111 protein-coding genes (2 of these 111 running past the window's edge) are annotated in these 113,003 nt (G+C 58.3%); 76 read left to right on the forward strand and 35 right to left on the reverse strand.

Annotated features, from left to right (window positions below; all coding sequences use genetic code 11):
• The 6 genes from alsE to PGH32_RS01415 all read left to right on the forward strand — a co-directional run.
• Nucleotides 1–573 carry the 3' portion of a D-allulose 6-phosphate 3-epimerase gene (gene alsE / locus PGH32_RS01390; protein ID WP_314418420.1) on the forward strand. 123 nt of this gene lie to the left of the window's left edge, so the window shows 573 of its 696 coding nt (coding positions 124–696); its start codon lies off the left edge, out of view; its stop codon occupies nucleotides 571–573.
• A complete protein-coding gene (alsK, locus tag PGH32_RS01395; RefSeq protein WP_314418418.1) occupies nucleotides 557–1,492 on the forward strand; it encodes an allose kinase in 936 nt (311 codons plus the stop codon). The genes alsE and alsK overlap by 17 nt, the downstream gene beginning before the upstream one ends.
• 158 nt (nucleotides 1,493–1,650) lie before the next feature.
• Complete coding sequence (locus PGH32_RS01400; RefSeq protein WP_337892990.1) at nucleotides 1,651–2,484, forward strand: MBL fold metallo-hydrolase; 834 nt, start codon at nucleotides 1,651–1,653, stop codon at nucleotides 2,482–2,484.
• Nucleotides 2,485–3,720, forward strand: a complete 1,236-nt coding sequence (locus tag PGH32_RS01405; protein ID WP_314418414.1) for an MFS transporter — start codon at nucleotides 2,485–2,487, stop codon at nucleotides 3,718–3,720.
• Between the two features lie 896 nt (nucleotides 3,721–4,616).
• Nucleotides 4,617–6,014, forward strand: coding sequence for a sugar porter family MFS transporter (locus PGH32_RS01410; RefSeq protein ID WP_123335888.1), 1,398 nt, complete (start codon nucleotides 4,617–4,619; stop codon nucleotides 6,012–6,014).
• Nucleotides 6,015–6,052: 38 nt separating this feature from the next.
• The gene (locus tag PGH32_RS01415; protein ID WP_314418408.1) at nucleotides 6,053–6,484 is read left to right on the forward strand and encodes a PTS sugar transporter subunit IIA; all 432 of its coding nucleotides are present in this window, start codon (nucleotides 6,053–6,055) and stop codon (nucleotides 6,482–6,484) included.
• A gap of 45 nt (nucleotides 6,485–6,529) precedes the next feature.
• Here PGH32_RS01415 and PGH32_RS01420 read toward each other — a convergent pair whose 3' ends face one another.
• From PGH32_RS01420 to PGH32_RS01455, 8 genes are all read right to left on the reverse strand, one after another.
• Entirely contained in the window at nucleotides 6,530–6,688 is a 159-nt protein-coding gene (locus tag PGH32_RS01420; RefSeq protein WP_172606527.1) for a hypothetical protein, read from the reverse strand.
• A 545-nt stretch (nucleotides 6,689–7,233) separates the two neighbouring features.
• Nucleotides 7,234–9,339: a flagellar biosynthesis protein FlhA gene (locus PGH32_RS01425; protein WP_337892991.1), complete on the reverse strand. Its 2,106-nt coding sequence runs from the start codon at nucleotides 9,337–9,339 to the stop codon at nucleotides 7,234–7,236.
• Complete coding sequence (gene flhB, locus PGH32_RS01430; RefSeq protein WP_314418404.1) at nucleotides 9,326–10,459, reverse strand: flagellar biosynthesis protein FlhB; 1,134 nt, start codon at nucleotides 10,457–10,459, stop codon at nucleotides 9,326–9,328. Before flhB ends, PGH32_RS01425 begins: the two co-directional genes overlap by 14 nt.
• Nucleotides 10,459–11,232 carry a flagellar biosynthetic protein FliR gene (gene fliR / locus PGH32_RS01435; protein WP_337892992.1) on the reverse strand — a complete coding sequence of 258 codons (774 nt, stop codon included), beginning with the start codon at nucleotides 11,230–11,232 and terminating at the stop codon, nucleotides 10,459–10,461. Before fliR ends, flhB begins: the two co-directional genes overlap by 1 nt.
• A gap of 2 nt (nucleotides 11,233–11,234) precedes the next feature.
• Nucleotides 11,235–11,507 (reverse strand): flagellar biosynthesis protein FliQ, encoded by a 273-nt coding sequence (gene fliQ / locus PGH32_RS01440; protein WP_172606528.1) that lies wholly within the window; start codon nucleotides 11,505–11,507, stop codon nucleotides 11,235–11,237.
• On the reverse strand, nucleotides 11,504–12,271 hold the full coding sequence (fliP, locus tag PGH32_RS01445) for a flagellar type III secretion system pore protein FliP (RefSeq protein WP_337892993.1): 768 nt from the start codon (nucleotides 12,269–12,271) through the stop codon (nucleotides 11,504–11,506). The genes fliQ and fliP overlap by 4 nt, the downstream gene beginning before the upstream one ends.
• A complete protein-coding gene (gene fliN / locus PGH32_RS01450; RefSeq protein WP_314418401.1) occupies nucleotides 12,268–12,648 on the reverse strand; it encodes a flagellar motor switch protein FliN in 381 nt (126 codons plus the stop codon). The genes fliP and fliN overlap by 4 nt, the downstream gene beginning before the upstream one ends.
• A complete protein-coding gene (locus tag PGH32_RS01455; RefSeq protein ID WP_337892994.1) occupies nucleotides 12,641–13,516 on the reverse strand; it encodes a FliM/FliN family flagellar motor switch protein in 876 nt (291 codons plus the stop codon). The genes fliN and PGH32_RS01455 overlap by 8 nt, the downstream gene beginning before the upstream one ends.
• Nucleotides 13,517–14,017: 501 nt before the next feature.
• Here PGH32_RS01455 and PGH32_RS01460 point away from each other — a divergent pair.
• From PGH32_RS01460 to PGH32_RS01500, 9 genes are read left to right on the forward strand one after another with little or no spacing between them, the layout of a single operon-like run.
• Complete coding sequence (locus PGH32_RS01460) at nucleotides 14,018–15,025, forward strand: sigma-54 interaction domain-containing protein (protein WP_337892995.1); 1,008 nt, start codon at nucleotides 14,018–14,020, stop codon at nucleotides 15,023–15,025.
• 30 nt (nucleotides 15,026–15,055) lie between these two features.
• On the forward strand, nucleotides 15,056–15,412 hold the full coding sequence (gene fliE / locus PGH32_RS01465) for a flagellar hook-basal body complex protein FliE (protein ID WP_443112759.1): 357 nt from the start codon (nucleotides 15,056–15,058) through the stop codon (nucleotides 15,410–15,412).
• 8 nt (nucleotides 15,413–15,420) lie between these two features.
• Entirely contained in the window at nucleotides 15,421–17,043 is a 1,623-nt protein-coding gene (fliF, locus tag PGH32_RS01470; RefSeq protein WP_337892996.1) for a flagellar basal-body MS-ring/collar protein FliF, read from the forward strand.
• Entirely contained in the window at nucleotides 17,018–18,055 is a 1,038-nt protein-coding gene (locus PGH32_RS01475) for a flagellar motor switch protein FliG (protein ID WP_337892997.1), read from the forward strand. The genes fliF and PGH32_RS01475 overlap by 26 nt, the downstream gene beginning before the upstream one ends.
• Nucleotides 18,056–18,059: 4 nt before the next feature.
• A complete protein-coding gene (fliH, locus tag PGH32_RS01480; RefSeq protein WP_337892998.1) occupies nucleotides 18,060–18,770 on the forward strand; it encodes a flagellar assembly protein FliH in 711 nt (236 codons plus the stop codon).
• Nucleotides 18,770–20,086, forward strand: coding sequence for a flagellar protein export ATPase FliI (fliI, locus tag PGH32_RS01485; protein ID WP_314418879.1), 1,317 nt, complete (start codon nucleotides 18,770–18,772; stop codon nucleotides 20,084–20,086). Before fliH ends, fliI begins: the two co-directional genes overlap by 1 nt.
• Before the next feature lie 53 nt (nucleotides 20,087–20,139).
• Complete coding sequence (locus tag PGH32_RS01490; RefSeq protein ID WP_314418386.1) at nucleotides 20,140–20,586, forward strand: flagellar export protein FliJ; 447 nt, start codon at nucleotides 20,140–20,142, stop codon at nucleotides 20,584–20,586.
• A gap of 7 nt (nucleotides 20,587–20,593) precedes the next feature.
• Nucleotides 20,594–22,021: a glycosyltransferase family 2 protein gene (locus tag PGH32_RS01495; protein WP_337892999.1), complete on the forward strand. Its 1,428-nt coding sequence runs from the start codon at nucleotides 20,594–20,596 to the stop codon at nucleotides 22,019–22,021.
• Nucleotides 22,018–22,917 carry a hypothetical protein gene (locus tag PGH32_RS01500; protein ID WP_337893000.1) on the forward strand — a complete coding sequence of 300 codons (900 nt, stop codon included), beginning with the start codon at nucleotides 22,018–22,020 and terminating at the stop codon, nucleotides 22,915–22,917. The genes PGH32_RS01495 and PGH32_RS01500 overlap by 4 nt, the downstream gene beginning before the upstream one ends.
• Nucleotides 22,918–23,604: 687 nt before the next feature.
• Here PGH32_RS01500 and flgN read toward each other — a convergent pair.
• The 3 genes from flgN to flgA all read right to left on the reverse strand — a co-directional run bounded on the left by flgN (nucleotide 23,605) and on the right by flgA (nucleotide 25,199).
• Entirely contained in the window at nucleotides 23,605–24,036 is a 432-nt protein-coding gene (flgN, locus tag PGH32_RS01505) for a flagellar export chaperone FlgN (protein ID WP_314418382.1), read from the reverse strand.
• On the reverse strand, nucleotides 24,033–24,257 hold the full coding sequence (gene flgM, locus PGH32_RS01510; RefSeq protein ID WP_314418381.1) for a flagellar biosynthesis anti-sigma factor FlgM: 225 nt from the start codon (nucleotides 24,255–24,257) through the stop codon (nucleotides 24,033–24,035). Before flgM ends, flgN begins: the two co-directional genes overlap by 4 nt.
• Before the next feature lie 186 nt (nucleotides 24,258–24,443).
• Nucleotides 24,444–25,199, reverse strand: coding sequence for a flagellar basal body P-ring formation chaperone FlgA (flgA, locus tag PGH32_RS01515; RefSeq protein WP_337893001.1), 756 nt, complete (start codon nucleotides 25,197–25,199; stop codon nucleotides 24,444–24,446).
• An 86-nt stretch (nucleotides 25,200–25,285) separates the two neighbouring features.
• Between flgA and PGH32_RS01520 the strand changes: the two genes are divergently transcribed.
• The 21 genes from PGH32_RS01520 to lafU all read left to right on the forward strand — a co-directional run bounded on the left by PGH32_RS01520 (nucleotide 25,286) and on the right by lafU (nucleotide 42,379).
• Nucleotides 25,286–25,636 carry a flagellar basal body protein gene (locus tag PGH32_RS01520; RefSeq protein ID WP_314418378.1) on the forward strand — a complete coding sequence of 117 codons (351 nt, stop codon included), beginning with the start codon at nucleotides 25,286–25,288 and terminating at the stop codon, nucleotides 25,634–25,636.
• A gap of 2 nt (nucleotides 25,637–25,638) precedes the next feature.
• Nucleotides 25,639–26,064 (forward strand): flagellar basal body rod protein FlgC, encoded by a 426-nt coding sequence (flgC, locus tag PGH32_RS01525; RefSeq protein WP_337893002.1) that lies wholly within the window; start codon nucleotides 25,639–25,641, stop codon nucleotides 26,062–26,064.
• The gene (gene flgD, locus PGH32_RS01530; protein WP_337893003.1) at nucleotides 26,064–26,738 is read left to right on the forward strand and encodes a flagellar hook assembly protein FlgD; all 675 of its coding nucleotides are present in this window, start codon (nucleotides 26,064–26,066) and stop codon (nucleotides 26,736–26,738) included. Before flgC ends, flgD begins: the two co-directional genes overlap by 1 nt.
• An 11-nt stretch (nucleotides 26,739–26,749) precedes the next feature.
• Nucleotides 26,750–27,943: a flagellar hook protein FlgE gene (flgE, locus tag PGH32_RS01535; RefSeq protein ID WP_337893004.1), complete on the forward strand. Its 1,194-nt coding sequence runs from the start codon at nucleotides 26,750–26,752 to the stop codon at nucleotides 27,941–27,943.
• 2 nt (nucleotides 27,944–27,945) lie between these two features.
• Nucleotides 27,946–28,677: a flagellar basal body rod protein FlgF gene (locus PGH32_RS01540; protein ID WP_314418373.1), complete on the forward strand. Its 732-nt coding sequence runs from the start codon at nucleotides 27,946–27,948 to the stop codon at nucleotides 28,675–28,677.
• Nucleotides 28,678–28,697: 20 nt separating this feature from the next.
• The gene (gene flgG / locus PGH32_RS01545) at nucleotides 28,698–29,483 is read left to right on the forward strand and encodes a flagellar basal-body rod protein FlgG (protein WP_314418370.1); all 786 of its coding nucleotides are present in this window, start codon (nucleotides 28,698–28,700) and stop codon (nucleotides 29,481–29,483) included.
• Nucleotides 29,484–29,559: 76 nt separating this feature from the next.
• On the forward strand, nucleotides 29,560–30,225 hold the full coding sequence (gene flgH / locus PGH32_RS01550; protein ID WP_314418368.1) for a flagellar basal body L-ring protein FlgH: 666 nt from the start codon (nucleotides 29,560–29,562) through the stop codon (nucleotides 30,223–30,225).
• 10 nt (nucleotides 30,226–30,235) lie between these two features.
• Entirely contained in the window at nucleotides 30,236–31,339 is a 1,104-nt protein-coding gene (locus tag PGH32_RS01555; RefSeq protein ID WP_314418366.1) for a flagellar basal body P-ring protein FlgI, read from the forward strand.
• A complete protein-coding gene (locus tag PGH32_RS01560) occupies nucleotides 31,339–31,650 on the forward strand; it encodes a rod-binding protein (protein ID WP_314418364.1) in 312 nt (103 codons plus the stop codon). Before PGH32_RS01555 ends, PGH32_RS01560 begins: the two co-directional genes overlap by 1 nt.
• Nucleotides 31,647–33,017, forward strand: coding sequence for a flagellar hook-associated protein FlgK (gene flgK, locus PGH32_RS01565; protein ID WP_337893005.1), 1,371 nt, complete (start codon nucleotides 31,647–31,649; stop codon nucleotides 33,015–33,017). Before PGH32_RS01560 ends, flgK begins: the two co-directional genes overlap by 4 nt.
• A gap of 17 nt (nucleotides 33,018–33,034) precedes the next feature.
• Nucleotides 33,035–33,943, forward strand: a complete 909-nt coding sequence (gene flgL / locus PGH32_RS01570; RefSeq protein ID WP_337893006.1) for a flagellar hook-associated protein FlgL — start codon at nucleotides 33,035–33,037, stop codon at nucleotides 33,941–33,943.
• Between the two features lie 2 nt (nucleotides 33,944–33,945).
• Nucleotides 33,946–34,986 (forward strand): hypothetical protein, encoded by a 1,041-nt coding sequence (locus PGH32_RS01575; RefSeq protein WP_337893007.1) that lies wholly within the window; start codon nucleotides 33,946–33,948, stop codon nucleotides 34,984–34,986.
• Nucleotides 34,987–35,168: 182 nt separating this feature from the next.
• A complete protein-coding gene (locus tag PGH32_RS01580; protein ID WP_314418357.1) occupies nucleotides 35,169–36,023 on the forward strand; it encodes a flagellin N-terminal helical domain-containing protein in 855 nt (284 codons plus the stop codon).
• 225 nt (nucleotides 36,024–36,248) lie between these two features.
• Nucleotides 36,249–37,565: a flagellar filament capping protein FliD gene (gene fliD, locus PGH32_RS01585; RefSeq protein WP_337893008.1), complete on the forward strand. Its 1,317-nt coding sequence runs from the start codon at nucleotides 36,249–36,251 to the stop codon at nucleotides 37,563–37,565.
• A gap of 17 nt (nucleotides 37,566–37,582) precedes the next feature.
• Nucleotides 37,583–37,966 carry a flagellar export chaperone FliS gene (gene fliS / locus PGH32_RS01590; protein ID WP_314418352.1) on the forward strand — a complete coding sequence of 128 codons (384 nt, stop codon included), beginning with the start codon at nucleotides 37,583–37,585 and terminating at the stop codon, nucleotides 37,964–37,966.
• Entirely contained in the window at nucleotides 37,963–38,268 is a 306-nt protein-coding gene (locus PGH32_RS01595; protein WP_337893009.1) for a hypothetical protein, read from the forward strand. The genes fliS and PGH32_RS01595 overlap by 4 nt, the downstream gene beginning before the upstream one ends.
• Entirely contained in the window at nucleotides 38,268–39,431 is a 1,164-nt protein-coding gene (locus tag PGH32_RS01600) for a flagellar hook-length control protein FliK (protein WP_337893010.1), read from the forward strand. Before PGH32_RS01595 ends, PGH32_RS01600 begins: the two co-directional genes overlap by 1 nt.
• A gap of 2 nt (nucleotides 39,432–39,433) precedes the next feature.
• Nucleotides 39,434–39,907, forward strand: coding sequence for a flagellar basal body-associated FliL family protein (locus PGH32_RS01605; protein ID WP_337893011.1), 474 nt, complete (start codon nucleotides 39,434–39,436; stop codon nucleotides 39,905–39,907).
• A gap of 9 nt (nucleotides 39,908–39,916) precedes the next feature.
• Nucleotides 39,917–40,612 carry a FliA/WhiG family RNA polymerase sigma factor gene (locus tag PGH32_RS01610; RefSeq protein ID WP_337893012.1) on the forward strand — a complete coding sequence of 232 codons (696 nt, stop codon included), beginning with the start codon at nucleotides 39,917–39,919 and terminating at the stop codon, nucleotides 40,610–40,612.
• A gap of 10 nt (nucleotides 40,613–40,622) precedes the next feature.
• A complete protein-coding gene (motA, locus tag PGH32_RS01615; RefSeq protein WP_314418343.1) occupies nucleotides 40,623–41,489 on the forward strand; it encodes a flagellar motor stator protein MotA in 867 nt (288 codons plus the stop codon).
• Nucleotides 41,486–42,379, forward strand: a complete 894-nt coding sequence (gene lafU / locus PGH32_RS01620; protein WP_314418341.1) for a putative lateral flagellar export/assembly protein LafU — start codon at nucleotides 41,486–41,488, stop codon at nucleotides 42,377–42,379. Before motA ends, lafU begins: the two co-directional genes overlap by 4 nt.
• Before the next feature lie 67 nt (nucleotides 42,380–42,446).
• Here the strand turns inward: lafU and PGH32_RS01625 are convergent, their stop codons facing one another.
• The 7 genes from PGH32_RS01625 to PGH32_RS01655 all read right to left on the reverse strand — a co-directional run bounded on the left by PGH32_RS01625 (nucleotide 42,447) and on the right by PGH32_RS01655 (nucleotide 48,622).
• The gene (locus PGH32_RS01625) at nucleotides 42,447–43,463 is read right to left on the reverse strand and encodes a sensor domain-containing diguanylate cyclase (protein ID WP_314418340.1); all 1,017 of its coding nucleotides are present in this window, start codon (nucleotides 43,461–43,463) and stop codon (nucleotides 42,447–42,449) included.
• 460 nt (nucleotides 43,464–43,923) lie between these two features.
• A complete protein-coding gene (locus PGH32_RS01630) occupies nucleotides 43,924–44,025 on the reverse strand; it encodes a YoaK family small membrane protein (RefSeq protein ID WP_314418338.1) in 102 nt (33 codons plus the stop codon).
• A gap of 112 nt (nucleotides 44,026–44,137) precedes the next feature.
• The gene (locus tag PGH32_RS01635) at nucleotides 44,138–45,031 is read right to left on the reverse strand and encodes an alpha/beta hydrolase (protein ID WP_337893013.1); all 894 of its coding nucleotides are present in this window, start codon (nucleotides 45,029–45,031) and stop codon (nucleotides 44,138–44,140) included.
• Nucleotides 45,032–45,048: 17 nt separating this feature from the next.
• The gene (locus tag PGH32_RS01640) at nucleotides 45,049–45,471 is read right to left on the reverse strand and encodes a hypothetical protein (RefSeq protein WP_337893014.1); all 423 of its coding nucleotides are present in this window, start codon (nucleotides 45,469–45,471) and stop codon (nucleotides 45,049–45,051) included.
• A 21-nt stretch (nucleotides 45,472–45,492) separates the two neighbouring features.
• Nucleotides 45,493–45,750 (reverse strand): acyl carrier protein, encoded by a 258-nt coding sequence (locus PGH32_RS01645; RefSeq protein WP_314418334.1) that lies wholly within the window; start codon nucleotides 45,748–45,750, stop codon nucleotides 45,493–45,495.
• Between the two features lie 144 nt (nucleotides 45,751–45,894).
• The gene (locus PGH32_RS01650) at nucleotides 45,895–47,403 is read right to left on the reverse strand and encodes a phytoene desaturase family protein (RefSeq protein ID WP_337893015.1); all 1,509 of its coding nucleotides are present in this window, start codon (nucleotides 47,401–47,403) and stop codon (nucleotides 45,895–45,897) included.
• Nucleotide 47,404: 1 nt separating this feature from the next.
• Entirely contained in the window at nucleotides 47,405–48,622 is a 1,218-nt protein-coding gene (locus PGH32_RS01655; protein ID WP_314418330.1) for a beta-ketoacyl-[acyl-carrier-protein] synthase family protein, read from the reverse strand.
• Between the two features lie 406 nt (nucleotides 48,623–49,028).
• On the opposite strand from PGH32_RS01655, the gene fabG reads away from it, so the two are divergent.
• Nucleotides 49,029–49,787, forward strand: a complete 759-nt coding sequence (fabG, locus tag PGH32_RS01660; RefSeq protein WP_337893016.1) for a 3-oxoacyl-ACP reductase FabG — start codon at nucleotides 49,029–49,031, stop codon at nucleotides 49,785–49,787.
• Here fabG and PGH32_RS01665 read toward each other — a convergent pair.
• The 3 genes from PGH32_RS01665 to PGH32_RS01675 form a co-directional block, all read right to left on the reverse strand.
• Nucleotides 49,773–50,279 carry an acyl-CoA thioesterase gene (locus PGH32_RS01665; protein ID WP_314418326.1) on the reverse strand — a complete coding sequence of 169 codons (507 nt, stop codon included), beginning with the start codon at nucleotides 50,277–50,279 and terminating at the stop codon, nucleotides 49,773–49,775. The genes fabG and PGH32_RS01665 overlap by 15 nt on opposite strands.
• Nucleotides 50,270–50,656, reverse strand: coding sequence for a hypothetical protein (locus tag PGH32_RS01670; RefSeq protein WP_314418325.1), 387 nt, complete (start codon nucleotides 50,654–50,656; stop codon nucleotides 50,270–50,272). The genes PGH32_RS01665 and PGH32_RS01670 overlap by 10 nt, the downstream gene beginning before the upstream one ends.
• 173 nt (nucleotides 50,657–50,829) lie before the next feature.
• Nucleotides 50,830–52,854, reverse strand: a complete 2,025-nt coding sequence (locus tag PGH32_RS01675) for a TonB-dependent siderophore receptor (protein WP_337893017.1) — start codon at nucleotides 52,852–52,854, stop codon at nucleotides 50,830–50,832.
• 124 nt (nucleotides 52,855–52,978) lie between these two features.
• Between PGH32_RS01675 and PGH32_RS01680 the strand changes: the two genes are divergently transcribed.
• The 13 genes from PGH32_RS01680 (at nucleotide 52,979) to PGH32_RS01740 (ending at nucleotide 67,618) form a co-directional block, all read left to right on the forward strand.
• Nucleotides 52,979–53,878, forward strand: coding sequence for an AraC family transcriptional regulator (locus PGH32_RS01680; protein ID WP_314418321.1), 900 nt, complete (start codon nucleotides 52,979–52,981; stop codon nucleotides 53,876–53,878).
• A 34-nt stretch (nucleotides 53,879–53,912) separates the two neighbouring features.
• Entirely contained in the window at nucleotides 53,913–54,968 is a 1,056-nt protein-coding gene (locus tag PGH32_RS01685; RefSeq protein WP_337893018.1) for a hypothetical protein, read from the forward strand.
• A gap of 15 nt (nucleotides 54,969–54,983) precedes the next feature.
• A complete protein-coding gene (locus PGH32_RS01690) occupies nucleotides 54,984–55,385 on the forward strand; it encodes a hypothetical protein (protein WP_337893019.1) in 402 nt (133 codons plus the stop codon).
• 18 nt (nucleotides 55,386–55,403) lie between these two features.
• Nucleotides 55,404–57,284, forward strand: coding sequence for an ABC transporter ATP-binding protein (locus PGH32_RS01695; protein ID WP_337893020.1), 1,881 nt, complete (start codon nucleotides 55,404–55,406; stop codon nucleotides 57,282–57,284).
• Nucleotides 57,271–58,974, forward strand: coding sequence for an ABC transporter ATP-binding protein (locus PGH32_RS01700; RefSeq protein ID WP_337893021.1), 1,704 nt, complete (start codon nucleotides 57,271–57,273; stop codon nucleotides 58,972–58,974). Before PGH32_RS01695 ends, PGH32_RS01700 begins: the two co-directional genes overlap by 14 nt.
• A gap of 131 nt (nucleotides 58,975–59,105) precedes the next feature.
• Entirely contained in the window at nucleotides 59,106–59,537 is a 432-nt protein-coding gene (locus tag PGH32_RS01705) for an OsmC family protein (RefSeq protein WP_337893022.1), read from the forward strand.
• A gap of 177 nt (nucleotides 59,538–59,714) precedes the next feature.
• Nucleotides 59,715–60,170, forward strand: coding sequence for an RcnB family protein (locus PGH32_RS01710; RefSeq protein WP_337893023.1), 456 nt, complete (start codon nucleotides 59,715–59,717; stop codon nucleotides 60,168–60,170).
• 325 nt (nucleotides 60,171–60,495) lie between these two features.
• Entirely contained in the window at nucleotides 60,496–61,473 is a 978-nt protein-coding gene (locus tag PGH32_RS01715; RefSeq protein WP_337893024.1) for a hypothetical protein, read from the forward strand.
• Between the two features lie 144 nt (nucleotides 61,474–61,617).
• Nucleotides 61,618–62,520 (forward strand): homocysteine S-methyltransferase family protein, encoded by a 903-nt coding sequence (locus tag PGH32_RS01720; RefSeq protein ID WP_314418308.1) that lies wholly within the window; start codon nucleotides 61,618–61,620, stop codon nucleotides 62,518–62,520.
• 56 nt (nucleotides 62,521–62,576) lie between these two features.
• Nucleotides 62,577–64,121, forward strand: coding sequence for an ABC transporter substrate-binding protein (locus PGH32_RS01725; protein ID WP_337893025.1), 1,545 nt, complete (start codon nucleotides 62,577–62,579; stop codon nucleotides 64,119–64,121).
• A 37-nt stretch (nucleotides 64,122–64,158) separates the two neighbouring features.
• The gene (locus tag PGH32_RS01730; RefSeq protein WP_314418306.1) at nucleotides 64,159–65,148 is read left to right on the forward strand and encodes an ABC transporter permease; all 990 of its coding nucleotides are present in this window, start codon (nucleotides 64,159–64,161) and stop codon (nucleotides 65,146–65,148) included.
• Between the two features lie 73 nt (nucleotides 65,149–65,221).
• A complete protein-coding gene (locus PGH32_RS01735; RefSeq protein WP_337893026.1) occupies nucleotides 65,222–66,031 on the forward strand; it encodes an ABC transporter permease in 810 nt (269 codons plus the stop codon).
• A gap of 3 nt (nucleotides 66,032–66,034) precedes the next feature.
• Nucleotides 66,035–67,618 (forward strand): ABC transporter ATP-binding protein, encoded by a 1,584-nt coding sequence (locus tag PGH32_RS01740; RefSeq protein ID WP_337893027.1) that lies wholly within the window; start codon nucleotides 66,035–66,037, stop codon nucleotides 67,616–67,618.
• Between the two features lie 16 nt (nucleotides 67,619–67,634).
• Here PGH32_RS01740 and PGH32_RS01745 read toward each other — a convergent pair whose 3' ends face one another.
• The 4 genes from PGH32_RS01745 to PGH32_RS01760 all read right to left on the reverse strand — a co-directional run bounded on the left by PGH32_RS01745 (nucleotide 67,635) and on the right by PGH32_RS01760 (nucleotide 70,636).
• Entirely contained in the window at nucleotides 67,635–68,075 is a 441-nt protein-coding gene (locus PGH32_RS01745; protein WP_314418301.1) for an RcnB family protein, read from the reverse strand.
• A gap of 163 nt (nucleotides 68,076–68,238) precedes the next feature.
• Nucleotides 68,239–69,015 carry an SDR family NAD(P)-dependent oxidoreductase gene (locus PGH32_RS01750; RefSeq protein WP_314418300.1) on the reverse strand — a complete coding sequence of 259 codons (777 nt, stop codon included), beginning with the start codon at nucleotides 69,013–69,015 and terminating at the stop codon, nucleotides 68,239–68,241.
• Nucleotides 69,016–69,078: 63 nt separating this feature from the next.
• A complete protein-coding gene (locus PGH32_RS01755) occupies nucleotides 69,079–70,218 on the reverse strand; it encodes an iron-containing alcohol dehydrogenase (protein ID WP_337893028.1) in 1,140 nt (379 codons plus the stop codon).
• 22 nt (nucleotides 70,219–70,240) lie between these two features.
• Complete coding sequence (locus PGH32_RS01760; protein WP_314418298.1) at nucleotides 70,241–70,636, reverse strand: hypothetical protein; 396 nt, start codon at nucleotides 70,634–70,636, stop codon at nucleotides 70,241–70,243.
• A gap of 539 nt (nucleotides 70,637–71,175) precedes the next feature.
• On the opposite strand from PGH32_RS01760, the gene pqqU reads away from it, so the two are divergent.
• Together pqqU and PGH32_RS01770 are read left to right on the forward strand one after the other, a co-directional pair.
• Nucleotides 71,176–73,284: a TonB-dependent receptor PqqU gene (gene pqqU, locus PGH32_RS01765; RefSeq protein ID WP_443112760.1), complete on the forward strand. Its 2,109-nt coding sequence runs from the start codon at nucleotides 71,176–71,178 to the stop codon at nucleotides 73,282–73,284.
• 168 nt (nucleotides 73,285–73,452) lie between these two features.
• On the forward strand, nucleotides 73,453–75,837 hold the full coding sequence (locus tag PGH32_RS01770) for a glucose/quinate/shikimate family membrane-bound PQQ-dependent dehydrogenase (protein ID WP_314418297.1): 2,385 nt from the start codon (nucleotides 73,453–73,455) through the stop codon (nucleotides 75,835–75,837).
• 1,431 nt (nucleotides 75,838–77,268) lie between these two features.
• On the opposite strand, the gene PGH32_RS01775 is transcribed toward PGH32_RS01770, so the two are convergent.
• From PGH32_RS01775 to PGH32_RS01785, 3 genes are all read right to left on the reverse strand, one after another.
• On the reverse strand, nucleotides 77,269–77,739 hold the full coding sequence (locus PGH32_RS01775; protein WP_337893029.1) for a pyridoxamine 5-phosphate oxidase: 471 nt from the start codon (nucleotides 77,737–77,739) through the stop codon (nucleotides 77,269–77,271).
• Nucleotides 77,740–77,874: 135 nt separating this feature from the next.
• Nucleotides 77,875–78,861, reverse strand: a complete 987-nt coding sequence (locus PGH32_RS01780; protein WP_314418875.1) for a LacI family DNA-binding transcriptional regulator — start codon at nucleotides 78,859–78,861, stop codon at nucleotides 77,875–77,877.
• 109 nt (nucleotides 78,862–78,970) lie between these two features.
• A complete protein-coding gene (locus PGH32_RS01785) occupies nucleotides 78,971–79,501 on the reverse strand; it encodes a D-lyxose/D-mannose family sugar isomerase (RefSeq protein WP_314418292.1) in 531 nt (176 codons plus the stop codon).
• 221 nt (nucleotides 79,502–79,722) lie between these two features.
• On the opposite strand from PGH32_RS01785, the gene PGH32_RS01790 reads away from it, so the two are divergent.
• The 14 genes from PGH32_RS01790 (at nucleotide 79,723) to fetB (ending at nucleotide 95,259) form a co-directional block, all read left to right on the forward strand.
• A complete protein-coding gene (locus tag PGH32_RS01790) occupies nucleotides 79,723–80,757 on the forward strand; it encodes an NAD(P)-dependent alcohol dehydrogenase (RefSeq protein ID WP_314418290.1) in 1,035 nt (344 codons plus the stop codon).
• 3 nt (nucleotides 80,758–80,760) lie between these two features.
• Nucleotides 80,761–82,275 (forward strand): xylulokinase, encoded by a 1,515-nt coding sequence (xylB, locus tag PGH32_RS01795; protein ID WP_337893030.1) that lies wholly within the window; start codon nucleotides 80,761–80,763, stop codon nucleotides 82,273–82,275.
• On the forward strand, nucleotides 82,272–83,777 hold the full coding sequence (locus tag PGH32_RS01800; protein ID WP_337893031.1) for a sugar ABC transporter ATP-binding protein: 1,506 nt from the start codon (nucleotides 82,272–82,274) through the stop codon (nucleotides 83,775–83,777). The genes xylB and PGH32_RS01800 overlap by 4 nt, the downstream gene beginning before the upstream one ends.
• An 85-nt stretch (nucleotides 83,778–83,862) precedes the next feature.
• Nucleotides 83,863–84,900, forward strand: a complete 1,038-nt coding sequence (locus PGH32_RS01805; RefSeq protein ID WP_337894249.1) for an ABC transporter permease — start codon at nucleotides 83,863–83,865, stop codon at nucleotides 84,898–84,900.
• 78 nt (nucleotides 84,901–84,978) lie between these two features.
• The gene (locus PGH32_RS01810) at nucleotides 84,979–85,968 is read left to right on the forward strand and encodes a substrate-binding domain-containing protein (RefSeq protein ID WP_443112761.1); all 990 of its coding nucleotides are present in this window, start codon (nucleotides 84,979–84,981) and stop codon (nucleotides 85,966–85,968) included.
• 443 nt (nucleotides 85,969–86,411) lie between these two features.
• Nucleotides 86,412–87,551: a UDP-4-amino-4-deoxy-L-arabinose aminotransferase gene (gene arnB, locus PGH32_RS01815; protein ID WP_337893032.1), complete on the forward strand. Its 1,140-nt coding sequence runs from the start codon at nucleotides 86,412–86,414 to the stop codon at nucleotides 87,549–87,551.
• A 1-nt stretch (nucleotide 87,552) separates the two neighbouring features.
• Nucleotides 87,553–88,527 (forward strand): undecaprenyl-phosphate 4-deoxy-4-formamido-L-arabinose transferase, encoded by a 975-nt coding sequence (gene arnC, locus PGH32_RS01820; RefSeq protein ID WP_314418279.1) that lies wholly within the window; start codon nucleotides 87,553–87,555, stop codon nucleotides 88,525–88,527.
• Entirely contained in the window at nucleotides 88,527–90,509 is a 1,983-nt protein-coding gene (gene arnA, locus PGH32_RS01825) for a bifunctional UDP-4-amino-4-deoxy-L-arabinose formyltransferase/UDP-glucuronic acid oxidase ArnA (RefSeq protein ID WP_337894250.1), read from the forward strand. The genes arnC and arnA overlap by 1 nt, the downstream gene beginning before the upstream one ends.
• Nucleotides 90,506–91,402: a 4-deoxy-4-formamido-L-arabinose-phosphoundecaprenol deformylase gene (gene arnD, locus PGH32_RS01830; RefSeq protein WP_337893033.1), complete on the forward strand. Its 897-nt coding sequence runs from the start codon at nucleotides 90,506–90,508 to the stop codon at nucleotides 91,400–91,402. The genes arnA and arnD overlap by 4 nt, the downstream gene beginning before the upstream one ends.
• A gap of 6 nt (nucleotides 91,403–91,408) precedes the next feature.
• Nucleotides 91,409–93,070 (forward strand): lipid IV(A) 4-amino-4-deoxy-L-arabinosyltransferase, encoded by a 1,662-nt coding sequence (gene arnT, locus PGH32_RS01835; protein ID WP_337893034.1) that lies wholly within the window; start codon nucleotides 91,409–91,411, stop codon nucleotides 93,068–93,070.
• Nucleotides 93,067–93,402 (forward strand): 4-amino-4-deoxy-L-arabinose-phosphoundecaprenol flippase subunit ArnE, encoded by a 336-nt coding sequence (gene arnE, locus PGH32_RS01840; RefSeq protein ID WP_337893035.1) that lies wholly within the window; start codon nucleotides 93,067–93,069, stop codon nucleotides 93,400–93,402. The genes arnT and arnE overlap by 4 nt, the downstream gene beginning before the upstream one ends.
• Entirely contained in the window at nucleotides 93,402–93,785 is a 384-nt protein-coding gene (gene arnF, locus PGH32_RS01845) for a 4-amino-4-deoxy-L-arabinose-phosphoundecaprenol flippase subunit ArnF (protein WP_337893036.1), read from the forward strand. Before arnE ends, arnF begins: the two co-directional genes overlap by 1 nt.
• Nucleotides 93,786–93,845: 60 nt before the next feature.
• Nucleotides 93,846–94,511 (forward strand): iron efflux ABC transporter ATP-binding subunit FetA, encoded by a 666-nt coding sequence (gene fetA, locus PGH32_RS01850; RefSeq protein ID WP_337893037.1) that lies wholly within the window; start codon nucleotides 93,846–93,848, stop codon nucleotides 94,509–94,511.
• Nucleotides 94,498–95,259, forward strand: a complete 762-nt coding sequence (gene fetB, locus PGH32_RS01855; RefSeq protein WP_337893038.1) for an iron efflux ABC transporter permease subunit FetB — start codon at nucleotides 94,498–94,500, stop codon at nucleotides 95,257–95,259. The genes fetA and fetB overlap by 14 nt, the downstream gene beginning before the upstream one ends.
• A gap of 166 nt (nucleotides 95,260–95,425) precedes the next feature.
• On the opposite strand, the gene PGH32_RS01860 is transcribed toward fetB, so the two are convergent.
• Together PGH32_RS01860 and PGH32_RS01865 are read right to left on the reverse strand one after the other, a co-directional pair.
• Entirely contained in the window at nucleotides 95,426–96,739 is a 1,314-nt protein-coding gene (locus PGH32_RS01860) for a carbohydrate porin (protein WP_443112732.1), read from the reverse strand.
• A gap of 325 nt (nucleotides 96,740–97,064) precedes the next feature.
• Nucleotides 97,065–97,454 (reverse strand): carbohydrate porin, encoded by a 390-nt coding sequence (locus PGH32_RS01865; protein WP_314418267.1) that lies wholly within the window; start codon nucleotides 97,452–97,454, stop codon nucleotides 97,065–97,067.
• 227 nt (nucleotides 97,455–97,681) lie between these two features.
• Here PGH32_RS01865 and PGH32_RS01870 point away from each other — a divergent pair, with 227 nt between their 5' ends.
• The gene (locus PGH32_RS01870) at nucleotides 97,682–97,939 is read left to right on the forward strand and encodes a hypothetical protein (protein WP_314418265.1); all 258 of its coding nucleotides are present in this window, start codon (nucleotides 97,682–97,684) and stop codon (nucleotides 97,937–97,939) included.
• Nucleotides 97,940–98,000: 61 nt separating this feature from the next.
• On the opposite strand, the gene PGH32_RS01875 is transcribed toward PGH32_RS01870, so the two are convergent.
• From PGH32_RS01875 to PGH32_RS01885, 3 genes are all read right to left on the reverse strand, one after another.
• The gene (locus PGH32_RS01875) at nucleotides 98,001–98,255 is read right to left on the reverse strand and encodes a CsbD family protein (protein WP_314418263.1); all 255 of its coding nucleotides are present in this window, start codon (nucleotides 98,253–98,255) and stop codon (nucleotides 98,001–98,003) included.
• Between the two features lie 154 nt (nucleotides 98,256–98,409).
• Nucleotides 98,410–99,417, reverse strand: a complete 1,008-nt coding sequence (cydB, locus tag PGH32_RS01880) for a cytochrome d ubiquinol oxidase subunit II (RefSeq protein WP_314418262.1) — start codon at nucleotides 99,415–99,417, stop codon at nucleotides 98,410–98,412.
• Nucleotide 99,418: 1 nt separating this feature from the next.
• Nucleotides 99,419–100,843 (reverse strand): cytochrome ubiquinol oxidase subunit I, encoded by a 1,425-nt coding sequence (locus PGH32_RS01885; RefSeq protein ID WP_337893039.1) that lies wholly within the window; start codon nucleotides 100,841–100,843, stop codon nucleotides 99,419–99,421.
• A 756-nt stretch (nucleotides 100,844–101,599) separates the two neighbouring features.
• On the opposite strand from PGH32_RS01885, the gene PGH32_RS01890 reads away from it, so the two are divergent.
• The gene (locus tag PGH32_RS01890; RefSeq protein ID WP_337893040.1) at nucleotides 101,600–102,226 is read left to right on the forward strand and encodes a LysE family translocator; all 627 of its coding nucleotides are present in this window, start codon (nucleotides 101,600–101,602) and stop codon (nucleotides 102,224–102,226) included.
• 42 nt (nucleotides 102,227–102,268) lie between these two features.
• Here the strand turns inward: PGH32_RS01890 and PGH32_RS01895 are convergent, their stop codons facing one another.
• Both PGH32_RS01895 and ygbI read right to left on the reverse strand, forming a co-directional pair.
• Nucleotides 102,269–103,339 (reverse strand): malate/lactate/ureidoglycolate dehydrogenase, encoded by a 1,071-nt coding sequence (locus PGH32_RS01895; RefSeq protein WP_337893041.1) that lies wholly within the window; start codon nucleotides 103,337–103,339, stop codon nucleotides 102,269–102,271.
• A gap of 656 nt (nucleotides 103,340–103,995) precedes the next feature.
• Nucleotides 103,996–104,757 carry a DNA-binding transcriptional repressor YgbI gene (gene ygbI / locus PGH32_RS01900; RefSeq protein ID WP_314418258.1) on the reverse strand — a complete coding sequence of 254 codons (762 nt, stop codon included), beginning with the start codon at nucleotides 104,755–104,757 and terminating at the stop codon, nucleotides 103,996–103,998.
• 314 nt (nucleotides 104,758–105,071) lie between these two features.
• On the opposite strand from ygbI, the gene ltnD reads away from it, so the two are divergent.
• The 8 genes from ltnD to PGH32_RS01935 form a co-directional block, all read left to right on the forward strand.
• Nucleotides 105,072–105,986, forward strand: a complete 915-nt coding sequence (gene ltnD, locus PGH32_RS01905) for an L-threonate dehydrogenase (RefSeq protein ID WP_337893042.1) — start codon at nucleotides 105,072–105,074, stop codon at nucleotides 105,984–105,986.
• Complete coding sequence (otnK, locus tag PGH32_RS01910; protein WP_337893043.1) at nucleotides 105,986–107,248, forward strand: 3-oxo-tetronate kinase; 1,263 nt, start codon at nucleotides 105,986–105,988, stop codon at nucleotides 107,246–107,248. Before ltnD ends, otnK begins: the two co-directional genes overlap by 1 nt.
• Complete coding sequence (otnC, locus tag PGH32_RS01915) at nucleotides 107,245–107,868, forward strand: 3-oxo-tetronate 4-phosphate decarboxylase (protein WP_314418254.1); 624 nt, start codon at nucleotides 107,245–107,247, stop codon at nucleotides 107,866–107,868. Before otnK ends, otnC begins: the two co-directional genes overlap by 4 nt.
• Before the next feature lie 4 nt (nucleotides 107,869–107,872).
• A complete protein-coding gene (locus tag PGH32_RS01920) occupies nucleotides 107,873–108,649 on the forward strand; it encodes an HPr family phosphocarrier protein (protein WP_314418251.1) in 777 nt (258 codons plus the stop codon).
• Between the two features lie 139 nt (nucleotides 108,650–108,788).
• Entirely contained in the window at nucleotides 108,789–110,147 is a 1,359-nt protein-coding gene (locus tag PGH32_RS01925; protein ID WP_337893044.1) for a GntP family transporter, read from the forward strand.
• A gap of 96 nt (nucleotides 110,148–110,243) precedes the next feature.
• Complete coding sequence (locus tag PGH32_RS24675; protein WP_443112762.1) at nucleotides 110,244–110,327, forward strand: hypothetical protein; 84 nt, start codon at nucleotides 110,244–110,246, stop codon at nucleotides 110,325–110,327.
• A 254-nt stretch (nucleotides 110,328–110,581) separates the two neighbouring features.
• Nucleotides 110,582–111,961, forward strand: coding sequence for an aspartate aminotransferase family protein (locus tag PGH32_RS01930; RefSeq protein ID WP_337893045.1), 1,380 nt, complete (start codon nucleotides 110,582–110,584; stop codon nucleotides 111,959–111,961).
• A 13-nt stretch (nucleotides 111,962–111,974) separates the two neighbouring features.
• Nucleotides 111,975–113,003: the 5' portion of a GNAT family N-acetyltransferase gene (locus tag PGH32_RS01935; protein WP_337893046.1), read on the forward strand. It continues 39 nt past the right edge of the window; the window shows 1,029 of its 1,068 coding nt (coding positions 1–1,029); it begins with the start codon at nucleotides 111,975–111,977; its stop codon lies off the right edge, out of view.

The following is a 113,003-nucleotide window of genomic DNA, read 5'->3' on the forward strand; positions in this document are numbered from 1 at the left end:
CTGACCCTGTCGCCGTTCTTTGTCGGCCAGGTGAAAAAGCTGGCGACCAGGCCGCTGGACTGCCACCTGATGGTTACCCGCCCGCAGGACTACATCAGCCCGCTGGCGCAGGCGGGCGCGGATTATATTACCCTGCATCCGGAAACCCTGAACGGCCAGGCGTTTCGCCTGATTGATGAGGTTCGCCGCCTGGGAATGAAGGTGGGGCTGATCCTCAACCCGGAAACGCCGGTTGAGGCGATGAAATACTATCTGCACAGGGCCGATAAGATCACCGTGATGACCGTCGATCCGGGCTTTGCCGGGCAGCCGTTTATCCCGGAAATGCTGGAGAAGATCGCCGAGCTGAAAACCCTGCGCGAGCGGGAAGGGCTGCACTACGAAATTGAAATCGACGGATCCTGTAACCAGAACACCTACAAACAGCTGATGGCGGCGGGGGCCGATGTGTTTATCGTGGGCAGCTCCGGCCTGTTTAATCACGCGGAAAATATCGACGACGCGTGGCTGCTGATGGCCAGCCAGATCCTGGCGGCGAAAAAAGAGGTCAAGCCCCATGCCTATACCGCGTGATGTGGTCGCCGGAGTGGATATGGGGGCCACCCATATCCGCTTTTGCCTGATGGCGGCAGACGGCACGGTGCTGAACTGTGAAAAAAGGCGCACGGCGGAGGTGATTGCCGCCGGGTTGGCGACCGGCGTGGCCGATTTTATCCAGCGCCAGCTTGCCGTGCTTAAAGCGCACTGCTGCGGGCTGGTGATGGGGTTCCCGGCGCTGGTGGGCAAAGATAAACGCACCGTTATCTCCACGCCCAACCTGCCGCTGGCCGCAGGCGAATTGCATAATCTGGCCGACAGGCTGGAAGCGGTGCTGGGCTGCCCGGTGGAATTTTCCCGTGACGTGAACCTGCAGCTCTCCTTCGACGTGGCGCAAAACGGCCTGACGCAGCAGGAAGTGCTGGCGGCCTACCTCGGGACCGGGATGGGCTTTGCCATCTGGCTGAACGGCGCGCCCTGCCTTGGCGCGCACGGCGTGGCGGGGGAGCTGGGCCACATTCCGCAGGGCGATATGGCCCTGCACTGCGCGTGCGGCAACCCGGGCTGCCTGGAAACCGTCTGCTCCGGTATCGCGCTGCAGCACTGGTACGCGCGGCAGCCGCGGGATTACCCGATGGGCGAGATTTTTACCCGCGCCGCAGACGATCCTTTTGTTCAGCAGCTGATTACCCACGCGGCGCGGGCGATTGCCACCGGCATTAACCTGTTCGACCCGGACGCGGTGATCCTCGGCGGCGGGGTGATGGATATGGTGGACTTCCCGCGGCCGGCGCTGATTGAACGGATAAAGCAGCACCTGCGCCGCCCGCTGCCGTATCAGGCGGTGCGGTTTATCGCCGCGTCATCTTCGGACTTCAACGGCGCGCAGGGCGCGGCAACCCTGGCGTGCGGGCGATTTATTCCGCAGGCGCGGCACTTAACCGCTTTAAATTAGCTTACCTTGCACCAGGTCAATGATGTCTGAGGTAGCGGTTGTCCGGTCCGTATTTCGTTTTATATTACCGACGCGTTTCGAAGCCGACTGACGTTCATCGGCTTAAAGGAGAATCCGGGAACGACGAATCAGTGTTCACTGAATAAAAGGGATATAACATGAAGATACACTTCCTGGGATCGGCCGCGTCTGAGGGCATCCCCAATCCGTTCTGCCGCTGTCACCACTGCCAGCAGGCCAGAGGCCTTAAAGGCAAAGATATCCGCACCCGCTCCTCCGCCATGATTGATGACGTGATGTTGATTGATATCGCGCCCGAGTTCAGCCAGCAGCTGCTGCGCGACGGGCTGGATGCGAACGGCATCACCGATCTGCTGTTCACCCATACCCACCCTGACCACTTTAACGTCGGCGATCTGTTCAGCCGGATGGAGGGCTACGGGTTTGAGATCGATAGTCCTCTGGCCGTCTTCGGCAATGACCGGGCGATTAACGGCTGCGCCGCGGTGCTGCCCGGCTTCAGTCAACGGCGCTTTGAGTTCAACTGTCTGCCGCCGTTTGTCACCGTCGAAAGCCACGGCTATCGGTTAACCCCGCTGCTGGCGAACCATGCCAGATGGGAACTGTGCTACGTCTGGGTGATTGAAAAGGAGGGAAAAACGCTGTTTTACGGCCACGATTCCGGCTGGTTCCCGGCGCAAACCTGGCAATGGCTGGCCGGGAAATCGCTGGATCTTGTGGTGCTGGAGTGCACTTACGGCTTTAACGGCGACGAACGCAGCGATAACCATATGAGCCTGGAAACGGTGTTCGCCGCGCAGCAGAAACTGCGCGAAACGGGCTGTCTGCACGCGCACAGCCAGACGGTGGTTTCCCATATTTCCCACAGCGGTGGCCTGATGCACGAGGAGCTGGTCGCCGCCTGCCGCGCCAACCATATCACCGTTGCGTATGACGGACTGACAGTTGAACTCACTCACGGACAAGCATAAATGGATTTCAAGAAAACCCCGCGGCTGCTGATCATGATGTTTGTGCAGTATTTTATGCAGGGGGCATGGAACATGACCCTGGGACTGGTGCTCAGCACCTGGGGTATGGCGACGATTATCGGCTCGTCGTATGCGCTGCTCGGCCTGGCGACCATCCTGTCCCCGCTGTTTATCGGCATGGTGGCGGACCGCTTTTTCGCCTCGCAGAAGGTGATGGCGATCCTGCATCTGATTAACGCCGTCGTGCTGCTGTGCGTGCCGCCGTTTATCGAGGCGCACAACACCGGCATGACCCTGCTGCTGATTTTCCTGGTGGGGTTACTGTTTTATCCCACCACCGCGCTGGCGAACAGCATCAGCTTCAGCCATATCGACGGCGTGAAGTCCTTCCCGGTCATCCGCGTGTTTGGCACCTTCGGCTTTATGGCGGTGGGCTTTATCATCGGGCAGATGGGCTATTCCGGGGATACCATCACCTGGTACATCGCCTCGGCAACCGGCGTGCTGCTGGGGCTGTACTGCTTTACCCTGCCGGATACGCCACCGAAAGCAAAAGGCCGCGCGCTGACCCTGCGCGATCTGCTGTGTCTGGATGCGCTGTCGCTGTTTAAGGACCGCAACTTCTCCATTCTGATGCTGAGCATCTTCGTGCTGATGGTGCCGAAAACCGCCTATTCCGCCTATATTCCGGTGTTCCTCAAGGCGCTGGGCTTTGATAACGCCGCGTCAATGATGCAGGTAGGGATCGCCTGCGAAGTGATCTTTATGTTCCTGCTGTCGTATTTCCTGCTGAAAGCGGGCTTTAAGGTCACGCTGATGATGGGCGCGCTGTGCTGGATTGTCCGTTCGCTGCTGTTTTCCCACGCGGCGGTTGACGCCAACATGATGTTTGTCCTGGTTGGCCTGATGCTGCAGGGGTTCTGCTGGGACTTCTTCTTCACCGTGGGGGACATCTATGTCGATCGCAAGGCGGCTCCCGAAATCAGGGCGCAGGCGCAGGGGTTGCGTTTTATCGTCTCCAACGGCTTTGGCCTGCTGTTCGCCTCGACCCTGTGCGGGCAGATATTTAACGGCACGGTGACCGGGCAGGGAACGGATTCGCTGCCGCAGTGGGAGAGCTTCTGGATCTTCCCGGCGATTGTGGCCGCGGTCGTTTCGCTGTTCTTCCTCCTCTTCTTTAAAGATGACCTGTCACAGCGGAAAACCGCAGCACCGCTGAAAGCCGCTAACTCGTAACGCCCTCCGCTTATCCGGCCTGCGAACGCTCGTGTCTGCAGGCCGGCTTCACTGCCGGCCCCGCACCGTTGTTAATGCCGCTCTCATGCCGCCGGCTGCAGACCCCAGATTTCTGCAGGATGTGCTCACTGAGCGCCCGCGAATCTGCACAATCTTGCTATTTTTAACGCGCTTCGCTACGTGGAATTTTTTTTCTAAAAAATGTATTTTTTGAAATGAAATCCTTGTTAAAGGTGAAAAGTTATGAACCGGTTACCCGTAACGTTTCCAAAATCGTCCGTAATGATTACGGGTTTTAGTTAAAAAGTCATGTGTAATCATGTGGTAATGGCATTTTCATGTAATGAAATGTAAAGTCGAAAATTTGAATATTAATGAAACTAAAAGGTCATTTTGTGATTTGAGTAGAATTTTGATTTCGATTTGGGTGCTATGTTATCAGCAGGTAAAAAACTGAAGAGTGATGAAACTTGCTGAGATGATAAACCGGGGGCTGACCGCCTCTCACCAACAAGCCGCACGCGGTTAAGGCAGAAAGGATCCTGAATCGTTGTTGCAGACACTCCCCGCAGGGGACTGGCGGCCGGAGATCGAAACGATCGGACGGACGGCGTTGGGTGACGTGCTTAAAACAGATTATCTCAGCATGGCCGTTTAATCATTGTATTAAAGATTGATGATTTAAAATGAATGAGTAAATAGTATCAGGGGGAGTCACACTAATTTTCATTGCCGTGCCAGGTTGGTTATTTCGTATTTTTTTATTATTAAATAGAACCGTTTACCCTGCTTAAAAGCGTCAGGATTATTCGTCACCTCTTTATATGGGGCGGTGAAGTATCACTTTTTTTAAATTTCCTGATGTTTTGAAAGTCATTTAATGAAAGGATAAATATATGTCTTTGTTGATGAATCTGAATACGCAACAACGAAAACGATTACATCAGATAACCTTAGTTGCCACATTCGGTGGCCTGCTGTTCGGCTATGATACCGGGGTGATTAACGGTGCCTTTTCTTCATTAAAAGAGAATATGGCCCTGACGCCGGACACCGAAGGCCTGGTGATGAGCGTGTTGCTAATCGGTGCCGCTCTCGGCAGCATCGGCGGCGGTAAAATGGCTGACTTCTTCGGCCGCAGAAAGTACCTGATTTATCTCTCCTTTGTCTTCTTTATTGGCGCAATCTTATCCGCCGCCGCCCCGAACGTCACCAGCCTGCTGATTGCCCGATTTATTCTTGGTTTTGCCGTGGGGGGAGCCTCGGTCACCGCGCCAACCTTTATCTCGGAAGTGGCCCCGACGGAAATGCGCGGCAGGCTCACCGGGCTGAATGAAGTCGCCATCGTTATTGGTCAGCTGGCCGCCTTTGCGGTCAATGCGGTGATTGGCCTGATCTGGGGGCATTTGCCGGAGGTCTGGCGCTATATGCTGCTGGTGCAGGCGCTGCCGTCCATTTTCCTGTTAATCGGCATGTGGCGCGCGCCGGAAAGTCCGCGCTGGTTAATCAGTAAAAACCGCCGGGAAGAAGCGCTGGCTATCTTAAAACAAATCCGTCCTGAAGCACGCGCGGTGCAGGAATACCAGGACATCATTACCCTCATTGAGATTGAAAAAGAGAAGAAGCTGCACACCCAGAGTGCCACCTCGGTGATTTTCAGCACGCCGTGGATTATGAAACTGATTCTGGTAGGGATTGCCTGGGCCGCACTGCAGCAAACCACCGGCGTTAACGTCATTATGTATTACGGCACGGAAATCCTTAAAACCGCCGGCTTCTCTGAGAAAATGTCGCTGATCTGTAACGTGCTGAACGGCGTCTTCTCCGTGGGCGGTATGATCTTTGGCGTGATGTATCTGGTTGACCGCTTCAAACGTAAAACGCTGATTGTCTATGGTTTTGCGCTGATGGCGACGCTGCACCTGATTATTGCCGGTGCCGACTACTTCCTGGTCGGAGATATGAAAGCCACCGTTATCTGGCTGCTGGGCGCGATCTTCGTGGGCGTCATGCAGGGGACCATGGGCTTCCTGACCTGGGTGGTGCTGGCTGAACTGTTCCCGCTGAAAGTGCGCGGCCTGTCGATGGGGATTTCGGTCTTCTTTATGTGGGTGATGAACGCGATCGTCAGCTACCTGTTCCCGGTGCTGCAGGCAAAACTGGGCCTGGGTCCGGTCTTCCTGATTTTCGCCGTCATTAACTATCTGGCCATTCTGTTTGTGGTCAAGGCACTGCCGGAAACGTCCAACAAGTCGCTGGAACAGCTGGAAGAAGAACTGTCTGCCGGTAACTGATAGCGTGATAGTGTGGATTCAATAAAAGGAGGCGGACTATGATTGATATTATTACCGTTGAAAACCTGCATCTTGGACGGCAGGCGAAGAACAAAGCCGAAGTTTTAGAGATGGTCGGTAAAGAGTTTAAGGCGAAAGGGTATGTAAGCCAGGACTGCGTGGCTTTTCTGAATGAAAGGGAACGCCAGGTGTCGACTTTCCTGGGGAACGGCATCACGCTGCCGCATTTACCCAAGTCGGAAAACCATATTATCGTGAAAACCGGCATTGAGATCTTCCAGTTTCCGGATGGCGTGATCTGGGACCGAAATAACGTCATGTTTATTGCGATTGGCGTGATAGCCAAAGAAAAAGAGCACATCGATGTCCTGCGTGATGTGGCTTCAATCTTTAGCGACGAGATTATCTCAAATGCACTGTCATTAATTTCCAGTGAAAAAGATTTCCTGAGAATTCTTAACCGGAAATAATATCCTCACCCATAGGTACGCTGCGTATCTATGGGTTTTCTTCCCTCAGCTCATACCAATACCGATTAACGTATTTACCAGCCCTGCGGTCATCAGTACCACACCGGGCACCAGGAAGTTAAGATCTTTCTTGCTGTAAAATTGCGTCATTAAGCCCAGTCCGACCGCGAACATCGGCAGGGAAATGATGGAAAATGTCGACATGCTGGCTCCTTTCTCTCTTGAGAATAATCCTATACTGACTTTGCTGAAATGCCACCCCAGTTAAAAAATAATTATCATTGCTCATGAGGTGTTCTGTTCATTATCAACAACTTGATAATGAAACTTTTTTATTATTTATCGTGAAGCCTTAGCATTACTGATAACCGAATCGGCCCGAAGGGCGGATGTCAGGTCGCGCGAAAAGGCATGGCGTTATTTTTGCATCGAAACCGTACCCGCAGCCATTCCGTTCCGGAGAAAAACCCCAGCCAGCAGGCAGATATATACCCTGGACTGGCCTTGGTCACTGTGAACCGCTGCAGGCTTTCATTCAATGGCAGCCGACCGGATACAAACTCAGACGTTTCTGAAGATGGTATGAGCTACCGGCCGGCAATCGTATATTCTGCCGCGCGCGGATTTTCGCAGGTGTATAACGTTTATGCAGCACGAATAATCTTAAATAAGGATGCCCCGCATAGCCCCTGTATTGACGAATCCGTTACCTCATTCCTGGCAGCAGTGAAGTCCCGTTCCGCGCTCCGTCAGTTCACCGTCCCCACAATGCGTAAATCGACTTCATCCGGCACCTCGTTATAGGACAGCACGTGCAGACCGGCGGCAAACAGGCGGCTGTAGCGGGCAATCAGCGGCCGCAGCTGCGGCGTCACCAGCAGTACCGAGGTGAGGTTCTGCGCCTTCAGCTGTTCCAGCACCACCGGCAGCGTGGTCTGCAGCTGGGTCAGAATATTCGGGTCCACCGGGAAGCTGTCCAGGCTCACTTTTCCGGCCTGCTGCGCCTGATTCAGGGAACCGAGCAGCAGGTTTTCCAGCGTATTGTCCAGCGTATAGGCCGACAGCGGCTTGCTGTCCGGTGCAATCGCCGCCACCATCGCCCGGCGCAGGGCGAAGCGCACGTCGGAGGCCAGCAGGATCGCATCTTTGGTGATCGCCGCGCTTTCCACCAGCGTAGTGGCGATGGTGGCGATGTCCTTGAGCGATACCTGATCCTGCAGCAGCAGGCGGTAGATTTTCAGCTGCTGGCTGTAGTTCAGGGCGGCGTTCAAATCTTCGGCCAGTCGGGGCGCCGTGCCCGACAGGCGCAGATTCAGCTGGGTGATATCGTCGTAGTTAAACAGCTCCGGCAGGTGTTCGCGGGTGACCCGGTTAATATGGGTGGCAATGACGCTGGCGCAGTCCACCACCTGATAGCCGAGGTTCAGCGCCTGCGGTTTCATCTCCGGGGTGATCCAGGTGACGGCCAGCCCGTAGGCGGGATCGGTATCCAGCACGCCGTCAATCTCGCCGTACTGCTCGGCGGTGGGGATCGCCATCAGGCGGTCCGGGTGCACCTCGCCGACCGCCGTACGTACGCCGTTCACCTTGATCGCGTACTGCGCCGGTTTCAGGCGGAAGTCTTCCCGGATCGACATTTCCGGCAGCAGCACGCCGCTGGTTTCCGACACCACCTGGCGCACGCCACGCACCCGCAGGGTCAGCGGATTGCCCTTTGATTTATCCACCAGCGTTACCAGCTTGTAGCCGAGATTCAGCCCCAGCGGCTCAATCAGCGGAATGCTTTCCCAGCAGACGTTCACGCTGTCGCTGTCGTCCAGCGCGCGGGTCAGCGCGGCGATCTCCTGCTCGCTCTGCGCCGGCTTTTCAATCACCTTGCTCTGCCGCCAGGCGGTAAACACCAACAGGGCGGTGAACACCAGGAACACCAGATGCGGCATGCCCGGCACAATGGCCAGCACGAACATCACGAAGGCGGCGGTATAGATCGTGGCCGGCTTGGCCATCAGCTGGCGGTGGATGTCGTCGGAAATCCCGCTGCTGTCGTCATCGCTGACGCGGGTGACGATAATCGCCGCCGCGGTTGCCAGCAGCAGGGAAGGGATCTGCGCCACCAGGCCGTCACCGATGGTCAGCAGCACGTACTGATCGAACGCCTGGCCGGCATCCAGATTGTACTTAAAGATACCGATCAGGATCCCGCCGACCACGTTGATAATCAGGATCATAATCCCGGCAATGGCGTCGCCGCGTACAAACTTCGAGGCCCCGTCCATCGCGCCGTAGAAGTCCGCCTCGTTGGCCACGTCCTTACGGCGCACGCGCGCCTGTTCCTGATTAATCAGCCCGGCGTTGAGGTCGGCATCAATCGCCATCTGCTTGCCGGGCAGGGCGTCAAGGGTGAAGCGCGCCGACACTTCGGAAATACGCTCGGCCCCTTTGGTGACCACCACGAAGTTGATGATCATCAGGATCACAAACACCACGAAGCCGACGACAAAGTTGCCGCCGATCACCACGTTACCGAAGGCTTCAATCACCTTACCGGCCGCGCCCACGCCGTCGTGGCCGTGCAGCAGCACCACGCGGGTGGAAGCCACGTTTAGCGTCAGGCGCATCAGCGTGGTGACCAGCAGGATGGTCGGGAACACCGAGAAATCCAGCGGACGCCGGCTGTTGACGCTCGCCAGCAGCACCATCACCGCCAGCACGATGTTAAAGGTAAACAGTACGTCGAGCACCATCGGCGACAGCGGCAGGATCACCATGGCCAGCACGCTGAGCAGCAGCAGCGGCACGCCAATGTGGCTGTTGCGCAGCAGGGATTTCATCTGGCCTGAATTAAACGTTGCCATGTTTTTTGAACTCACTTTCTGGGAGGGGAATATGCAGATCCAGGTGCGGTTTTTCGCCCTGCCCGGTACGCCAGGACTTGAGCTGCATAACGTAGGTCAGCACCTGCGCAATCGCCCGGAACAGGGACGCAGGGATCTGCTGGTTAACGCGCGTGCTGTAGTAAACCGCCCGCGCCAGCGGTGGAAACTCCACCACTTCAATCTGATGTTTTTTCGCCACGCGGCGGATGTGCAGCGCCACATCGTCCAGCCCTTTCGCCACGATATAGGGCGCGGCGGCTTTATCCGGTGCGTACTTCAGCGCCACCGCGTAGTGGGTCGGATTGACGATCACCACGTCCGCCTGCGGCACCTGCTGGTTAATTTGCCCCATCGCCATCTGGCGCTGCAGCTGGCGGATCCGCCCTTTAATCTGCGGGTTGCCGTCCTGATTTTTATGCTCGTCGCGCACCTCTTTTTTGGTCATACGCATTTTTTTGGTGAACATAAACCTGCTCAGCGGCACATCGATAAACGCAAATAACGCAATGGTCATCACAAACAGCTTCATCACCCCGGCGTACTGCATCAGCCCGGCGGTAATCGCGTCGTTCAGGAAGCGGGACTGTAGCGCCATCATCCCCGGCAGCTCGTCCTGAATGCTGGACCACAGCAGGCCCAGCAGGATGGCGCACTTCAGCACCATCTTCAGCACGTCGGTCAGATGCTGCTTGCCGACCAGGCGCTTAATGCCCGAGATCGGGTTAAGCTTTTTAAAGTCCGGTTTGATGCGCGTGGGCACAAAGATCCAGCCGCCGGGCACCAGCGTTGCCAGACAGGCGGCCAGCGGGATCGGCACCAGCGTGGCCAGTACTTTTAAAATAATCAGCACCTGGGTCAGCATAAACTGATGCAGCGCGCCGTCATCGTGAATGCGGCTGGCCATCTGGCTGACCGCGGTAAACGACGCCTGCACCAGGTCGCGGTAGTACGGAAAAAAGGCGCTGACGGTAAACAGGCTGGCAACCAGCCCGGCGGCCATCGTCACGTCCCGGGAACGGGGAATATCGCCCTTTTTACGCGACTTACTCAGCTTACTGGCGGTAGGCTTTTCACTTTTATCGCCGCTGCCTGAAGACATCAGTGGCTCCTTAGCTGGTCAAACTTCGCCAGAATCTGGTTGGTCAGCGACAGGTAGTGATCCAGGATGCTGCCGCTCAGCAGCATCAGGCAGAACAGGCCAAACAGCATGCTGATCGGGAAGCCGAGCGCAAACAGATTCAGGGTTGGCGAAATGCGGTTCAGCAGGCCGAATGCGCCCTGCACCAGCAGCATGATAAACACTGTCGGCAGCGCCAGCAGCAGCGCGCCGGTCAGCAGCCAGCCAACGCCGGTGGCGGCGGTGCGCAGGGTCAGCGCGTTGATCGCCTGACCGATTGGCCAGTAGATAAACCCTTTATACAGAATGGTGATCAGCAGCAGGTGGCCGTCCATACTGAAAAACAGCAGTACGGCGAAAACGAAGACGATCTGTGAAATCACCATCGTTGAGCTGCCGCTGCCCGGATCGTTCATCACCGCCATGCCCAGCCCCATATTCATCGACAGGATCGCGCCGGCGGTTTGCAGCGCCGAAAACACCCAGTTCAGCATCTGACCGAACAGCAGACCCCAGAGGATCTGCTCGCCGCTCAGCAGCAGCGTCTGCACGGTCATCAGCTCGTGCAGCACCACGTTGTTATCCAGCATTGGCACAATCAGGATGCTCAACAGCAGCGCCAGCCCGGCCTTTGCCTTACGCGGAAACGCCCGGTGCTCGAAGATCGGGCAGAAGTGGAAAAACGCCGCAATGCGCACAAACGGCAGCCACAGCGCCAGCAGCGGATCGATCAGTTGGTGAATAGAGATGCCCACGGTCAGCCCACTAAGGTTGCGGCCTGTTCAAAAATCAACAGGGTGAAATCAATCAGCTGCGTCAGCATCCACTTACCGGCGAAGACCAGAACCAGCATGGTCATCACCAGGCGCGGCAGGAAGCTTAGCGTCTGTTCATTAATCTGCGTGGTGGCCTGAAAGATGCTCACCAGCAGCCCGGTCATCAGGCTGGGAAGGATGGCGACGACCGAAATCATCAGCACCAATTTCAGCCCCTGGGCGATAATGTCGCCCGCCACGTCAATGGTCATCATGGCGACAGCCCCTGGACGCTTTGCGTCAGCGTGCCGACAACCAGCGACCAGCCGTCGCACAGCACGAACAGGATCAGCTTGAACGGCAGCGAGACGATCAGCGGTGACAGCATCATCATCCCCATCGCCATCAGAATGCTGGCCACGATCAGGTCAATCACCAGGAAGGGGATGTAGATCATAAAGCCGATCTTAAAGGCGGTTTTCAGCTCGCTCAGCACAAATGCCGGGGCGACAATCGTCAGATCCTGCTTTTCCGGTTCACCGCTGGCGTTAGCGATGGTCATGATTTGTGCCAGCGAGGTTGAGCTGGTCTGCGACAGCATAAATTTCTTCAGCGGCGCTTCCCCGGTGGCTAACGCCTGCTTCAGCGTGATTTCGTTGGACTGATAGGGGATCACCGCCTCTTCGTAGACCTGGGTCCACACCGGGCGCATCACCAGGATGGTCAGCATCAGCGCAATACCGGTCAGGATTTTGTTGGGCGGGCTCTGCTGCAGACCGATCGCCTGGCGCAGCAGCGCCAGCACGATAATAAAGCGGGTGAAGCAGGTCATCATCAGCAGCATGATCGGCAGCAGGCCGAGCAGGGTCATCAGGATCAGGATCTCAATCTTGACGCTGTAATCCTGGCTGCCGTCGGGCAGGGTGGTGGCGCTGAACAGCGCCAGCCCGTTCCCTTCCGCCCCTGCCATCAGCGGCAGAAACAGCACGCCGCCCGCCAGCATCAGCGGTATCAGCCTGGCCCAGAGTGAATGACTCATAGCGCCAGCTCGCCCAGTTCTTTGTTGTTAAACTCGATGATGCGCAGCCCGTACTTATCGTTCAGCACCACCACTTCAGCCTTGCCCAGCAGGATGCCGTTAACCTTCACATCCAGCGGTTCGCCCGCCATTTTGTCCAGCTCCAGCACCGAATCGTTATTGACGCCGATAAGCTCGGCCAGCGAGATCTCTACCGAGGCCACTTCCAGCGTCAGCGTCACCGGAATGCGGCTGAACAGCGAAAGATGGCGCTGCTTTTCGCGCTGCAGGGCGTGGCGCTCCGCCTCACCCTGGTCCTGGGATTCGATGCCCGGGGCATCATCGAGAGAAAAATCAAAATCGAGCGCGTTTTCCGCCGGGATATTTACTTCAGTCATGGGATTTCTCGTTGTTTAACTCGTTAAATTCTGAAAAGAACAGCTTGCCGTGGTCTTCAGCAATCACCGCGTTGAACAACGGCTGTTTGCCAATTAACAGCGGAACGCGTTCGCTCAAAGTCATTGGCAGAACATCGCCGTGCTTCAGCGTCAGCAGCTCCGCCACCGTCAGAGGAATACTGACCAGCCTGCCGGTTAAGCGGACGGGCAGCGTCATAAATGAGGTCTGTACACTGGCCGCCGGCTGCTCGGCGTGGGCCAGCGGACACATCTCCGCCTGCTGGCGTAAATTGGCCAGCAGGCGATCGACATGGGTGTTGTCCAGCAGGAGTGAAAAGCCCCCCTGATACCCTTCAAGCGTGAAGGTAATTTTGTAGGACCATTGCGTAATTAACGACGCGGGGTCGGGTTTAATCTGCAGTGCTTTGCCAAATAACCCTTCGCCGGTAATTAATGCCACCAGTTCAAGCGCCAGCTTGTTTTTCAGGCGCTCTTCCGTTTTTGTTACCGGCGTTTCCTCAATGCTAATGCCTTCCTGATTTTCTTTATTCAGTCCATAATAATCATGCAGCACGCTTAACAGCAGACTGCGGTCAATATCAAACGCCAGACTGCCAATATCGCTGGACAAAATCTGCGTATGCTTCTGCCAGACATCCATTGAAAATGCCATGGTTTTGAGCGCCACGTTAACGCGGTATTTCTTTAAGAAATAGGTATTCAGCTTGCCATCTAAACCGTCGTGCATATCGTTAAATATTTTCGGTATTTTATGATAGGGACGGCCCAGCTTATTGACTTCTAACTTGATCATGTCCGGGTGGTGACCAGCATGATAGATTTTTACACGGCTACAGCTCTGTCGCATGATTTTATTCCGTTAGATTTTTGTGTCCTCTGACTGAATACCTTCAGCAGTGAACAATTTTTCTCTGTCAGTAAAATAATATTTAATTTTTATGAATAAGGGTCGCTTTAGCTGTTTATCCGTTTACGGTTTGTAGCAGAGCGGCTCGCTTGCGTGTCCGAATTAGAACAACAACCTGTGATGATGGCAATTTAAACGTGATTATTAATTTTTTAAAATTCTTAGTGAAATTATTGATAGATCTTATTTAATTAATGTTTTTCACGTAACGCATTGATTTAAATTCAATAATATTTTTTTAATTCCAATTAATGTGACCCGAATCAACATTCTACGTATACTCGCTGCAAAATTTGGTTGTGGTGAGGATGTCCCGATCCTCTTTTATGTTCCTCCTCCGCTTCTGAGGCGCTTAAATCCTCCCCGGCCTTTTCACTCTGATGAATAATAACTTGCCCGCTCCGGTTTTAACTTGCCGGGTAAATAAGAGAGGAATCTGTTGTGAGCATCGCAGAAAATAATTCGGAAAAGAAAGGCTCAGGATTTATTGCCCGGGCGGAAGCCAGCGTTAAGCTTCTTGCGCTGGCACGCCGCGTGGCAAAGCATAATGTTCCGGTATTAATCACCGGTGAAACCGGAACCGGTAAAGAGTGCGTGGCGAAATATATTCATCATCATGCCTTTGAACATCCCGCGCCCTACGTGGGCGTAAACTGTGCGGCTATTCCGGAAAGCATGCTGGAAGCCATTCTGTTCGGCTATGAGAAAGGGGCATTTACCGGAGCGGTGAACGGTCAGCCGGGTAAATTCGAACAGGCTAACGGCGGCACCTTATTGCTGGATGAAATTGGCGATATGCCCCTGGCGCTTCAGGCAAAATTACTGCGCGTATTACAGGAGCAGGAAGTTGAGCGTCTGGGAAGCCATCAGCGAATTAAACTGGATGTTCGGTTAATTGCCTCTACCAATAAAAATCTGGAAGAAGAAATTGCCGCCGGGCGTTTCCGTCAGGATCTCTACTACCGTTTGTCGGTGGTGCCGATGCATATTTCCCCACTGCGCGAGCGCGTGCAGGACATTATTCCTCTGGCCGAGCTGTTTATGCGGAAGTATCAGCAGTTCTCTCTCTCTCCTTCCGCGCTGACCGCCGGGGCACGGAGCGCGCTGCAACACTATTCCTGGCCCGGCAACGTTCGCGAGCTGGAAAACGTGATGCAGCGTGGGCTGATTATGTCCGTCGATGGCGTGCTTGATGCCGGGTGCCTGGGCATCGGCGCGCAGCCCGCGGCCCCGGCGGACCCGTTCGGCGACGACACGACAGCCCTTCAGGCAGCCGGCGATCGCCCCATCAAGCAGCACGGGCGACTGGCGGAATACCAGTACATCGTTGATTTGCTGCGCTGCCACCAGGGTAACAAGTCCAAGACCGCCGAATCTCTCGGCATTACGCCGCGCGCGCTGCGTTACCGGCTGGCGTCAATGCGCCAGCAGGGACTGATCCCGGCCTGACCCCGGCCCTTAACCAGGAACACTTTTATGATCGACAAAATTTCCACAAACGGTGCGGCAGCCGGACAGGCGCAGATGATCGCCGACATGGCGAAACTGCGCGCCCAGGCAACCGGCAGCCGGATAGATCCGGCCGGTACGCTGTCGCAGACGGCTTCGCTCTCCACGCCGTCGTTCGGCTCCGTGCTGGACCAGGCCATCAGACACGTTGATAACCTGCAGCACGCGGCGGCGGACAGGCAGCGCGCGGTCGATATGGGGACCAGCGACGATCTGACGGGGGCGATGCTGGAAAGTCAGAAGGCCAGCGTGGCGTTTTCCGCCATGATGCAGGTGCGTAACAAGCTGACTACCGCCTTCGATGAAGTCATGAATATCTCAATTTAAGGTGCATCGTGGGCGAAAAAATTAAATCGCTGCTGGCAGGCTTGCCGCTGGCACAACTCAAAAAATGGTGGCTACCCGCCGCGGGCGCACTGGCCGCTACGGCGATCATTGTGGCCCTGCTGTGGCAGAACAACAGCCACTACACCATGCTGTTTGGCTCGCAGCAGAACATCCCGGTACCGCAGGTAGTGGAAGTGCTGAGCGGTGAGCAGATCCCCTATCGCGTGGAGCCGCAGAGCGGCAACCTGCTGGTGCGGGAAAGCGACCTGCCGAAGGCGCGCATGGCGCTGGCCGCGAAGGGCATCAGCGCCCGGACGCCGGCCGGCTACGAACTGATGGATAAAGAAGAGATGCTGGGCAGCAGCCAGTTTATCCAGAACGTGCGTTTCAAGCGCAGCCTTGAGGGGGAGCTGGCGCAGAGCATGATGGCGCTGGATACCGTCGAATTTGCCCGCGTGCATCTGGGGATCAGCGAAACCAGCTCCTTCGTCCTGAGTAATAAACCGGACAGCAGCGCCTCGGTGGTTCTGCGCCTGCGCTATGGTAAAGCGCTGGCCGACGACCAGGTCGCGGCGATTATCAATCTGGTTGCCGGCAGCGTGCCGGGTATGAAACCGCAGCAGGTGCGGGTGGTCGATCAGCACGGCGCGCTGCTTTCCGCCGGGCTGGATGAGCTGAACGGCCGCCAGGGCGGCAAATCGGGCAGCGAGGCGATTCAGCGCCTGCGCCAGGAAACGGAACGTAACCTGGCTAACGTGCTGATGCCGGTTATTGGCCAGGATAACTTCCGCATCAGCGTGGTGCCGCGCATTAACTTCAGCCAGGTGGAAGAAACCCAGGAACGCTTCAGCGGCGAACCGCGCCCGGCCAGCGAAAGCCTGATGCAGGAAAATACCACCGAGCAGCTGGCGGTGGGGATCCCGGGATCGCTGAGCAACCGTCCCGCCAACCCGCCGGCTGCCGCACCGGGTGCCAACGCCCAGCCGCAGCTGGCCACCCGCAACCAGGCGCAGCGTCAGTTTAATTACGATCGCGATGTACGCCACGTTCGCCATCCCGGCTTCCAGCTGGAAAAACTGTCGGTGTCGGTGGTGCTGAATCAGAACGCCGCCGCCGTGAAGGCGTGGACCCAGGAGAATCAGCAGCAGGTTGAAAAAATGCTCAGCCAGGCCGCGGGCATTGATGCCGGACGCGGCGACGCGCTGACCCTCAGCCTGCTCAGCTTTACCGAAACCGAGCCGTATGTTGAACCGGAAACGCCATGGTGGGAAAACCAGAGCGTGATCGACTGGATCAAACGCGGCGGCATTGCGCTGCTGGTGGGGACGATCACCCTGTTTGGCCTGCTGCCGATGATGCGCCGCTTCGGCCAGCGCAAAGAGGAAGCCGCCGCCGCTATGGCACAGCTCCCCCTCAACGGCGGCAGTGAGGAGGATGAGGACGGTGACGGTCAGGCTCCCGTCCTGCCCGCCAGCTCGTTCCAGGGCGATGAAAACCTGCCGCCGCAAAGCTCAGGTCTGGAAACCAAAATCGCCTACCTACAAACCCTGGCCCAAAGCGAAACCGATCGCGTGGCCGAAGTGATTAAACAGTGGATAAGCAGCAATGAGCGAAGCAGCAGTAGCAAATAAAAGCAAAAGCAGCGGGACGGGCAGCCAGCGTCCCCGCCTTGAGCAGGCGGCCATTGTCCTGCTGAGCATCGGCGAAGACGCCGCCGCCACGGTAATGAGCAAGTTCTCGCGCGAAGAGGTGCTGCGCCTCAGTGAAACCATGGCGCGCCTGCACGGCATTAAGGTGTCGCAGGCGCGACAGGCGATGAATAACTTTTTCCAGGACTACCGCGAGCTGAGCGGCATTAACGGTGCGTCCCGCAGCTATCTGCGCAACATCCTGGAACGTGCGCTGGGCGGCGAAATTGCCCGCAGCGTGATTAACGGCATCTACGGCGATGAGATCCGCTACCGCATGGCGCGCCTGCAGTGGGTGGATACGCCGCAGCTGGCGGCGCTGATCGACCAGGAGCATCTACAGCTGCAGGCGGTATTTCTCGCCTTCCTGCCGCCGGACGTGGCGGCCACGGTGCTGACCCATCTGGATGCCACCCGGCAGGATGAGATCCTCTACCGCATCGCCAGGCTGGACGACGTGAACCGTGACGTGGTGGACGAGCTGGATCGCCTGATCGAACGCGGCGTGGCGGTGCTGTCCGAACACGGATCGAAAGTGCAGGGCATCAGGCAGGCGGCAAACATCGTTAACCGCATTCCGGGCAGCCAGCAAACGCTGCTGGAGCAGCTAAACGCCCGGGATGCCAACGTGGTGGACGAGCTGAAAACCGAAATGTACGAGTTCTACATCTTAAGCCGTCAGAACGAAGCCACGCTGCAGCGCCTGCTGGAAGAGATCCCGATGGAGCAGTGGGCCATCGCGCTCAAGGGCACCGAAGCCGTGCTCAGCCAGGCGATCTATGCCGCCATGCCTAAGCGCCAGGTGCAGCTGTTACAGAGCACCATCTCGCGCCTCGGTTCTCTGCCGGTCAGCCGCGTAGAGCAGGTGCGTAAAGAGATTATGGTCCGCGTGCGCGAGCTGGCGGAAGAGGGTGAGATCCAGGTTCAGCTGTTCAGCGAACAGACCATGGAGTAGGTGAATGACTCATAAGCATCAGCAGTTAACCAACCCATCGCCGCGCCGCCATGCGTTTCCGCCGCTGCGCAGACCGCGGCCGCAGAGCGACGGCCAGCCGCTGGACGCCGCAGAATATCAGCAGCAGCTGATGGCCGGTTTCCAGCAGGGGATCAGCGACGGCTTCGGCCAGGGCATGGAGCAGGGTAAAGAGCAGGGCTATCAGGACGGGCTGAACCAGGGCCGCGAAGCGGGGCTGATTCAGGGGCGGGAAGACGGTAAACGCATCGCCCACACCGAATTTATGCTCGCCGCTCGCCCGCTGGACGATCTGATTGCGCAGATGCAGACGCAGCTGGATGAGCACGAACAGCGCCGCCGCAGCGAACTGTTGCAGCTGGTGGAGAAAGTGACCCGCCAGGTGATCCGCTGCGAGCTGGCCCTGCAGCCCACCCAGCTGCTGGCGCTGGTGGAAGAGGCGCTCAGCGGCCTGCCGGAAGCGCCGAAGCGCCTGCGGGTGCTGCTGAATCCGCTGGAGTTTTCGCGCATCAGCGAAAGCGAAGCGGAGAAAGTCAGCGAGTGGGGGCTGGTCGGCGATGCGACGATTGCCGAGGGCGAGTGCCGCATCGTTACCGAATCGGCGGAAATGGACGTCGGCTGCGCCCATCGCCTTGAACAGTGTATGGACGTGCTGTCGCAGAGCCTGACCGGGCCGCAGGATGAATCTGCAACATGATGACCCCGTCGGCCTTTGATAAGGCGCTTAAATCGATTGAAAACATCAATCTGGTTCGCGTGGCCGGGCGGCTGGTGCGGGCCAATGGCCTGCTGCTGGAGTCGCTGGGCTGCCAGCTGGCGGTGGGTCAGCGCTGCCAGATTGAGAGCAGCAGCGGCGAGCTGATAGACGCGCAGGCGGTAGGGTTCGATCGCGATGTCACCTATCTGATGCCGTTTAAACAGCCGCAGGGGCTGCGGGCCGGCGCACGGGTCTTCCCGGCGGAAAAAAACAGCGAACTGCTGATCGGTGACGGCTGGCTGGGCCGGGTGATCAACGGCGTGGGCGAACCGATCGACGGCCGTGGGAAGCTCGAAGGCGATACGGTGCTGCAGCAGCAGATCCCACAGATCCACCCGCTGACCCGTAAAGCGGTCGACAGTCCGCTCGACGTCGGCGTCAAGGCGATCAACGGGCTGTTGACCATCGGCAAAGGGCAGCGCGTCGGGCTGATGGCCGGTTCCGGCGTCGGTAAAAGCGTGCTGCTGGGGATGATCACCCGCTGCACCCGCGCTGAAGTGGTGGTGGTCGGGCTGATCGGCGAACGCGGGCGCGAAGTGAAGGAGTTTATCGAACACGCGCTGCAGGCGGCAGGCATGGCTAAATCGGTGGTGGTGGCGGCCCCGGCGGATGAATCTCCGCTGATGCGTATCAAAGCCACCGAACTGTGCCACGCCATCGCCAGCCACTATCGCGATCGCGGTAAAGACGTGCTGCTGCTGGTGGATTCGCTGACGCGTTACGCCATGGCGCAGCGTGAAATCGCCCTGTCGCTGGGCGAGCCGCCGGCGACCAAAGGCTATCCGCCGTCGGCGTTCGGCATTATCCCCAGGCTGGTGGAAACCGCAGGCAACGCGGAAGGGGAAGGTACGATGACCGCGATCTACACCGTGCTGGCCGAAGGGGACGATCAGCAGGATCCGATCGTCGACTGCGCCAGGGCGGTACTGGACGGCCACATCGTCCTGTCGCGCCAGCTGGCGGAAACCGGGCACTATCCGGCGATCGATATCGGCCAGAGCATCAGCCGCTGTATGAGCCTGGTCACGGAAAAATCTCACCAGCAGGCGGCGCGCGGGCTGAAGCAGATGTACGCCGACTATATGGCGATCAAACCGCTGCTGCCGCTGGGCGGCTACGTGGCCGGGGTGGATGCCGCGGCGGACCGGGCGGTGCGCCTGTTCCCGGCGGTGGAAAACTTTCTACGCCAGCAGGTAGACGAATGCAGCGCCCTGGAAAGCTGCATCAGCGGGCTGGAAAACCTGGCAAAAGCCTGAGGCGCCGACAGGCGTATCGACATAAAAATAATTAACGCGCAAGGAATTCGCGAATGAATAAGAAACCCGCCAGCCTCCAGGTGCTGGAAAAGCTGCACCAGATACGCCAGCGCGCGGTGGAGGACACCACGAGCAGGCTCGCCCAGCAGAAACAGCTGCAGCAGCGCTACAGCAACAATATCGAGGCGCTGCGGGCGCTGAGCGACAGCAGCGGCGGCATGGCCGCCGACGCCGCACAGATGCATAACCAGGCGCGCTTTAAGGCCACTATCCAGCGGGTGATTGACTGGCAGCAGCAGGAAAAGGCGCTGGCTTCCATCGAGCAGGAAGCCACCCGTCGCGAGCTGCTGGATAAAGCCAGTCAGGAAATGACCCTCAACGTGGTGATGGAGCAGCAAAAAGTCGCCATCAGACAGGCGCTGGAACGCGATCGACAAAAACTCACCGATGCCCAGGCGATGCAGAGCTGGCTGCGCAGGCATCGATCCGGGAAACCCTGAATACGCTATGAAACACACAACATCCATTCAACCCCAGGGCGGCAGTCGGGCACACGCCTTGCCGTTCGTCAGCGTGGTGACTCCAACGTGGAACCGCCGCGCCTTTCTACCCTATCTGCTGTATCTGTTTCAGTACCAGGACTATCCCGCCGAACGGCGGGAGCTGGTGATTCTGGACGATTCCGAAACCAGCAGTGCCGATCTGATCGACGGGATGAAAAAGTACGCCACCTGTCCGCAGCTGATCCGCTATTACCACCTGCCGCAGCGCCTGACCCTCGGTGAAAAACGCAACCGGCTGAACGCGCTGGCGAAGGGGGAATACATTGTCTGCATGGACGACGACGACTATTACCCGGCGGATAAAATCAGCTACACCATCGCCATGATGCAGCGCCACCGGGCAACTTTCGCCGGCTGCGACAGCATTCCTGTCTGGTACAGCCATATCGACCGTATTTATCGCAGCCACGCTTTTGGACCCAAACACGCGCTGAACGGCACCTTTGCCTATCACCGCTCGCACCTCCGTGGGCACCGCTATGACGACCGCGCGCGGCTGGCGGAAGAGGGCAGTTTTCTCAATGACTTCAGCACGCCGGTGCTGCAGCTTGCGCCGGAGCGCAGCATTCTGTGCATTGCGCACAATGCCAATACCTTCGACAAAGACTTTGTGATGGGCAGCGGTGAACGCGATCCGCGATCGCTGGATGATTACGTCATCGATCCCCACCTGCAGCGCTTTTATCAGCGGCTGCGGCAGGCGCCGGTCCGCTCGCAGATCGACTGGACCTTTTTTGAACGTATCCTGGTCACCGCGTGTCCGGACGATCCGGAGCGACAGGCGCGCTATCTCAGCGAACTGATGGCGCAGGGCGTTCAGCCGCAGCAGATAGAGGTGATCCACCGCGTCCCGGGGGCACCGCTGGCGGCCAGCCATCTGGCGGCGGCAGAACAGGCCCGCCGTGCGGGCTGGCAGAACTACCTGCTGCTGGATGACCGCACCCGCTTTGTTCGCCAGGAAAAGACCGTCATCAACCTCAATCGGCTGCTGGCCGCCTGCCGCGCGCTGCACTGGGACGTGCTGCTGCTGGGCTGCGAGCTGGAAAGAGGCCAGCCGCTGAGCGCCTTACCGGCGGCAATCCGGGCAACGCACGCTTCCCGCCCGGTGGCCTATGCGGTGAACCAGCCGCGCTATGACGAGTTTATCGCCATGCTCAGATCCAGCCTCGCACAGCAGCGGGCCGCCCCGGCCGATCTGCATCTACAGCAGAATCTGCAGTGGCAGGCGCTGTGCCAGCGCGGCCGCTGGCTGGCACTGTATCCCAGCTATATCTATCAGGACAGCGACGAGGACGGCCAGCCGCTGGCCCATCATTTTTTCCATAAACTGAATACATCACACGGCGCGAAAGGCGCCGGGGAGCCAACGTGATTTCGACTGAGAGTTATACCCCTGAATATGTTTTACGCCTGCGGCAGTTCACCGATGTCTGTGCCTGCCCGGGCTGTCGGCAGCAGCCGTGGCAGATAACCCGGCTCTGGCAGGATCAGATCCGCCACAGCGCACGGCCCGACTGCGATCGCGCCGCGCAGGAGATTATCTGCCGCGAGGATGCCTTTGTGCTGCACAGCGAGATTGCGCCGCCCCCGCAGGCGGCCCGCCTGGATCCGCGCCAGCAGGCGATGAATCAGGCGGCGATTAACCTGGCAATTGCCAGTGATGCCGCACCTGAAACGATCCTTTACGCGCTGGGCGTGCTGATCGGCAAAAGCCGCGAGCTGGCAGAACCGCAGCAGATTACGGCTTTTGGTGACGAGCTGGTGACGATGCTGCAGCAGGGAACCCTCGCGCAGGCCTTTGCACAACTGCCCCCGGTTGAAAGCTATAAGCTCGCTACGCTGCGGGCATTAAGCCGCAGCGATCTCGATGCCAGTTTCGATCCGCTGACCGGGATGACGCTGGTGCTGAAGCTTAACGAAATCAACGTGATGAGCACGCGCTATCTGCAGGACATGCTGGCGAGCCTGCAGCAGGACCGCCAGCTGGCCACTTTTATGCAGGAACGCCGCAGCGTGTTTATTAACGTGCTGCTGTATGTGTTTTATCACCACGTTTTCCCGGGAGTGGACGATCGGGCCTGGGAAGCGCAGTACAACCGTCTGTGTCAGCATTTTTTCAGTCTGAAAATGCTCTGTGCGCTGTTTATGCAAAGTTATCTGGTGCTGGATGATGAGACGCTCGCCGCGCTGTTTGCCGCCCTGCATCGCCTGCCGGACGCGGAAGTCCACGACGATCCGCTGCTGGGTGGCATTGCTTTATTGAAGTGAGTTATCTGCGAGTTTCGTCCCTTCGCAGGCTGGTTGTGCCCCCGCCCGGGCGGTCCTCGCGCCGCTTTGCGGTGCCCTCACTGCGTTCCTCAGCCTGTCGGACCGTCACAGACGCGCGTCTATTTCGGGTTGATTGCCGAATCAGTGGCCGACGCTGGCTGGTTGTGCCCCCGTCCGGGCGGTCCTCGCGCCACTTTGCGGTGCCCTCACTGCGTTCCTCAGCCTGTCGGATCGTCACAGACGCGCGTCCTGCGCGGCTGTGCCTTTCGGCCGCGTCCATGCGGCCGAATCCTGGCTTCCTCTCTCCGTTCAGCGCTGTGGATTGCCCGCTCGGGGGCACAGCCAGCCTGCTGTGTAACTTTTAGGTGATATGCGAAATACGGACGGGAAAAAAAGCGAGCACAATGTATCAAGGGGATCGGCGTGGGCGGCTGGTGGGCAATCCACAGCGCTGAGGTGGAGGCGGCGGGACCGGAGAGACCAGCATGGATGCTGGGCTCAGGCCTGGCGCGGGCAGGACGCCCGCTCCGGGCCGATCCGCAAGGCCCGCAGCCGGAGCCGAAGGTATCGCGCAGCGACGCGAGGACGCCAGCCAGCCGCCCACGGCGACCCCGGTACACCATGATGCCAGCAATCAGCAATCAGCAATCAGCAATCAGCAATCAGCAATCAGCGCTCCCCCCGAATTTAGCGAGAGTAAAGGTAATCCTGCGGATCGTCATGCAGCAGCGCGCCCAGCATCTCCTGCTGACTGCTGAGCAGCAAACCGTTGCGCTGGTTGAGCTGCTGACAAAGCCGCGCCTGCTGCTCAAGCTGTTGCCACCATTCGCCCGCCCGCTGGCGGAGTGCGGCAGGCAGGCGTGAAAATAGTGCCTGCAGGCCCTGGCCATCGGCGGGCAGCGCGAAGCCGGCCAGCGTCGTCGCCCGGCGGCGTGAACTGGCCTGCAGCAGCGGATAAATGGCCATCAGCGTATCGCCAATCTCCTCGCTGCGCGCGGCGCTGCAGGTCAGCAACGCCTGGCGCTGTTGTTCCAGCAGCACACGCAACCGCTGGTAATTCTGCGTATCCTGCTGCAGATCGTGAAGCAGCGCCTTTACGCGCTCGGTGGCATTGCTCATCGGCGGTAGTAGTCCATCATCGTTTTGGCCAGTGAGGCCGGGTCAGTATCCAGTTCGCCCTTGCCGATGGCCGCTTTCAGCTCCGCCACGCGCTGGCTGTCCACCTCCGGCATGTCGCGTAAGGCCTGCTGGGCCTGGCTGATCGGCGCGGAGGGGGCCGAAGACGCCGCCGCAGGGGTTTTGGCACTCTCTGCGGCCGGGCTTTTAATGGTGTTTTGCATGGCGCTGCCTGGAACTAAGAGATTAGAAGTAATTTTCATCGCTGGTTAACAACCCAAATTCGTTTCAATATCGTCTGTTTTCCAATAGCGACCCGCCGGCAGAAAACTTAAATCGGGGACGAAATAATTTCCGCCTGCGCGCTGCCCGGCCGTGTCTGAGCGGAAGTGTCGCTTCCGCCCGGCGCGTTACTGTGACGGGGCCAGCAGCATATGCACCACGCCCGGCCCGTCGACCACCGCGCTGACGGTACGCTGGCTGGTGAGGTTTTTAACTTTAATCACGTCGCCCCTGCGGCCTTTTTTCATCGCCTCGCCGATCATCTTCGCCTGTACGCCATCCTGTTCCGCCAGCATCACCACGCGCTGGCCGCGCTCCACCATCACCGGCTGATCCAGCAGGGAAGGAGAGATGGGCTGCATATCGCGAATGCGCTTTTTCACCGTCAGGCCGATGGCGTCATCCGGGTTGACGATGATGCCGTCGCGCAGTCCGGTGATGTTCTTCTTTTTTATCTCGACGTCGCTGGCCGCCAGCAGTCTGCCGCGTTCCAGCGTGTGCTTCGCCACCAGAATCGGCAGATAGATGTCGGGTTTCACCGTGACGTTGATTTCCCAGCCGCTGGCCCCTTCACAGCGAATATCGTAGCGCAGCCGGGACAGGTCAGGGCGGTCGCTGACCGGCATTGCCACGCTTAGCGGCCTGGAGCAGCGCGCAAAGCGGCTGGCTTCGGTCGGGATGAAGACGTTGATTTTGGTTTGGAAGCCCTGCCATTTCTTCAGGGCGGCGACGCGTTTGATATCCGCATCTGCGCTGGCCACGGCCTGGTTATAAATCTGCTTGCGGGCGGTTTGCGGTTCGGGGGCGGCAGCGGAAAAGAAGGGGATTCCCAACAGCGCCAGGCAGAGGAAAGATGCCTTCCCCTTTGTCAGCGGATTGTTCATGTAAACCTCGTAAAATCAATCAATTAAAAAGTTGGCACGGCTATTGCTAATAAGCGTGTGAATCATTGTTTAACTGAGGTTTTAACGTGGGAATAAGTTTTGACAAGGCATTGAGCGTACATCCTGCCGCACTACAGCTTCGACTTTCCCGAGCAGAGCTGTTGTCGGCCAACCTGGCTAATGTCGACACCCCAAACTTTCAGGCTAAAGATATTGATTTTGCCGCTGAGATGCAACGTTATCAGAACAAAAGTTCGTTAAGTTCTTCTCCTTCGGTGAAATATCGCGTGCCTTATCAACCCTCTACGGATGGCAACACCGTTGCACTCGACGTGGAGCAGGCCGAATTCGCGAAAAACCAGCTGGATTACCAGACCAGTCTGCAGTTTCTGAATTCGAAACTAATTGGCCTCAAGCAGGCCATTGAAGGGAAATAACCATGTCATTTAACGACATTTATCGCGTTTCAGGCTCGGCGATGACGGCGCAGACGGTTCGCCTCAACACCATCGCCAGTAACCTGGCCAACGCGGAGTCACCGGCGGCCAGTGAGGAAACGACCTATAAGGCCCGCCGTCCGGTATTTGCCGCGATCTATCAGCGCAGTCATCTGATGGATAACGCGGCGATGGCGGGCGCCCGGGTCCAGGTGCTGGACGTGGTGGAAACTGGTTCGGCTATCCGTCGCTATGAACCCGGCAATCCCCTGGCGAATGCCGAGGGCCAGGTGTTCTACCCCGATATCAATACGGTCGAAGAGATGGCCGACATGATGTCGGCATCACGCAATTTTGAAACCAACGTTGAGGTATTAAACAGCGTGAAAAGCATGCAGCAAAGCCTGCTGAGACTGGGAGAAGCCTGATGAGCGTGCGCAACGTAGAGAGCGGTTACAACAGCGATGACATCAATGCATCACGGGCGCCGGCGGGTAACGGCGGCAACGATCTGAACAATATGTTTATGAAGCTGCTGGTGGCGCAGATCCAGAATCAGGATCCGCTGAACCCCACCGACGGAACGGAATACGTTGGCCAGCTGGCGCAGATGACCCAGGTGCAGTCGATGCAGGATATGACCGGCATGATGCAGACCGCCGCCACGCTGGTCGACAACCTGCAGGTGCTGGCTATCGGCAATCTGGCCGGTCAGACGGTGATGGTGCGTTCCAACAAGATCAGTCTGGACGGCCAGGCCGTTAACGGCCGTCTGACGCTGGACCACCCGTCGGCCAATGTCACCGTACATATCAAAGACGCCGCCGGGAATGAAACCACGCTGGAGCTGGGCAAACAGGAAAAAGGGCTGGTGGACTTTACCGTCGATCCCGAGGCGCTGGGCCTGGAGAAAGGCGAATACACCCTGTCGGTGGTTACCGACGAGGGCGGCAGCAAAACGCCGATCGAGATCGCCGGTACCGTCAACAGCGTGCGTATCGGGCCGGACGGCTCGGCGCTGCTCAATATTCCCGGCCTGGGCGAAATACCCTTCTTTAATATCAGTCAGTTTGGCGGCCAGTCCGCGACTGCCAACGCGTAAGGATTTTAGTTATGAGTTTTAATATTGCCACCTCCGGGCTGAACGCCATCACCCAGCAGATGAACGCCATCAGCAACAACATCGCCAACAGCGGCACCACCGGCTATAAGTCGATGCGCGCCGAGTTCTCCGCGCTGTATGCCGGAAGCGCCCCGCTGGGCGTCGGGGTCAGCAGTCTGTCGCAGAGCATTTCCACCGGCGGCGGCATTTCCGGCACCGGACGTAACCTCGATCTGGCGATTAACGGCAACGGCTTCTTTGTGGTCCGCGACACCAACGGCAGCACCAGCTACACCCGCGCCGGGTATTTCGGCACCGATAACGACGGCTATCTGGTCAACAACATGGGCAGCAAGCTGCAGGGCTATCCGGTGAACGGCGAAGGCAAACTGCAGAGCGGTACGATTGGCGATCTGCAAATCAACGCCAGCGGCCTGCCGGCGAAAAGCTCCTCGACGCTGGATTTTGTCGCCAATCTGGACGCCCGCACTGAAGCGAAACCGGCCGCGCCGGGCTTCGACCCGGATAACAACGACACTTTCAATAACAGCTACACCTCGCAGGTCTACGACTCACTGGGCCGCGAACACACCCTGACGCAGTATTTCGTGAAAAACGATGAGAACGCGTGGACCGCTTACTACGTGGTGGACGGTGACAAAGCCAGTGCCACCTCTTCCCCGCTGGAGTTTGATACCAACGGTCTGCTGACCAGCCCGACCGGCCCGGTCAATGTCACCGCCCCGGCTACCGGCGCTGACGATCTGAATATCAACATCAACTACAGCGGCAGCAGCCAGTACGGTTCTGACTTCTCGGTGAGCAAAAACAAAGCCGACGGCTATAAATCGGGTGAGAAGACCGGCCAGCAGATCGATGACGACGGCATGGTGTATGCCACCTTCAGCAACGGTCAGCGTTTATTACAGGGGCAGATGGTGCTGGCGAACTTTACTAACCCGGACGGCCTGCAGGCGACTGACGGCACCACCTGGCAGCAGACTAACGGATCCGGCGCGCCGCTGCTGGGGACGCCAAAATCAGGCATGTACGGCACCATCAAATCTGCCGCGCTGGAGTCTTCCAACGTCGATCTGACCGCCGAGCTGGTGGGGCTGATGTCGGCGCAGCGTAACTATCAGGCGAACACCAAAGTCATCTCGACCAACGATCAGATGATGAACGCCCTGTTCCAGGCGCTGTAATTATGGATCGCCTTATTTATACCGCGGTCAGCGGTGCTAATCGCAGCCTGAATCAGCAGATGATCCACGCTAATAATCTGGCCAACGCCAATACCGAAGGTTTCCGTGCCGATCTGGAGCGGGCCAACAGCCAGCAGGTAGCGGGTTATGGCTACAACAGTCGCTATCAGGTGAACAGCGCCAACGGCGGCATCAATATGGCCAACGGTGCGCTGAAAGAGACCGGGCGCGAGCTGGATATCGGCATCCGTGGCGATGGCCTGATCGCACTTCGGGAAGGGCGCAGGGAGGTTTACACCCGCAACGGCCATATCGACATCGATGAGATGGGCAACCTGTCGGTTAACGGCAGGCCGCTGATGGGCGAAGCCGGTCCGATCCAGCTGCCGCCGTTTTCCGAAGTGGCGATTGGCAACGACGGGACGATCTCGGTGATCCCGGAGAACGGCGATCTGGAAGCGGCGATGGACGTGGACCGCATCAAGCTGGTGGATGTCCCCGCCAGCCGCCTGCGCAAGAACGATGACGGCCTGCTGGTCAGCACCCGGCGGACGGAGCCACGCAGTGAAAGCGTGCAGGTGGCCGGAGAGCATCTGGAAACCAGCAACGTCTCGGCGATTAACGAAATGGTGGCGACGGTATCGCTCAGCCGCCAGTTCGAAGCACAAATCAAAATGATGAAAGCGGCTGAAACCCTGGCGCAGGCGGGCAACCGACTGATCCGCGGCAGCTAATCACAGGAAGGAACACCGTTATGAATCCCGCATTATGGGTCAGTAAAACCGGGCTAGCGGCGCAGGACGCCAAGATGGGCGCTATCTCCAACAACCTCGCCAACGTCAACACCACCGGCTTCAAGCGCGACCGCGTGGTCTTTGAAGATCTGTTCTATCAGACCCAGCGCGCGCCGGGCGTGGCGCTGGACCAGAACAACACCACCCCCGGCGGTATCCAGTTCGGCAGCGGGGTGAAGATCCTCGGCACCGAGAAATCGTTTACCACCGGCTCCGTTCAGGTGACGTCAAAAGAGCTGGACGTGGCGATCACCGGCCAGGGGTTTTTCCAGGTGGAAACGGCGGACGGCGATATTGCCTACACCCGCGCCGGGAACCTGCGCATCAGCGCCGACGGCGTGCTGACGAATGCCCAGGGGCTGCCGCTGGTGCCGGGCATCGAACTGCCTCAGGGCACCAAAAGCATCGGCATTGCTAAAGACGGCACGGTCACGGCGCAGGTGGGGGGCGAAAGCGAGCCTGCCGAGCTGGGGCAGATAACCCTGGTGAACTTTATCAATCCGGCCGGGCTGGAAGCAACGGGCGGCAACCTCTACCGCGAGACCACCGCCAGCGGTGAGGCCTTTGAAGGCGTACCGGGCGAAGAGGCGTTTGGCGAGCTGGAGCAGGGCGCACTGGAAGGTTCCAACGTGCAGGTGGTGGAAGAGATGGTCGATATGATCACCGTCCAGCGCGCCTATGAGATGAACGCAAAAATGGTTTCCGCCGCTGACGACATGCTGAAGTTTCTGAATCAGCAGGTGTAACCCGTAATCAACCGGCGTGGAAAGGCACTTTCCGCCCGGCATAAGCAGAATAAGATCCGCATTGACAGGAAATCACATGAACAAAAATCTGCTGCTGCTGGCCACTATCGTGCTGCTGAGCGGCTGTGAAAGTTCGCCCTATCTGGTGCAGAAAGATGACGCCGCGTTTGCGCCACCGTCAGATTTCAGCCAGCCCGCTGCCGCCGTGCGCGGCGGCGGGCTGTATCAGAGCAGCTACAACTGGTCGCTGACTCAGGATCGCCGCGCCTATCGCGTGGGCGACATTCTGACCCTGCTGCTGGATGAATCCACCCAGTCGAGTAAACAGGCGAAGACTAACTTCGGCAAAAAGAACGATGTCGAACTGGGCGCGCCCTCGGTGGCCGGTAAAACGCTGGACAAGCTGAGCGGTTCGATCTCCGGCAATCGTAACTTCAACGGCAATGCCACCTCGGCCCAGCAAAACATGCTGCGGGGATCGATCACCGTGGCGGTCCATCAGGTGCTGCCCAACGGCGTGCTGGTGGTGCGGGGTGAAAAATGGCTGACCCTCAACCAGGGGGACGAATATATGCGCGTTTCCGGGCTGGTGCGTTCCGAAGACATCAGCCGCGATAACACCGTTTCTTCGCAGCGTATTGCCAACGCGCGTATCTCCTATGCCGGCCGCGGTGCGCTGAGCGACGCCAACTCGGCGGGATGGCTGACGCGCTTCTTTAACCATCCGCTGTTCCCGATTTAAGGTATTGATTATGTTTCGTTATTTATTTCCGCTGCTGATCGTCGCCCTCTCTGGCGCGATAGCGCAGGTCCAGGCGCAGCCGCTGAATCAGCTGGTCGATGTGCAGGGCATTCGCGGTAACCAGCTGGTGGGCTACAGCCTGGTGGTGGGGCTGGACGGCACCGGCGATCGCAACCAGGTGAAGTTCACCAACCAGTCGGTGACCAACATGCTGCGCCAGTTTGGCGTGCAGATGCCGGCGAAAATTGACCCCAAGGTGAAGAACGTGGCCGCCGTGGCGCTCAGCGCCACGCTGCCGCCGATGTACGCCCGTGGCCAGACGATTAACGTCACCGTGTCCTCGATGGGCGATGCGAAAAGCCTGCGCGGCGGCACGCTGCTGCTGACCCAGCTGCGCGGTGCGGACGGTGAGGTCTACGCGCTGGCGCAGGGCAACGTGGTGGTGGGCGGGGTGAAAGCCAGCGGCGACAGCGGCTCCAGCATCACCATCAATACGCCAACCGTCGGCACCGTGCCGAACGGCGCGACCGTCGAGCGTGAAATCCCCAGCGATTTCGTTGAGAACAGCGAGGTTTACCTCAACCTGAAACGTCCGAGTTTCAAAACCGCCAATAATATTGCCGTTGCCCTCAATCAGCGCTTCGGCAGCGGTACGGCTCAGGCAAAAAGCGCCACCAACGTGTCGGTCAGTGCGCCGAAAGAAGCCAGCGCGCGCGTGGCCTTTATGTCAATGCTGGAGGAGGTGCAGATCGACGCCGGTAAACAGCCTGCCCGCGTGGTGTTCAACGCCCGTACCGGCACGGTCGTGATGGGGGAAGGCATTGTGGTGCGTGCCGCGGCGGTATCGCACGGCTCGCTGACCGTGACCATCAGCGAGTCAAAAAACGTCAGCCAGCCCGGCGCGCTCAGCGGCGGCAGAACGGCGGTAACGCCGGAAAGCGATATCGGCGTCAGCCGCGACAGGGGGCAGATGGTGATGGTGCCGGCGGGCACCAGCCTGCGCAGTATTGTTAACACCATTAACAGCCTGGGGGCATCGCCGGATGACACCATCGCCATTCTGCAGGCGCTGCATGAAGCCGGGGCGCTGGACGCCGAACTGGTGGTGATCTGATGGTTAATGCAATCAGCACGCCGCTGCCGCCGGGGGCGGGGGATTTTACCGCGCGGGTGAAGCCCAAAAACCTGGAAGAGGCGGCCGGAGAATTTGAAGCGATGTTTCTGCGCCAGATGCTGCAGGAAATGCGCAAAAGCGTGGACGCGCTTGCCGGGGATAACGGCCTGTTCAGCAGCCGGGAGGCCCGCACCCTGCGCGATTTCTATGACGATGCGCTGGCGCAGGAGCTGGCCAGCCAGCGAACCACGGGTATTGCCGGGCTGCTTATCCAGCAGCTTTCAGACAACATCAGCAAGGAGTCACGATGAATTCTCTCTTTAATATTGGCTACAGCGGGATGCGCGCCGCGCAAACCCAGCTCAATATTTCCGCGCTTAATACCGCCAACCTCGCCACGCCGGGCTATACCCGTCAGCGGGTTGAGCAGATGGCCATCGGCCCGATGGGCCAGTCGCGCTTTGACAGCGGCAGCGGCGTGGAAGTGACCAGCATCCGCCGTATGGCCGATCGGTTTCTCACCGGCCAGGTGTGGCGGGCAAACAGCGGCGGCAACTTTTACGCCACGTCACAGAACTATATGAGCCAGCTGGAAACCCTGATGGGATCGGAATCCTCGGGGCTGGGAGATGGCCTCGATCATCTGTTTGGTGCCCTGAGCGGGGCCACCGAGCGCCCGGAAAGCCAGGCGATGCGCCAGGACGTGCTGTCTAACGCGCAGCAGCTGGCCACACGATTTAACAAGCTGCAGGAATTTATCAACAAGCAGCACGGCGATATTCGCAGCCAGCAGCAGAGCAGTATTGGCAATATTAATACGCTGAGCAGCAACATCGCCGACTACAACAAAAAAATCACCGAGTCGGAAGCGCAGGGCGGTGACACCAGCATTTTGCGCGACCAGCGCGATGAACTGGTGAAACAGCTGAGCGGCTTTGTTGATGTGCGCATCAATGAAACCAGCGACGGCAGCTATACGGTGGCGCTGAACGGTGGACAGCCGCTGGTCAGCGGCAGCACCGCAGGCAAACTGGAGATGAAACAGAACGGCAGCGCCAGCTCGCTGTCGCTGGCGTTTTCCAACACCTCATTCCCGGTGGAGATGGCCTGCGGCGGCGCGCTGGGCGGCCTGCATCACTATGAAACCGACACGCTGAACGAGATGGAAACCTCGGTGCAGGGGATGGCGCAGTCGCTGGCCGAGGCGTTCAACAGCCAGCTGACGGCGGGTTTCGATCGCAATGGTCAGCCCGGCAAGCCGCTGTTCACCTTTGATGCGGCCAGCCCCGGCGGCATGCTACAGCTGACCGATATCCGCTGGGACGAGCTGGCCTTTTCCAGCCTGCCGGATGCGGACGGCAACAACGATAACCTGAAAAAGCTGATCGAAATCGGCAACCGCACCCTGGATATTCCCGGCATGGGGGAGACCACGCTGTCGAACGCCAGCGCCACGCTGATTGGCACCATTGCCACGCAGAGCCGGGATAATCAGGCGGCGCTGGAGGCGGCGTCCACCCTGTTAACGCAGGCGGAAAACGATCGCAGCAATTACAGCAGCGTCTCCGAGGATGAGGAAGCGATCAATCTGATCGTTTATACCAAGGCCTATCAGTCAAATATGAAGGTCATCTCAACCGGCGACCGAATTTTCAGTGACCTGCTGGCCCTGTTTTAATAATAAGGATGTGACTGATGCGTATCAGTAGTCAGAGTTTTTCCAACAGCATGCTGCTGCATTTTAACCGCAATAACGTCGGGCTGTTTAACGTACAGAATAAAATCACCACCCAGTCGCGGATCCTGAAACCGTCTGATGACCCGATTGCCAGCGCCCAGCTGGCGAAGCTGCGCCGCGAGCAGTCGGCTATCGGTCAGTATCAGACCAACATTCAGCGCCTGTCGGGCAATCTGGCGGCGCAGGAAAGCAGTATTAAAGGCTGTGAGCAGCAGCTGCTGGTGATGAAGGACAAACTACAGGAAGCGATGGGTGGCACGCTGTCGGCGGAGGAGATTAGCGGCTACGGTAAAGAACTGGCCTCGATGCTGGAGACAACGATTAACCTGGTGAATACCCGCGATGAAGATGGTCGCTATCTTTACGCCGGAACCAAAACCGGCCAGCAGCCGGTGGTGTTTGATGAGGGGAGCCAGACGTGGTCCTACCGCGGTAACGACGATACGGCGAGTACGCTGGTGTCCAGCGGGCAGGAAGTGAAGGTCACGACGGCGCTGGCATCGGCCTTTGGCAGCGATCTGTCCACGCTGAACACCCTGCAGACGCTGGTCAATAAAATGCAGGACAGCACGCAGGATCCGGCCGACTATTACAGCGATATGCAGGCGGCATTCAACGCGGTGGAAGGTTCCCACGCCAGCGTTGGCGCACTTTACACCGAGCTGGGCGGGCGGCAGAACAGCCTGACCCTGCTGAAAGATATCCATGACGATAACAACATTGTTACCGATACGGTGATCCGCAGCCTGACGGCGCTGAATATGGCCGAGGCAAGTGTTGAACTGGCCGGCCTGTATCAGGCGACGGTCGGTGCCCAGAAAAGCTATACGAAAATCCAACAGCTCTCGCTGTTCTCACTGATTTAAAGATGCCCATGATTCAGGTTAATCATCGCGCCGGAGCCTCCGTTCCGGCACCGCTCAGCCCTCCCGCAGGCAAAGCGGACATCGCCGCCCGTTCACCGGCGGCGGTCAAAGCCGTTGCCGTGGAGGCGCAGGTTGCCCAGCGGGGGACGGCGTATCCCGATCGTCCGCTGATCTCTTCCGAACCGCTGCGCTACAACGTTCAGCTAAATCAGCAGATCACCGCCGTGCAGCAGGCGGATGGCTTCCTGCTGGAAACCGAAAAGCAGGTGCTTCAGCTCAATCATCTGATTACCCGACGCGCGCCGGCCGGGGAGGTGGTGAAGCAGGCGGAAACGCTGCAACAGCTGCTGGCAAAGCGTGAACCCCTGTCCGGCGGCACCGTCGATCGCCAGCTGCGGCTGAGTCTGCAAAATCCGCCAACGGTCAGTTTCAGTCTGCAGGACGGTGCCGCATTGCTGCATGACGAACGCCCCGAGGTGTTGACCTTTTCGCTGGCGGGCCGCCAGCGGGAAATCAGTGCCGCGGAGCTGGACGGCAGTTCGCCGCAGCAAAATCTGCTGCGGCTGAATCAGGCGCTGGGGAAGTGGGGGATCCACGGCCAGCTCAGCGGCAGTCAGCTGAATTTTGCGGTGGGCGAGCAGCGCTGGCCCGAGGTCAGCCAGCATCTCAGCGTGCAGGGCAGCGGTGAGCGCTATCCGCAGGGGCAGTTTTACCCGCTGAAGCCGCAGGTGGAAAGCGGGCTGGAAGACACGCTGCAGCAGCTGGTCCGCGCGCCCGGCACCGGCAGTGCGCTGTTGGGAAGCCTGGAGCAGTCGCTGGAAACCGTGACCCGGCAGCGGCGCACGCTGCAGATCACCCGAGGCCGGGTTCAGCAGCGGATTGACAGTATGGCGACGTTTAACGGCAGCGCGTCGGCGCTGCAGGCGGCCCGGGATCTGTCGGGTCAGCTGGGCGGGGCGGATTTCAGCGGCGTCTCGCAGGCGCTGGCGGGGCAGGCCAACGTGCAGGGGGCGCGGGTGCGCAACGTGCTGGCGGCAGCATAAGAGTATTATGGGGCCATTTTGGCCCCGTTTTTATTATAACCAGCTGTATTTAATCAAATAATTAAATCCTGTCGTTTTTTTTCATTTTTTTTCTCACCCGCACTTAATTATCGCCACCGGTCTGCCGCTTATCTCTGGTACTGGAAACGGAATCACGGTGATTCCTCAAGGAGAAATAAATCATGGCACTATCTATTTTCACTAACTCCGCCTCAATGAGCTCAACCAACGCGATGAACAAAGCGACCGGCAGCCTGAACGTTGCCATGCAGCGTCTCGGTACCGGTAAGCGCATTAACTCGGCGGCGGATGACGCTGCGGGCCTGCAAATCGCCACCCGTCTGCAGGCGCAGTCCAACGGTATGGGCGTAGCCAAGCAGAACATCGCCAAAGCCACCGCCATGATGCAGACCGCAGAAGGTGCGTTTGATGAAGTGAACAACATCCTGTATCGCATGAAGGATCTGGCGACTCAGGCTGCGGATGACACCAACAGCGATGACGACCGCGCGGCGATCACCTCTGAGTTTGGCGAGCTGAACTCAGAGCTGGAAAACATCATGAGCAACACCTCTTACGGTACCGAGAAGCTGCTGTCTTCCGTCAGCGGTAACGTGTCCGGCAAGCTGACCAAAGAGCTGCAGTTCCAGATCGGTGCCAGCACTGATGAAACGCTGAAAGTGGATTTCGGCGCGGACATGACCAAAGTGACCGACTCGCTGAAAACGCTGCTCTCTTCTGACCTGAGCTCGGCAACCGGCGGTAACACGGCGATTGATGAACTGAACTCTGCGATCAAAGAAGTGGGTTCAATGCGTTCTTCTCTGGGTGCCAACATCAACCGTCTGGGCCACACCGGTGCGAACCTGGCTAACATGCAGGACAACACCAACGTCAACCTGGGCATCATCCGTGATGCGGACTTCGCGACCGAAGCCACCAGCATGACGCGTAACCAGATGCTGACTCAGTCAAGCCAGGCGATGCTGAAGCAGGCTAACGGCATGAGCCAGATGGTTCTGGGCATGCTGGGCTAAGCCCCCTCCTGACCGAGAAAAACACCGCTCACGTAGCGGTGTTTTTGTTTCCGCCAGCGGAAGGCGGCTACCGCATCCGGCGGAAACACCCTTTCCTGTAAATATCTAATTTACTGATAAATAACGACTTTTAAAGTTGGCACGCGGTTTGCTATTAACTGCGTACGGGCATAACGATCACGAATCCATTGACGTCAGTCAGAGCGCTGACGGTGGGAGGCAACAATGAGTTGGCTAGACAATTTTGATCCACAAACCATCTCCCAGCAGCTGGCGATGGCCAGCATCAGCGCGCAGCAGTCGCAGCTGAAAAACCAGCAGAACCGGGTGTCGGCCCAGCAGAAAGCGCTGAGCACGTTAAAAACCGCGCTGACGGATTTTCAGTCCGCGCTGAAAGGGCTTGCCGTCAGCGGCAGCAGCGGCGGCATGGTGAAAAACAGCGCCACCGCCAGCCAGGAAGGGTACATCTCGCTCAGCGCCAGCAGCAGCGCGAAGAAAGGGTTGTACAACATCAGCGTGAAAGAGACGGCCAGCGCCGATCAGAAAGCGTTTGAAAGCCTGACCGACGCCGATATCGCGGCGGCCAGCGGCAATCTGAAAATCAGCGTGGGCGAGAAAGAGATCGACATTGATATGTCCTCCGTCGACAGCCTCGCGGCGCTGCGCGACAAAATCAATGCCGACAGCGGCAGCGGGGGAGCCACGGCTTCGCTGGTGAAACAGAACGGCCAGAACATTCTGATGATCGGCAGCGATAAGACCGGTGCGGACTATGCCGTCACCCTGACCGCCGACGATGCCGCGCTGCACGGTCAGCTGACCACGCAGGCTACCCAGATTTCCACGGCGAAAGACGCGGTGATCGTTATGGGTGATGGCGCGATGACCTTTACCAGCAGCACCAACACTTTCAAGGACACTATTCCCGGGGTCGAGCTGACGGTGATCCGAAAAACCGCCGAGGATGCGCCGCTGGTTATCAACGTCGATAACGATGCATCCGGCACCCGCGAGCAGGCGAACACCTTCGTTGATGCCTACAACAAGCTGCGCAAGCAGCTGGACGAGCTGACCAAAAGCGGCAACAGCGACGGCACGGTGGCCCGTGGCGCGCTGGCGGGCGATTCCGGCATTACCGCGCTGGAAAGCAAACTCAACTCGCTGCTGCGCACCGAATTCAACGGCGCGAAGCTGGCCGATTTTGGCATCACCCCGGACAAGGCGGGCCAGCTCAAGCTGGACGGTAAGCAGTTTGAAGAGGCGCTGAAAGAGAAACCGGATGCGTTTAACGCCATGTTCGACGGCAGCAGCGGGCTGCTGAAGCGGATGGAAAAAGAGGCGCTGGATACCTTCCTCAGCGGCACCAAAGGCACGCTGAAGCAGCGCCAGGAAAGTCTGGATCGTAAAAGCGAACAGCTGAGCCGCAAGGATGCGCAGATCCAGACGCGTTACGAAACCACCTTCAACCGCTACGTGAAGGAATTCACCAATATGAAAACCATCATCGCGCAAATGAACCAGACGATGGGGCAATTTTTCTAGGAGTTTGACAGACAGTTATGTACGGAAATTCTAACGACTTTACCCGCTATCAGGATGCGGATCTGGCGATCCGCACGGCCGCCGCCACACCGCATCAGCTTGTAGTGATGCTGTTCAGCGGTCTGCTGGACGAGCTGACGCGCGCCAGGGGCCATATTCAGGCCCGTCGCTTCGAGCGCAAGGCGGAAAGTATCAACAAGTGCATCGATATTCTCAACGCGCTGACCAGCGCTCTGGACTATGAGCGTGGCGGCGAGCTGGCCCTGCGCCTTGCCGGGCTTTATGACTACTGCGTTTATCGCCTCTACGACGCCAGCCATCATCTTTCGGTGGAGCAGATCGCGGAAGTGGAAACCATTCTGCGCACGATTCAGGAAGGCTGGGAAGGAATGGGGGCGTGATGGACCGGCGCATTCTTCAACTGGGCCAGGCGCTGGAGCAGGCGGCCGACAGGGAAAGCTGGGATGAGATCCGCCGCATTGATGCGCGCATCAGCCAGCTGCTGCAGGCGATTCATGAACAGGGATTGCAGGATGCGCTGCGCGACGATCTGACCCGGCTGCAGCGCAGCCACCAACGCGCGGCGAAAGCCTGCCGTGAACAGCATGACCTGCTGCAGATGAAGATCCAGCAGTTTCAGCAAAATCGCGAGCGGCTGCAGGCCTATGCGTTGTTTTCGGAAAGCAACGAGGAGAATCAATAATGCCGACGATCTCTGCCGCTGCGGGTATGCCGCCGATCGGCACGCCGCTCACCGGCATCACGCCGCCACCCGCCGCCGCATCCCCGATGCCTGGCGTGCCGCTGGCGGGCATTCTGCCGCCGGTGGGGATGCCGCTGCCGCCGCCGGAAGGCCAGGCGGAAACGCCTGCTGCGGATGACCGCGACGCTGTGCTGGAGGAAAGCGACCCTCAACAGCTGCTTGCGCTGCTGCTGGCGGCATCGCCTGCCCCCCCGGCGGAACAGCTTCAGCCCGCGATACCCTTCGCCGCTTCGCCACAGCCCGGCACCGGGACACTGGCGGCAGCCGGGCAGGCCGGGAGCGGCGACGGGATGCAATATCGCCTGCCTGTAGCGGGCAGCCCGCTCACCGGCCAGCCGGTACGCCACGTGGCACCGCCTGGCCCGGCCCGGGAAGGATCGTTGCCGCTGCCGGCGGCGGCGCTGCGCGGGCATTCCGCAATGCAGCCCGCCATCGTGCAGCCCGCCGTTGCGCCTTCATCCGTCGTGTCGGAGGGAAGTGAGCCGGGCTTTCCGGCAGAGGTCGCCCTGCAGAACGTACCGAAAAAGCTGGTCACGCCGGGCGATGCGCTGCTGGTCAGCCAGTCGGTAAAGCAGATGCTGCGCGCCGATCGGGAACCGTCAGCGGCGGACATCACCCTGCTGCATCCGGCCCCGGCGCTGGTCAATGCGCTGCTTAAAAGCGAGGCGGGCAGCGGAAAGCTGCCGACCATTACCTTACCCGTAGCCCCGGAGCAGCAGGCCGAAGCGTTACGAAAAGCGCTGTCCGAACGGCTGGAGATGCAGATCGACCGGCGCGTTCAGAAAGCCACGATACGCCTCGATCCCCCAAATCTGGGGAAGATGGATATTTCGATTCATTTTGAGTCGGGAAAACTTCAGGTTCAGATTCAGGCCGCCCAGCCTGAAGTCACCCGTTTACTGCAGCAGGTCAGCCATGAAATGCGCGCCAGCCTCAGTGAGCAGAACAACGTTCAGGTGAACGTTCAGGTGTCGACCCAGAGCGGTGACAGCCGCCAGCAACATCGACACCGCGATCGGCCGGACTCGGCGATTGCAAATAATAACGAAGAGGTGACCCCGCAGCAGCGCGGCACCGACGGCACAATACTGACAATGGTTTAAATATGAATATCAAGACGTTAATACTGAATTTTATTCTGATGCTGGTGGCGGCAGCGATCGCCGCAGTGCTGGTGACAGGCGGAACGCAGTATCTGGAAAGTACCGGTGAAGACGGCGAAAAAAGCGCGCTCTTCACTTCGCAAACGGCTGAAGCAAAGAAGCATCTGCAGTTTGTTGAAATCAAGAATCTGGTGATCACGCTGAAAAGCAACAGCGTGAAAGAGCGCTATCTGCTGCTGGACCTGGCGCTGACCACCCACGACGATACGCAGTCGCAGAGAGCGGAAAACCTGCTGCCGAAAATCAAGGGCATTGCGGTGGATGTACTTACCTCGATGGACTACAGCGAAGTGCGCGGCATGTCGGTGATGGAGCTGCGCGCCCTGATGATGGAACGCTATCAGTCAGCCTTCCACAACATCAGCGTCACCATTCCCTTTGACGATGTGACCATTTCCAAAATGGTCTTCCAGTGATGCTGCGCCATGAGCACTTTTACTGAAGTTACGGCGCTGTCACCCGTCGAAGAGAGCCGCGTTATGCAGCAGTGGCTACCCCTGGTGAAAAAGGTTGTCCGTCAGCTGTTGCCGCAGGCCAACGGCATGATGGATCGGGATGATATTGAACAGATTGCGCTGATGGGCCTGCTGGAGTCGCTGCGGCGCTATGGCCAGCCCGACGAGCAGTTCGCGGGGTATGCCATGCAGCGCGTGCGCGGTGCGGTACTGGACCAGTTCCGCCTGCACGACTGGCGGCCGCGAACGCTGCGGCAGAAGACGCACAAAATCAATGACGGCATTCGTGAGATCACCCGCACCCTGGGGCGTGAACCGACGGATGAGGAGATCTGCCAGCAGCTCGGTCTCAGTCACGAGGCGTGGCTGGCGCATCAGCAGTCAGATTCTGCCTGCGCGCTGGAAAGTCTGGATGAGATCCTCTCCGCGGAGGGCGGCGGCCAGACCAGCGGCTTTGCCGGTCGCGAGCTGGAAGAGGAAATCCATACCGAGCGGACGCTGGCGCGGGCAATCAACAGCCTTGATGAGCGCGAGCGCATTATTCTCAATCTTTATTACCAGCAGGGGATCAGCCTGAAAGAGATCGCGGCGGTGCTTGATTTAACCGAAGCGCGGGTTTGTCAGCTGAATAAAAAGATTAGCGAAAAAATTAAAGCCTTTTTTTAACGGAAAGAAAATGCAGAAACTTATTGGATTAATTGTGGTGCTGGGCTGCGTGGTGGGCGGTTATATGATGTCCGGCGGCCGCATTGCTTCTTTCTGGCAGCCGGGAGAGCTGATTATTATTCTCGGGGCCGGAGCGGGGGCAATGGTGATTGCCAATCCCAAACACGTATTAAAAGCGATGTGGGGACAGATTAAATCGGCGGTGGGTAAAGATGAGCAGAATGCGGAATTTCAGCGTCAGCTGCTGATGCTGATGTATGAGCTGCTGGAGCTGGTGCAGGACGGCGGCCTCAAGGCGCTGGATGAGCATATTGACGTACCGGAAAACAGCACGCTGTTTCAGAAGTACCCGCTGATTCTAAAAAACCGGGATTTCATTACCTTTATTTCCGATAACTTTCGCCTGATGGCCATGGGCAAAATTAACGAACATGAAATGGAAGGGCTGCTGGAAGCGGAAATTGAAGCGCTGGAGGAGGAGATGCTGGTGCCATCACGCTCGCTGCAGAGAACGGCGGAAGCCATGCCGGGATTCGGTATCTGTGCGGCGGTACTGGGGATCATCATCACCATGCAGTCAATTGACGGATCTATCGCACTGATTGGCCTTAAGGTGGCGGCCGCGCTGGTCGGTACGTTCCTCGGCGTATTTTTCTGTTACTGCCTGATGGATCCGCTGGCCAATGCGATGGAGCAGTGCATGCGTAAGCGGATGACGATTTTCTTCTGCATTCGTACCGTGCTGGTAAACCACGTGGCGGGAAAACCCACCCTGCTGGCGGTCGACGCCGGGCGCAAGCTGCTGTCGCTGGAAAGTAAACCGACCTTTGCCACACTGGACGGCTGGGTGAATGCGATGACCGAGAGCGAAGAATGAAGAAGGGAACGCATACCACCATCATTAAGCGCGGCGGTAAAAAGGCCCACCACGGCGTGCATACCGGTGCCTGGAAGGTGGCCTTTGCTGACTTTACGCTGGCGATGATGGCGCTGTTTATGGTGCTGTGGATTGTCGGCGCGGTGTCGAAGGAGGAGCGCCAGGAAATTGTGGCTAACCTGAACGGCACCTCCATATTTGACGGCACGGTGTTCAGCCCGATCGGCGATCCGGCGGCCGTGGTCGGTCCTGCGCCGATCGTCACCCAGCAGCCGACGGAAGCCGATGCCGACAGTGAACCCGAGATGCAGGAAAAACCGCAGCCGGAGCCGCTGGAAAACGTCCTGTCGCGTTCGGACCGCGAGCTGAATGAACTGAGCGAGGCGATTGCGCGGATCACGACGGAATTAAACGCGCAGGGAAACCTGTCGCTGGAAAAAGTCCCGCAGGGCCTGCGCATCCTGCTGCAGGACGATGACGATCGGGTGATGTTCGAACGCGGCAGCGCGAAGATGACGCCCTTCTTTACCCGCCTGTTGAGCGAGCTGGCCCCGGTATTTAACCGCATTGATAACAGGGTACTGATTAACGGCCACACCGATGCGGCCCACTATCGTGACAGCGCCAGATATAACAACTGGAACCTGTCCGGTGACCGCGCGCTGGCGGCCAGAACGGTGCTGGAGAAGGGCGGGCTGGAGGCAAAGCGGGTGCTGCAGGTGAATGCGATGGCCGATCGTATGCTGCTGGACCCGGACCATCCGCTGTCGGCACGCAATCGCCGCATTGAAATTATGGTGCTGACCCAGGCCGCATCGGAAACGCTGTATCAATTTTACGGACGCAACGGCACCAAAGTGGTGAAACCGATCGTCGAGCGTCTGCAGTAATTCTGTCAGTGCCTTGAGCCGGTGAACGGTTGGCTCACCCGGCGGCGTTCTGCCGCCGGCTTTTTCTTTAGTGCAGTCGCTGCCTGCGGCGTATTTTATCCTGATACATGCTGCTGTCCGCATCGTGGACCGCGAGGTCCGGCGCGCAGACCCTGGGATCCGCGGCAATGACGCCAAGACTGGCCCCGCCATAATCAATCAGATTGCCCCGCAGTTCATACCTGCCGGTTAACGTCTCCGCCAGCTGCGCTTTGAACGTCTGGACCCGATCGTCGCTGACGACATCAAGCTGCGGTCCCAGGCTGGCAATGATAAATTCATCCCCGCCCAGGCGACCGATAATATCTTCCGGGCCGGCGAACTGGCGCAGCCGCTGCGCAATTGACTGCAGGAAGCGGTCGCCGCTCTCGTGGCCGTAGCTGTCGTTAATCGCTTTGAACCCGTCGAGATCGACAAAGGCGACCATTACCGAACGATCCTCTATTGCCGCTGCGGCAAACAGCTTAGGCAGATAGTTGAAGACCGAGCGGCGGTTGGGCAGCCCGGTCAGTTCGTCGGTCAGGCTGACGGCGGTCAGCGCATCGTTGGCCTCACGCAGCTCCTGCAGCAGCTGTTCTTTGCGAATATACTGGCCGATCAGTTCGGCAAACAGATTGATTATCTGTTCCGCACGCCCGGAAAGCGGGTGGCTCTGGGCGCTGGCGGCACACAGCGTACCGTACAACATTCCGTCGCCCAGCATGACTGGGGTACTGAGGTAGGTGGTTATCCCGAGCGCTTTAGCCGCGTCGGAATCGGGCCAGACGCCGGGCACATCGTTGGTGAAGCTGCGGCCGTCTTCCATCGCGCGCCGGCACAGTGTGTCCTGCCACGGCACCGACAGCCCCTCGGGGATCTGCATTTTCTGCGTGTTGCGGGCGTACAGGATATGCTGAAATCCTTCCGCATCATCAATATGCGTCAGGTAGGTGGATTCCATATCGGTAACCAGTTCAAGCATTTCCAGCAGCTGGCGTACAAAACCTTCCAGCGTTTTTTCAGAGCCCAGCGCCGTTGAAATACGTTCAATCAAGTTTTCGGACATAGATCTTTTTCCTGGTAATGAGGTCACGCCTCGCCCCTGAAAACAGAGGCTAAATTTACAAATAGCTAACGGGCTGCCTTCTCGCTATATACGGGAATAAACGGAGGCATCTCGCGTTATTAATTTCACTAAATTCAGTCAGTTTTGTTATAAGACAGCAAATGATGACGAACGTAATAATAACAGCCTGTAAACGCTGGCCGCCCGCCCGCAGGATAATCTGCCGTTGATACGCCTCAGCGCCGGGAGCCGTCAGTGAGAGTCCCAGAGCGCAATGATGGTATTGGGTAAAAAAGCGTAAACGTAATCAGAATTGCATAATCACAACTGAAAAAAATTATGCAATTTATACACGCAATGATCAATACGTACAGGTATCAACGCGGATAATACAGGGAAATTAACCGCGTTATCAGATTTGTGCCATTCAATACTGGTCCAATCAGTTTGGTTGCGGACGCTACTGGCTACCGGGCATCGCCGCGCCGGAAGCGATAAACCATACCAGAAACGCCATTGCGGCAATAAAAATCAGGGTAGGGGCTATCGCTCTTTTATTCACGGCTGCATACCTTACGGGGCGGTAAAAGAAGGTGCCGCTTTCGGCTGGCGAGAATCGGCATGTTGGCGGCGATGATAGCACAGACGCGACGCTGAACGATCGTGGAATCCGCTCACGCCGGCGACTTTTTCCTCAGCCCCCCCGGTTCGTCCTGGCCTTCAACGCCCGGAATTTTTTTGCGGGCGGACGCCGTCAGCGCGCGGCGCTCACCGTCATCCAGCTGGTGATAAAAAAAGCGCGCGGTGGCCTCGGCGACCTGCTGGCGTTCCTGATCGATAGTGACCAGATGATAACTTTCTTCCAGCTGGATAAAGGCGGTTTTACCGCCGTAATGGCGCTCAACGTAGCGTGAATTGGAGATATCCGTCACGTCATCCTCACGTGCGTGGATCAGCAGCGCCGGAACCCGGGTGGTGGGCATCACCTGTTTCGCCTCGCCGGCCAGCCGCAGCACTTCGCGCAGCATGATCCCGGGCGTATTGGTGTGGCCGGCCGCTGAACTGTCGCCGCTTTGTAATTTCATCTCGATGCGCTCCCGCAGCTGCGCGTTTTTAATGCCGTAGGGCGGCGCTTCCTGGAAGTGGTAGCGATTGCGAAACAGCGGAATCTTCAGCAGCAGCGGCAGCATAAATGAAAACCGGGAAACCGCCCAGCCGTTGCATTTTAGCGTTATCGCATAGAGGGCCAGCCCGCGTATTTCCGGAAAGTGATGGGCGAGAATGATCCCCATGGATGCGCCCGCCGACAGGCCACCGGCGAAAACCTGATAGCCCTCGCGGGCCAGCCGCTGATATTCCGCGGCAATCGCCCGCAGCCAGTCCCGCCTGTCAGACTGCAGCAGTGCCTTCATATCCGAGCAGTGGCCCGGGAGAACGGGGATGGAAACGGTAAATCCGTAGCGGTGCAAACGCATGCCGACGGAGTCCATCTCTTTTGGCGTACCGGTCAGACCGTGAATTAACAGCACGGCGATACGGCTTCCCCGGTGAAAAATAGCAGTGGTCATTGTGCAGTGATACTCCGTTAATTATCCGCCTGATAAAAGACTTTAAGCTGTCCGCTGGCCAGTAAACGCGGCCCGCAGGCAACGCTGAATTCCAGCAGGCTGAGGCCGGCAAGCTCCGTGGTGATGGCGACGCTGATGAGCAGCGTTTCCCCGATCCTTGCATCGCCTGAAACCTGGAAGTTATTCACCGATGCCAGCAGGGCGGTCGCGGAACCGCTGCCCGCCACAGCCTCTATTCCCTTGAGGGCGCAGGCTGCCTGTGCCGCCAGCTCGATGAAACCGCAGCGATCGAGCGTGCCGTCTTCGCTGAGTAGCAGATGCCGATCGTGCAGTTTTACAGAGGCCAGCACCTGCTGGCCCTGCACGCTGAGAACGTTGTCGATACAGCACATTCCCCCACGATGGGGGATCAGGGTGTGCGCCGGTAGTGGAAAGGTCATCCGTGTTCCTTTTAATCGTCATCAGATGGCCTGGGCCATCACGGTTTTAAAGATGAACGCCTGAAGCTCACCCAGCGTTTTGATGCTCACCAGTTCGGTATTTTTGCCGATATGGATACCAAAGCCTTTTTCAAACGCCACGACCATATCGACCGCATCCAGGCTGTCCAGCCCAAGATCCTCATACAGGCTCGCTTCGGGCAGCAGTTCTTCCTGTTCCAGCTCAAATTCCTCTGCCAGAATCTGCTTAACTTTTTCATTCAGTTCATGTTTATCCATCGTATTTTCCTCAATACCAGACTAGAAATAATGCCTCCGGGGCAGAACGGTATTATCGCTCCGGCTTGCCCCTGAGGCTGGATACCGGGGCCACACCGTTTGGCGACGAGCGCCATACAGGCGTGACGGTAACCGCCACGTTGACTAACGGCACGTTCTGACTCCGTCGAGTAGATTCTGGTGGCCCAGTAAGTAACCGCAGGCGAGAAAGGCGGAGATCGTTGCGCCGATGACGCCGGGGCCGGTAACGGCCTGGCCTGCCAGATACAGCCCGGCAACGCGGGTGACGGGTAGCGGATTAAACTGCGTCATATCATGCGCCACGCCGTACATCCCGCCGCCCGGCGAGTAGAGATACTTTTGCAATGTCACCGGGGTGGCGCCGTCCACCAGCCTCAGCCCGTCGATTTCCGGCACCGCCTTACGGAGTGAGGAAAAGAGCGCTTTCAGCCGCTGTTTTTTCAGCGCGCGGTAGGCTGCGGGACGCTTGCCGTTGCCGGTGCCGTAGAACGCCGAATATTCCGCCGCATCGCAGGGGATCGCCGCAACGTAATCACAGGTCGCGGGCGATCCCGCGTGCCGGTTTAGCACCGACGGCCCGGGTATGATGTAAAACGGCCCCTCATTGCCACGATGATGCGGCATAAAGGCCTGGCTGAGAGGGCGATCGTGACGGCAGTAAAGAACGTTACTTTTGTCCAGCAGCGTTGGGGGTTCAGATCCCCCGGAAAGATATAACAGGTGGGCTGACATCCCGTCATAAAGCTGATGCAGGCGGCCCATCGCCGCCGGACGCAGCGCTTTTTCCGGCAGCATCGACGGCAGAAAGCGGGGGTGCCCGGTATAAATGACCGCAGAACAGGCCAGCCGCTCCCCGTTGTCCAGTTCGACCTCACTCAGCGTGCCGTCGGATCGGCAGTGGATCTGCACCGCGCTACGGCTGCAATGCAGCGTCACGTCCTCTTCCGCCAGGCGCTGCTCGAAAGCGTTAACCAGCGACAGTCCCCCCTGAGTAAAAGTCCGCACGCCGTCAAAGTGGGTCCCGGCAACGCGTGCATGCTGCAGGAAGGAAACGCTGTCCGGAGAAACGCCGTGGTAGATGCAGGGAACGGCCAGCAGGGTCTGCAGCCAGGGATCGCGGGTATAGCCTGCGATGTAGTTTTGCAAAGAGACATGCCAGCGCGGGTCGGTCTCGTCCCGGCCGGGCAAACCCTGCAGCGAATGGAAGGAGGAAGAGTAATAGGCGGCTTTCACATCGGCCATATAGCGCTGAATTCCCTTCCTTTCTGCCGGAAAATCGGCGCACAGCCCGGCCAGCAGGCTGTCATAGTCGGCCGCCAGCGAAAATTCGCGACGATCGGAAAAGCGCACGGTTTCAAAGCGATGACGGTTGAACTCAACGCTGGGCAGGTCACGTATGCCGAGATAGCGCAGATAGGCGGTTAATACGCCGTTCTCCGACAGCTCGCCGACAAAATGGACGCCGCTGTCAAAGTACAGACGGCTTTTCAGAAAGCCCCGCATGGTAACGCCCGGCAGTTTGGCGCGTTCGACCAGCGAAACGCGGTAGCCGTGCATCGCGAGCAGCAGCGCTGAAGCCATGCCGGATGCGCCGGCGCCGATAACCACGGCTGAAGGTCGGATCGGGTTCATATTAAAAACCGATGACCAGGCTGGAGTTCGTTCCGCCGAAACCGGCCGAATTACACATCGCGCTGGTCAGCGGCTGTTGTCGGGTTTCAGTGATAATATCCAGCTGCGATGTGTCTTCATCCGGCCCGTCAAAATTGATGTTGGCCGCCATGAAATCGTTTCTGGCCATCAGGCAGCTGTACACCACCTGCGCGGCGCCGCTCATCCACAGCTCATGGCCGGTCATGGATTTAGTGGAGGACACCGGCACGCCCTGTGGCCCGAAAATATCGAGGATGTTACCGGCTTCCATCGCATCGCCAAGCGGGGTTGACGTGGCGTGCGCGCAAAGATAGGCGATATCCTGCGGCATCAGTCCGGCGTTTTTCAGCGCCATGCGCATAGCGCGCCCGAGGCCGGTGCGGCTGGGCGCCACGATATTTTCGCCATCGGAAGAAAACCCGTAGCCGAGGATCTCACCCCAGATGGGTGCCCGCCGCGCCACGGCGAGATCGTAACGTTCCAGCATCAGCGCCGCCGCGCCGCCGCCGGGGACCAGACCGTCGCGGCTTCTGGCAAAGGGGCGGCTGGCCGTCTGCGGCTGGTCAATGTGGGATGAAAACGCGCCCAGTCCGTCAAAGCTGCAGGTTGCCTGCCAGTTAATTTCCTGCGCACCACCACAAATCATGCGATCCTGGCGCCCAAGCATAATCAGGTCTGCAGCCTGGCCGACCGCGTGCCCGCTGCTGGCGCAGGCTCCGCTGATTGACCAGCTGGCACCCTGGGTGCCAAGGATAGCGTTGAGGTTAATAGTAGTGGTCGAGGTCATCGACTGGAACACCAGGCCACTGCCCAGCAGCGACGTGTCTTTGACTTCCAGCAGCCGGTTAGCCTGCTCAATACCGGTCAGTACGCTGGAATCACAGCCAAAAATAAGGCCGGTGCGGTCGTTGCGAATTTCCGCCGGCGACAGGCCAGAATCATACAGTGCACAGAATGCGGCTTCGGCCGCCCATTCCACAAAAAGCGGGGTGGTTTTACGCTGCTTGCGATTGAGCGGAAAGCGAGGGGTGAACGGTTTAATCGCGCCGGTGAGCGGTGAATTAAACCCTAACGTCTGGCGGACAGGATCGATGACGACACCAGAATGGCCGTAATATAACGCATCTGTGACCTCGCTGACCGACGTTCCAATGCTGGAAATAATACCCAAACCTGTAATAGCAACCCGGTGTAACATATCCTCTCCCTGTACGGATGATAGAATATTAATACGGGGCGGTAGCGCAACGTATTAATATAATCAGTGGGGTCCCTTTTTCCTGCGCGGGGGTAAGTTTTTCTTTGCAAGAGTTTTACTTTATCAACAGAATTCAGTCTCGGTGAATATTAAAAGATCTCTATTTAACTGTCGTTTAATGTCATTTATCATTGTGCCTTATTACCGTTTTGTCTTGATGGATTATGCTTTTTTGCATTCAGTGATTGATGTCGAGATTAATGATGATATTTAATTCTATTTCCGATAAATCTAATTAATGAATATCATTCTTTGAATGTAATAATTTTTTAATTTTAAATTTCGTTAACGTCAATATCACGTAACTTAGCCGATCTGACCCTGAATATGGAAAGAGAGGATAAAGATGAATTCGACTGCATCATCGCTTAATCAGACCGGTCGTGTTGCCCTGGTGACCGGAGCGAGCAGGGGAATAGGGGCTGCCATTGCCCGCAGGCTTGCCGGGGATGGATTTTCTCTGTGGCTGAACTATCGCCGCGAACAGGCTGCTGCCGAAGCGGTGCGCGAAGAGATCGTTGCCGCCGGGGGGCAGTGCCTGCTGTTGCCCTTTGACGTCACGGATGGTGCTCGCTGCCAGGCCGTACTGACGCCGCTGATCGCGCAGCTGGGGGCGCCCGCCGTGGTGGTGAATAATGCCGGTTTTGCCTGCGATAACGTGCTGGCGATGATGACCCGGGAGGAGTGGGATCGCGTGCTGCAGGTCCACCTGGGCGGTTTTTATAACGTCACCTCGGCGGTAGTGCCCGGCATGCAGCGCAGGCGCAGCGGGCGCATCATAACTATCGCCTCTACCGCCGGGCAAACCGGCGTGGCGGGCCAGGTTAACTATTCGGCGGCCAAGGCGGGGCTGATCGGGGCGACCCGTTCGCTGGCGGTTGAACTGGCGCGACGCAATATTCTGGTCAATGCGGTGGCGCCGGGTTTTATTACCACCGAGATGACCTCCGCGCTGCCGCTGGAAAGTCTCTCCAGCACGATCCCCCTTCGCCGCTTCGGTGAACCGGAGGAAGTGGCCTCGGTGGTCAGTTTCCTCGCCTCTGAAGGGGCCAGCTATATTACTGGCCAGGTGATTAGCGTTAACGGCGGGTTATTTACCGGCTGAGGAGCAGGAAGGGATCTGGCCCTGTTTCCAGCGCTGGCAGAACGCCGCGTAAAAGTCGGGCTGCCGGGCCAGATACTCTCCCGTTTTCAGCGTGAACATCTGCACGCTGAAGCCGGTGGCTACCGTCCTGTCCTGCGCATTGAGAATTTTATAGGCCATATTCATTCTCGCCGATTCGCACCAGTAAAGACGGGCAATAATCCGGCAGCGTTCAGCAAATGCCAGCGGATGATGGAAATTAACGAACAGCTGTTTCATCGGAGCCGGGACCTGCTGGTGATAGAGCGTCCGGTAGCCGATACCCAAGCGTTCGCCCAGCGCCACGCGGGCATCTTCGAAGTAGCTGGCATAGTGCCCGTGCCAGACGATTTCCAGCGCATCCACCTCGTCAAAACGCACCGTTCGTTCTACGGACAGCTCAATCGGAGGCGGGGCCGCGCTGCCGTCCAGGCAGGGCACTGGGGTGAAATAGGGATAACGCATCATTGCCATACCTCGGTGTGTTCCAGTTCGAAAACCATTGCCGAGCAGGCGACGTCATTGCTGGCGATCGTCGCCTGATATTCTCCGGTGCTGCGCCCGGGCTTAACGGAAACGGACACCGTTTCCCCGGGCTTGATGGCATGCAGGAATTTGCAGCGCTTAACGCGACAAAGCCGCGCACTTTTCCCCACGGCGGCGGTATATCGCGCCAGCATAATTTGCACGATACCCGGCAGCAGGGGGTTATCAGGAAAGTGGCCGTCAAAGCCGGAAAATTCAGGGGTAAACATAAAGTGGCACTGCATCGTATCCGGTTCGCCTTCCCGACAAATTAAATGCGGTGGGGTAACAACAAAGTGGGACAGTTCCTGGGATAAACCTGGCATTTTATTCTCCCTTTATGCACAGAAAATAAGTGCAAATGTTACCCATCGGAGAAACGATTGTTTGTCGTGAAATGGCGTGAACACGCGTTTTTGTGCGGAAAGGGGAGGGATAAGCGATCGGCAGGACCCGGGTGGAACCGGTCGACGGCTGGCCGCCGACCGGTTAAAACACGTCAGAACAGATCGACCCGCACGTCCAGGCCCGCGGTACGGCCATTATTCACCTGCGCATAGGCCGCGCCGTTCTGCACGATGCCGTAGGTGCGGTAGCGGCGATCCATCAGGTTATCGATATAGGCGGCAATATTCACCCGCTCGGTAGCCTGCCAGCCGAGGCGGATATCGGTGGTGGCATAGCTGCCCTGGCGCAGGGTGTTATCGCCGTCAAAATAGTGCTCACCCGCCAGATTCAGCGCCAGGCGCGGGGTCAGTGCTCCCCACGGCGTGTCGACGATGCCGTTCAGGCTGGTTCCGGCGCTGAAGCGCGGTACGAACGGGACGCGGTTATCGGCATACAGCTCGCTGTCGCCGGTAAACTCGGAACGCACCCAGTTGCCGTTCACATCCCATGACCACCCCGGTGTGAACGTCCAGCTGGCGCTGAGTTCTGCACCCGTGGCATCCGCTGCACCGGCGTTGCTCAGGCTCTGATAGCCCACCGGGCCAGAGTACAGCTGCAGATTTTTGGTGTGGGTGTAGAACAGTGCGCCCTGAACCCGCAGCGCGTCAGCTTCATAGCGGGTGCCGATTTCGTAGTTAATCGACTTCTCCGCATCGTAAGGTGCGGCGCTGACCATCGGCGTAGGCTGAATGCTGAACCCGGCCGGTTTGTAGCCCTGCGCCACGCGCACATAGCCGCGCAGCTCGGGCGTAAACTGCCAGCCCGCCGACAGCTGACCGAGCAGATTGTCGTCGCGGGTTTTCCCTTTGTCGCCCCAGCCGTAGCCCATACTGCTGCCGTTATAGTCGGTCTTGGATTTATCGTGGGAGTAGCGCAGCCCGCCGCCGAGGTCGAAACGATCGGTCAGGTGCCACGTCAGATCGCTGTACGCCGCCAGTGTTTCATTGGCGGTCCAGCCACGGGTGCTGCTGACCGGAATGCCGCTGTAAGTATAGGCGGAGTCCACCGTTTCACGGCTGTTCTGACGGTAAAGGCCAAACACCATATCCACCGGTGTGTTACCGCCAAAGGTGGCCGCGCGCAGCTCCTGAGTGTCCTGATTCCAGCGCTCCGGCAGGCTGGCGTTGTAAGCTGAATAGGGGAATTCACGCTGATAGTTTTGCTGCTGCCAGGCACCGATCAGGCTGAACAGCCAGCCGTCGGTGCGGTACTGGGTACTGAGCGACTGGCTGTGCGTGCAGCGGCGCAGATGGGGATCGCCACTGCCATCGCTGATTTCCAGCGTACGGCTTTTTTCATTATCGTAAGGCAGATAGGTGTCCTGCGTGGCGTGGGTGCACTCTTCGCTGACGGCGACGCTGGCTTCCCACGGCTGGTCATCCGGTGCCAGGCGCAGACGAAAATCACCCAGGTTGGTGCGGGCACCGCCCAGATTATCGCTGCCGGTCGCCGGGTTGGTCATCGACCCGTTATCCACCTGGCGCAGCAGGGTGGCGCTGCCGAACAGCATACCGGGAACCAGCGGGCCGCTCAGATTGACTTTGGTGTGATAGCCCTCGCGGCTGGCGATCCCGCCTTCCACATAGCCGTGCGGCGTGTCATCCGGTTTGCGGGTGACGATGTTGATAATCCCGCCCTGCGCGCTTTTACCGTACAGCGTCCCCTGCGGGCCGCGCAGCATCTCCACGCTTTCCACATCGCCCAGCGCCTGCATGGCGTAGGTCGACAGCTGCGGGACGCCGTCCACGTAAAAACTGACCGCCGGATTATAGAAGTCCTGCGCCGAAGAGATCCCACGCAGCGAAACCGACTGGAAAATCAGGCTGCCGCTGTTGCCCATCGTCAGGCCCGGCAGCACTTTCGGCAGCGCGTCGGTGCGGGTGACGTTCGCCTGGGCCAGCTCTTCTGCACCGACCTTCACCGAGGAAACGTTCTTCGCGGAGGCCGAATCCGGTGACTGTTTACTGGCATTGACCAGCATCGTATCGGACGGTGAGTTGCTGGCAACGTCGGCCAGGGCGACGGGGCTGAGCAGCAGGCTGCTGATGACCAGAGGGGTAAGGCGCAAGACAAGCATAGAGGCATCCCGGTGAATAAAGAAAAATGGAGCTTACGTGAGTGCGGGAGAAAAACGGTTGCACAGTCCGGACGAACATTGCACGATAAAGCTAAATAAAAATCATTATCACCCGGAGGGGCTTGTGTCCGACTCACAGCTGGCTAAACTGCCAACGTCGGGAATGCGGCGCTGGCAGCTGACGCCGAAGATCCGTTTAACCTCGGTGCAGGCCACGCTGGCCGACGATCTGGAACTGCGCGGGGAAGGCGATGCTCACCTGTCGCTGGTGATCATGTGCGAGGGGGCCGGATGGTTTCGCCTTAACCGGCAGGCGATCCAGCACTACTGCGCTGACAGCTTCTGGCTCTCCTGCGCCAGCGGCCGCTGCCAGGGCTATGATTTTTTTCCCCGGCATCACTTTTATCATCTGCTGATTGTTGATTTTTCGCCCGAGCTGTTGGCGCTTGTCGAGGAATGTGGCCTGCGGGTGCCCGGTGATGAGCCAAAGGTGTTTAGTGCATCGCTTTCCGAACCGCTGAAGGCGGCAATGCTGGACATACAGCAGGGATGGAACGAAGCCTCGCCGCTGGCGGCCCTGCATCTTGAGAGCCTGGCGCTGAATGCGCTGTGGCTGGCGCTGGGCCAGCTGCAAACGCAGCAGGAGGCGCGACCGCTGCCGGCGGCGTCCCGACTGCCGAGCCGCGAGCGCAAGCGGCTGATTGCGGCCCGCGAGCTGATCCGTCTGCAGGCCAGCGAACCGCTGTCGATTGAAGAAATGGCGCGCACCGCCGGGCTGAGCCTGATGGCGTTTAAGCGCGGCTTCCGCGCCATGTTTGGCATCACGCCATGGAACTACGTGATTGAGTGTCGGCTGAAGCTGGCGCAAAACCTGCTGGAAGAGAGCGCACTGCCGCTGAGTGATATCGCCCTGCGTTGCGGCTTCGCCCACGCCAGCCATCTGACGCGGTTCTTCCAGCGCCAGTATGGTCAGCCGCCGGGCCGCTATCGCAGCAGCAGCCAGCAGGTACGAATGGCGGGTTGAACCGCCGCAACGCTTTTGCCGTACGGGAGTCAAGATGAACAGCAACGTCAATCAACTGCAGCCCGCGTGGCTGCGTGCCGGAACCAATGCTGCCGGGGAACTACCGGACGATCGCCGCCGCGCCGCGCTGGCGGCATTTCTCGCCGAAAGCGAAAGTCTGGCTCCGCTGCTGATGCTGCACAGCCTGATGCGACTGGAGTTCTGCGCAGAGGAGCGCTGGCAGATAGCCGACCGGCGCCAGCAGCTGCGGCTTGCCCCCTGTTTCGACGATCTGCTGCGGCGCTGGCATTTGCATCTGCTGGATGAAGGCCTGCTGGACAGCCACGACGATGATGTCTGGACCCTGGCGCAGTGCGCGCCTGCAGAGCATCAGCTGGAACAGCGCATCGACGATGCCCGTCACCGCCTGCGCCAGCTGATGAACTGGCTGGATGATGCAACGCCGCTGGCGGACGCGCTGTTCAACCGTTCGCAGCAGATGGAAGAGTGGCTGCGCGCGCCATCGCTGGCACAGGATCGGCCGCCGGATCTGAATCTGCATCAGCTGCTGCATCTGCCGGGAATGATCGGCGACTATTTTGCCGGCATTGCCGTCAGCGTGCTGCCCCTGTTGCTGGATGAGGCACGGGGCAATGTTCCCAGCCTGCTGGCGCTGGGTCAGACACCACCGCGTCTTCAGGACTGCCTGACCCGCGTCGCCGCTGCGGTGGTGCCGCTGGACAGCGATCGTCCGCTGGCCGCCCAGCTGCCGGATGACAGCCTGCATGATGCGGTAGTGCTGAGCGATTTACTCAGCCAGCCGGATCCCGCGCGCCTGCTGACCGACCTGACGGCGAAACTGGTGCCTGGAGGGCTGCTGATGCTGTTGCAGAATACCGCAGAGCGGCCGCTGCACTGGGTGACACCAGCGGCGGTCCAGGCCCACGCGCGTGTCGGCCAGCTGGAAGCGCACTGCGAGCATCGCTGCCGACAGATGCTGGACGAGGCGGGGTTTTCGCTGCTGCAAAGCTGGCCGCAGGCAGACTCGCCGATGGCGTTCGCCGGACAGCGGCTAATTGTTGCCCGTTATGAGCCTTCTTCTTTTCGTTAGCTGCTGAGGTCTGAGATGTCTGAACCCGTTATTGATACCCGCGCCTGGCCGCTGGTGCATTATGTGATGCCCGAGCGCGTGGCCGATGAAGATGCGCCGCAGCACATTGCGGCCCTGCAGGCGGTGCTCGATCGCCAGCTGCCTTTCGTACTCATTTTCAGCGGCGTGGAGCTGCCGAAAGATTCCGCCCACTTCTTTCGCCTGTATAAAAAGTGGGGAAGCGAAACGCGCGCAGCCCAGCAGCGCTACTGTCGGGGTGCGGTTCGGGTGGAGCCGGACGAGGCAAAGCGACGCTCGCTGTGGCGCAAAGCGCTGCGCTACCTGACCACCCGCACCATTCCCTATCCCTACGAGGTTGTTGCCAGCGAGCAGCAGGCCGAACAGCAGGCGCAACGCTGGCTGCAGGATTTTAGTTAACCCCACTGCGGACATCTTATGACGGTTAAAACGATTTCACCGCTGCTGACGCTGCGGCGGCTTCTTGCTGCGGAAAAATCAACGCTACTGCTGGCGCTGGCGATTTCCGCCAGTAGCGTATTACTGGAACTGCTTCCCTGGTATCTGCTGTGGCGGGCGGTGGGCGTGGTGGAGCAGGGCGGTTTGCTGCTGCCGCTGGCCGGCTGGCTAGGGCTGGCGCTGGCAGGCAAATACCTGCTGGCATCGCTGGCGGGCTATTTCAGCCATCTGGCGGCGTTCCGCGTGCTGCACCACACCCGGCTACGTATTGCTCAGGCCCTGACCCGACTGCCGCTGATGCAGCTGGCCCCCTACAGCGCGGGTAGCCTGCGCAAGATCGTCATGAACGACGTGCAGCGGCTGGAGGACTTTGTTGCCCATCACACCGTCGATCTGATCTCTGCATTGTTCAGCCCGCTGATTGCCGCGCTGTTTCTGTTCTGGCTGGACTGGAAAATGGCGCTGGCGGCGCTGCTGACCGTGCCGCTGGCTATTATCGCCCAGCGGCTGTGCCTGCGTGGGATGGCCGAACGCACGCGAGATTATAACCTTGCCACCGAGCGTCTGAATTCGGCGATAGTCGAATACGTGCGCGGTATTCCGGTGATGAAGGCATTCAGCCAGGATGCGCGTTCTTTCCGCCTGCTGGACGATGCCCTGCGTGACTATCATCAGCTGGTGGTGCGCTTTACCCGTCGGGCGGTACCGGCCTGGTCATTGTTTGTGGTACTGCTGAACGCCAGCATCTTTATTCTGCTGCCGCTTGGGCTGTGGCGCGTCAGCCAGGGCACGCTGTCGGTGTCCGCGCTGCTGCTGATCCTGATGCTCGGCAGCGGGCTGCTCAAGCCGCTGCTGCGCGTGACCTTTTTCGGCTCGCTGATCCGCGAGCTGTTCGCCGGTCTGGGCCGCATGGCACCGTTTCTTGATGATGTCTCAGAGGGAACTTCTTTGTCCGTTGCTGAAGACGATCCGCTTCATCGCCGCCAGCCCGCTAACGTGGCTGGCGATGACGCCGCCGCTCCGGCAACCTTCGGTCGTTCTGGCTTCGTCGCCTCTACCGATCCAGCCGTCTCTCTCATTTCGCATAGTGACAGTAACCTGAGCGCCCGCAGCTTGAGCTTCAGCTATGAGCTGCGCACGGTGATTGATGCGCTGGATATGACGCTGCAACCCGGCGGTTTTTATGCGCTGGTCGGGCCATCCGGTGCCGGAAAATCGACCCTGGCCGGGCTGCTGTCCGGGATGCTGCCGCCGACGAGCGGAACGGTCACGCTCGGTGGCACGGCGCTGGCTGAGATGGATGATGGCACCCGCGCCTCACGGCTGGCGGTGGTCAGCCAGCAGGTGTTCCTGTTCAAAGGCACGCTGGCCGACAACCTGCGGCTGGCGCAGCCGCAGGCCAGCGATGAGCAGCTGTGGCAGGCACTGGATATTGCCCAGGGGCGCGCATTTGTGGAGGCATTACCGCAGGGGCTGGCGACAAAAATCGGTGAGGGCGGCGCACGGCTTTCCGGCGGCGAACGCCAGCGTATCGCCATCGCCCGCGCCCTGCTGGTGGAAACCCCGCTGCTGATCCTCGATGAGGCCACCGCCTTCGCCGATCTGCTCACCGAGGCCGCCTTCTATCGGGAACTACGCGAGCAACGCCCGGCCATGACCGTGCTGACCATCGCGCACCGGCTGTTCGCCGTTCAGCAGGCCGACTGCCTGCTGGTGATGGAAGCGGGGCGGTTAACCGGGCGCGGAACGCATCAGCAGCTGTTAAACGATCACCCGCTGTATCAGCAGATGTGGCACAGCCAGTCTCAGCTGGCGCAGTGGCAAATCCGCCGAGAGGAAGATATCGATGTCAATGCTTAGCCCGCTTCAGCGCAGCGCCGAAGGCCGCCGTCAGGTGCTGGCCGGAATGATCCTGCGGCTGATGGCCCAGCTGTGTACCGTTGCGCCGCTGTTTATTGCCTGGCTGGCGATCGGCGACATCACGCCGGGTGCGGAAAGCTGGTCGCACTGGCCGCTGCTGCTGGCGGCGCTGCTGGCCTGCCTGCTGATGCAGCTGTTGTGTTCACACTTTGGTCAGCTTTACTGTTTTGTTGGCAGCTACGAGGTGATGCAGCGCTACCGCGAGGCGGCGGCAGAACAGCTACGGCGGCTGCCGCTGGGCTATTTTCAGCGCCACCGGCTGGGGGCCACCACCCAGCTGATGACCGACCATATGATGCGTGTCGAGCAGATATTTTCTCATCTGCTGCCGGAAGTCGTGACCGGGATAGGCACCGCGCTGATTTTTGTCTTGATCCTGCTGACGATCAACGTGCCGTTAACGCTGGCGCTGATCGCCCCGCTGCCGCTGGCGATCGGGCTGCTGTGGGGCGGATCGCGTTTTTTACTGCGCGGCACGCATCGACAGAGCGAGCGGCTGCAGCGGGTGTCCGGGCTGCTGATTGAGTTTATCGGCGGGATTAAAACCCTGCGGCTGTTCCATCGTCACCATGGGATGCTGGCAAAGCTTGACGACGCGTTCGGTGAGATACGCCGTGCCAGCATGGGGCTGGAGGCCTGGGGAGCCGGAGCGGTACAGCTGTTCCGGTTGTTTACCGAGCTGGGACTGGTGGTGCTGTTTATCGTCGCGGGCGTGCTGCTGCAACAGCAGGCGCTGGATCCGCTGACCTGGCTGCTGTTTGTGCTGGTGTCGATCAAGGTGCTGGAGCCGCTGCTGGATGCTGCCGCTTACTTCACGTTGATGAACGTGATGCGCCAGTCGCAGCAGCGCCTGAACGCGCTGATGGCCGAGCCGGTGCTGAATGATGAGAACAGCGTGCCGCTGCCGGAAGATAATACGATCCGCTTTAGCGATGTGCATTTTAGCTACGATCGACAGCCGACGATCCGGGGCGTCTCTTTTACGGTGCCTGAAGGTAGCGTCACCGCGCTGGTTGGCCCGTCGGGCAGTGGTAAAAGCACGCTGCTGCACCTGCTGGGGCGTTTTTATCAGCCGCAGCGGGGAGAAATCTCGCTGGGCGGTGTGCCGCTGGAGCAGGTCGGCACCCGGGCACTGTATCAGCGCATTGGCTACGTCTTCCAGGATGTGCAGCTGTTTGATGGCACGGTGCTGGACAACGTCCGGCTTGGCCGGCCGGATGCCACGGAGGCCGACGTTATCGACGCCTGCCGCGAAGCCTGCTGCGACGAATTTATCCGCCAGCTGCCGCAGGGCTACCACACGCCGCTGGGAGAGGGCGCGCAGCGTTTGTCAGGCGGCGAACGGCAGCGCCTCTCCATTGCGCGGATGATGCTGAAGGATCCTCCGATTATTCTGCTGGATGAGGTGACCGCGCTGCTTGACTCGCTTTCGCAGGCGGATATCCAGCAGGCGCTGACCCGGCTGGCACGGGGGAGAACCGTGTTGATGATTGCTCATCGACTGCGCACCGTGGAGTTCGCCAGTCAGATTCTGGTACTGGAAAATGGCCGGATCGTTGAACGCGGAAATCATCGGCAGCTACTGGCGCAGGGCGGGATTTATCAGCGGCTATGGCAGGAGCAGTCGTGAACGGTAACCGTCAGGTGATGTGTAAAAAACGCGATTTTACGCACCAGAATGTTCTGTAAGCAGGCCGATTTCCTGCGGGCGCTGAGTCAGTGACTATACTGGTAGCTGTGAAAACCAACCGGAGGATAACGATGACCATTCATAAGAAAGGACAGGCGCACTGGGAAGGCGATATTAAGCGCGGTAAAGGCACCATCTCCACGGAGAGTGGGGCGCTGGATAATCAGCCCTATGGTTTTAATACCCGTTTCGAAGGCAAGCCCGGCACCAACCCCGAAGAGCTGGTCGGCGCCGCGCACGCGGCGTGCTTCTCAATGGCGCTGTCGCTGATGCTGGGCGAGGCCGGGTTTACGCCTGAGAGTATTGATACCGTGGCCGATGTTTCGCTGGATAAAGTTGACGGCGGCTTCGGCATTACCAAAGTGGCGCTGCAAAGTAAGGTTAAGCTGCCCGGTATCCCGAAGGATGAGTTCGATAAAATCATCCAGCAGGCCAAAGCGGGCTGCCCGATATCCAAGCTGCTGAGCACCGAAATTACCCTCGACTACCAGCTGGAAAACTAAGCGGTACGCGGCGTTGCTCCATAATTCGCCCACAGTGTTAAGAATGCGTAAGCCCGGAGAAAAAGATCCGCTAATCCGGCAGAATTAGGAGTCCGGGAGATAGGGAAGTGTTGACGGATGCCCGATATTGCTGGGTAACGACAGTAAGCAGGTCGTGAGCAAATAGAGGGCATTAAGATGAAAAAAACAACACTGGCACTGGTTCTGAGCGTTTTAACCGCAAGCAGCTTCTTTTCCACCTTCTCGCACGCTGACGGCCCGGGAAATGGTCCGGAACGTCAGTGGCATCAGCAGGGTGGGGGTCAGCCTGACCGGGGCGATCGTCACGATCGCAGCGATCGCGGCGGCCCGGATCGTCATGATAATCGTGGACCCGATCGCGACCGTCATGAACGCTTCCGCCCAGCCGAACGCGATCGTTTTGCCTGGAACGGCCACGACTTCCGCCGCGGGCACCCGCTGCCGCCGCACTTCCGCGGCAACGACTACCGGGTTGATGACTGGCATCGCCGCGGTCTTTATGAGCCACCGCGCGGCGCGTACTGGGGCTATATTGACGGCAACTACGTGCTGATTGCCGCCGCCACCGGGGTAATCACCTCGATTATTCTGGGCAGTGCGTTAGGCCACTGATAAGTGCATTCTGACCGGGGGCGCCCGCCGCCGGTTGTTTATCTTCCTGTGCATCACTTCGGTGACAAAAGACGTTTTTCCTTATCCCCAACCCCAGTCTTTCATCCCGTACCGACGACAAAAAAACGTCTGGCACACTTGATACAGCAACATGTTACCGGGTCATCTAATCCATATTTTTCAAAATGATGACTTGCATATCGTTTCATTCCTGTTTCCCGAGTCGGCCCGCAGAAAAGTCTCCCTTGAGGTGTTGTCAGCCGGTATTTGCTTACCTTACGATCCCTGTAGATGAAATTATCACCAACCGATAAAGGGACATGACATGGTTGAGCGCGTAGTTAAGTTGGAAAAAAACGCCGATACGCTGCGGCAGGATGTGACCACGGTGAAAGAGGACGTCACGGTCATTAAGGCGGATGTCACCACGTTAAAAGGCGAGGTCACGGTCATTAAGGCGGATACCACCACGTTAAAAGGCGAGGTCACGGTCATTAAGGCGGATACCACCACGTTAAAAGGCGAGGTCACGGTCATTAAGGCGGATGTCACCACGTTAAAAGGTGACATGACCTTAGTGAAGGGGGATGTAAAAGAGTTAAAGACGGACGTGACCGGGCTAAAAACGGATGTGGCCGTGCTGCAGACGGATATGACGGGTTTAAAGAAAGATGTTGGCGTACTACAGGCAGATATGACCGGATTAAAAACGGATGTCGCCGTGCTGAAGACGGATGTCACCGTGCTGCAAACGGATATGACCGGGCTGAAGAAAGATGTTGGCGTACTACAGGCAGATATGACCGGATTAAAAACGGATGTCGCCGTGCTGAAGACGGATGTCACCGTGCTGCAAACGGATATGACCGGGCTGAAGAAAGATGTTGGCGTACTGCAGGCGGATATGACCGGATTAAAAACGGATGTCGCCGTGCTGCAAACAGATATGACGGGCTTGAAGAAAGATGTTGGCGTATTGCAGGCAGATATGACCGGGCTAAAGACGGATGTGGCCGTGCTGAAGACGGATATGACGGGGCTGAAGAAAGACGTTGGTGTGTTGCAGGCGGATGTCACCGTGCTGCAGACGGATATGGTGGAGCTAAAATCGGATGTAGCGGTGATTAAATCCAACTACACCACCAAAGCGGATCTGCTGGGCCTGGAAAACAAGTTTGACATTAAATTTGAAGGGTTGCGCACCGAGCTTCACCGTTCGCTGGCGCTGCAAACCAAATGGGTCGTGGCTTCGCAGGCTGGCGTGCTTGGCCTGGGGCTGGGGTTGGCGAAGCTCCTGTTTTGATTTTAGTGAAAACAGAGCCAGAGATAAGCTTTCAACTCATTTTCTGCTTAACTTTTCCGGCCTTTAGCATATAGACGTCTGGACATGTAGCCATCAACTTATGTAGCATGCTGTCATTCGAAATTTGTTAACGGGAACAACCGAATGTCGCAGCAGGTAAAAATTCTGGACGGGGGCATGGGGCGTGAACTGGCACGCATCGGTGCACCTTTCCGCCAGCCGGAATGGTCTGCACTGGCGCTGTATGAAGCGCCGGAGCGCGTCCGTGAAGTCCACGACAGCTATATCGCCGCCGGGGCGGAAGCCATCACCACCAACAGCTACGCGGTTGTGCCGTTCCACATTGGCGACGAACGATTTGCCGCCGACGGCGCGCGCCTTGCCGCACTTGCCGGCCGGCTGGCCCGCGAAGCCGCCGATGCAGCGAATTCACCGGTACGCGTGGCCGGGAGCCTTCCTCCCGCGCTGGGCTCCTATCGCCCCGATCTGTTCAATGAACAGCAGGCGCAGGCGATCCACCGCGTGCTGGTTGCGGCTCAGGCACCCTACGTTGATTTCTGGCTGGGCGAAACCACCAGCTCGATCGCGGAGGCGGAATCCATTCATGCCGTGCTCGCCGGCCAGCCTCAGCCGCTGTGGCTTTCATTTACCCTGCAGGATGAGCCTGAACTGTACGATGCCGTCAGCACCCTGCGCTCCGGAGAGAGCGTGAGTGCGGCGGTGAGCCGGGCGATTGAGCTGGGCGTTGAAAACGTATTGTTTAACTGCAGCCACCCGGAAGTGATGTCTTCTGCGGTGAAGCAGGCTGCCGCCGTGCGCGACCGTCTGGGTGCAGATATCGGCATTGGCGTTTACGCTAACGCCTTCGACCACGGCAGTAACAGCGGTGGGGCCAACGAGGGGCTGAGCGATCTGCGTAAGGATACGCACCCCGAAGGCTACCTGAACTGGGCGCAGGAGTGGGTTGCAGCCGGGGCGACGCTGGTCGGCGGCTGTTGCGGTATCGGCCCCGAGCATATCGGGCGGCTGGCGGCAGCGCTGAAGTAGTCCCCGGCAACTGACAGACAGAACTAAAAAAACAAATTAAAACCAGGAAACACATCATGAATCGTCGCGACTTTATTAAAACCACCGGAGCGCTTTCGGTGGCTGCGGCCTGCGCCAGCTGGCCTTTTACGTCGGCAACGGCAGCAGAAGCGCCGTCCACCACGCCGAAAAAAGGCGGGCACCTGATTGTCGGGATGGATAATGCCTCCAGCACCGATCGTCTCGATCCGGCCTTCTGGTTCGAATCCTATATGTATTTCGTTGGCTCCCAGCTGTTTAACTGCCTGGCGGAAGTGGATGAAAACGGCAAGATTGTTCCGTCTCTGGCGGAAAGCTGGGAAACCAGTGACGGCAGCAAAACCTGGGTGCTCAACATTCGTCAGGGCGTGCAGTTCCACGATGGTCGAACGCTGACGGCGAAAGATGTGATTTACTCGCTCAACCACCACCGCGATGAGAAGTCCAGCTCGTCGGTGAAGGGATATCTCGATCCGGTGGTGTCGCTGGAAGCCACCACGCCGAACCAGGTGACGATCAAACTGAAAGAGCCGAACGTCGAGTTTATTGCGCTGCTCAGTGACGTTCATTTCGCTATCACCGCGGAAAACGAAAACTTCGATAAAGGCATCGGCACCGGCGCCTTTATTCTGGAAAGCTTCAAGCCGGGCGTGCGTACGCTGGTGAAGCGTAACCCGAACCACTGGAATCCGGCCCGCGGCCACGTGGACTCCGTGGAAACGCTGGCGATGAATGATTCCACCGCGCGCGTTGCGGCGCTGGCCAGCGGCTCGGCGCACATTATTAACCGCGTTAACCCGCGCATTGTCGACCGTCTGAAGAATATGCCGAATATCCAGCTGCAGCGCTCGCGCGACAGCCAGATCTTCACGTTCCCGGGGCTGGCTACGGCGGCACCGTTCAATACCCTCGACGGCCGTCTGGCGCTGAAATACGCCATCGACCGCGAACAGATCATCAAAACCGTGCTGGGCGGCTACGGCACCGTGGCTAACGACAATCCGATCTTCCCGTCCAGCCAGTATTTTGCGAAAGATATCCCCCAGCGCCCTTACGACCCGGAAAAGGCCAAATTCCACTGGCAGAAAACCGGCTTTTCCGGCCCGCTGGTGCTGTCGGTCGCCGAATCCGGCTTCCCGGGGGCGGTGGATGCCGGCCAGCTGTACCAGAACTCGGCCACCCGCGCCGGCATTCCGCTGAAGGTGGAGCGCGTGCCGGATGATGCCTTCTGGGATAACGTCTGGATGAAGAAGCCGTTTGTTTCGTCAAACTGGTCGCTGCGCCCGACGGCGGATGCGCTGCTGTCGCTGGTGTTTACCAGTAACGCGCCGTGGAATGAGTCACAGTGGAAAGAGCCTAAGTTTGACCAGCTGGTTAACGCTGCCCGTGGCGAGCAGGATGAGCAGAAACGCCGTCAGATTTACCACGACATTCAGCTGATGCTGGTGGAGCAGGGCAGCGAAATCATTCCGCTGTATGCCGATTCGCTGGATGCCAGCAGCAAAAAAATTAACGGGTTTGTCGCGATCCCGGGCTTCACCATGAGCGGCAACCGCGCTGCGGAAAAAGTGTGGTTCGCCTAACGGGCTTCCGGTTCAGCTTCAGGTTGCAGGATATCTTTTGAGTAATTTGCGTGAAACAAAGAGGAAGGGGCAGCTTCCTCTGTTAAAACTAATCGGGCTGCGCCTGCTGGCGGGCGCAGTGATGCTGCTGGTGGTGTCGGCGCTGATCTTTATCGGCATCCAGCTGCTGCCGGGCAACGCGGCGACGGCCATTCTTGGCCAGACCGCGACGCCGCAGGCGGTGGCGGCGCTCAATGAGCAGCTGGGCCTCGACCAGCCCGCGCTGAGCCGCTATCTGAGCTGGCTGGGCGGCGTGCTGCACGGCGATTTTGGCCACAGCTTTACCAGCCGCGAAGCGATCGCGCCGGTGCTGCTGGACCGGCTGGGCAACACGCTGTCGCTGGCCTTTTTCACCGCCATTGTGGCCGTGCCGCTGGCGCTGGTGATTGGCTTCCTTTCCGCGCGCTATCAGGGCAGCTGGCTGGATCGGCTGCTGAGCCTGTTTACCCGGGCTGCCGTATCGCTGCCGGAGTTCTTCTCCGGCTATCTGCTGATTCTGGTGTTTTCCATCACGCTGTTCTGGCTGCCCAGTAACAGCAGTATCTCCGACGATATGCCGCTCGGCGACCGGCTGCTGGCCATCGCTCTGCCGTGCATGACGCTGATTCTGGCGATCCTTGGCCATATGAGCAACATGACCCGCGCTGCGCTGGTCAGCGCGCAGAACGCCGCCTGGGTGGATACCGCGCTGATGAAGGGGCTGTCGCCTTCGGCGATCCTGTTCCGGCACGTGCTGCCGAACGCGTGGGGGCCGATTATTAACGTTATCGTGCTGAACCTTGCCTGGCTGATGGTCGGCGTGGTGATTGTTGAGAACGTGTTCGTTTATCCCGGCCTGGGGCAGTATATGGTCGACAGCATCAGCAAGCGCGATATCCCGGTGATTCAGGACTGCGCCCTGCTGCTGGCGGGGATCTATATTTTGCTGAATCTGCTGGCCGATGTCGTCGCGCTGCTGGCTAACCCGCGCCTGCGCCACAGCCGCTAAGCGGCGGGCATGATTTTTACCCTGGCGGTGCGGTGACGTGCGCATTGCCGGGACTGACCAGGAATTGATGTGGATGTTTAGGTTGAAATTTGCGGTGCTGCCCGGCGTGACCGGGCTGGGCCTGTTTATTCTGGTGGCGGTATTCGCACCCTGGCTGTCGCCCTATGCGCCAGACCAGGTGGTGGGCAGCGCCTGGAGCGGCGTCACGGCGGAAAACTGGCTGGGGACCGATAACCTCGGGCGGGATCTGCTTTCCCGTCTGATCTGGGGCACCCGTACGTCGCTGAGCGTCAGCGCCGTGGCGACGCTGCTGGCCTTTGCCGTCGGGACGTTTCTCGGCTTTCTGGCCGGCTTCTGTCGCGGCTGGGTCGACCAGCTTATCTCCCGACTGAACGATATTCTGATGGCGATCCCCACGCTGATTCTGGCGCTTGTGGTGCTGGCGATGCTGCCGAAAACCATTCCGGTGATCGTGCTGGTGCTGGGTTTGCTTGAATCCACCCGGGTACTGCGCGTGGCGCGTTCGCTGGCGGTGGATATTGCGGCGCAGGAGTTTATTGAGGTTGCGCGACTGCGCGGGGAGCGCCTGAGCTGGGTGCTGTGGCGCGAGATCCTGCCAAATGCGCTGACCACGCTGATCGCCGAGTTTGCCCTGCGCTTTATCTTTATTCTGCTGTTCCTGTCGGCGCTGTCGTTCCTGGGAATGGGCATTCAGCCGCCGACCGCCGACTGGGGCGGGCTGGCGCGCGATAACAAGGACGGCATTCTGTTTGGCGTCTGGGCGGCGCTGATCCCCGGCGCGGCGATAGCGCTGCTGGCGATAGCGCTGAACAGCGTGGCCGACTGGCTGTTAAGCCACCATACCCGCAGCTGGCAGGAGTAAATGATGAGCCAACAACCACTGTTAAGCGTAGAGCAGCTGCGGGTCACCGCCGGCAACGCCGTGCTGGTGCATGATATCTCCTTCACCCTGAAAAAGGGAGAAGTGCTGGGATTAATTGGTGAGTCGGGGGCGGGGAAATCCACCATCGGTCAGGCGATTCTGGGGCATTTCCGTTTCGGCATGAAGTTGAGCGGTGGCAGTATCCACTTCGCCGGACGCGAACTGACCGGGTTTTCTGAACGCCAGCTGCGCGGTGTGCGGGGGTCGAAAATCGCCTACGTGGCGCAGTCTGCCAGCGCGGCGTTCAACCCGGCGAAGAAAATCGGCGAGCAGGTCATTGAAGCGGCCATCCGGCACCGGATACTGAATCGCCAGCAGGCCATCGTGCGGGCGATTGAGATTTTCAGTCAGCTCCAGCTGCCGGACCCGCAGGACTTTTTCCACCGCTACCCGCATCAGGTCTCGGGCGGCCAGCTGCAGCGCGCGATGATCGCGATGGCGATCTGCGCCGGTCCTGAGCTGATTATCTTTGATGAACCCACCACCGCGCTGGATGTGACCACCCAGCTGGAAGTGCTCAAGGCTATCCGCGAGGTGATCCGTCTGACCGGGGTTGCTGCGCTGTATATCAGCCACGACCTCGCGGTGGTGGCCCAGATAAGTCAGCGCATTATGGTGCTGCGGCACGGGCGCGAGGTGGAGTGCGGCAACACCGCCGAGCTGCTGGCCGCTCCGCAGGAGGCCTACACCCGCGACCTGCTGAACAGCCACGGCGAACCGCATCAGCCGCGCGGCACCACGCTGCCGCTGCTCACCGCCGAACAGATCTCCGTGGACTACCAGGCCAACCGCGTACTGGACGACGTCTCGCTGACTATCGGACGGGGCCGTACCCTGGCGCTGATCGGCGAGTCGGGTGCCGGGAAATCTACCCTGGGCAGACTGATTTGCGGGCTGGTTGCCCCCGCGCACGGCAGCGTTCGCTTTAACGGCCAGCTGCTGCCTGCCGCGCTGCGTCAGCGTTCCCGCCAGCAGCTCCAGTCGGTGCAGATGATCCATCAGCATCCTGATACCGCGCTGAATCCACGGCTAACCATCGGCGTGCAGATTGCGCGCTCGATGGTCTGCCTGACCACCCTGAACCCGCTACAGCGGCAGGCGCGGGTCAGCGAGCTGCTGGAAAAGGTCGGCCTGCCGCCACAGCTGGCCGAACGCTACCCGCACGCGCTCTCCGGCGGCCAGAAGCAGCGCGTTTGCATTGCCCGCGCGCTGGCGGTCGATCCGGCGCTGATTGTCTGCGATGAACCGACCTCCGCGCTCGACCCGCTGGTCGGCCGCGAGGTGCTGGCGCTGCTGAAATCGCTACAGGAAGAAACCGGCGTGTCGATGCTGTTTATCACCCACGATCTGCACGTGGTGCAGGCGGTGGCGGATGAGGTGATGGTGCTGCGCGACGGCAGGGTGGTGCGCCAGGGGCGACTGGACCAGGTGTTCAACGCGCCGATGGACGAGTACACCGCCCGGCTGCTGCGGGCGGTGCCTGAAATGCGCGTGGGATGGCTGGAAGAGGCCGGAGCAGTGGCATAAATCTGCTCTCTGGCATTTACTGGTGGGCGATAACGGAGGCAATCACGCCGCTGGCGATCGCGATCAGCACGTAGTTGCCGTTCACGTTCATCCAGCGATGGCCTGACGGTGGCGCTTTCAGGCCGTGTTTCTTCCAGTCGTTAACCTGATAGCCTGCGCCGCGATACTGCTGCGGCAGCGGGCGTCCCTTGCGGAAGTCAGGCTGCTGGCGCTCCGGTTTATTGCCGTGCGCCTGCTGGTGCGATACCTGCTGTGGGCGCGCGTTGTTTTCACGCTGAGGCTGGCCGCCGTTGGCGTGCTGGTTCTGCTGCGGCTGGCCGCCGTTGCTGTGCTGTTGCTGCGGGTGTTTAATCGGCTGTTGTGCGTCGCGGCCGTTGTCCGGCCCCTGGGCAAACGCGCTCAGGCTGCCGGTGGCAATCATCATTGCGGATAAAGCGATAACCAGGGTCTTTTTCATTTTGTTATTCCTTACGGTTGAATCAGTGTTCAGACAGAAGGAATGTGGCCTCCGGGCGGGGCGCGAACAAGGGTAAAAATCCGAAGAGTGCGGGTTTAACGGTTTTTTTAACTGGTCTTTACGAAAAACTGCAACGCCACCACCGGCAGCGTTGCACAGGGGATCAGAAAGGGGTTTCCACTACGCCGCCGTCCACCCGTAAAGCGGCACCGGAGGTGGCGGAGGAGAGCGGTGAGCAGACGTACACCACCATATTGCTGACTTCTTCCACGCTGGCTGCACGCTGAATAACCGAGGTCGGGCGATTAGCTTTAACAAACTCCACCCCCAGGTCTTCCAGCTTCGCACCGTTCGCCACTTCCTGCTTAAACATCTCGGCGAAGCCGTCGGACAGCGTGGGCCCGGGCAGCACCGCGTTAACCGTCACGCCCGTGCCGGCGGCGGCTTTGGCCAGGCCGCGGGACAGCGCCAGCAGGGCGGTTTTACTGACGCCATAGTGGATCATATCCGCCGGAATATTGATGGCGGATTCAGAGGAAAGGAACACCACGCGACCCCAGCCGGATTTGATCATCTGCGGCATATAGGCCCGGCTCAGGCGCACCGCCGACATGACGTTAATATCCCAGATGCTCTGCCACAGCGCATCGTCGGTTTCAAAGAAGTCGCCGCCGGGGAAAATGCCGACGTTGTTGACCAGGATATCGCACTGCGGTTCGGCCTTCAGCAGTGCGCTACAGCCGTCGGCGGTCCCCAGGTCCAGCGCGTAGCCGCGCGCGCCGTGGCCCAGTTCGTTCACCAGCGCGTCCACCTGCTGCTGGCTGCGCCCGGTAACAACGACCCGCGCACCGGCTGCGGCCAGCCCCTGCGCGATCCCTTTGCCGATACCTTTCGTGGAACCGGTGACGATGGCAGTTTTGCCGCTTACATCAATCTTCATCACATTCTCCTGTGCGGTTAGGTCAGGAGAATAAGTGTAGACACGATTCAGCGGCGGTGGGGATTAGTCGATGCGATAGGCCTGTTCCAGCATCCAGCGCTGCTGCTCGCGGCTGTAGCTGACCAGCGAATTTTTACTGTTGGATCGCGCGAGGATCCACTCCGTTTCATCTACCGAGAGGGGCAGAGGATCCTGCCAGAAGGCCATACCGGCGTTATCCATCAGCCACTGTTTTAACTGTGCTGCCGGCGGGGTGCTGGCCTGGCGGAATAACGTAATATTCAGCTCCTGCATCAGCTGCGCCTGCTGCGGATGCGGGCTTTCATCCAGCAGGGTGAGGAACGGCAGCAGCAGGCGGCCGCAAACTTCACCGTGATGGTAATCCTTGATGGCACCCAGCTCACCGGCAATGCCGTGGATCACCCCCAGCCCCGCCATGCTCAGGCTCTGGCCGCCAAGCCACGAGGCCAGCATCATTTGCTCACGCGCGCTGTCTCCCGGGGCACCGCCTGCAGTCAGCTGCGGCCAGCCGCGAACGAAGGCCTGCATGCCGCTGACGGCGGTCTGACGGGTGAAGGCGTTCCCCTTCGACGACAGATAGGCTTCAAACAGGTGGGTAAAGGCATCCACCGCGCAGCACACCAGTACCTTGTCCGGTGCGCCGCGCAGCAGGTCGGGGTCGAGAATGGCAATCTGCGGAACAAATTCAGGGTGGCGCAGCGAGGCTTTCACCTTGATGTCGGCTTTATCGGTGATCACCGCGTTCTGCGTGACTTCACTGCCGGTTCCCGCCGTGGTCGGCACGGCAATCAGCGGCAGGGTGGCACCACTCACCGCCGTATCGCCCACTTTTTCCAGATAGCGCAGCGTACCCAGCGGATGCTGGCTCAGCGCCGCAACCGCTTTCGCCGCATCCAGCACGCTGCCGCCGCCAATGGCGACGACCCGCTGGATTTTTCCGCGCCAGCGCGCCACCCAGCTGTCGATTTCATCGGGTGACGCTTCGTGCGGCACAATTTCAATCCCGACCAGCAGCGGCTGGAGTTGAGGCTCCAGATTTTTCCACGCTGCGCTACGCAATAAAGAACTGCCGCAGAACAGCAGGGTCGGTAAGGGCGTATCCGTCAGCAGACGCGGGAGCTGTTGCAGGCTGCCGCTGCCGAAGAAGGTCTGTCGATTGGCGATCAGTTGGCTGGTATTCATAAACGGACTGTGGCCTTCAGGGTTACAGCTGGCCGGGTGCCGGGCAGCTGAAGGTGATCATCTGGTTTTGCGGTGAATTGATAATACTGAACTGCCGATCGGAAACGCGCTGCGCCAGCCAGCCGTCGCGGGTGACGGCGGAAGGAATATAGAGTTCCCGGTTGGTGGACTGCAGAGCACCGCTTTCCAGCGTCAGGTCGGGCAGAGTGACGGAAAACGAGTTGAAGCGGTCAACGACCAGCCCCTGTACGGTGCCGAGCGGCTGCCCCTCCAGGCTCTGGCGCTGGCCGTTACATTCCACCCCTTTATAGTCCGAGGAGCAGGCCGCAAGCAGCAGGATCAGTACGGCAGGCAGCGGCCGTAAAAACGGAACAGCGGAAAGGCGCGGTGGCATCAGCCTGGGACATGAGTACGGCATTACGCATCCTGTCGGTTGGGGGGATCCTCAGTATAGCGCGAGTATAGCGCGCCAGTTATGCCGGAAGAAAGCCATTGCGCACGGCGGTAAATTCGCATGATTCACGGTATAACCCTCTACTATGTAACAATATGCGGAATCGATTCTGTGATTTTGTTAACAATAGTTCGCAAACGAATTAATGAGTGCTACAATCCTTGCGATTTTTGTGATGGACATCACATTGATGGCGGTATGGTCGTTCTCTTACCGTTACAGATCCCTCCGGGTGGAGGGCAGGGAAAGCAGCACGGCACGCTTTACGGGCAAATTTCGCAAGGGGTTGTATACTTTTTGACGAGTCTGCCCTGCGGTGACTGTGCATCAGCTCGTCAGGGAAGGCAGGTGCTTATTCCGGGAATACCGGGTTAATCTCATTTGTCGCATCCGATTTGCGGCGTGAAGATTCAGGGTATGGGATAGAGCGTTTATTGGTGCTTTTTTAACTCCGAATCTTTCCAGTGAATAAAAATAAAACCTCTGTACTCCTTCTGACGCCGATGTTTTTCATCGCCCCTGTCTCCGTCAGTTTTGCGCAAACCTCTGCAACCGCCGCTCAGGGACAGGACTCTACCCTGATGGTTATCAAACACCGTAATGGCCTGTCCGAGCTGGACACGCCCGCCGCCGTCAGCGTGGTGGAAGGCGACGATCTGCGCCACAGCACGGCACAGGTGAACCTGTCCGAAAGCCTTGGCAGCGTGCCGGGCCTGCAAATTCAGAACCGCCAGAACTACGCGCAGGATCTGCAGCTGTCGGTGCGTGGCTTCGGTAGCCGCTCGATGTACGGCGTGCGCGGCGTGCGCATCTACGTTGACGGTATTCCCGCAACGATGCCCGACGGACAGGGCCAGACCTCGAATATCGATATCAATTCCGTTGGCAAAGTGGAAGTGCTGCGCGGCCCGTATTCGGCCCTTTACGGCAACGCCTCCGGCGGGGTGGTGAATATTGACACCACCAGCGGCAGCCAGCCCACCACGCTGGAAGCGGGCACCTACTTCGGCAGCTACGGCACCTGGCGCAACAGCGTTAAGGCCAGCGGCGCAACCGGCGACGGTACCCAGGCCGGGGACGTTAACTACACGATTTCCGGCTCCCGCTTTACCACTCATGGCTTCCGTGACCACAGCGGCACGCAGAAAAGCCTCGGCAACGGCAAGCTCGGTGTGCGGCTGGATGACGTCAGCACCCTGACGCTGATGTTTAACAGCGTATCGGTGGATGCTAACGATCCCGGCGGCCTGAGCGAGGCCGAATATAAGGCCAATCCGAAGCAGTCTCCGCGCGGCGATCAGTACAACACGCGCAAGAGCCTCGACCAGACGCAGATTGGCCTGCGCTATCAACGCCAGATGAGCGATAACGACGAGCTGACGCTGACCACGTGGCACGGCGAACGCCACACCACGCAGTATCAGTCTATTCCTTACGCCACGCAGCAGAACGCAGCCTATCCGGGCGGTGTGATCGTGCTGGAGCGTAAATACCAGGGGGTTGATACCCGCTGGAAGCACGATGACCAGCTGGGATCGATGCCGGTCTCGCTGATTGCCGGGCTGGATTATGAAACCATGACCGAGCGCCGCCAGGGTTTCCAGAACTATAACCTGGTGAATAACGTGCCGCAGTTCGGTGAGAAAGGGGATCAGCGCCGCAACGAGAAGAACACGATGTGGAATCTCGACCCCTATCTGCAAACCAGCTGGCAGCTCTCCTCCGCGTGGACGCTGGACGCGGGTCTGCGCTACAGCACGGTCAGTTTTGACTCTACCGACTACTATATTACTCAGGGCAACGGTGATGACAGCGGCAGCGCGCGCTACCACAAGCTGCTGCCGATGGGCTCGATTAACTATGCGGTGACCGATGCGTGGAATCTTTATGCTTCCGCCGGCCGCGGCTTTGAAACCCCGACCATCAACGAGCTGTCCTATCGCTCGACGTCCGGTAGCGAAACCGGCCTGAACCTGGGCCTGAAACCGGCCACCAGCGATACCTTTGAAATCGGCAGCAAAACCCGCATTGGTTACGGCCTGCTGACCGCGGCCATCTTCCAGACCAACACCGACAATGAGCTGGTGGTGGACAAGAGCCAGTACGGTCGCGCGGTGTATAAAAACGCCGGGGAAACCCGACGTCGTGGCTTGGAGCTGGGCTTCGATCAGCAGTTCGCCCAGGACTGGCGGCTGAAAATGGCGTGGACGCTGCTGGATGCCACCTACCGCAATGAAACCTGCTCTGCCAGCGGCAGCTGCACCCCGGCGGGCAACCGTCTTCCGGGTATCGCCCGCAATATGGGCTACGCCTCGCTGGAGTATGCACCGGAAAGCGGCTGGCACGCCGGCGCGGATATTCGCTATTTAAGCCGCATCCAGGCCGATGACGCCAACGATGCCCAGGCCCCGTCCTATGCGGTGACCAGCCTGAACACCGGCTATCGATTCAACTGGAGCCGCTGGTCGCTGGACCTGTTCGGACGCGTGGACAACCTGTTCGATCGCCAGTACGTCGGCTCGGTAATTGTTAACGAAGGCAACGGTCGTTACTTCGAACCGGCCCCGGGGCGCAACTGGGGCGGCGGTGCGACGCTGGCCTATCAGTTCTGATGATTTAACGCCGGAAGTGTAACGGCAACGGATCCAAAACGGCCTGCTAATGCCACCGGCAGCGGCGGGTCAGAACACACCGGATGGATGGCTAAACAATAACCGGGTGTTTTTAAAGATTAGGCTTACGCTTAATCGACGACTTTAAATATTGGTAAGGTTCAAATTATGCAAAGTAAAGCATCAAGGATCCTGATCCTGTTGACGACGATATTTGCCGTACTCAGCGGCCTGTATCTGTTAATTGGCGGTATCTGGCTAGCTAAACTGGGCGGTTCGCTCTACTACATTATTGCCGGTGTGATTCAGCTGATCACCGCCTTTTTGCTGTTCCGCCGTCGTGGCGCAGCGTTACTGCTCTACGCACTGTTCCTGCTCGGCACCACTATCTGGTCGCTGTGGGAAGTGGGATCTGATTTCTGGGCGCTGACTCCGCGTCTGGATGTGACCTTCTTCTTCGGCCTGTGGCTGGTACTGCCGTTTATCTGGCGTGGCCTGACCAGCAAAGGCGCCTTCCCGCGTACGGCGCTGGCCGGCGTGCTGGTGTTTGTGGTTATCGTTCTGGCTTACTCGGTATTTAACGATCCGCAGGAAGTGAACGGTACCCTGAGCACCGACCAGGTTGAACAGCCTGCGCCTTCCGCTGACGGCGTTGCTGCCGGTGACTGGCCTGCCTATGGCCGCACCCAGGGCGGTACCCGCTACTCTCCGCTGAAGCAGATCACCGATAAGAACGTCGGCGAGCTGAAGCAGGCGTGGGACTTCCAGACCGGCGATTTGAAAACCGCAACCGATCCGGGTGAAATCACCAATGAAGCAACGCCGATTAAAATCGGTGATGCCCTTTACCTGTGTACGGCGCACCAGAAGCTGTTTGCGCTGGATGCCGCGACCGGTAAAGAGAAGTGGCGTTTCGATCCGAAAATGAAGACCGACCCGACGTTCCAGCACGTGACCTGTCGCGGTGTGTCTTACTACCAGACCCCGGAAGCCGCCGCGCTGCCAGCGGGTGCCAAGCCTGCGCTGTGCGCACGCCGCATCCTGCTGCCGGTGAACGACGGTAACCTGTACGCACTGGATGCCGAAACCGGTGAGCTGTGTGCGGAATTTGGTGACAACGGTAAGCTGAACCTGCAGAGCAATATGCCGTTCAACAAGGTAGGTGGCTATGAGCCAACCTCACCACCGATTGTGACACCGACCACCATCGTGATGGCTGGCGCAGTAACCGATAACTACTCCACGAAAGAACCGTCCGGCGTTGTCCGTGGTTTTGACGTGAAGACCGGTAAGCTGCTGTGGGCCTTCGATACCGGCGCTAAAGATCCAAACCTGCTGCCGGAAGCGGATCAGCACTACACGCCGAACTCGCCGAACTCCTGGGCACCAGCGGCATATGATGCCTCGCTGGACCTGGTGTATCTGCCGATTGGCGTGTCGACTCCGGATATCTGGGGCGGCAACCGTACGCCAGAGATGGAGCGTTTTGCTACCGGCCTGCTGGCGCTGAATGCAACCACCGGTAAGCTGGCCTGGTTCTACCAGACCGTGCATCACGACCTGTGGGATATGGACGTTCCGGCTCAGCCAACGCTGGCGGACATTGATGATAAGAACGGTAACAAGGTTCCGGTTATCTACGTTCCGACCAAAACCGGTGACCTGTTCGTTCTGGATCGCCGCAGCGGTAAGCCGGTGGTTCCAGCGCCTGAGATGAAGGTGCCGGGTGGCCCGGCGAAGGGCGATCGCCTTTCTCCAACCCAGCCATACTCTGAGCTGAGCTTCCGTCCTAAAGCGCATCTGGCCGGTAAAGATATGTGGGGTGCCACTATCTACGATCAGCTGATCTGCCGCGTGATGTTCCATCAGCTGCGTTATGAAGGCCCGTTCACCCCGCCATCCGAGCAGGGTACGCTGGTGTTCCCGGGTAACCTGGGGATGTTCGAGTGGGGCGGTATTTCCGTTGACACCGACCGTCAGGTTGCCGTGGCTAACCCAATGGCGCTGCCGTTCGTTTCCCGCCTGGTCCCACGTGGCCCGGGTAACCCGATGGAGCCGGACGAGAACGATAAAGGCGGCACCGGCAGCGAGTCTGGTATTCAGCCACAGTACGGTGTGCCGTACGGCGTGACGCTGAATCCGTTCCTGTCTCCGCTGGGCTTCCCGTGCAAGCAGCCTTCATGGGGCTACATTTCAGCGATTGACTTGAAAACTAACGATATCGTATGGAAAAAACGTATCGGTACGGTGCGCGACAGTTCACCGGTTCCGCTGCCGTTTAAAATGGGTATGCCAATGCTGGGCGGTCCGGTTTCTACCGCCGGTAACGTGTTCTTCATTGCGGCTACCGCTGATAACTACCTGCGTGCGTTTAACGTGTCTAACGGCGAGCAGCTGTGGCAGGCGCGTCTGCCAGCAGGCGGTCAGGCAACACCGATGACGTATGAAGTGAACGGTAAGCAGTACGTGGTGATTGTGGCCGGTGGTCACGGTTCCTTCGGTACGAAGATGGGCGATCATGTGATTGCTTATGCTTTGCCGGACAGTAAGTAAGAGTACGTTTCATTCGGGGCGGGCCTGAGGGTTCGCTTCGGATTTAGCGTGAAGGGCGGCCGTTTTTACGGCCGCTTTTTTTTGTCTGCTGTTTGGGGAGGACTGTGCTGTTGTGCCTGCGACTGCTGGGACTGCGGTGACTGCGTTGGCTGGTTGTGCCCCCGATCGTGCGGGTCCTCGCGCCGCGCTGCGGTGCCCTCACTTCGTTCGTCAGCCTGTCGGACCGGCTCAGACGGCACATCCGTGTGCCGACCGAGCCTTGTGCCCGCGTCCTGCGGGCACATCCTGGCTTCCTTTCTCCGTTCAGCGCTGTGGATTGCCCGCTCGGGGGCACAACCAGCCTGCTTTCCGGCTTCCGCGTTTTCTGAGGGATGAATTCTGGCTTTCACTCTCCGTTCAGCGCTGTGGATTGCCAGCTCGGAGGCACAACCAGCCTGCTTTCCTGCCTCCGCGTTTTCTGAAGGAAAAGTCCTGGTTTTTTCTCTACGTTCGGTGCTGCGGTTGAGCGCTAGGGGAAACTGGCAGTCAGCCTGTTGTCGTTGTAACTGCGCTGACGGGTTACTGCCACAACGGGCGGTCCTCGCACCGCTGTGCGGTACCTTCACTTCGTTCGTCAGCCGATCGGATCGGTCCAGACGTCACATCCATGTGCCGACCGAACCTTTCGCCTGCGTCCTTGCAGGCGAATCCTGGCGTCCTCTCTGCGTTCAGCGCTGCGGATTGCCCGCCGTGGCTGCAACCCGTCATCGCCGTAATTCAGGCGTTATCTTCAGATTAAAAACATCTGTTTTGTGCATTGATTTGTTCAGACGGAGATCGGTGATGCGGCTCTTGGTTGCATTCTGGCCAGAAGGTATTTGCTGAAACTCTTTTGTCGCCTTTTACCGCATTGTTGCTGAACTATATGCTAAACATTGCAGCCTGAACCGCTTACCCGGCAGCGATAACAGTAAAATGAAGGTGCACAGCCTCTGCCGGGGATACCGGGCAATCCGCAGCGCTGAGGTGAAAGCAGCAGGCCAGGAGACGCCAACAGGGAAGTTGGCGTCAGGCTAAGTCGGGTCAGGGATGACACGTCTTAGCCGGTCCGACCGGCCGGATGCTGTAACCGAAGGCATCACGCAGCGCGTGACGCGAGGACCGGCCGGAAGCCCCGGCAGACGCTGGGAACCCGGCACGGATTTATCAGCGACAAAATAGCCGGTCCGACCGGCCGGATGCTGTAACCGAAGGCATCACGCAACGCGTGACGCGAGGACCGGCCGGAAGCCCCGGCAGAGGCTGGGAACCTGGCACGGATTTATCAGCGACAAAATAGCCGGTCCGGCCGGCCGGATGCTGTAACCGAAGGCATCACGCAACGCGTGACGCGAGGACCGGCCGGAAGCCCCGGCAGAGGCTGGGAACCCGACAAGGTTTAACCCGCGATGATCAACCGACCGGCAGCGCCTTCAACTGCGCAATCTGCTGCCGCCAGCGCGCAACCGCCGCGGCCTCATTCTTCAGACTGAACGTGACCCCGCTGGTCACCGTGGCATAGGGCGCACGGTGAATCACCACCTGCTGTACCGCGGCATCAAATACCGTTAGCTGAAGATCGGTCACGGTTTCATCCCGCCTCTGCGCCAGCGCCTGAATCTCAATCACCGCGCCGTCCTCCACCAGTGCCAGGGTCATTTTACCGTCGCGTATCAGATTGGCGGTGGTGGTCGAGCCGGGCCAGATGGCAAAACGCAGCAGCCGTGGAGACAGGGCGATAATCTCCCCAACGCTCAGCTGGGCCGCATACGGCCAGCCATTGCCGCCAACGCTGGAAAGGCGAATCGCCTGATGCAGGTGACTGTCCGGCAGTGAACCATCAAGCAGGGTCAGCAGCGTTTCAGGTAAAAAGGTGTCACTCATAAAAACTCCATGTGAAAATTTCAGCATCAGCATCAGCATCAGCATCAGCATCAGCATCAGCATTCAAACCGCTGTCCAGCAAATCCAGCGGCCAGAAACGCTATCAGCCGCTGCTCGCAAAGGCGCTGACGCGCGTTATCCGGCCAGCATCTTCCCGCGCACAATCACCTTGCCCGGCTTGATATCGCTCTCGGTCGCGCGGCGAATGGCCAGATTGATCACCTGCCAGGCCATCTCATGCAGATCGTGGGAAATACAGGGGAAACTGAAGCCGTAAATCGCCGCGTGGGAGACTTCATCAATGCTGAACAGCGACACATCCTTCATTGGCTGAAGATGGTGATCGATGCAGGACTTAACGATCCCCAGTGAAATCTGGTTATTACAGCCCACGAAGAAGTCCGGCGGCGAATTGTTCTGCAGATAATCACTGGTGATACTGGCGGCGATGTCCATATAGAAATCGGCGTACAGCACCTCAAAACTGGCAACTTTACCCGCCAGCGCGGCGCTCAGACCGGTCACGCGCTCGCGCGCGACGTTGGAATCCTCCGGCCCGGAAACCACCACCACCCGCTGCGCTTTGCGGTCCAGCAGATAGCGGCCCGCCTGCAGTCCGCAGTCCAGATTGTCGATATACACGCCGCTGCATGAACTGATATCCAGCTCGCGATCCACCAGGATCACCGGAATATTTAACGCTTCCAGCTGCGCCATATAGGCCGGTTGATAGTTACGATCCGAGGAGATCACCGACAGCACAATGGCGTCAACGTTATAGCCAATCAGTTTGTCGATGATGCGGTTTTCATGCTCCTGCGACTCGCGGGAGTCGAAAATCAGCGTGTCGTAACCGGCTTTTTCCGCTTCCAGCGTCATCAGGCGAGTCAGCCCGCCGAAGAAGGGATTCCCCATATCCGGGTTAACGATACCAATGGTTTTACTGTCGCGCGCCCGCAGATTGCGCGCGGCGGTATTAACCACGTAGCCCATCTCTGCGGCGGTTTCCAGTACCCGTTTCAGGGTTTCAGGATGCACTTTGTCCGGGTGAGAAAAAGCACGCGACACGGTAATTTTACTGACGTTTGATTGTGCGGCTACGCTCGACAGCGTGGCCTTCATTTTCCGGCCTGGCGGCAATTTGTGCTCCTGATTCTTTTAATATCATTTTGTACCATTACCGTATCATGACAGATCGCCAGACCTGAAGCGAGTCAATCCTTGCAAGCGCTTATCCCAGGCGGTTTACCCGGGGATCGGTAAAGACGTCCAGCTCGTCGCGGCTTTCCGAGGAGAATTCTGACACCACCGCACCGTTCTCACCCGCCTGGAACCAGTGACGGGTGTTGGGAGCGATAGTGTACTGCTCGCCCGGGCGCAGCAGTATGTAATTTTTGGCCGTATACCAGGCCTCCGCACCTTCCGGCGGCTGACCAATCCCTGCCGAGGAGGGCAGGCTGTCGTCGTCAACAAACAGCCACACTTCGCCCCAGCGGCAGCGGAAGGTTTCCTGTTTACCCGGTGTGCCGGCGAACGGCGGATGCAAATGTTCCGGGCAGGTCTGGCGCGGGAACAGCACCAGCTCCTTGGCGCAGTAGCGCGGCGTATTAATGTAGGTCAGCAGCTGAAGCCCGGAAATCGGGTAGTCCGGCAGGCCGAAGGTGGCGATTTCAATCTGCTGCTGCTCGGCCGCGGTCAGCTCAATGGCGGCCTGTTGCAGATAGTGGCGGGTTTGTTCGATGGCCTGTTGACGCGTACTCATGATCTTCCTCCGGAGGTAAAACTGGTATCGGTAACATCAAAAAAACGATCCCTGAATCGGTATAACTGCCCTGTTCGCGTCATTATCCGCCGGTGAAAGGGGTTACAGGAATGAAAAAGCCAAAAATTTAACCGAAGTCACACATTTTTAACCCGGGATCCTATATTGTCGCTGACATATTAATGTTATCGATACCATTTAGATATCACCGGGAGCCGAATATGAAAGCGTTAGTTCTTGCCGAAGCAGGCAAAATTGCCATCGAAGACCGCCAGTTTGACGAACAGCTGGGCGACACCGATGTTGAGATCAAAATTCACTCCGTCGGCATTTGCGGCAGCGATGTGCATTATTACCAGCACGGTCGCATCGGGCCTTTCGTGGTGGAAGCGCCGATGGTCCTGGGTCATGAAGCCTCCGGCGTGGTGCTGGCGGTGGGTAAAGGCGTGAAGCACCTGCAGCCGGGCGATCGCGTGTGCATGGAGCCGGGGATCCCCGATATGCAGTCCGCGCAGTCACGTGCCGGTATCTATAACCTCGACCCGGCGGTACGCTTCTGGGCCACGCCGCCGATCCACGGCTGCCTGCGTGAAACGGTGATCCACCCTGCGGCCTTTACCTTCAGGCTGCCGGACAACGTCAGTTTTGCCGAGGGCGCCATGGTGGAGCCGCTGGCGATCGGCATGCATGCCGCGACCAAAGCGGCGATCAAACCGGGTGATATCGCGCTGGTGATCGGTGCCGGTCCGATTGGCGTGGTGACCGCGCTGGCGGCGCTGGCAGGAGGCTGTTCTGACGTTATCATCTGCGACATGTTTGATGAAAAACTGCAGGTGGCGGCGAACTATGAAGGGCTGCACGCGGTAAATATTAAAAGCGGCGAGCTGGCCGCCACCGTGGCACGCCTGACCAGCGGCAACGGCGTGGATGTGGTGTTTGAGTGCAGCGGCGCGAAGCCGGCCATTGCCGGGATCAGCGAACATATCGCCCCGGGCGGCACTGCGGTGCTGGTGGGCATGCCGATTGACGCCGCGCCGATGGATATCGTCGCCGCGCAGGCCAAAGAAGTCACCTTCAAGACCATTTTCCGCTACGCCAATATGTATCCGCGCACCCTGCGCCTGCTCAGCTCCGGCAAGCTGCGCGTTCAGCCGTTGATCTCGCAGACCTACAAGTTCGTCGACAGCGTGGCGGCATTTGAACGGGCGGCCGCGGGCAACCCTGACGACATCAAAATCATGCTGGAAATGGAGTAAGTCATGGCGCTGTATGCGGGCATTGACTGCGGTACCCAGGGTACCAAAGTGGTGATTGTTGATGACCAGAGCGGGACACTCCTCGGTAGCGGTAGCGCGTCACATCAGCTGATCAGTGATTCATCCGGGCGGCGCGAGCAGCAGGCGGAATGGTGGATTGACGCACTGGTCGCGGCGTTTAAGCAGGCGACGGCCGCGGCGGGCGTGGACCCGCAGCAGATCGCCGCGCTGGCGGTATCCGGACAGCAGCACGGTTTCGTGGCTCTTGACGAGGCTGGCGAAGTGCTGCACGCGGTCAAGCTGTGGTGCGATACCAGCACCGCGGATGAAAACGCCTGGCTGCTGGATCGGCTGGGCGGTGAGCAGGGGTCGCTGGAGCAGCTGGGCCTGACGGTCGCCACCGGCTATACCGCCTCCAAAATCGTCTGGTTCAAGCAGCAGCATCCGGAACTGTGGCAGCGGCTGGCAACGGTACTGCTGCCGCACGATTATCTGAACTTCTGGCTGACCGGCGTGCGCTGTGCGGAATACGGTGATGCCTCCGGCAGCGGGCTGTTTGATATCCGTGAGCGCTGCTGGGACCGCCGCACGGTGGAGCTGATCGACGACAGCGGACGGCTGTGGAACGCGCTGCCGCCGCTGATTTCGGCCGAGCAGCCGGTAGGCGAGGTGGGCGAGCGGGCGATTGAGGCGCTGGGCCTGCGCCCGGGAACGCTGGTGGCCAGCGGCGGCGGCGACAATATGATGGCGGCTATCGGCACCGGTAATATCCAGCCGGGGATCCTGACCATGAGCCTCGGCACCTCCGGCACGCTGTTTGCCTGTTCCGACAGCCCGGTAGTCGCCGACTCGGCGATGATTGCCGGGTTCTGCTCCAGCACCAACGGCTGGCTGCCGCTGATTTGCACCATGAATGTGACTTCGGCGACGACCACGGTTCAGCATCTGCTGAATCAGGATCTGGCGTCGTTCAATCAGGCGCTGGAGCAGGCCGAGCCGGGCGCTGGTGGTATGGTTCTGCTGCCGTTCTTTAACGGTGAACGCGTGCCGGAACTGCCGGCGGCGAAGGCCAGCCTGCACAATATGGACAGCGATAATCTGACTCCGGCCAACCTCTGCCTGGCCGTGGTGGAAGGCGCAACTTACGGCCTGCGTTTCGGGCTGGATCTGTTCCGTCAGCAGGGCGTGGCGGTCAGCGAGATCCGCCTGACCGGCGGCGGGGCAAACAGCCCGCGCTGGCGGCAGATTGTCGCCGACGTGATGGACTGCCCGGTGGTGTGCCTGCATGAGAAAGAGAGCGCGGCACTGGGCGCGGCGATACAGGCTATCTGGTGCCATCGGCTGGCCAGCGGCAGCGAACGGCCAGCGGCCCTGCTGCTTGCCGACCTGAGCCAGCAGTTTGTCCGGCTGGACGAAAGCAGCCGCGCGCAGCCGGATGCCGACCGCGCGCGACGCTATGCCGATCTCTATCAGCGCTACCTGCATTTACTGCACAAAGAGTACGAGGTGAGTTTATGAGTCAGTCAGCCGGAGGAGAACAGTCCGCTTACCTGCTGGAAGTCAGCGGAGTGAAAAAGAGCTTTGGCCCGGTCGTGGCGCTGAAGAACGCCGAGTTCTGCCTGCGGCGTGGCTCGATCCACGCCCTGTGCGGCGGGAACGGTGCCGGGAAATCGACCTTCCTCAGTATTCTGATGGGGTTTGTTCAGCCCGACAGCGGCGACATTTTTATCAACGGTAAGCGCTGCGAGTTCTCTCACCCGAAAGAGGCGCTGGCGGCCGGCATTGCAATTGTCCAGCAGGAGCTCAGTACTATCGCGGATCTGACGGTTGCCGAGAATATCTGGCTGGGGCGCGAGCCGCGCCGCTTTGGCTTTGTGGACTTCCGCCGGATGAACCAGCAGACCGCCGATCTGCTGGCGGATCTGCACTTTACCCTGTCGCCGACCGAGAAGATGCGCAATCTCAGCGTGGCGGAGCAGCAGCTGGTGGAGATCGCCAAGGCGCTGTCGCACGCCAACGCCGACATCATCATTATGGATGAGCCGACCTCGGCGATTGGCGAAGAGGACGTGCAGAAGATTTTCCAGGTGATTACCCGGCTGGCGCAGAAGGGGAAGGGGATCATCTACGTTTCGCATCGTCTGGCGGAGATCTTTCAGATCGCGGACAGCTATACCATCTTCCGCGATGGCAGCTATATCCATGAGGGCTTGCTGAGCGATATCACTCGCGAGCAGCTGATTGAACATATTATCGGCGGCGAGTTTGAGAATGAGTTCGCCAAGTTCAATCGCCCCGGCGATGAAGTGATGATGCAGGTGAATAACCTGAGCTGGGGGAGGAAGGTGCGGGATATCAGCCTGACGCTCAGGCGCGGTGAAATCCTGGGTATTTATGGCCTGGTCGGATCGGGGCGCAGCGAGTTTCTCGACCTGATTTTTGGTATTCGCCACGCCGACAGCGGCACCGTGCAGCTGGGCGGGAAGACGCTGGCGCGCCATTCGCCGAAGGAGTCAATCGCCAGCGGGATTGCCTATGTGACGGAAGATCGCAAAGAGACCGGGCTGGTGCTGTGCCGTTCGGTGAATGAAAACATCAATATTGCCTCATTCCAGGATATCAGCCGGGGCGGCTTTATCAGCGACCGCCGCGAGCAGCAGCGCACGCGAGAGATGATCCAGCGCTTTAACGTGAAAACGCCGGACGGGGATCAGCTGGTGGGCAATCTCAGCGGCGGCAATCAGCAAAAAGTGGTGCTGGGACGCTGGGCGCTGGTGGACCCGCAGGTGATGCTGCTGGATGAGCCGACGCGCGGGATTGATGTTGGGGCGAAGAAAGAGATTTATCGTTTTATGTCGGAATTCGCCCTCAAGGATCGCGGCATTATTATGGTGTCATCCGAGCTGTCGGAAATTATCGGCATGAGCGACCGCATTCTGGTCTTTAAGGATGGCGCACTGGCCGGTGAATTATCGGCAGAGAATGTTACCCAGGCAGAATTAATGAAGCTGGCGGTATAAATCCGCTTTAAACTATCTGGCGAAAACTGGCGAATAATAACGATCCGGCGCGCTGATTTTTGCCAAGAATATAAGAGAAAAAATGATGAATACTACCCATTCAATTACACCGGGGTTGTCTTTGTTTGCCCGAAATAAGCGTCACCTGCATAAATACGGCATCATTATCGCCTTCTTTGTCCTTTGCCTGGTGGTAACGGCAATTGGTGAAGTTCAGGTCGCCAAAGGCGCCTGGAGCAGTAACTATTTCCTCAGTAACGAGAATATGCTGATCGTTCTGCGCCAGATATCCATTAACGGCATTCTGGCCATCGGCATGACCTTCGTGATTATTACCGCCGGGGTGGATCTGTCGGTGGGGTCGGTGCTGGCGCTGAGCGGCATCGTTGCCGCGCGCTTTGCCACCACCAACACCGGGCTGGCGATTGGCGATACCGCACATGCGGTGCTGATGCCGCTGATTATCGCGCTGGGCATTGGGATCGTCTGCGGTCTGCTGAACGGCACTATCCTGGCGCGCTATCGCCTGCAGCCGTTCATCGTCACCATGGGGATGCTGTCTGCGGCGCGCGGGCTGGCGCTGCTGACCACCGACGGCAACCCGGTATCGCAGCTGAACCCCGATTTCCGCTGGCTGGGTAACGGCTACGTGCTGGGTATTCCGGTGCCGGTTATTCTGTTCGTGGTGCTGTTTGCCCTGGCATGGATCCTGCTGAATAAAACCCTGTTTGGCCGCTACGTCTATGCGGTGGGCGGCAATCAGAAAAGCGCACGCACCTCAGGCATCAGCGTGGTGAAGATTAAGGTGCTGGTCTACACCCTGTGCGGCGCGCTGGCCGGGATTGCCGGGCTGATCCTCACCGCCCGTACCGGATCGGCGCAGACCAACGCCGGAGCCGCCTACGAGCTGGATGCCATCGCCGCCGTGGTGATTGGCGGTACCAGTATGGCCGGGGGCGTGGGAACGCTGGTCGGTACGCTGTTTGGTATTTTAATTATCGGCGTAATGAATAACGGCCTCGATCTGCTGGGCGTGCAGTCTTATTATCAGCAGATTATTAAAGGCGCATTAATTGTGGTTGCCGTACTGCTCGATCCGTCGCGTAAACAACAGCGCGATTAATCATGTGTTCGCGGAATAAATAAACAGCCTGTTTAACAGGTGAGTATCCTACAAAAACCAGGAGTTAGAATGAATAAGATGACCAAAATAGCCCTGCTGACCTCCGGCCTGTTAATGGGCAGCATGGCCGCTCACGCCGCACCGGTGAAAATTGCCGTGCTGATGTACGGCATGAAAGCGGAATTTGTCCAGCTAATGGAAAAAGCCGGGAAAGAACATCCGGCGGTTAAAAGCGGTGATGTGCAGTTAACCGTTTATGACGGACGCTACGATCCGATGGTGCAGAATAACCAGGCGGAAACGGCCATTCAGACGCACGCCGACGCGATTATCATTAACCCAATGGACTACGAAGCGAATATCGACGTGGTGACCATGGCGAATGAAGCGAAGATCCCCGTGATTGTTACCAACGCCCGTCTGAACACCGACAAGATGACCTCTGAAGTGGTTTCCGATGACGTGCTGGGCGGCTATCTGGAAGCCAAAGCGGTACTGAAGAAAATGAACTGCAAAGGCAACGTGGTGATCATTGAAGGGCCGAAGGGCGGCAGCGGTGAGATCCAGCGCGGCCAGGGTAACGATAAAGCCATCGCCGAATGCGGCGCGGGCAACGTGAAGGTACTGGAGCGTAAAACCGCCAACTGGTCGCGTGCCGAAGCGCTGCCGCTGATGGAAAACTGGCTGCAGAAGCATCGTGGACAGATTAACGGCGTGATCGCGCAGAACGATGAAATGGCGCTGGGGGCGATTGAGGCCATCAAGGGTGCTAACCTGAACGTGAAGGACTTCGCCATTGCCGGCGTGGACGGCGTTTCCGACGCCATCCGCGCGGTGCAGGCGGGTGAAATGGTGTCGATTCTGCAGGATGCGCACGCGCAGATGCAGGGCTCTATTGACGTTGCGCTGCGTGCGGTAAAAGGTGACAGCTACCAGCCGCAGTCCACCATCTGGAAACAGTACGAAGGCAAAATGGCCTGGGATGACGGGAAATCAAAACGCTATTCCGTGCCGTGGACCGAAGTGACCACGGAAAACGCCACCCAGCTGCTGGACGCGCGTAAGTAAGAACGATCGGGGCCATCGTGATTTAACCGGTGGCCCCGTTTTTTTCAATTATCACGGTAGTAATAATCACTCATGTTTTGTGACAAAAACATGAACTTTATTTGATAGTTCAGTTTTATCCTGGCGGGTTAATTTTTACTCTGCCATGTTTAGCTAAACGGCATGACAACCAACCTGTTTTAATTTCCCACCTGACAGATGTTCTTAATCTTCCCCTAAGAAAACTCATTTATGCTTTGTGTATAGTCGCGAGTTTAAGATAACTCACCTATTGTTTATGGGTTATTTTCTCGGTCTGTTTTCGTGGCTAACGATTTTTTTTCCGTTGGCGTTTTCACGGGGCTACCCCAACACTTATCCACTTTTCCCGAGGTGCGTTTTTTCACGCCCTCTGGTTAATTTCTGCCAGTTTATTGGTGATAACTGTTTAGCGAGATTAATCAATGTTGGAGTTTTTACCTTTTTCCCGCCCGGCAATGGGCAGCGAAGAACTTGACGCGCTGGCAGAGGTTTTGCGTTCAGGTTGGATTACCACTGGTCCTAAAAATCAGCAGCTTGAGCAGGAGTTTTGCCAGCTGACGGGTAACAGCCACGCGATCGCCGTCAGCTCGGCGACCGCCGGGATGCACGTTACGCTGATGGCCCTCGGCATTCAGGCGGGTGATGAAGTCATTACGCCGTCGATGACCTGGGTTTCCACGCTGAATATGATCGCGCTGCTGGGCGCCACGCCGGTGATGATCGACGTCGATCGCGATACGCTGATGGTCACGCCCGAAAGGATTGAAGCGGCGATCACCCCAAAAACCAAAGCGATTATTCCCGTACATTACGCCGGCGTACCGGCCGATATCGACGCGATTCACGCGCTGGGGAAACGCTACGGCATTCCGGTGATTGACGATGCCGCCCATGCCGCCGGTACTTTTTATCAGGGGCGCCACGTCGGGGCGACGGGAACGGCCATTTTCTCCTTCCATGCGATTAAAAATATGAGCTGCGCCGAAGGCGGGATGGTGGTCACCGACGACGCGGCGCTGGCTGACCGCGTGCGCAGTCTCAAGTTTCACGGGCTGGGCGTGGATGCCTACGATCGCCAGACTCACGGCCGCGCGCCGCAGGCGGAAGTGATCGCGCCCGGATACAAATATAATCTGGCCGATCTGAATGCCGCGATAGCCCTGGTACAGCTGAAAAAGCTGGCACAGCATAATGCGCGCCGCGAGCAGATTGCCCGCCGCTATCTGGCCGAACTTGCCGATACGCCGTTCCTGCCGCTCAGACAGCCCGACTGGCCGCACCAGCATGCCTGGCATCTGTTTATTTTGCGCATCGATCCCGAGACCTGTGGCCTCAGCCGCGATGAACTGATGCAGGCGTTGAAAGCGCAGGGGATTGGCACCGGGTTGCATTTTCGTGCGGCCCACACGCAAAAATACTACCGCGAACGTTTCCCCGATTTATCGCTTCCCAATACGGAATGGAACTCCGCGCGGATTTGTTCCATTCCGCTGTTCCCGACCATGACCGATAACGATGCGGATCGCGTGATTGGTGCTCTGCGTCAGCTTGCAGGTAAATAAGATGACAGACCAGGATATTAAAAAGGTGTCGGTGGTGATCCCTGTTTATAACGAGCAGGAAAGCCTGAACGAGCTTCTCCGCCGGACGCAGGCCGCCTGCGATACCCTGCCGATGGATTACGAAATCCTGCTGGTGGATGACGGCAGCAGCGACAGTTCGGCAGAGATGCTGACCGCCGCCGCTGAGCTGCCGGGCAGCAGGGTGGTGGCGGTGCTGCTGAACCGTAACTACGGGCAGCACTCGGCGATTATGGCCGGATTCAGCCATGTATCCGGCGATCTGATTATCACTCTCGATGCGGATTTACAGAACCCGCCGGAGGAAATCCCCCGGCTGGTGGCGGTGGCGATGGAGGGCTACGACGTGGTCGGCACCGTGCGCCAGAACCGTCAGGACAGCTGGTTCCGCAAATTTGCCTCACAGATGATTAACCGCCTGATCCAGCGTACCACCGGTAAGGCGATGGGGGATTACGGCTGCATGCTGCGCGCCTATCGCCGCCATATCATCGATGCGATGCTGCACTGCCACGAGCGCAGCACCTTTATCCCGATCCTTGCCAATACCTTTGCCCGCCGGGCGACGGAGATCCCGGTGATGCACGCCGAGCGTGAATTCGGCGATTCAAAATACAGCTTTATGCGACTGATTAATCTGATGTACGACCTGATTACCTGCCTGACCACCACGCCGCTGCGCCTGCTGAGCGTGTTCGGCAGCATTATCGCGCTGTCGGGCTTTGCTATTGCCGTTCTGCTGGTGGTGATGCGGCTGTTCCTCGGGCCTGAGTGGTCGGCGGAAGGCGTATTTATGCTGTTTGCCGTGCTGTTTATTTTTGTCGGCGCGCAGTTCGTGGGTATGGGCCTGCTGGGTGAGTATATCGGGCGAATTTACAACGATGTCCGCGCCCGCCCTCGCTATTTTATTCAGCGCGTTGTCAGTCACAACGCCGACTCCACACAGGATAAGCAATGATGAAAGCAGTGGTTTTTGCCTACCATGATATTGGCTGCGCGGGTATTCGTGCGCTGCACACGGCCGGGTTCGAGATCGAAGCCATTTTCACCCACGCGGATAACGCCGCTGAAAATCAGTTTTACGCCTCGGTTGCCCGCACGGCGGCGGAGCTGGGCGTGCCGGTCTATGCGCCGGAGGATGTGAATCACCCGCTGTGGGTAGAGCGCATCAAAGCCATGGCACCGCAGATGATTTTTTCGTTCCACTACCGGCAGATGCTGAGTGATGCAATCCTCAACAGCGCCAGCGAAGGGGCGTTCAATCTGCACGCCTCGCTGCTGCCTCGCTACCGCGGCCGCGCACCGCTGAACTGGGTGCTGGTCAACGGCGAAGAGGAAACCGGCGTGACGCTGCACCGTATGGTGAAGCGCGCCGATGCCGGGGCAATTGTGGCCCAGCAGCGGGTGGCTATCGACCCGCAGGATAATGCGTTAACCCTGCACCGCAAGCTGTGTCTGAGTAGCGCCGAGCTGCTGGCCGCCAGCCTGCCCGGCATGTTAAATGGTGATATTTCCGCGCGCGAACAGGATGAAAGCCAGGCGAGCTACGTCGGGCGACGCACCCCGGAGGATGGGCGCATTGACTGGTCTCAGCCTGCTTATCGTCTTCACAATCTGGTGCGCGCGGTGACCGATCCGTGGCCGGGCGCGTTCAGCTTCGTGGGTTCCGGCAGGTTTATCGTCTGGCAGTCGGCGGTCAGGCACGATTTCCCGGCGGCGAAACCGGGCACCGTGCTGTCGGTCAATCCGCTGATTGTGGCCTGTGGGGACGGCGCGCTGGAGATCGTCACCGGCCAGGGCGACAGCGGCGTCTATATGCAGGGCAGGCAGCTGGCGCAGACGCTGGGGCTGGTGAGCGGGGCGATCCTGCACAATCAGCCGGTGTCGGCGATTAAACGACTGACCCGCGTGCTGATTCTCGGCGTGAACGGTTTTATCGGCAATCATCTGACCGAGCGCCTGCTGCAGGATGATAACTTTGAAATTTACGGGCTGGATATCGGATCCGACGCCATCAGCCGCTTTGTTGGCCATCCGCGTTTCCACTTCGTTGAGGGGGATATCAGCATTCATTCGGAGTGGATTGAGTACCATATAAAAAAATGCGATGTGGTGCTGCCGCTGGTGGCGATTGCCACGCCGATTGAGTACACCCGCAATCCGCTGCGCGTCTTCGAGCTGGATTTTGAAGAGAACCTGAAGATTATTCGCGACTGCGTGAAGTACCAGAAGCGCATCATCTTCCCGTCCACCTCTGAGGTGTACGGCATGTGCACCGACGATACCTTTGATGAAGACCATTCGAATCTGGTGGTCGGGCCGATTAACAAACAGCGCTGGATTTATTCGGTGTCCAAGCAGCTGCTCGATCGGGTGATCTGGGCATACGGTGAGAAAGAAGGGCTGCGCTTTACCCTGTTCCGGCCGTTCAACTGGATGGGACCGCGCCTGGATAACCTCAATGCGGCCCGTATCGGCAGCTCACGGGCGATCACTCAGCTGATCCTCAATCTGGTGGAAGGTTCACCGATTAAACTGATCGACGGCGGACGCCAGAAGCGCTGCTTTACCGATATTCGTGACGGTATTGAAGCGCTGTTTTTGATTATTGAAAACAGGCAGCAGAACTGCGACGGGCAGATTATTAATATTGGCAACCCGGACAATGAAGCCAGTATTAAGCAGCTCGCGGAGCAGCTGCTGGAAAGCTTCGATCGCCATCCGCTGCGCGATCGCTTCCCGCCGTTTGCCGGATTCCGCGAGGTGGAAAGCAGCAGCTACTACGGTAAGGGCTATCAGGACGTGGAGCACCGCAAGCCGTCGATCCGCAATGCGAAGCGGCTGCTCGGCTGGCAGCCTGAAGTACAGATGAGCCTGACCATCGACGCCACGCTGGACTTCTTCCTGAATTCTGTGGACGGTGGAGACGCGGTGGAATGATCAACGTCGGTCTGCGTATTGATGTGGATACCTGGCGGGGGACCCGTGACGGGGTGCCGCGTCTGCTGGAGATTTTGCAGCAGCAGCAGACCCAGGCGAGTTTTTTCTTCAGCGTCGGCCCGGACAACATGGGCCGCCACCTGTGGCGGCTGCTGAAGCCGCGCTTTCTGTGGAAGATGCTGCGCTCCAACGCGGCATCGCTCTACGGCTGGGATATTCTGCTGGCGGGAACCGCGTGGCCCGGGCGAAATATTGGCCGCGGGCATGCCGAACTCATCCGCGCGGCGGCGCAGCGGCATGAAATCGGGCTGCATGCCTGGGACCATTTTGCCTGGCAAACCTGGGCAGGCGTCTGGCCGAAGGAGAGGCTGCACGCGGAGATTGAACGCGGTGCCCGCGCGCTGGCGGAAATCCTCGGCAGGCCGGTCAGCTGTTCCGCCGTGGCGGGCTGGCGGGCAGACGGCAGGGTGGTCGCGGCGAAGCAGCGTTTTGGGTTTGCCTGGAACAGCGACTGCCGGGGCACGCGCCCCTTCAGGCCGCGCCTGCCGGACGGTCAGCCGGGAACGGTGCAGATCCCGGTTACGCTCCCCACCTGGGACGAAGTGGCCGGTACCACGGTGAGCCACCAGGCCTGGAATGATTTTATTCTCGATCGGATTGTTGAGCAGCGGGATGGCGTGCCGGTGTACACCATCCACGCCGAAGTGGAAGGCATCGCGCTGAGCGGGATGTTTGACGCGCTTCTGACCCAGGCGCGGGAGCGGGGTATTCGGTTTTGCCCGCTCGGCGAGCTGCTGCCCGATGATGTCACACAGCTGCCGATGGGCAGTATTGTCCGGGGTAGCTTCCCCGGCCGCGAAGGCTGGTTGGGATGCCAGCAACTTATTGAGTGAGACCGGATGAAGAGCTGGCGCATTACCCTGTCCCTGATCCTGATGTATGCCCTTTACTATCTGATCCCGCTTGAATATCGCGCTCTGTGGCAGCCGGATGAGGTTCGTTATGCGGAAATCAGCCGCGAAATGCTGGCCAGCGGGAACTGGATTTCCCCGCATTTTCTTGGCCTGCGCTATTTTGAAAAACCGGTGGCGGGCTACTGGATAAATAACCTCAGCCAGCTGCTGTTCGGCGAAAGTAATTTCTCCGTACGGTTTGGCTCGGTCTTCTCAATTACCCTGAGTGCCCTACTGGTCGGGTGGCTGACGATGCAGATTGTCGGGCAGCGGCGTACCGCATGGCTGGCGGCGATCGTTTTCCTTACCAGCCTGCTGGTTTACGGCATTGGCACCTATGCGGTGCTTGACCCGATGATTACCCTGTGGCTGGTAGCGGCGATGTGCTGCTACTGGCTGGCGGTTCAGGCGGAGACGACGAAACAGACGCTGGTGGCATGGCTGCTGCTGGGGCTGGCCTGCGGTATGGGGTTCCTGACCAAGGGCTTTCTGGCGCTGGCTGTGCCGGTGGTGGCTATCGTGCCCTGGGCCATCTGGCAGCGTCGCTTCCGCGAGGTGCTGATTTACGGACCGCTGGCGGTGATTGCGGCGGTGTTAATCTCTCTTCCCTGGGGAATAGCGATTGCCCGCCAGCAGCCGGATTTCTGGTCTTATTTCTTCTGGGTTGAGCATGTTCAGCGCTTTGCTGAGAACGATGCACAGCATAGTGCGCCGTTCTGGTACTACCTGCCGGTGCTGATTGCCGGTTCACTGCCGTGGCTGGGGCTGCTGCCGGGAGCGCTGATCCGCGCGGGGCGGGAACGGCACGTGAATCGCGGTGGCCTGTATCTGCTGAGCTGGGTCGTGATGCCGCTGCTGTTTTTCAGCATTGCGAAAGGGAAGCTGCCGACCTATATCCTCCCGTGCTTTGCGCCGCTGGCTATCCTGCTGGCTGACTATGCCGTGCAGTCAGCGAAAAACGGCGGGCGGGCGCTGCGGGCAAATGCGCTGGTGAATCTGGCGTTTGGCACGCTGGCCGCGCTGGCGGTGTGGCTGGTGCTATCGCCGTGGGGAATGTCCCATCGTCCGGTTTATCAACCGACGGAAGGTATTAAGGTGGCGCTGGGCGGCCTGGCATTTCTGTTCTGGGCGCTGATGGGGGCCGTCACGTTCACCGGTCGCGGTAGACACTGGGCGTTCGCCGCGCTGTGTCCGCTCGGTATTGCGCTGACCATTGCACTGGTCATTCCGGACAAGGTGGTGAATTCCAAGCAGCCGCAGGAATTTATTCAGGCAACGCAAAAACAGCTGGCCGAAAGCCGCTTTATTCTGTCAAACAACAGCGGGATGGCCTCGGCGGTGGCGTGGCAGCTCAGGCGCAGTGATATTGATATGTTCGATCAGTCCGGCGAGCTGACGTGGGGGCTGAGCTACCCTGACAGCCGCGATCGGCTGGTGGCGGGCGACCGGTTCGCCGAGTGGCTGGCCGGGCACCGCAGGCTCGGCAACGTGTCGCTGGTACTCAAGCTGACCGACAGTGCACGCGACGTTGACCCAGGCCTTCCGGCACCGGACGAGGTTTATCGCCAGCAGCGCATGGTGCTTTACTACTACCGGCAGCAGCCATGAATATCCTGCTGATCCTCCTGGTCAGCCTGCTGAGCTGTGCCGGGCAGCTTTGCCAGAAGCAGGCAACGTCGGTTACCGGGGTTGCCCGGCCCCGGCGGCATATGCTGCTGTGGCTGTGCCTGAGCGTGCTGCTGCTGGGCCTGGCGATGCTGCTCTGGCTGCGGGTTTTACAGGGCGTTCCGGTCAGCGTGGCCTATCCGATGCTCAGCCTGAATTTTGTCTTTGTCGCGCTGGCTGCCCGCTGGCTGTGGCAGGAGCGGCTGTCGCTCCGCCACGGTTGCGGCATCCTGCTGATCGTGGGCGGTGTGGCGATCATGGGCGGGTATACCTGATGGGCTGGCTATGTGCGCTGTGCAGCGTGCTGCTGGTCAGCGCGGCGCAGCTGTTGATGAAATGGGCGATGATCCAGCTGCCCGCTATCGAGAGGCCGCTGGACTTCGCCGCCGCCGTTCTCACCTTTTCGCCGCCCGTGCTGGCGCTGCTGGCCGGTTTGCTGGCCTACGCGTTTTCCATGCTCTGTTGGCTGCTGGCGCTGAAGCGTATGCCGCTCAGCCGCGCCTATCCGCTGCTCAGTCTCAGCTATCTGCTGGTCTGGGGTATTGCGCTGCTTATCCCTTCGTTCAGCGAGTCGTTTCTCTGGGGCAAGCTGGCGGGCGGGGCGCTGATCCTCGCTGGCCTGCTGCTGATAGTCTGGCCGGACAAAAAAGACCGTTAACCGGCTAAAGGCGTTATGATTGCCGGGTTTTAGGGTTTCTTAATAAGCAGGTCATTAAAAATGATGGATAAAGATCGCCTTCTGGAGGTTCGGGAGGTCAGCTTTGTGCTGCGGGATAAGGTTCTGCTGGCACCGCTGTCCTTTTCGCTGGGCAAAGGGGAGTTTCTCTGGCTGACCGGTCCGTCCGGGGCAGGGAAGAGTACGTTACTGAAAATTATCGCCTCTCTGCTGGAGCCGTCATCGGGCGAGGTGATTTTTAACGGGCAGCCGCTGGCGGCGTTAAAACCGGAACGCTACCGGCAGCAGGTTTCCTACGTTTTCCAGACGCCGGTGCTGTTCGGCAGCACGGTATATGACAACCTGGCGCTGCCGTATCAGATCCGTCAGCGCCCGCCGCAGCGGCAGGCGATGATCGACGGCCTGCAGCGGCTGAATCTGCCGGCGGCCGCGCTGGACCGTACTATCGACCAGCTTTCCGGCGGGGAAAAACAGCGCGTGGCGCTGCTGCGTAATCTCCAGTTCCCGCCTGATATTCTGCTGCTGGATGAGGTAACCAGCGCGCTGGATGAGGAAAACAAACAGGCGGTACATCAGCTGATTGATGCGCAGATTGGGCAGGGAACGGCCGCGATCTGGATTAGCCACGATCGCCATGAAACCGATAACGCGCAGCGGGTTCTGACGCTGGCGGCACCGCAGAACGGGGGCCAGCATGAACCAGCATAATATTACCAACGAGTCGCTGGGACTGGCGCTGGTGCTGGTGTTGATCGCCCTGGTGGTCAGCCGCAAAGAGCGGCTGGGGCTGGAAAAAGATATCGTCTGGAGCGTGGCGCGGGCCATCGTGCAGCTGGTGATCGTCGGCTATGTACTGAAATACATTTTCGACCTGAATAACGGCTGGCTGACGGTACTGATGGTGCTGTTTATCTGCGTTAACGCCGCATTGAATGCCAAAAAGCGCAGCCGCGCCATTGATAACGGCTTTCTGATTTCGTTCGTGGCGATAACGTTGGGCACCACCCTGACCTTAACCATTCTGGTGCTCAGCGGGGCCATTGAGTTTATGCCGATGCAGGTGATCCCGATATCCGGCATGATCGCCGGTAATGCGATGGTGGCGGTGGGGCTGTGCTTCACGAATCTTAACCAGCGTTTTGCCGATAACCGGCAGAAGGTGGAGGAGATGCTGAGTCTGGGTGCCAGCGCGCGGCTGGCATCCGGCAGCATTGTGCGCGACAGCATTCGTGCGGCGATGATCCCCACCGTGGATGCGGCTAAAACCGTGGGGCTGGTCAGCCTGCCGGGGATGATGTCCGGGCTGATTTTTGCCGGCATCGATCCGGTGAAGGCGATTAAGTATCAGATTATGGTGACGTTTATGCTGCTGGGCACCGCCAGCCTGTCGACCATCGTGGCCGGGTATCTGTCTTTCCGCCGCTTCTACACGGCACGGATTCAGCTGAAGTCGTGATGGGGTAAAATCCTGAAGTTATTGCGGCGTCAGGCTCACCGTTGGTGATGCTGCCGGCCTGTTCTGCACTGTCGTTCAGGCGATGTTATGGACAACACTCAGGCTCCAAACGGAGCCTGATAGCCCTTCTGTCGTTACCGTGAATGACAGTACCCAGATACGATTTTTAGAAATTCACGTTAGCGCTCAGTCCGCCGATAAAGGCGTTTTTCACTTCGCTGACGGCTCCCGGTGAGGCGACGTACTGCAGATTTGGCCGCAGGCTCAGCCAGTTGGTCACACGGGCATTGTAATAGATTTCATAGTTATACTCCGAACCGTGCTGGACGGGCAGGTAGGTCGGGCTGTCATAGTGACTTTCGCCGTTTTCCTCATTGATGCGATGCTGCATGCGCCCGTAGTTGCTGTTGACGTGAATGCGTGCGGCACCGACGCCAATTTCATCCTGTGCGCGTGAGGCAAACGGCCCTTTCCAGACAAAGGTCATCGCCTGATAGTTATCGGTTTTAGAGGTACGTCGATCGTTCATCACCCCCTGAACCGTCAGGTTCAGCCCGCGCTGATTATCCCCGTCCATAGCGGTCAGTTGCTGTTGCAGTAACAGATAGCCGCCGTACGCGTGCGCATCATCGTGATAGCCGCCATTACGGTAGCTGGAATACTTATCGCCGTTTACCGAAGAGTAGTAGACGCCCATACGATAGTTGCCCGGCAGTTTGTCAGGGCCGAAGACCGGCTTCCAGCCCAGCTCTACCGGCACCATGTTACCGAGCGTCGGGCTGCCATCCAGGCGGAAGCCATTCCCGGTATCGTAGTTGCTGGCCGTCTGGTTGTAGAAACCGACCTGCAGGAATACTTCAGGCGTGAAGTTGAACTTCACGCGTCCGCCCCACTGGGAAACCGGCCAGTTAAACCAGCGATCGCCGCGCCAGTTTCCCGGCTGACCGCTGCCGAAGGCCAGGTTTTCGAAATTGCTCTGGAACGAATCAAAATCCTCACCGACGGTCACGCGTCCTGCTTTCACTTCGATAAGACGATCGAAGAACCCTTTATTCATCCAGAACTGGGTCAGACGCCAGGTCTGGCCTCGACCATACACCTCCTGTACCGATGACAGGCCGCCGGTACGGGGGTCGTTAATATGCTCGGTGAGATCGTGGCCGTTACGGCTGGTCACGGTGAACTGAAACTGCGTATCGTCCCAGTTGAGCAGTTTTTCTAAATCGAGGGTGGTACCAAATGCCCATTGATCGGTATAGCGGGCGGAGCTGGAGGTTTTATAGCCGCCGGCGAGGTTGCTGGCAGACTCCATGGTGTAGTTGACCTGGAAATCCACACCGTCGTCTTTTAGCTGCGAGCGTAATCCCCCCCAGTCACCAAACATATAGGATGAATCAACGCTCAACGGTGCCATATCAGCCCATGAAGCGCTGGAAAACATCATCAGTGCACCACTGCACAGGAGCGCGATTTTTTTCATTTTCCAATCTGCGTATGCTTTTCTTTGCATGATTTTGACCTTTTTTATAATTTCCTCACGGCCGCGATTCACTCAACTCCATGAGTGGCTAATCGTCAGGTATTCAGAGCTAAAATGCTGCTGCTTGTTTTTGCCGCAATAAGTTTTTGCGACTGCCGTATGACAACATGTAAACAAGTTGTGGGGATTATATTTTTGTGCGGATAATGCTTTGCAGAATGGGTTTATTGTTTGTAAATAATTTGTACTGTGAGCAATTGTTTCTGCGGTGGGGTTTTCTGGAAATTACCGCCAGTTTACGATTCAGAAAAACTGGCGGTGAGGTTTAAAATTTAATTCCGGCGCTCAGACCGCCAACGAAGCGCTGGGAGTTATCTTCAACGGCACCGGGTTTGGTGGTTTGCTGCAGGTTGGGGCGCAGAATAATATGAGGGGTTAAGCGATAGTTATAGTAAAGGTCGTAATTAAACCCCTCACCGTGCATGAGAGGCTGCGGCTTATTGCTTTGATACTCCGCCGATGGCAGCGAACTTTGCGGTAAAGACAGTGGATTCGCACCTCTTGGGGATATCGGTGAGGGCGTTTGTTGCTCGGGCATAATGTCGTACGGTCTTTGACTCGCGCAAAGCGTGCCGCTGGCTAGCGCTAATGCCAGCGTGCTGGCACCGACCAGAAGAGCATTGCGCAGTATTTTCGAGGACGATAATCTTTCCATAATTGACCCCCTTCTAAATCCTGCTGGTTGGATAATCCTTTCGTTCTCGTGCTCATTACATCATGTCATCCCATAACGGTTACTCTTTAAAATGCGGTTATCGGACATTTTTATGATAATGGCTGCATACCGCATCAACTGATTTTCACCTTGCGGAAGGTTAAGGTAAGATGCACGCAAAGCAATTGAAGGGAGTTTTTAGTAGGTATTGATCAGGGAGAGAGTCTATGAGAAGACTATTGTTTGCTATATGGTGTGTGTTTTCTTTTGTCTTGTCTTTTTTGATATTCTTTTTATTGATTACTTTTATTCAAATAAATATTATCCCGCGTGAAATGCTGGAAAATTTTCTCGAACTTTTATCGATGACCGGTGATGCAGCCTTTACCCGGTGGCTCTATTTCTCAGGAAGTGGGTTGTCGCTGGTATTAGCTATTATGACCTGTCATGAAGTGTGGTCGATGCAGCATCATGCAGAGGCCTGAAAAAATAAACGCCCGTTCGCGGGCGTTTAATTATAGTGACGAACTCTTCAATACGGCAGACTTATCTGCGGCCAAGTATTTTAGCCGCCAGAAAACCGACGCCGGCGGCAATGGCCAGTGAAACCAGCGGTGAATCCTGGGTTTTGGTTTTCACACAGTCCAGCGCATCATCAATAGCATAGGATGCCTTCGCTGCCTGCTGACGGACTTTCCCCTTGAATTCATGCTCAGGAGAGTCGACGGCTTTGCCAAACTCTTCCTGGCCTTTGCCGAGAGCTTCTTCCGCTTTATCGTTCGCTTTATCAAACAGACTCATACTGCCTCCTTTAATGGCATGATTTCCTCATGTGCGATATTAATCGTAGACCATTGGTGGCGGAAGATTGTCGGAATTTGTATAAAAATATGAATTTACGATGATCTGAATGTAAAAAAAGGGGGGATCCTGCGATCCCCCCTGATGGTTAATATCAGTGGTAGCCTTCGTCCGGCTTAATTTTTCCGCGGAAGACGTAATAGCTCCAGAAGGTATAAACCAGAATCACCGGGATAATCATTAATCCGCCGACCAGCATAAAGCCCTGGCTCTGTGGCGGAGAAGCCGCATCCCAGATGGTGATGGACGGCGGAATGATGTTCGGCCAGATACTGATACCCAGACCGGTAAAGCCAAGGAAGACCAGCGCCAGCGTCAGCAGGAATGGCGTGTAGTGCGCGTGGCGTTTCAGCGCGCTGAGCAGCCCCCAAGCCGCGGCCAGCACCAGCACCGGTACCGGCAGGAACCAGAACAGGTTAGGCAGGCTAAACCAGCGGTGCATAATGTTTTCGTGCAGCAGCGGCGTCCAGACGCTGACGATAGCAATGACCACCAGCAGGGCCAGCAGCAGGGGCTTGGTCAGCGCGGTCATTTTGCGGTGCAGCTCGTTTTCGGTTTTCATAATCAGCCAGGTGCTGCCCAGCAGCGCATAGGCCAGAACCAGACCGACGCCGCAGAACAGCGTGAACGGCGTCAGCCACGCCAGCGCCGGGCCGCTGTAGGTCCGGTTGGTGACCTCAAAACCGTTAATCACCGCGCCCAGCACCACGCCCTGGCTGAAGGTGGCCACAAACGAGCCTCCGATAAATGCTTTGTCCCAGAACGGGCGATGCTCTTCTGTTGCCTTAAAGCGGAACTCAAAGGCCACGCCGCGGAAAATCAGGCCGATCAGCATAATCGTCAGCGGGGCGGCCAGTGCGGTGGTGATCACCGCATAGGCCAGCGGGAAGGCACCAAACAGCGCAGCGCCGCCCAGGATAAGCCAGGTTTCGTTGCCGTCCCACACCGGGGCGACGGTATTGACCATCATATCGCGCTCAACGGGATCCTTATTGAACGGGAACAGGATGCCGATGCCGAGATCGAAGCCATCCATAATGATGTACATCAGGGTGGCGAAAACGATGATGGTAAACCAGATAATGGAGAGATCGATTCCCATCTTATTTTCCCTCTTCCGATGAATTGAGTTTTTCCTGCACCGCCGACAGCGGGCGAGAAGGCGTGTGCGAGGTACCCGGTCCGCCTTCTGGCGTGTGGTCACCTTCTCCTGTCTGAGGGCCTTTTTTAATCAGGTTCGCCAGATAGGTATAGCCGATGCCGAACACCGAGATATAAACCAGGATAAAGGCGATCAGCGAGATGGCCATCTGCAGCGTGCTGTGCAGCGAAACGGCGTCACGGGTGCGCAGCAGGCCGTAGATTACCCATGGCTGACGCCCCATCTCCGTGGTGATCCAGCCCGCAACCAGCGCGATCAGCCCGGATGGCCCCATCAGCAGGACAAACCACAGGAACGGACGCGAGGTATAAAGACGCTGGCCTCGACGCATCCACAGGCTGACCACGCCCATCAGGATCATCAGCATGCCCAAGCCCACCATCACGCGGAACGACCAGAACACCACCAGCGAGTTAGGGCGATCTTCTTTCGGGAAGCTCTTCAGTGCCGGAACCTGTTTATCCAGGCTGTGGGTCAGAATCAGGCTGCCGAGGTAAGGAATTTCCAGCGCGTAGCGGGTTCTCTCTTCCTTCATGTCCGGGATGCCGAACAGGATCAGCGGCGTGGCTTCCCCCGGCGGGTTTTCCCAGTGGCCTTCAATGGCCGCAATTTTCGCGGGCTGATGTTCGAGCGTGTTCAGGCCGTGGGCATCGCCAATCATCGCCTGAATCGGCGACACGATCAGCGCCATCCACAGCGCCATGGAGAGCATTTTGCGAATAGCTGGCGTATCGTTTTTACGCAGCAGATGCCAGGCCGCCGAGGCACCCACGAAGAACGCGGTTACCAGGAAGGCCGCCACGGACATGTGCAGCAGTCGGTAAGGGAAAGACGGGTTGAAGATGATGGCCATCCAGTCGGCGGGGACAACGATACCGTTTTCCACCGCATAGCCCTGCGGCGTTTGCATCCAGCTGTTAGACGCCAGGATCCAGAAGGTGGAAATGATAGTGCCCAGCGCCACCATGCAGGTGGCAAAGAAGTGCAGCCCGCGACTGACGCGGTTCCAGCCAAACAGCATTACGCCGAGGAAGCCCGCTTCAAGGAAGAATGCGGTCAGCACTTCATAGGTCAGCAGCGGGCCGGTAATACTGCCGGCAAACTGCGAGAAACCGGCCCAGTTGGTACCAAACTGATAGGCCATGACCAGTCCGGATACCACGCCCATTCCGAAGTTGACGGCGAAGATTTTTGACCAGAAATGATAGAGGTCGCGATAAACCTCGTTTTTGCTTTTCAGCCACAGGCCTTCCAGTACCGCAAGGAAACTGGCTAACCCGATGGTGATAGCGGGGAAAAGGATGTGGAAGGCTACGGTAAAGCCAAACTGTATCCTCGCCAGGTGATACGCATCTAATCCGAACATTGCTTACCTCGATCTAGCATAATACTGCCTTTTATTTTTTTACCCACAATTAACAAATAGACTACATTATGAAAAAGTGAAGGTTGCTAATTGCGGGTTTCTCATCTACGACGGATTGATCCTAAGACCAAATCAGGTGAAGGAGTAGTAACAGTAATATTGATCGTGGGTATAACAGAAATCATTATTACGATGAAGTGTTACGCTGACAGGTTAAATCACTGGCGGAATTTGTTAAAGCAGGCTAGTGAAATGCTGACGAGATGTAAAATTACTGTATCATTATGATGGGTAAGCATTTTTACATCGGGCTTATTCGGCAAAAAATGCATCCATCTCGCCAGTAAGGCATCAAACTGCCCGCCGTATTCCAGGCATCTTTATAGCCTGAGGAGATATAAAAATACCTTCAAAGTACGTAAAGGATATAATAACCACAGAAAATATAAAGGTTTAGTGAAATATGTAAACCCGATGTTGCTAATTAGGGGGTGATTGGTTTTTTTACCCTGTACTTCTTTTTATTCTTCTACTACGCCCGCGTTATTCTTAAATCCCCTTCTGTAAATGTTAATAATGTAATACATAAAAACACGCAAAATGAAATAAATTATTACATTTTAGTGGCGGTTATCTGTCCAATGATTGTCAAAAATCAAAATTTACCTGAGTGAAATATGCGCATTAGCCCTGGCGCAGGCGCCATGCTATAACAGCCAGTGAAAGCCATTTTTCGGCTGTTTACAGGGGAATGAGATGGAAATGTTGTTCGCATTGTTGCCGGTTTATGCGGCCTATTTGCTGGGTACGGCCAGCCCTGGCCCCAGTAATATGGCGATCATGGGGGTGGCAATGAGCCAGGGGCGGATCCCCGCTTTGATGCTGGCTGCCGGAGTGATCAGCGGATCGCTGTGCTGGGCATTGCTGGTGGCCACCGGATTATCGACGCTGCTGCTGGCCTGGGCGCAGGCGGTGACGGTGATTAAGATCGTCGGCGGTATCTATCTGCTCTGGCTGGCGTTCAAAGCGGCACGCAGCGCTGCGCAGAGCAAACCGCTGGCTAATAGTGCCGCGGTGGCGATGCCGCTGTCTTATCGTGCGCTGTATCGTCGCGGTTTGCTGCTGCATCTCAGCAATCCGAAAGCGATTATGGTATGGATGGCGATTATGTCTCTGGGGATCCACCCGGACGCATCTCCCTGGCTACTTCCGCTGATTGTTGGCGGCTGCGCGCTGCTGGGCATCGGGGTGTTCAGTAGCTACGCGCTGCTGTTTTCGACCCAGGTGATGAGCCGGGGCTATCAGAAATGCCGCCGCGGTATCGAAGGGGTGTTTGCGCTGTTTTTCACTGCGGCAGGCCTTAAGCTGCTGTTTTCCCGCTGACATATCGGCGGTGGAGACCGCGTCTCCGCCGCCGTGTGGTGCTCAGGGCTGATAGCCCGCCAGTTCGGCTTCAGGCATTCCGGCTTCGCGTGCCGCCTGGCACAGCTGCTGCCAGCTGTTGGCGTCAATCGGAATGCCGTTGCGGCGACGCGCTGCCCGCTGTTCTTCTTCCCACTCTCCCGGAACTTTAATAGCCTGTTCACCGGCCTGCGGCGAAGCTTTAACCCAGTCGATAAACCGCTGCGCTTCCTGCTGCATTTCCGGGGCATCAAAGGCGGCAGGATCCAGCACGATGCTGGTCATGCAGTTGAAAATCGCCGCCGGTGAGGTTTGCAGCGACTCCCGGTGAGTGGTTTTCCCCCCGGACAGGGCACCGCCAAGAATTTCACACATCACCGCCAGCGCATAACCTTTATGCAGACCAAAGGCCAGCAGTGACCCGTAGGGTGTTTCATGCATCACGCCGGGATCGCAGGTCGGCAGACCGTGGCTGTCTATCAGGTTGCCGTCGGCCACCGCCGCGCCTTTATTCCATGCCACGCGGGTTTTCCCGTAGGCGATGCCGCTGGTGGCGAAGTCCAGTAATAATGGCGCCTGGCCCGGCCGCGGAAAGACGGCGCAGAATGGATTGGTGCCGAACCGACGGTCGCTGCCGTTGAAGGGGGCAACCAGCGGATCGCCGACCACGTTGACAAAATGGAATGAAATCAGTCCGGCGCTGGCGCACATTTCGGCCCAGTGGCCAATACGTCCGATGTGGTGAGAATTACGCAGAGCAATCGCGCACATACCCAGTTCACGCGTGCGGCCAATTGCCAGTTCCATGGCCTCTGCGGCCATCACCTGGCCAAACCCCTGCTGGCCATCAACGGTTAACACCGCACCGGCATCTTTCACGATCTGTAACTGACGGTTTTGTTGCAAATTTCCCAGCGCACGGGAGGTCATATAGGTAGGGATCATACCCACGCCGTGGGAGTCGTGGCCTGCGAGATTCGCGGCAACAAGATGGTCGGCGATTTTTTTTGCTTCGGCCTGACTGCTGCCTGCATGTTGCCACAGGCTTTCTACCATCTGATGCAGGCTGTCGGGGGCAATACGTACTTCATCCATAGCTGTGCTCCATGCTTTAACCGGTGAGTGGCGGGTATTATTGCGCCTTCATCCTATCCGGCTTGTTGCAGGAATGCGTAGCGTTTCTTAAAAAAAAGCCCACTGAACGTGGGCAAATAAATCTATTTCTCGACTTTACCATTAGATGGTACAGGGGGATAGTCGCACGATTTCTGTAGAAAATATAATTGGTTATATAGATCGATTCGCAAATATCGATCTTATAAATCGATTACAGCAACAGGTGAACATTTTCTGTTACAGAAGCGGGTGTATCACCGCTGAGGGCGAATAAATGTGGCTGGCTGCATTTTTGGCAGTCAGGCTGTAACGGCCCAGACTGGTATGGATTGTGCTCATCGGGATCTCCTTGTATACCTGGTATCTTTCAAGCCCCCTGTTTGCTGATTACCGGACAATCCGCTCCCTTTATCTGAACTTGAACAGAGTGGGTATAACGGTCAGGTTAAAGTTGGTAACAAGTAAGTCCTTAGAATGACGTTATAAGTGTAGCCAGAAAATGACCGTTCGGGTGAGGAGGTTGTGAGCCAAAGTGGGGGTTCGTGATGACAATCGCTATTTAACGAATGGATTTGTAAAGATCCGCAGCGCTGATTATGACCGGGAAAAGCGTCATCGCGCTGCTCTCAGTGGGGCTAGCTGGCCAGGGTGATATCCAGATCCATCGCCGCTAATTCACGGCTGGCCGCGGCAGAAAGATGGGGATCGGTAATGATGGCATCAAACTGGTCGATCGGCAGGGCCAGAAAGGTGGCGATTTTATTGTATTTAGAGCTGTCGGCCAGCAGCACCCGCTTGCGGCTGACCTCGCCGGCGGCGCGCTTAACGGCAATTTTCTCTTCATCCGGCGTGAAGGTTCCCCGTGTTCCCCAGCAGGAAGCGGAGATAAAGGCGATGTCGACAGACAGCCCGCGCAGCGCCTGCGCAGCGGCTTCCCCGACGCTGGAACGGTTGTCCCGGCACAGCGTACCGCCGGTGTGGATCATCCGACACTGGCTGCTATCAATCAGAAAGTTGGCAATCGCAAAGTCATTCGTCACGATCAGCAGATCGTCACGCACGCTGAGTTCGCGCGCCAGCGCCAGGGTGGTTGTACCCGCGTCCAGATAAATACAGCTGTTGCGGGGGATATGCTGCGCCGCCGCCGCACCGATAGCCTGCTTCTCCAGGCTGAACATGCTGGTTTTATCAAGATGTGAAGGCTCGCTGGACAGGCGCTCGGTTGAACGCACGCCGCCGGAAACCAGCATGACCGCTCCCTGTTCTTCCAGTTTCTGCAGATCGCGGCGTATCGTCATATGCGAGACGGCCAGCCGCTCCGTCAGCTCGGCAATGCTGACGACGCCGCGTTCCTGCACCAGCGATAATATTTGTTGATGGCGTTCAACGGGGATCATGAACCCTCCTTGCGAGTGGGCGGAGTAACAGGCATGGGCGTGGAGGCGATCGGCTGACGACACAACACCACAATTTTTACCAATTTATCACGCTGTAGATTTATCGTCACAGCTTTTCACGCTGGATAATTGATTATCTGACTGAATATGTTTGTTTTTGTTGGAGTTTGCTTGTGTCGGGGTGTTGTTAATCTGTGTGAATGTGTCGGTCTTCTTTGTTAATTATTGTGATATGCGTCACCAAGTTTGCCGCTAATAACGCCTATACTTCACACAAGAAAACAAATTATCACCAAAATTAACACGGAGAGCGTATGTCAAACGCAGCATCAATGTCGGTTTGTGTCGTTGGCCTCGGTTCTATGGGGATGGGTGCGGCGCAATCCTGTATTAAGGCAGGCCTGCGGACCTGGGGGGTGGATCTCAATCCACAGGCGTTAAAAACCCTGCGCGACAGCGGCGCACAGGCGGCAGAGAGCCGCGCTGATGATTTTGCCGATAAGCTTGACGCGGTGCTGCTGCTGGTGGTGAATGCGGTGCAGGTTAACGCCATTCTGTTTGCGGAAAACGGTCTGGCTTCACGCCTCAAGCCCGGAACGGTGATCATGGTTTCCTCAACAATTTCCGCCGCCGATGCGCAGAGTATTGAGCAGCAGCTGGCACAGTATCAGCTGATCATGCTGGATGCGCCGGTTTCCGGTGGCGCAGTCAAAGCGGCCGCGGGCGAGATGACGGTGATGGCTTCCGGTAGCGATGCCGCCTTCGAGCGCCTGCAGCCGGTGCTGGATGCGGTGGCGGGTAAAGTTTATCGCATCGGCAGTGAGATCGGCCTCGGCTCAACGGTGAAAATTATCCATCAGCTGCTGGCCGGGGTGCATATCGCTGCCGGTGCGGAAGCCATGGCGCTGGCGGCGCGGGCCGGTATTCCGCTGGATACCATGTACGACGTGGTAACGAATGCGGCAGGCAATTCCTGGATGTTCGAAAACCGCATGCGTCACGTTGTCGACGGCGACTACTCGCCGAAATCAGCGGTGGATATCTTTGTGAAAGACCTCGGACTGGTGGCAGACACGGCGAAGGCGCTGCATTTCCCGCTGCCGCTGGCTTCCACGGCGTTTAACATGTTTACCTCCGCCAGTAATGCCGGCTTTGGTCGTGAAGACGACAGTGCGGTGATCAAGATCTTCAGCGGCATTACGCTGCCGGAAAAAAAGGAGCAAAAATAATGCGCCTGGGTGTGATAGCAGATGATTTTACCGGTGCGACCGATATCGCCAGTTTTCTGGTGCAGAACGGGATGTCAACGGTTCAGGTGAACGGCGTGCCGCAGGACGAGCGCCAGCTGGACGCCGCAGCGATTGTCGTCAGCCTCAAGTCGCGCTCGTGCGCGGCAGAAAAAGCCGTCGCGGATTCTCTTGCGGCGCTGGCGTGGCTGCAACAGCAGGGCTGTGAGCGGTTCTACTTTAAATATTGTTCAACCTTTGACAGTACCGCAAAAGGGAATATCGGCCCGGTGACCGATGCGCTGCTGGCCGCGCTGGGTGAGACGCAGACGGTGATTTCTCCGGCGCTGCCGGTCAATGGCCGCACCGTTTATCAGGGGCATCTGTTCGTTATGAACCAGCTGCTGTCCGATTCCGGTATGCGTCATCATCCGGTCACGCCGATGACCGACAGCAATCTGCTGCGGCTGATGGAAGCGCAGGCGACGGGCAAGGCCGGTCTGATTGCCAGCCCGACGCTGGATCGCGGCGCTGAAGCGGTGCAGAACGAACTGGCTGCGCTGGCGGCGGAGGGCGTGCGCTATGTCGTGCTGGATGCGTTGAACGAGCAGCATCTGCTCACCCAGGGGGAGGCGCTGCGTGGAATGACGCTGGTCACCGGCGGGTCCGGTCTGGCGATTGGCCTCGCGCGTCAGTGGGCGACGCACGGCTGGGACGGCGCGCAGGCGCAGGCAGCAGGCAAACCGCAGGGAGGCCGCGCGGTGGTGATCTCCGGTTCCTGTTCAACCATGACCAACCGGCAGGTCGCCTGCTACCGCCAGCAGGCCGCTTCGCAGCCCGTGGATGTGGAGCGCGCGCTGCAGCAGCGTGAGGCCTATGCGCACGAGCTGTGCGACTGGGTGGCGCAGCATGCCGATGAGCCGCTGGCACCCATGCTGTTTGCCACTTCCGAACCGGAAACGCTGCAGCGGATCCAGCAGCGGTACGGCGCGCAGCAGAGCAGCGAGGCCGTTGAACAGCTGTTTGCCAGCGTGGTGCGCGAACTGCAGCAGCGCGGCTGGCAGCGCTTTATCGTCGCCGGAGGAGAAACGTCCGGCGTGGTGGCGCAGACGCTGAATATTGATGCCTTCCACATCGGACCGGCGATTTCCCCCGGCGTTCCGTGGGTCCGCTCGGTCACGCAGCCGGTATCCCTTGCGCTGAAATCCGGTAATTTTGGTGATGAAAACTTTTTTGCCCGCGCGCAGACGGAGTTCGCAGTATGACTGAACAGCAGGCTCGTGAAGAAATGGTCCGGCTGGGCGCCTCGTTTTTCCAGCGAGGTTATGCCACCGGTTCGGCAGGAAATTTATCCATGCGCCTCGACGACGGCACGCTGCTGGCGACACCGACCGGCTCCTGCCTCGGTGAGCTGGTGGCGGAGCGTTTGTCGAAGGTGACCCAGGAAGGGGAGTGGATCGGCGGCGATAAACCGTCAAAGGAGATCAGCTTCCACCGTGCAATTTATCAGAACAACCCGGAATGCGGCGCTATCGTGCATCTGCACTGCCTGTATCTGACCGCGCTCTCCTGTCTGGAAGGGCTGGACAGCAAAAACTGCATTCGTCCTTTCACCCCGTATGTGGTGATGCGCGTTGGCGATGTGCCGGTTGTTCCTTATTATCGTCCGGGCGACCCTCGTCTCGGCGAGGATCTGGCGAAGCTGGCGCCGCACTACCGGGCATTCCTGCTGGCGAATCACGGACCGGTGGTGGTGGGGAAAACGCTGCGTGAAGCGGCGGACAACACCGAAGAACTGGAAGAGACTGCCCGACTGATATTTACCCTGGGCGATCGCCCGATTCGTTATCTGACCGATGACGAAGTGGCTGAATTACGGAGCTGAAATCATGCCTAAGTTTGCTGCAAACCTTTCGACGCTGTTTAACGAACTGCCTTTTCTCGAGCGCTTTGATGCGGCGGCGAAGGCCGGATTTAAGGGCGTGGAGTTTTTGTTTCCCTATGAATACGACGCGGCGGTGCTGAAAGAGGCGCTGACGCGCAACAACCTGGAGCTGGTACTGTTTAATACCGCACCGGGGAACGCGGCGGCGGGAGAGTGGGGCGTTTGCGCCATTCCGGGGCGGGAGGAAGATGCCCGCCGTGACATCGACCGCGCGCTGGACTACGCGCTGGCGCTGGACTGTCGCCAGGTCCACGTGATGGCCTCGGTGGTGCCGCCGGGAGCCGATCGCGAAGCCTGGTGCCAGACCTTTATCGACAACGTACGCTACGCCGCTGACCGCTTTGCGCCGCACGGTATTCGCGTGCTGCTTGAAGCGCTGAATCCAAAAACCAAGCTGAACTATCTCTATTCCAGCCAGTACCAGACGCTGGATATCGTTAAGCGCGTCGACAGGCCCAATGTTTTCATCCAGCTCGATCTGTTCCACGCTCAGCTGGTGGATGGCAACCTCAGCCACCTGATCGTCGACTACGCGGGTCAGTATCAGCATATCCAGATCGCTTCTGCGCCCGACCGTCATGAGCCGGACGAGGGAGAGCTGAATTATCCGTGGCTGTTCAATCTGATTGACCGTAGCGGTTATCAGGGCTGGATCGGCTGCGAGTATTTCCCACGAACCACCACTCTGGCAGGCCTGGGCTGGCTCGACGCCTGGAAATAATCTGACTTTAGCGCTCACCGCGCTGTGCAATTGCTGCACAGCGTCGGGTTTCTGTTGCCTGCATCTGGCTGTCCGCCAGGGAAACGCTGCTGATAACGGCGCTCTAAAGCGCTGAAATTAAAAACATTGAGGCTTACTGATGTCTACCGCCCTGTTATTAACGATTGCCGTTGCCAGCGTGCTGATACTGCTGCTGCTGGTGATCAAAGCCAAAGTACATCCCTTTGTCGCCCTGCTGGTGGTCAGCCTGCTGGTGGCGATGGCTACCGGTATTCCTGCCGATAATATTATGAAGGTGATTTCCGCCGGAATGGGCGGCCTGTTGGGGTCGATAACCATTATTATCGTGCTGGGGGCGATGCTGGGGGCGATTATTGAATGCTCCGGAGGCGCGGAATCCCTGGCGCAGCGTTTTACCCAGGCGCTGGGCATTAAGCGCACCGTGGCGGCGCTGACGATGGCGGCCTTTATTCTCGGTATTCCGGTGTTCTTTGAAGTTGGCTTTATTATCGTTATTCCGCTGATTTATGGCTTTACCAAGGTGGCCCGCGTTTCTCCACTTAAGTATGGCCTGCCGATGGCCGGTGTGATGCTGACGGTGCACGTGGCGCTGCCGACCCATCCCGGTGCCGCCGCCGCGGCAGGGCTGTTAGGCAGCGATATGGGCTGGCTGATGCTGCTGGGGATTGCGGTTTCCATCCCCGTCGGCGTGGTGGGTTATTTCGTGGCGAAAGCCATGAATCGCCGCCACTATCAGCTTTCGGTCAGCGTGCTGGAGCAGCTGCAGCTGGCCAGGCCGGAAGGCGGCCAGAATCCGCTGAAAGGCGAGCAGGCTCCCGGCGCGTGGCTGATTTCTTCCCTGATCGTCGTACCGATTGTGCTGATTGTAGTGGGCACACTGGCGCACAGCGTGCTGCCGGAAGGTAACGGCGTTCGCCAGCTGTTAACGCTGGTGGGGACGCCGGCCATTGCGCTGCTGATTGCGCTGGCGCTTTCCGCCTGGCTGCTGGGGCTGCGTCGCGGCTGGAGCCGTGACAAGCTGAGCGACCTGCTGGACCGCGCGATCCCCAGTTCGGCGGGCGTGATTCTGGTGGCCGGTGCGGGCGGCGCGTTTGGTAAGGTGCTGGTGGAGTCGGGCGTGGGTAAGGCGCTGGCGCTGTCGCTGGAAACGATTAATCTGCCACTGATCCCGGCTGCGTTCCTGCTGTCTCTGGCGCTGCGTGCGTCGCAGGGTTCAGCCACCGTCGCCATTCTGACTACCAGTGGCCTGTTAACCCAGGCCGTCACCGGGCTGAGCGAGATGCAGCTGGTGCTGGTCACGCTGTCGGCATGTTTTGGCGGCCTGGGGCTTTCCCATGTGAATGATGCCGGCTTCTGGGTGGTGACGCGCTATTTAGGCCTGTCGGTTGCCGATGGCCTGAAAACCTGGACGGTATTAACCACCGCAATGGGCCTGACCGGTTTTGTGCTGGTATGGCTGCTGTCCGCGGTGCTTTAACGCGCTGCCCGGCGGATTGAAAATCTTCTTCTATACTTAAGCCACAGGAACTTACTGATGAGTTCTGTGGCTTTTCACCTGTAAAGGAGATGGAAAATGAAAATTATTCTCTGGATCATCGCAATTATATTTATCGTCGGCCTGTTAACGGTTACCGGTGTATTTAAACTCATTTTTTGATTTTGATTTCGGCCACTCGCGCTGTTGCAAGTGGCCAAAATGATTTATTCGTCTTGAGCAATAATGCTTTGTATTAATATAAAGTGTAACTTCTTTTATTTTTTATCAGGTTTTTGTCCACTGCCTGTGTCTGAATAAATATCTGTCTTTTTATTATCAACTGAACGTCAACATACCCTCAGCATGCAATGAAATATTTTTTCTGCAGGATATACTCGCAGAACATATATGGAGTTACGTGCCAAGGAGAAATGATGACGTCTTATGAAGAACAACTATTGCAGGATGAAGCGAAGTATTGTTCGTATGGCGATACGGTTCATTATGTTAATCCACCCAAAATTTTTGACCGCTGTCGGGGCAGCTTTTTGTTTGATGCCCAGGACACGCCCTATCTCGATCTGCAGATGTGGTACTCGGCGGTTAATTTCGGTTATGCCAACTCCCGGCTTGATAATGCGTTAAAAAAACAGATAGACCAGCTCCCGCAGCTGGCCAGTCAGTACCTGCATCCCACGAAAATTGAACTGTCGAAAGTGATTGCTCAGGATATGGAGCGCAAGTTCGGCCTGCCGGGGAGAGTGCACTTCAACGTAGGGGGATCGCAGTCCGTTGATGACTCCCTGAAGCTGGTGCGTAATTTCTGCAACGGCAAAAGCCGGATGTTTGCCTTCGAGGGCGGCTATCACGGACGCACGCTGGGGGCTTCATCCATTACCTCCAGCTATCGCTATCGCCGTCGCTTTGGTCATTTTGGCGAGCGCGCGCAGTTTATTCCGTTCCCCTATCCATTCCGCCGCCAGAAGGGGATGACTCCGGAAGAGTATGCCGACAAGCTGGTGGCTGATTTCGCCCGCCTGTTTGAAAACGAATATCACGGATTATGGGATCCCAAGGCCCAGCAGGCTGAGTTCGCCGCGTTTTATATCGAACCCGTCCAGGGGACCGGGGGTTATGTTATTCCTCCGCGTAACTTCTATCCGGCATTGAAAAAGGTGCTCGATCAGCACGGCATTTTACTGGTGGTCGATGAAATTCAGATGGGCTTTTACCGCACCGGTAAGCTGTGGTCGATTGAGCATTTCGATATCAAACCGGACGTGCTGGTATTCGGCAAGGCGCTGACCAACGGTCTGAACCCGCTGGCGGGTATCTGGGCGCGCGAAGAGATGATTAACCCAACGACGTTCCCCGTCGGCTCCACTCATTCAACCTTTGCCTCAAACCCACTGGGCACGGCCGTCGGGCTGGAGGTGATGCACATGCTGGCCGAGAAGGACTACGAGCGGCAGGTCATGGACAGCGGTGCCTACTTCCTTGACGGGCTGAGATCGCTGCAGCGCCAGCATAAAGAGATTGGCGATGTGGATGGCCTGGGGCTGGCGCTGCGCGCCGAGCTGTGCCGACCGGATGGGTTTACGCCGGATAAAGCACTGCTCGACAAGATGGTCGATATTGGGCTTTCGGGCACGCTTGAATATCAGGGCCAGAAAACCGGGCTGGTGCTGGACGTAGGTGGATACTACAAAAATGTGATCACCTTCGCGCCATCGCTGGAGATCAGCCGGCCAGAGATCGATCAGGCCATAGTCCTGCTGGACCAGCTGCTGGTTCGCGCAAAACGTGAGCTGTAATCTCGTGCACAGAATGACGGAAGGCTACGTTAATCAACTGGAACCGGCGGGACTGATCGCAGCGTTTGCGATGCATCCGCCGGAGGGATTCGACGTGCGGATTGCCGAGAATGGGCTGCCGCTCTTCACCACCCAGTTCGATCTCTTGACCACCGTGGATCCCGCGCTGCGCCAGCGGCTGGCCCGCTGGCCCGGCTATCCGGGCTGGCGGAAGTGGCTGACGCTGGAAACCTGCTTTATCGGCGCGACGACCAGCGAATACGCCTGCCTGCCGCGCCAGCAGGATCCGGCGGCTCTGCTGCACTGGATTGAAACCCACTGTGGCGACAGGCATCCGCTGACCATTATTAAAGACCTGCCTGTCGCTTCGCCTCTGTTGTCGGCGGACGATAACGACTACAGCCGTCGTCTGATTGACGCGGCGGAGGCTCGGGGTTATATCAGCGTGGAAGGCCAGGCGCTGGCGGTGGTGCCCATCGATTTTACCAGCACCGATGAGTTTCTGGCGCGCATGTCCCGCAGCCGGCGGCGAAACCTCCGCCGTAAACTTCGCAGCCGGGATGCGCTGCGGGTTGAGGTGATCCCCTGCGGTGACGATCGTCTGGCCAATGCCGGCTGGCGAGCGCAGCTGTATCAGTTTTACCTTTCCGTCTGGCAGCAAAGTGAAGTGCATTTTGATCTGCTAAGCGCCGGGTTCTTTGACCATCTTTTGCTGGATAAACACAGTGCGGGCAAGCTGTTTTGTTACTGGCATGGCGAACGCCTGGTGGGCTTTAATCTCTGCTACCAGTATCAGGGCCGTCTGGTTGATAAATACATCGGCTTCGATTATTCGCTGGCGTTGAAATTTAACCTCTATTTTGTCAGCTGGTTTGTCAATCTGGAGTACGCCATCGAACAGGGGTTGCAGGAGTACGTTGCGGGGTGGACCGACCCGGAAGTTAAAGCCAGTCTTGGGGCCAGTTTCACCTTTACTCGTCATCTGGTTCGCGTGCGTAATCCGATTATTCGGGGGGCCGTGCGTTATTTCCGCCATTATCTG

The sequence above is a fragment of the Erwinia sp. SLM-02 genome, assembly GCF_037450285.1.
GTDB lineage: Bacteria > Pseudomonadota > Gammaproteobacteria > Enterobacterales > Enterobacteriaceae > Erwinia.

What these genes read in the sequence shown, in the direction of transcription:
- flgL (WP_337893006.1), top strand. Translation starts at nt 33,035, where the DNA reads ATGCGTATCAGTAGTCAGAGTTTTTCCAACAGCATGCTGCTGCATTTT.
- PGH32_RS01875 (WP_314418263.1), bottom strand. Translation starts at nt 98,255, where the DNA reads ATGAGTCTGTTTGATAAAGCGAACGATAAAGCGGAAGAAGCTCTCGGC.
- PGH32_RS01635 (WP_337893013.1), bottom strand. Translation starts at nt 45,031, where the DNA reads ATGACCACTGCTATTTTTCACCGGGGAAGCCGTATCGCCGTGCTGTTA.
- PGH32_RS01885 (WP_337893039.1), bottom strand. Translation starts at nt 100,843, where the DNA reads ATGTTCGGATTAGATGCGTATCACCTGGCGAGGATACAGTTTGGCTTT.
- flgA (WP_337893001.1), bottom strand. Translation starts at nt 25,199, where the DNA reads ATGAACAATCCGCTGACAAAGGGGAAGGCATCTTTCCTCTGCCTGGCG.
- PGH32_RS01655 (WP_314418330.1), bottom strand. Translation starts at nt 48,622, where the DNA reads ATGTTACACCGGGTTGCTATTACAGGTTTGGGTATTATTTCCAGCATT.
- PGH32_RS01715 (WP_337893024.1), top strand. Translation starts at nt 60,496, where the DNA reads ATGGTTGAGCGCGTAGTTAAGTTGGAAAAAAACGCCGATACGCTGCGG.
- PGH32_RS01720 (WP_314418308.1), top strand. Translation starts at nt 61,618, where the DNA reads ATGTCGCAGCAGGTAAAAATTCTGGACGGGGGCATGGGGCGTGAACTG.
- PGH32_RS01540 (WP_314418373.1), top strand. Translation starts at nt 27,946, where the DNA reads ATGGATCGCCTTATTTATACCGCGGTCAGCGGTGCTAATCGCAGCCTG.
- fabG (WP_337893016.1), top strand. Translation starts at nt 49,029, where the DNA reads ATGAATTCGACTGCATCATCGCTTAATCAGACCGGTCGTGTTGCCCTG.
- PGH32_RS01805 (WP_337894249.1), top strand. Translation starts at nt 83,863, where the DNA reads ATGAATACTACCCATTCAATTACACCGGGGTTGTCTTTGTTTGCCCGA.
- flgN (WP_314418382.1), bottom strand. Translation starts at nt 24,036, where the DNA reads ATGAGCAATGCCACCGAGCGCGTAAAGGCGCTGCTTCACGATCTGCAG.
- PGH32_RS01700 (WP_337893021.1), top strand. Translation starts at nt 57,271, where the DNA reads ATGTCAATGCTTAGCCCGCTTCAGCGCAGCGCCGAAGGCCGCCGTCAG.
- PGH32_RS01755 (WP_337893028.1), bottom strand. Translation starts at nt 70,218, where the DNA reads ATGAATACCAGCCAACTGATCGCCAATCGACAGACCTTCTTCGGCAGC.
- PGH32_RS01930 (WP_337893045.1), top strand. Translation starts at nt 110,582, where the DNA reads ATGACGTCTTATGAAGAACAACTATTGCAGGATGAAGCGAAGTATTGT.
- ltnD (WP_337893042.1), top strand. Translation starts at nt 105,072, where the DNA reads ATGTCAAACGCAGCATCAATGTCGGTTTGTGTCGTTGGCCTCGGTTCT.
- PGH32_RS01555 (WP_314418366.1), top strand. Translation starts at nt 30,236, where the DNA reads ATGTTTCGTTATTTATTTCCGCTGCTGATCGTCGCCCTCTCTGGCGCG.
- PGH32_RS01810 (WP_443112761.1), top strand. Translation starts at nt 84,979, where the DNA reads ATGACCAAAATAGCCCTGCTGACCTCCGGCCTGTTAATGGGCAGCATG.
- PGH32_RS01890 (WP_337893040.1), top strand. Translation starts at nt 101,600, where the DNA reads ATGGAAATGTTGTTCGCATTGTTGCCGGTTTATGCGGCCTATTTGCTG.
- PGH32_RS01705 (WP_337893022.1), top strand. Translation starts at nt 59,106, where the DNA reads ATGACCATTCATAAGAAAGGACAGGCGCACTGGGAAGGCGATATTAAG.
- PGH32_RS01770 (WP_314418297.1), top strand. Translation starts at nt 73,453, where the DNA reads ATGCAAAGTAAAGCATCAAGGATCCTGATCCTGTTGACGACGATATTT.
- PGH32_RS01625 (WP_314418340.1), bottom strand. Translation starts at nt 43,463, where the DNA reads ATGTCCGAAAACTTGATTGAACGTATTTCAACGGCGCTGGGCTCTGAA.
- flgM (WP_314418381.1), bottom strand. Translation starts at nt 24,257, where the DNA reads ATGCAAAACACCATTAAAAGCCCGGCCGCAGAGAGTGCCAAAACCCCT.
- PGH32_RS01560 (WP_314418364.1), top strand. Translation starts at nt 31,339, where the DNA reads ATGGTTAATGCAATCAGCACGCCGCTGCCGCCGGGGGCGGGGGATTTT.
- PGH32_RS01425 (WP_337892991.1), bottom strand. Translation starts at nt 9,339, where the DNA reads ATGGCAACGTTTAATTCAGGCCAGATGAAATCCCTGCTGCGCAACAGC.
- PGH32_RS01925 (WP_337893044.1), top strand. Translation starts at nt 108,789, where the DNA reads ATGTCTACCGCCCTGTTATTAACGATTGCCGTTGCCAGCGTGCTGATA.
- PGH32_RS01800 (WP_337893031.1), top strand. Translation starts at nt 82,272, where the DNA reads ATGAGTCAGTCAGCCGGAGGAGAACAGTCCGCTTACCTGCTGGAAGTC.
- fliD (WP_337893008.1), top strand. Translation starts at nt 36,249, where the DNA reads ATGAGTTGGCTAGACAATTTTGATCCACAAACCATCTCCCAGCAGCTG.
- flgK (WP_337893005.1), top strand. Translation starts at nt 31,647, where the DNA reads ATGAATTCTCTCTTTAATATTGGCTACAGCGGGATGCGCGCCGCGCAA.
- PGH32_RS01475 (WP_337892997.1), top strand. Translation starts at nt 17,018, where the DNA reads ATGAGCGAAGCAGCAGTAGCAAATAAAAGCAAAAGCAGCGGGACGGGC.
- PGH32_RS24675 (WP_443112762.1), top strand. Translation starts at nt 110,244, where the DNA reads ATGAAAATTATTCTCTGGATCATCGCAATTATATTTATCGTCGGCCTG.
- PGH32_RS01675 (WP_337893017.1), bottom strand. Translation starts at nt 52,854, where the DNA reads ATGCTTGTCTTGCGCCTTACCCCTCTGGTCATCAGCAGCCTGCTGCTC.
- flgE (WP_337893004.1), top strand. Translation starts at nt 26,750, where the DNA reads ATGAGTTTTAATATTGCCACCTCCGGGCTGAACGCCATCACCCAGCAG.
- flhB (WP_314418404.1), bottom strand. Translation starts at nt 10,459, where the DNA reads ATGTCTTCAGGCAGCGGCGATAAAAGTGAAAAGCCTACCGCCAGTAAG.
- fliS (WP_314418352.1), top strand. Translation starts at nt 37,583, where the DNA reads ATGTACGGAAATTCTAACGACTTTACCCGCTATCAGGATGCGGATCTG.
- PGH32_RS01650 (WP_337893015.1), bottom strand. Translation starts at nt 47,403, where the DNA reads ATGAACCCGATCCGACCTTCAGCCGTGGTTATCGGCGCCGGCGCATCC.
- PGH32_RS01920 (WP_314418251.1), top strand. Translation starts at nt 107,873, where the DNA reads ATGCCTAAGTTTGCTGCAAACCTTTCGACGCTGTTTAACGAACTGCCT.
- PGH32_RS01760 (WP_314418298.1), bottom strand. Translation starts at nt 70,636, where the DNA reads ATGCCGTACTCATGTCCCAGGCTGATGCCACCGCGCCTTTCCGCTGTT.
- PGH32_RS01405 (WP_314418414.1), top strand. Translation starts at nt 2,485, where the DNA reads ATGGATTTCAAGAAAACCCCGCGGCTGCTGATCATGATGTTTGTGCAG.
- PGH32_RS01605 (WP_337893011.1), top strand. Translation starts at nt 39,434, where the DNA reads ATGAATATCAAGACGTTAATACTGAATTTTATTCTGATGCTGGTGGCG.
- PGH32_RS01665 (WP_314418326.1), bottom strand. Translation starts at nt 50,279, where the DNA reads ATGGCAATGATGCGTTATCCCTATTTCACCCCAGTGCCCTGCCTGGAC.
- PGH32_RS01645 (WP_314418334.1), bottom strand. Translation starts at nt 45,750, where the DNA reads ATGGATAAACATGAACTGAATGAAAAAGTTAAGCAGATTCTGGCAGAG.
- motA (WP_314418343.1), top strand. Translation starts at nt 40,623, where the DNA reads ATGCAGAAACTTATTGGATTAATTGTGGTGCTGGGCTGCGTGGTGGGC.
- PGH32_RS01600 (WP_337893010.1), top strand. Translation starts at nt 38,268, where the DNA reads ATGCCGACGATCTCTGCCGCTGCGGGTATGCCGCCGATCGGCACGCCG.
- PGH32_RS01575 (WP_337893007.1), top strand. Translation starts at nt 33,946, where the DNA reads ATGCCCATGATTCAGGTTAATCATCGCGCCGGAGCCTCCGTTCCGGCA.
- PGH32_RS01410 (WP_123335888.1), top strand. Translation starts at nt 4,617, where the DNA reads ATGTCTTTGTTGATGAATCTGAATACGCAACAACGAAAACGATTACAT.
- PGH32_RS01790 (WP_314418290.1), top strand. Translation starts at nt 79,723, where the DNA reads ATGAAAGCGTTAGTTCTTGCCGAAGCAGGCAAAATTGCCATCGAAGAC.
- PGH32_RS01750 (WP_314418300.1), bottom strand. Translation starts at nt 69,015, where the DNA reads ATGAAGATTGATGTAAGCGGCAAAACTGCCATCGTCACCGGTTCCACG.
- arnF (WP_337893036.1), top strand. Translation starts at nt 93,402, where the DNA reads ATGGGCTGGCTATGTGCGCTGTGCAGCGTGCTGCTGGTCAGCGCGGCG.
- alsK (WP_314418418.1), top strand. Translation starts at nt 557, where the DNA reads ATGCCTATACCGCGTGATGTGGTCGCCGGAGTGGATATGGGGGCCACC.
- fliQ (WP_172606528.1), bottom strand. Translation starts at nt 11,507, where the DNA reads ATGATGACCATTGACGTGGCGGGCGACATTATCGCCCAGGGGCTGAAA.
- PGH32_RS01780 (WP_314418875.1), bottom strand. Translation starts at nt 78,861, where the DNA reads ATGAAGGCCACGCTGTCGAGCGTAGCCGCACAATCAAACGTCAGTAAA.
- otnK (WP_337893043.1), top strand. Translation starts at nt 105,986, where the DNA reads ATGCGCCTGGGTGTGATAGCAGATGATTTTACCGGTGCGACCGATATC.
- PGH32_RS01400 (WP_337892990.1), top strand. Translation starts at nt 1,651, where the DNA reads ATGAAGATACACTTCCTGGGATCGGCCGCGTCTGAGGGCATCCCCAAT.
- PGH32_RS01745 (WP_314418301.1), bottom strand. Translation starts at nt 68,075, where the DNA reads ATGAAAAAGACCCTGGTTATCGCTTTATCCGCAATGATGATTGCCACC.
- PGH32_RS01420 (WP_172606527.1), bottom strand. Translation starts at nt 6,688, where the DNA reads ATGTCGACATTTTCCATCATTTCCCTGCCGATGTTCGCGGTCGGACTG.
- flgG (WP_314418370.1), top strand. Translation starts at nt 28,698, where the DNA reads ATGAATCCCGCATTATGGGTCAGTAAAACCGGGCTAGCGGCGCAGGAC.
- otnC (WP_314418254.1), top strand. Translation starts at nt 107,245, where the DNA reads ATGACTGAACAGCAGGCTCGTGAAGAAATGGTCCGGCTGGGCGCCTCG.
- PGH32_RS01870 (WP_314418265.1), top strand. Translation starts at nt 97,682, where the DNA reads ATGAGAAGACTATTGTTTGCTATATGGTGTGTGTTTTCTTTTGTCTTG.
- flgD (WP_337893003.1), top strand. Translation starts at nt 26,064, where the DNA reads ATGAGCGTGCGCAACGTAGAGAGCGGTTACAACAGCGATGACATCAAT.
- PGH32_RS01495 (WP_337892999.1), top strand. Translation starts at nt 20,594, where the DNA reads ATGAAACACACAACATCCATTCAACCCCAGGGCGGCAGTCGGGCACAC.
- PGH32_RS01640 (WP_337893014.1), bottom strand. Translation starts at nt 45,471, where the DNA reads ATGACCTTTCCACTACCGGCGCACACCCTGATCCCCCATCGTGGGGGA.
- fliN (WP_314418401.1), bottom strand. Translation starts at nt 12,648, where the DNA reads ATGACTGAAGTAAATATCCCGGCGGAAAACGCGCTCGATTTTGATTTT.
- PGH32_RS01490 (WP_314418386.1), top strand. Translation starts at nt 20,140, where the DNA reads ATGAATAAGAAACCCGCCAGCCTCCAGGTGCTGGAAAAGCTGCACCAG.
- PGH32_RS01610 (WP_337893012.1), top strand. Translation starts at nt 39,917, where the DNA reads ATGAGCACTTTTACTGAAGTTACGGCGCTGTCACCCGTCGAAGAGAGC.
- PGH32_RS01785 (WP_314418292.1), bottom strand. Translation starts at nt 79,501, where the DNA reads ATGAGTACGCGTCAACAGGCCATCGAACAAACCCGCCACTATCTGCAA.
- arnB (WP_337893032.1), top strand. Translation starts at nt 86,412, where the DNA reads ATGTTGGAGTTTTTACCTTTTTCCCGCCCGGCAATGGGCAGCGAAGAA.
- PGH32_RS01695 (WP_337893020.1), top strand. Translation starts at nt 55,404, where the DNA reads ATGACGGTTAAAACGATTTCACCGCTGCTGACGCTGCGGCGGCTTCTT.
- ygbI (WP_314418258.1), bottom strand. Translation starts at nt 104,757, where the DNA reads ATGATCCCCGTTGAACGCCATCAACAAATATTATCGCTGGTGCAGGAA.
- lafU (WP_314418341.1), top strand. Translation starts at nt 41,486, where the DNA reads ATGAAGAAGGGAACGCATACCACCATCATTAAGCGCGGCGGTAAAAAG.
- PGH32_RS01895 (WP_337893041.1), bottom strand. Translation starts at nt 103,339, where the DNA reads ATGGATGAAGTACGTATTGCCCCCGACAGCCTGCATCAGATGGTAGAA.
- xylB (WP_337893030.1), top strand. Translation starts at nt 80,761, where the DNA reads ATGGCGCTGTATGCGGGCATTGACTGCGGTACCCAGGGTACCAAAGTG.
- PGH32_RS01775 (WP_337893029.1), bottom strand. Translation starts at nt 77,739, where the DNA reads ATGAGTGACACCTTTTTACCTGAAACGCTGCTGACCCTGCTTGATGGT.
- fliI (WP_314418879.1), top strand. Translation starts at nt 18,770, where the DNA reads ATGACCCCGTCGGCCTTTGATAAGGCGCTTAAATCGATTGAAAACATC.
- arnE (WP_337893035.1), top strand. Translation starts at nt 93,067, where the DNA reads ATGAATATCCTGCTGATCCTCCTGGTCAGCCTGCTGAGCTGTGCCGGG.
- fetB (WP_337893038.1), top strand. Translation starts at nt 94,498, where the DNA reads ATGAACCAGCATAATATTACCAACGAGTCGCTGGGACTGGCGCTGGTG.
- PGH32_RS01865 (WP_314418267.1), bottom strand. Translation starts at nt 97,454, where the DNA reads ATGGAAAGATTATCGTCCTCGAAAATACTGCGCAATGCTCTTCTGGTC.
- PGH32_RS01740 (WP_337893027.1), top strand. Translation starts at nt 66,035, where the DNA reads ATGAGCCAACAACCACTGTTAAGCGTAGAGCAGCTGCGGGTCACCGCC.
- fliH (WP_337892998.1), top strand. Translation starts at nt 18,060, where the DNA reads ATGACTCATAAGCATCAGCAGTTAACCAACCCATCGCCGCGCCGCCAT.
- PGH32_RS01580 (WP_314418357.1), top strand. Translation starts at nt 35,169, where the DNA reads ATGGCACTATCTATTTTCACTAACTCCGCCTCAATGAGCTCAACCAAC.
- fetA (WP_337893037.1), top strand. Translation starts at nt 93,846, where the DNA reads ATGATGGATAAAGATCGCCTTCTGGAGGTTCGGGAGGTCAGCTTTGTG.
- flgH (WP_314418368.1), top strand. Translation starts at nt 29,560, where the DNA reads ATGAACAAAAATCTGCTGCTGCTGGCCACTATCGTGCTGCTGAGCGGC.
- pqqU (WP_443112760.1), top strand. Translation starts at nt 71,176, where the DNA reads ATGTTTTTCATCGCCCCTGTCTCCGTCAGTTTTGCGCAAACCTCTGCA.
- arnA (WP_337894250.1), top strand. Translation starts at nt 88,527, where the DNA reads ATGAAAGCAGTGGTTTTTGCCTACCATGATATTGGCTGCGCGGGTATT.
- PGH32_RS01415 (WP_314418408.1), top strand. Translation starts at nt 6,053, where the DNA reads ATGATTGATATTATTACCGTTGAAAACCTGCATCTTGGACGGCAGGCG.
- PGH32_RS01735 (WP_337893026.1), top strand. Translation starts at nt 65,222, where the DNA reads ATGTTTAGGTTGAAATTTGCGGTGCTGCCCGGCGTGACCGGGCTGGGC.
- PGH32_RS01860 (WP_443112732.1), bottom strand. Translation starts at nt 96,739, where the DNA reads ATGAAAAAAATCGCGCTCCTGTGCAGTGGTGCACTGATGATGTTTTCC.
- arnT (WP_337893034.1), top strand. Translation starts at nt 91,409, where the DNA reads ATGAAGAGCTGGCGCATTACCCTGTCCCTGATCCTGATGTATGCCCTT.
- flgC (WP_337893002.1), top strand. Translation starts at nt 25,639, where the DNA reads ATGTCATTTAACGACATTTATCGCGTTTCAGGCTCGGCGATGACGGCG.
- PGH32_RS01670 (WP_314418325.1), bottom strand. Translation starts at nt 50,656, where the DNA reads ATGCCAGGTTTATCCCAGGAACTGTCCCACTTTGTTGTTACCCCACCG.
- arnC (WP_314418279.1), top strand. Translation starts at nt 87,553, where the DNA reads ATGACAGACCAGGATATTAAAAAGGTGTCGGTGGTGATCCCTGTTTAT.
- PGH32_RS01725 (WP_337893025.1), top strand. Translation starts at nt 62,577, where the DNA reads ATGAATCGTCGCGACTTTATTAAAACCACCGGAGCGCTTTCGGTGGCT.
- PGH32_RS01455 (WP_337892994.1), bottom strand. Translation starts at nt 13,516, where the DNA reads ATGCGACAGAGCTGTAGCCGTGTAAAAATCTATCATGCTGGTCACCAC.
- PGH32_RS01710 (WP_337893023.1), top strand. Translation starts at nt 59,715, where the DNA reads ATGAAAAAAACAACACTGGCACTGGTTCTGAGCGTTTTAACCGCAAGC.
- arnD (WP_337893033.1), top strand. Translation starts at nt 90,506, where the DNA reads ATGATCAACGTCGGTCTGCGTATTGATGTGGATACCTGGCGGGGGACC.
- fliP (WP_337892993.1), bottom strand. Translation starts at nt 12,271, where the DNA reads ATGAGTCATTCACTCTGGGCCAGGCTGATACCGCTGATGCTGGCGGGC.
- PGH32_RS01685 (WP_337893018.1), top strand. Translation starts at nt 53,913, where the DNA reads ATGAACAGCAACGTCAATCAACTGCAGCCCGCGTGGCTGCGTGCCGGA.
- cydB (WP_314418262.1), bottom strand. Translation starts at nt 99,417, where the DNA reads ATGGGAATCGATCTCTCCATTATCTGGTTTACCATCATCGTTTTCGCC.
- PGH32_RS01690 (WP_337893019.1), top strand. Translation starts at nt 54,984, where the DNA reads ATGTCTGAACCCGTTATTGATACCCGCGCCTGGCCGCTGGTGCATTAT.